This is a genomic window from Aquimarina algiphila, assembly GCF_007489275.1.
GTDB lineage: Bacteria > Bacteroidota > Bacteroidia > Flavobacteriales > Flavobacteriaceae > Aquimarina > Aquimarina algiphila.
In genome coordinates this window covers 1-115,343 of record NZ_VLNR01000014.1, presented here as the reverse complement: position 1 = coordinate 115,343, position 115,343 = coordinate 1, and the positions used below count along the sequence as shown (strand labels likewise).

Sequence of the window (115,343 nt, the reverse complement as noted above, 5' to 3'; positions counted from 1 at the left end):
GGATAGTGCCGTTGTTCCCTCATTAAAATCTGCATCGGTCATAAATCCCTGGCCATTAAAATGGAAACGAATATCATTTTCAAAATCTTGTATTTCATCAAAATTTGCACTCCAGTGAACTCTTCCATGAGCTGTTCCTGCTCTACCAACTAAGGAAATTGTATTTCTTAAACCTTCTCCTCTGTCTGTAAAATCCCATGTACGCCCATCTTGAGTACCATCACTATGACAACTTACACAACTGATATAACCATCAGTTCCCATTTTTAGATCTGCAGCATCATAGAATATTTGTTTTCCTTTAAGTACTACAGGGCTTAATTCTTCATTACTAACAGTTACAATTGTTGATACTTCTTCTAACGTATTACTTCCTGTTGTAATCATTTCTGAGGCATCAAAAACAGTAACACTTCTATCCATGAAGTTTTTTACAAAAACCTTATTTGTGTTAGGATCAATAGCCAATCCCTGTGGTGCTTTACCAACATCTTTCTTCAATAATTCTAGTCCTCTTTTTGGATCTATCACAACTATTCTATTATTGCCTTGCATGGTTACAAAAAGATAATTCCCTGTTGGACTATACAACACAGATGAAGGTTGCCCATGATTATCTATATCTAACCTCTTAGTAAGTTCTTCTTTACTTGTGGCCAGATTAATCGGTGAGATTGCTGTACGAACTACATTGTCAAAAACTAATGGTTTTCCGTCTCTGGCCAGTCCTCTAAGGATATTATCTTTTTTACCTACGGACCAGGCAGATGTATTGTCAGGATGAATTGCTATTCCTGCTACATAATTTGGTAAGCCTCTTCCTTCATTTCCGTTATCTACAGTAAAATTATCTAGTGCAAGAGGAATTGTCTTGTTCTTCGTAAATGTATTCAAGTTGATTTCCCAAACCTGACCTTCTTCATCTGGCGAAATAAACCTCGTTACTAATAATTTCTTTCCATCGCTAGTAACAGCTAATGCTCTAGGAGTTGGTCCTAGATCAATTGTATTTTTTATAGTATTGGTTGATGGAGAAACTTCTATTAGTTTTCCTGATCCAAAAGCAGATACAAACGCTCTGGTACCATCTGGGGTAAAGACAATTCCATAAGGTCGTGATCCTTTGGACAAAGCTATTTTAGTTTCTAAAGAACCGTCTATATTAAGCACATATACCTCATCAGAATCTCTACAAGTAATCCATGCTTTTCCTGTACCATCTAAAGCAACATTTACAGGATCTATTCCTACTGCTACTTCTTTAATTATTTTTAAGTTATCAGCATTAACTAAGGTTACTGTGTTATTGTCTGGATTGACTGACCAAACAATTCTATTTTTTGAATCTACCGTTATTGGACTAGATTGAGTGGGTAAATCTGAAGATAAATTTGATACTACAACAATAGATTGAGACCCCACTATGAAGCCTCCATTATTGTCAGACACCTGAACCTGAACTAAATAATTACCCGCTTCTGTATATGTATGTGATGTTGTTTTACCTATCCATTCTGTTTTGGGAGAACCATCACCAAAATCCCATCTATAGGTTAATGTATTTCCGTCTGCATCAGTTGCATTGGCAGTGAAGTCTACTTCTGCACTCACAACAATAGGAGAGGGGATACTTAAATCGATCCCAGCAATTTCTGGAGATTGATTAGAGCTATCTCCACCAGTAGTGAAATAAAAGATGTATTCTTCCATTCCATTTCCAACAGCGTCTTTAATTCCTCCTTCAACAAATTTTACTTCATATGTAGTATTGGGTAACAGTTCTTCTTTTGAAGCATAATTAACAACTTGATATGATGTCGTTGTTACATCACCTTTAATAGGCGTTCCTCCTAATGGACTTACCTGGATTGTTTTGTCGTTAATGGTTAAGTCATCTAAGGTTTCATTAATTACAAAACCCAGCGTAGTTGTTTGTGGTTGGTTTATAGCTCCAGATGCTGGAAAATGGTGTCCTACGGTTGGAGGTTTAATATCTAATCCATCCTGATGTGCAAAAATAGAAGTTTTATCATCTCCACTCGCTATCAGAATATGACCGATTGGCATCCATTGGTTATCTATAAACTGAAGTGTTTCATCACTAGATGGAGGAACAAATTCTTGTTCGACCTTCATAGTTTCAAAGTTAAATTTTACCCCTCTATCAAATCGTCCTGAGAATCCATATTCATCCTGAAAAATCATATATCTTCCTAAAGTTATTTGATCAGAGTGTAAACTGAAGCCTCTTTTTACATTGGTAGGATCACTAATATCAAAACCTACTAAAGCGTCAGGTCCCTCATTACCGCTCATGAACACCAGATAATTCCTCCATAATTGAATACCTGTACTATATTGTTCGTGCGGAATATCACCTCCAAAAGATCCTAAAAATTTAATATTATTTGGGTCTCCAAAATCAAACACACTAATATCTCCTGTTTGTGGAGCATAAAAAACGTAGTTCCCAACTCGTACCACAATATCAGGTAAAGATACAGTAGCAGGGATATCATCTACCTGCACTCCTGTTCTCATATCAAAAACCCTGCTTCCATCTATAGTATGAGGAAATGTTTCAAGGTTATCAAAATTAGACTGACCATCTTTTACAGTAAATAATACATCTGAAGAGGTTACCGGTTTTCTGTCCAGCATATTAGAAAGGTCTAGATATTTGTATCCTGTTCCTTGTACTTCTGGTACTGAATATTCTCTGTAAAAAAGATCTCCTCCTAATTTCCACCATCGGTGACCATTATTTGCAGCATCACTAAACTGTACTCTTTTTGGTGCAGTAGGATTAGAAACATCCCAAACACTTGTTCCTGCCTGACCATTCATAAAAAAATAATTACGGTGGTAGGTACTAATTCTATCCCCTTCTGGGAAATTGGCCAAAAATGTTCCTGCGGGCCAGGTTTGGGTAGTCATTTTTGGACCTGCAGTGCCATCATAGACTTGCGTAAATGATTTGATGGCTATACTGAGCGTAGCTAATATAATAACGAAGTAAAACTTTCGGATGTTGTTTTTCACGAAAGTAATACCCCAATTTCTTTTCTTTTTATGAGTTGGTTCCATAAGCTATTGATGAGTTTATGTGTTGTAGATTTTTGGGTTTACTGTTTTTCTAATTTTCAGAAAAACACTGAATGTCATAAAATGTTTACATCATATAAAAGAAGGGAGCTATTTTTAAAGCCCTATAGCTCCCTTCAGACATGTTTACATCTGGTTTTAAGAATTATTTTTTAATTATTCTTAATGTACTTACTTGTTTTTCGTAATTGATTTTAACAAAATACATCCCTGATTCAAGATTAGAAGTATTTAATTCTACCTCTTTTGAGTTTGATTGAATCTGCATAGTTTTCATTACTACACCAGAAATATTTATTAAACTAATTGTAGTTCCTTTTGATAAACCTTGTCCTTGAATAACTAATCTATCTTGTACAGGGTTATTAAACGTTTCTACGTTTAAATTAGCTGCTGGTGCTGCATCTTGACAAGCAGGAGCAGTTGCACTATTACTGAAATAAATAGTAAATCCTACTGTTTTAGAAACTAAGACAAAATTATTCTGATCTAAAGTTGCCCAATATGATCCATCAAGGTTAGGGAATCCTGAATCTGTAATTGTAATTTCAGGTTGAGCGGCATTAAAGTTCTGTGATATTTTTGGTAAAAAGTTATTCCACCAGCTTGGCACACCATTGCTTGTGTTCATTGAAAATTGCCACAATCCATTATTTACTAAATCCCAATTGATGGTAAAGTTGGTTACATTACTTAAATCAGGACCTCCATTTCCTAAAACATGAACTTTTGTATAGGATGCATTTGATATTGTAGGTAGCGCAGTGGCTAGAGGTGCTCCAAAATTACAATCTCCTCCTGTAGAAGGTTGAGTTATCACAACATCTATTATAGCTTCATCCGAAATTCCGTTAGCATTAGAAGCAGTTAAGGTGATTCTATAATTTCCTGCTATCGAATATTCGTGAGCAACTATACTACCTATGCCGGTAGTTCCATCTCCAAAATCCCAATTATATGTTAATGCACTTCCATCTGATGATATAGATCCTGAAGCATCAAAATTAATTGTTGCAGGTGCAATACCAGAAGTATTATCAACAGTGATATCAGCAGTAACTGTTGGTGTTGTAGTATCTACAACGGTAATAGTTGTTACATAGGTATCATTTAATGAGCCATCACTTACTGTTAAAGTTACTTGATATTCTCCAACACCTGTAAATAGATGAGATATCATAGATCCTGTTGCTACATCTCCATCACCAAAATCCCAACTAAAAGTCAAAGTATCTCCATCTGGATCTGAAGAAGCAGATGCATCAAACTGAACAGTTAAAGGTGTAATTCCCTGAGTAGGACTTGCTGAAAATGTCGCATTTGGAGCTTGATTTCCGGTTCCTCCTACAACATTAGGAATTAGAGGAGCAAAATGTGGTTTTAGCACATCCAATTTCCATTGATTTACAGAAGTCCAGTCATCTTGTAAAATCCCTCCAGTATCTCCAGAATTAGGATTCATACTCCAAAATGTCCAGGAATAGATATCACCCATAAAATCTGTAAACTCGGTAAACCATGTATAAGAAATTCCACCAAAAGCATCTTGATCTTTAATTCCGAATTCTCCTACAAAAAGAGGAGAAGTACCTTCTTCATATAAATAGTGAAAATTATCTTTCCATATTCCAGGCATATTCTGTGGAAAATCAGAAGCAGTAAACCAATCTTGCTGTGCCACTTCTGGTCCATATTCGTGAGCAGAATACATTAACTTGCTTGGATCAGATAATTGGATAGGATATTTTCTTGCTCCCATGAGTTGTCCACCCCACCAGTATGAGTTTCCTTCAAATTCTCCAACACCTTCTATGATGATTAAAACATTTGGGTTTGCTTGTAACACAGCATTACCACAACGTTCTGCTGCTTTGTTCCAATCTGTTGCTGGATTACTGTTTCCCCAAGAAGAACCATGAGGTTCGTTGTTTAGATCCATTGCCACTACAGCAGAGTATTCTTTGTATCGATCAGCTAGAAAAACCCAGTCCTGAATCCATCTTTCTTCTGAATATTCTGGAGTGTACCAAAATTTTTCATTTAAGAAACCATCTGCAGCTCTAGAATGATTATCCAAAACTATTTTCATATCATTCTCCTGGCACCATTTTACAAAAATGTCCATTAGCTCAATAGGCTTAGTCACTTTTGTTTCTTCCTCATTCATAGGAGATACTCCTGTATAAGGATCCGACCCATATGAATTAATTGCAATTGTTGATCCTGGGTTAAGCATTTCATTAGCCCACGGTACTCTTATCGTATTAAAACCAAGATCTTTAATTTGTTGCAAAACACTTTTCATGTCACGCGACCATATCCCGTGAGGAAAATAGTTTTGGGTTTCAAAACCAAACCAGTTTACCCCAGTAAGTCGTACTTCTTTACCCTGAACATCAAATAATTTATTTCCTGAAACCGTCAGGTAATTTTGTTGTTGGGCAGATAGTTTAGTCACTAAACCAAAAACCAACATTACTACTATTAACGACAGTAGCTGTCTTATATTTATTATTGTATTTTTCATTTCATTAGACTTTAGAAAGTTAAAAGAGAGAGGTCTTATACCTCTCTCTTTTGTTAATTAAAAAACTATCTATTCAATCATTACCTTTTTAGTAACCTTTTTATTTAATTCAAAATCAAATGTTTGTAAAAAGTACATTCCAGCAGGTAAATTACCAATCTCTATACGAGTTTGTAGTTGCTGTTGGTTGTTTTTAAGATCCATTGCTCTAAGGATATTACCTTGTAAGTCTACTAATTGCATTCTAACAATAGTACCCTGATTGCTTTTGTTAGCAACATTATTCTTAACTGATACATTAATAAAGTTTGCAGCTGGATTAGGGCTTACTACCACCTGAAGTGGTGGTTGGTTTGAAGCTACAGGTGCAGTAGCAGCGTCTCCAAAGAAGAAACCATATTCTGCATTTGCAAGAGCTACCTCCATTTGTGCCCAAGTTCTGTGGTAACGTTGTGTAAATTCAGTACCCGTATCATATGCAGTCTTTAATCTAGCATAATCTGGATCATTTTTTAATCCTGATCTGATATCTAAGAAAGTTACTCCTGGTTTGATTTCATCACCATTAGCCATTGTACCTGTAAATCCTTGTGGGATATATACTTCTTCTTCAAAGATTCTTTTGTAATCTCCTCTGGATTCTGGAGCAGAAACTCCTTTATCATCTCTATACGTAACCCACATTCTATCTAATACTTCTTTAGCCAGATCACGAGACTCAGTATCTAATGTAGCATGCTTCTCGGTTGCTGCTGCATAATAAATTAGTGCTTTTGCCATAGAAGCTGCAACACCAAGATCTTGACTATAGTTCACAACTTTAACACTAAGACCAGTATTACTTCCTGGACTTGCAGGATTCCAAGTATCAGGCTCACCAGACCATTCTAGTGTAGCAGGAATTTCAAAATCATCAGTTCCTATAAGCTTCACTTCGCTTTTTACCCAAGCAGCCCATTTGTCCATAAGATTTTTAGCCATTGGGTCATTAGAGATATAGTAGTATTCTGCTACTCTCTCCATAGACCAAGCTTGCCATCCAAACCAAGTTCCACTTCCTGGGTCGTGATATACAGGATTTGTATCAAAAGCCATATCATAGAATGTAGATTTACCTGCAGGGTATGGACTATAATCTCCATTCCAACTATTAGTAGCACCACCTGCTATAGCTCCTTCTTTAGACTGTAACCACGTATAGAACTCCATTTGTCTCTTAAGACTTTCATTCCAATCTCTTTCTCCATTCTGAGATTTTGGTTTTAACTCATTTACTTGAGTTAACGCATATGCTGCAACTGGGTTTTGATATCCAAAATGACAGTGGCTAGAACTAATTCTAAATGCCCATGGAGAAGCTGGATCAGCAGATCCACCCCAAGACATATACCAAGACATTAGATAATGTGCACTATCATATCCTGTTCCTGCTCCACTTGTAGCACTTTGTACACCCATAGGTTTAAAGTACTTATCAAACATAGAAAGTCTCAAGAAATCTCCCATTTTAGAAGCTTTATCAAGATCTAAACTTCCTAAGCTAGCTCCTTGTTCTTTAGCATATTCCTGAGCCCAGTACATTGCTTGTACCGCTCTTGCATCAGCATCTGGAGCACTAGTATACCTCCATTGCTTTGCATAATTCTGATCTTCAATGAAGATAGGTAAAAACCCATCTGTTCCTCCCCAGTTAAATCCTTCCCAAGATGGGTGAGGTACTGTTTCATAAACAGACTCTTGTTCTCCTCTCTGGAATGTATTGATATAAGAAGGAGTACTAACACCATCTCCTCTGTTACCATATCCATAGAAATTATCATTATCTAGTAACCAGTGCATCTGATAAATATCAGCTCCATACGTTGCCGTTAAATCTGGTGAAACCGGATCTGAACCAACAGGAGCACTTAAATTAAGTGGTGCAGGATAGTTGCTTGGTAATGGAAATTCACTAGCATATGCTGCTGGTTTAGCTGCATTATATGCAGCGTTTGTAGGCTGATCTGCTTTTGTAGGAATGATAAATTGCTCTATCTTATTCCACACATCATTTAATGGCTTCCAATCTTTGGTAATTCTACCATTCATAGTCTCTAACCACAACCAGTATGAATACAATTCACTTGTAGATTCATGACCATGATCTGGCGCTTCAACTATTAATGACTCTATGGAGTGATGAGGAGATCCATCTGCACTGAAATATCCATTTGCCGGGTCATAAATCTCATTTCTCATTTCTATAAAACGATCGATATAGGCATTATCTCCAGTTGGTGGATTTATGATAACTCCACCATCATTTACTTTAATTGTGATTTTTGCCTGATCTTCTCCTCCATTTCCATCATTTACTGTTAAAGTAACTACATAATCACCTATAGCAGTATATGTATTTTCTGTAGTAACTCCTGTAGCAGAATTAGTATCTCCAAAATCCCAGCTATACGTTAAAGCATCTCCATCTGCATCGGTTGAACCTGAAGCATCAAAAGTTACAACTAATGGTGCTTCCCCAGAAACAGGTGTTGCAGAAAGACTAGCAACTGGATTATTATTAACAGGACCTCCACAATCAGGAGCTATAGCATTTGTACTGAAATAAATAGTAAATCCTCCTGTTTTGGAAACTAACACAAAATTACCCGAATCTTCTGTCGCCCAATACTCTCCATCTAATCCTGTAAAGCCAGAACCTGTAATTGTAAGTGATGGTTGTGCTGCATTAAACGTTTGCGTCACTTTGGGTAAGAAATCATTATACCAGCTTGGAGTACCATTATTGGTATTCATAGAGAATTGGTACAATCCATTATTGGCAAGATCCCAATTGATCGTTAAATTAGTAACATTATCAAGGCTTGGACCTCCATTACCTAAAACAAATATATGTTCGTATTTACTATTAAGAGCGGGTAATGCATTGGCTAATGGTGCTCCAAAAGAACAATCTCCTCCTGTAGTAACAGGGTTTCTTACAACCTCTATACTATTAGAAAGATCAAATGTTCCTGATAAACCTGAAATATTTTCATTAGCTGTAAGGCCAGTAATTGTTCCATTATAACTTACGCTATAAATAAAACAACTTCCTACGCCTGCACCATCAAAATCTACCGCTTCTGGTGAAGCTGGTAATCCAAGAATTTTTCCAGCAGCATCAGTGACAATCCATTGGCTGGTTTCTCCAACATTACCTGTGATAGTAACTCCAGAAACATTATCTGCAATACCGTCACCTACTGTAAATGTAAAAGGTCCTCCTGCAATTACTCCTCCATCTACTGCAATATTCTGTGCTTCTCTAGTTACAATAATAGCATTACTAGATACAGAGAAACTTCCGTCTGAAAGATCTGTCGCTGTTACATTTTTACCAGTTACATTAAGAGTTCCTGTATATGATAATCCATAAACTTTACATATTCCTGCAGCAGCTCCTTCAAAATCATGAGAAGAAGTTTCTGTTGTCAAAACCTTTCCTACCTCATCAGTAATCAAGTAAATATAAGATTCAGTAGAAGTACTTGTATTGGCGAATAGAATTGAATCTGCAATACCATCTCCTGTGGTAGTGGTTACTGCAGTTAATCCACCATCTGTGCTTACTGTTGCTCCATCTACTACTACCGGAGTTGGTGTAGTACCACAATCTGGTGCTGTTGCAGATCCACTAAAATATAGTGTAAATCCACCTGTTTTAGAAACTAACACAAAATTACCTGCATCTACAGTCGCCCAATACTCACCGTCTAATCCTGTAAACCCAGAACCTGTAATTGTAATTGCCGGTTCTGTAGCGTTAAAGTTGTGTGTTACTTTTGGTAAGAAATCAACATAATATGATGGATTACCATCTGTTGTATTCATAGAGAATTGGTATAATCCATTATTAGCAAGATCCCAATTAATTGTAAAATTGGTAACATTATCAAGGTTTGGTCCATTTCCTCCTAAAACAAATATGTTTTCGAATGCCGTATTAATAGCTGGTAAAGCCTCTGCTATTGGTGTTCCAAAAGCACAGCTTACACTACCATCGGTAACATTTATTGTTTTTGTAGCAGAAGCTGTATCTCCTGCAGCATTTGTCACCGTAAGTGTTACTGTCACTTGTCCTAATGTGGTGTATGTAGTAGAAGCGGTTGCTGTAGTAGCTACTTCTCCATTACCAAAATCCCAACTATATGTTAGTACACCTCCTGCAGGATCTGATGATCCCGAAGCATCAAAACTAACAGCTAATGGAGCAACACCTGTCTCTGCACTTGCTGTAAATGAAGCAACAGGACTTCCGTCAGTCACAGTTATTGTCGTGGTCTTGGTTCCTGTCTTACTTCCGTCACTAACCGTTAATATAGCTGTATATTCTCCAATGGCAGCATATAAATGATCTACTGTTATTCCTGTACCTGTTGTACCATCTCCAAAATCCCAAGCATAGGTTAGTGTATCTCCATTTGCATCGGTAGAAGCTGTAGCATCAAAACTAACATTAACTGTAGCTATTCCTGTTGTAGGAGTAGCTGTAAAATCAGCAACTGGTGCAATATTACCATCTGAGACTACAATATCTTTGGTCACAGGAGTAGAAATGTTAGTACCATCACTTACAGTAAGTGTTACTGTATAGGTCTTAATCTCTGTAAATGTTACTTTAGGTGTTGCTAATGTCGATGTTTCTCCATTACCAAAATCCCAACTATATGTAATTGCGTCTCCATTTGGATCTGAAGATGCACTAGCATCAAAACTAACCTCTAATGGTGAAACTCCTGTCTCTGGAGTAGCTGTAAATGATGCCGTGGGTGTTTCTCCACCGTTTGGTTCTTTACCTCCTGTAAGTACTCCATCTACATAGATAGGAATATTCTCAGAAATTTTAAGATTATTGTTTAATCCTGCATATGAAAAATCATTTGACGCATCCCAAGCTGATACTGGCGCATCATTAGGCAAAGAAACTCTTAATTGAATTTCACTTCTATATTCTCCCTGACCTCCTGGGAAAGGCATTTTGTCTTTGTCAACTTCTATTTCAGCAAAATAGATATTACTACCAGCATCCCAAACTTGTAAACCTGTTGTTGTAGTTGAACCTGCTCCACGTGCCGTAAGCGTATAATCACTAGCTGTAAAACCAGCAGCTACTCCTTCAGAAATATCTACAAAATATCTTGCTGTTAATTTATTTGCAACTCTTGCTGGCCAGGCAGAACGGTTATTCAACCAAATTGCAACCTCAGTAAAACGAGCTTGATCATTATTAATTTTTGCCTCATTAATGAATTCTACACCTGCTTTTTCTGGTTGTGGAAAGTTTGGTAATGGTGTACCTCCAAATTCCATAACCATTCTTGCCAACACTCCTTGATAGCAAGCATTATAATCGGTAGCAACTTCATTCGCCTGGAAATCATCTCTATCTTCTACAAATACATCATTTGCAGCCATAGGTCCTCCCATTAAAGCTCCCCACATTGTATGTCTAGATTCTACTGGATTGGCAGAACTTCTTGACCAACTTGCATGTTGACCTCTATGATGTGGTTTTGTTGGTGGATTTACACCAAAACCTGTAACTAAACTTCTATTATTAGGGTTATCACCTAATGCATATTTTACCTGAGCTACTGCAAAATCGTGATATTGTTTTTTCTTAGGTGTAGCTACATTGTCACTATATATTAATGCCGTTAAGGAAGCATTCATTGCATGACGTAAAGACCCCCATTGCGTCAAGTGTGCCTGACCACCTGGAGAATAACTAACTCCGCCACCTTTTTGCCACCAGTCTAAATGACGTTCTGCATCTGCTTTGTATTTTTCTTTTCCGGTGATAATTGATAATAAGACCATATTACCATAAGATTTATCTTCCCAAACAAGACTCCATAAAAAATCTGGCTGTGCATATTCTGCTTCTGCCTTATCTAAATATTTTTGTTCTCCTGTAGCTTTATAAAGCCAAAGTGCACCCCAAGCTAATTCATCTTTAAAATTACCTGAAGAATATGTTCCTGTAGCTGGAATTCCTCCATCTTCATTATATAATCCTCTATAGGTATCACCAAACTCATATAATTCTTTTGCATGTCTAAGCAATGTTGCACTATATGCAGGATCGCTATCTTTAAAAATGATACTAGCTGAAGCCAATGCTGCTGCTGTTTCACAAGCAACTTCTGTACCTGGTTTGGTAGTTGTTAACGCATAAGATTTACGTTGACCATACATTGGATGTACATCAACCATTTCTGCTGGCATCCAAAAGTTATGATCTTGTGATTTACTATCGGCTACCTGAGCATAAAAAACATTAGGTGATGGGTGGCATTTTATAAAGTAATCTGTTACCCATTTAACATTTCTTTTAAAATGTTCTGTCTGTTTTGCGGTATCATAACCATCTTTATATTCTAAAAACCCCCAATTAAGTGCGGTCACAGAAAATGCCATTGGAAATCCAAATTTAACATGATCTCCTGCATCATTCCATCCTCCAGTAAGGTCAAGACCTACATCTTTACCATCATTGATTCCAGAATCTGATCGCCAACTAATTCTGTTCCAATCAGGTAAAATACCCGATTGTTGTGTTTCGTAAAATAGGAGAGACTTTTGCAAGGCTTCCCCATAATTAAATTGTGCAGTCATTGTACTACATACTAAGCAGAACAATAACATTACACCCGATCTCATAAAGTTTTTCATAATGTTTAGGGTTTTAATTTTAGTGTTTTTTGTTGGTTTTTTTCTAACAGCTGATTTGTGTAACAAACGGCATTTCCAGAAGGAATAGTTATTGACTTGCTATTTGCTATAAGGTTTTTTTTACTCATAAGTATCAATTGGGTTTTAAGGTTTTTTTATTTAGTTTTTCTATAAATTCTAATTGTTATTCTTATTTATATAAAGAATAGAATTAAGGATGTATGTGTAGAAGTGTTTATAGGAGTTATAGTTTGTGTCATATTTAAATAACAACTAAAGCGTACTTTTTACTTTTAAAAAAGTCAGTTTTTTTATTAAAGTCACTAATAATGCTAGAAAGAAGAAGAAGAATTGAGTGTATATCACTCTATTACAAACATCTACTATTTAAAAAAATTAGATTATTTATTAAATCCGCTCTAGTTCTTTAAAAAGAGAAAGGTTTAAAAAACCTCTCTCTTTCTTTAGATTAAAAATTATCTATTTAACGATCACTTTGCTCTGTGTTCTTTGATTTGATATGACGTCAAATGTTTCTAATATATATATTCCCGATTCTAATCCTTCAATAGGTATTTGAGCTTGTAATTGTTGCTCTTTGCTTTTGAATTGTTGGGTTTTAACAACATTGCCCGTTAAATTGAATAATCTTATCACAACATCGGTCATAGCATCACTTTTCTTAGCTTTATTACTATTAATAGATACATTGATAACATTTACCGCAGGATTAGGAGTTATCATAACATTAGACTCAGGACCCGATAACACTAGAGTATTAGAACCATTACCACAATCAGGAGCTGTAGCAGAAGAACTAAAATAAATAGTAAATCCTCCTGATTTTGAAACTAATACAAAATTTCCTGTATCTATAGTTGCCCAATACTCTCCATCTAATCCTGTAAATCCAGAATCTGTAATTGTAATTGATGGTTCGGCAGCATTAAAATTCTGAGTGATTTTTGGTAAAAAATTATTCCACCAGCTAGGTATACCATTACTTGTATTCATTGAAAACTGCCATAATCCATTATTAGCTAAATCCCAATTGATGGTAAAATTGGTAACATTACTCAAATCAGGACCACCGGTTCCTAAAACATAAATATTTGTATAAGAAACATTAGCAATTGTTGGTAATGGATTTGATAAAGGAGCTCCGAAATTACAACTTATACTACCATCTGTAACGGTAATTGTTTTTGTCTCTGTATCAATATCTCCTGCAGCATTTGTTACTGTAAGTGTTACTGTAAACTGTCCTACTGTAGTATAAGTAGTAGAAGCGGTTGCAGTAGTTGCAGTTTCTCCGTTTCCTAAATCCCAGCTATAACTAAGCGTACCTCCGGCAGGATCTAAAGACCCTGACCCATCAAAAGTTACAGCTAAAGGAGCAACTCCTGATTCGGCACTTGCGGTAAATGATGCAATCGGACTACCATCAGTAACATTTATGGTTTCTGTTGCTATATCTGTTTTACTTCCATCGCTTACTGTTAGTGTTACCGTGTAATTACCTACTAAAGCATAGATATGGGTTGCAGTGACTCCAACACTTGTGTTTCCGTCTCCAAAATCCCAAGTATAAGTAAGTGTATCACCATTTGGATCTGAAGATGCAGAGGCATCAAAACTAACCGTTACCGGAGCAATACCTGTTGTTGGTGTAGCCATAAAATTGGCAATTGGTGCAATGTTACCATCAGACACTACAATATCCTTAGTAAATGGTGAAGAAACATTAGTGCCGTCACTTACTGTAAGACTTACTGTATATGTCTTAATCTCTGTAAATGTAACCGTTGGAGTTGCTAATGTTGAGGTTTGACCATTACCAAAATCCCAAGTGTAAGTAAGTGTATCACCATTTGGATCTGAAGATGCAGAGGCATCAAAAGATACTTCTAAGGGTGCAGTCCCTGATTCTGGAGTAGCTGTAAAGGAAGCAGTAGGAGTATTCCCTCCATCTATTTCTGAACCAAATACCAATACCCCATTATCATATACAGGAATATTAACACTTTCTACTGCTCCGCTGCTTAGTCCTTGTGCAGACCAATCATTAGCAGTATCATAAGGAACTCCATTAGCAACTCTTATATTGATTTGAGTTTCAGTTCTAAATGCGGGGTCTCCTATAGGTGCAATTGACGGTAGATTTGTTATTTCTGCATAATAAACACTTCCTCCAGCGGGTTTAACCGTCATTGTAGCATTACCACCAATACCATTAAGCGTAATATCATAATCAGCAATAGTTTTTCCTGCCGCAATACCTTCGGCAATATCAAAATAATACCTGTAACTTAACTTGTCTGTTACTCTTGCAGGCCAAGCTGTTCTATTTTGTATAATTATACTAATCGTAGATCCAAATGCATTATTGCTATTAAATTTTGAAAACGAACGAATTTCGGCTCTAGTAGGCACTTCATCAACTGGAAAGTTAGGAAGTGGATTTCCTCCAAATTTTCCATACATCCTAGCCAAGACACCTGTGATACATGCATTATAATCACAAGCAACTTCGTTAGCCACAAATTCTCCTCTATCGTCTACAAAATTATCATTATCCGGCTCTTTGGGACCTCCTACTACTGCTCCATATAGGATATGACTTGCTGTAGTTGGTGGACCACTATCACTATTTGTCCAATTTCCACTATTTCCTCTGTGATGAGGATCATTAGCAGGATTATTTCCGAAGCCATTCATAAAACTTCTATTAATAGGATTATCCCCTAACGCATAGTCTACCATTCTTTTAGCAAAACCTGTATATCTAGCTTGCTTAACTGGATCTGTAGTTACTTTATCTCCATAAATCAAGGCCAATAAAGATTGATTAGATGCATATCTAACGGTACCCCATTGTCTAAGGTGTGGAAGCCCTCCAGGTGTTGTAGGAACTGATTCTCCATTTACATTATGAGCAAAGTAATCCAAGTTACGTTCAATATCTTGGACATATCTATCTTTTCCTGTTATCTGTGCTAATAATAAATAGCATCCATAAGCTTTATCATCCCAAGAGAAGGCTTCTTTATATTTTGAGGTGGTACTTTGTCCCTCTTTCTGTAAATTGTCATATTCTGCTTCTGCTTTTGTTAAATATTTTGGATCATTTGTAGCTTTATACATCCAAATTGCTCCCCAGACTATTTCATCGTTGTAGCTACTAAACGATCTATAAAAACCTGCTGCATCTGTTATAGAGTTTGAATATTCATCTCTATACGTATCTGCAAAATCATATAGTTGTTTCGCATGTTCTATTAAAGTTACGCTATACGCAGGATCGTCTGCTTTTATTAATATACTCATTGCTGCCATTGCAGCTGCAGTCTCTGCGGCAAGGTCAGAACCTGGATTAGCAGCATCAATTTTATATGATGGGCGTTCTCTAGGATATACTTCTGGTGATCCCCACCATCCATGATCTATTCCACCATTACCAACCTGGCCATATAGCTCATTTGGAGCAGTATGACATTTTATAAAATAATCTGTAACAAAACGCAGGTTTCTTTTAAGAATATCTAATTGCCCACTGTTTTGATATGCATCATTAAATTCGATACCTCCCCAAGCCAAAGCTGTAACACTAAATGCCATTGGGAAATTAAATTTTACATGATCTCCTGCATCAAACCAGCCTCCATTAAGGTCTAATCCAACATCAGATCCATCCTCTGTGGTAGAATCTCCCCTCCAGCTTACTCGGTTCCAACTTGGTAACTTTCCCGATTGTTGAACTTCATAAAAGAAAAGCGATTTCTGCAAGGCTTCTCCATAATTAAATTGTGCACTCATTGTACTACATAAAAAGTAGAAAAATAGCAATACACCTGATCTCATAATGTTTTTCATAATGTTTGGTGTTTTAATTTTGGTATGTTTTGTTGGTTTTTTCTAACAACTGATTTGTGTGATAAACAGAATCCAGAATCGGACTAGTTGTTTTCTTACTGTTTGTTTTAACTTTTTTTACTATCATACTTACTATATAGGTTTTAAGGGTTATGATCAAATCTTTACAAAAATTTTAATTTGTTGGTCTTATCTTCCAAAAAATTAGAATTGATTATATATCTGTAGAAGTGTTATATTTAAAGAACAACTATAGCGTCGTTTTTACTTTAAAAAAGTAAACTCTATCTATTTTTGTCTTATGAAAGGAATAGTAATATTATTCCCTATAGACATTAAATAACAGAGATTTTTCAAGTATTTCTCTATGATTAAATTGTTCTGCTAGTTTTTCTTTCATATCACACAATAGAAGAATAATGTGTGATTTTATACTATTTTTCATAGCTATTAGGGTTTTAAGAGTTTAGCTTACGTATTTATGGTTATAAATCTTTTTAATATTAGTAATGAACTATCAATCAAATACGATATTGGAAGCGTATTTAATTTCTATAGTCCCTAATCACATTTCTAGTTTTTGAAATGTGGGATCATTTCCAATTTTTAAATAGTTTAATTGTGTGTTTCAGAAGTCACACATCAAGCATAGAATGTAGAACTATGCTCATATTTCAAGGAGTCTTTCATAAATTATTTTAGGGTTTTAAGATTATATTCTATAACAAACTTTATTTTAATTCCAACCTTGGTCTGAAGGAAATAAATTCTGCTTGGCAACACGTCTATATTTTAAAGAGTTACTAATCAATGATGTATAGACACTTTTTTAACACTAAAAATTAAATATTCTCATTTTTGCGTTATTTTTTATGGTTATAAGACAAAATATAGCCTTGCAGAATATAGAATATCTGAGTAATAAAATTGGTTTTCATAAGTATGGGGTTACATCTAAGTTTTGTTTTTCTACATGGGTTTACACTCTTAATCTTTTTAAGAAATTAAGTTTCAATTCAAATTAGACGAATGAAAAGAGTTCCTGTTAAATTTATTTGATGATATCTTAATTTTTGCCATTGAGAAGATATTTCTGTATTTGATTTTAGTATTCTTAAAATCATAAATGACCTTATGAATGAGTAAAATGTTTTTTGCATTTCTTGTTAAGTTTTAATTTGTGTGATTTAGGGAAATGAAAACAAAACGTTTTTTGTTTTCAACTTTTATCTACTGGCTTTGAACATTCTATAATTTATAAAAATTTTGATTATAGCCCCGGACGAGTACATTAATATTTAATGTCCTTCCAGCTTTGTTCAGGGCGATACTCTGACAATGCGTCGGTTTTAAAGAGTACGTATCATGTTAAAATCATACAGTCTTTCTCTACAAAATATTGTAACATAATTATTAAAGTAAAGTATACTCTAAATGTATGTATTAAAGCAGATCTAAGTCTTGCTATTAGATGATATGGTTTTCATATAGTGAGTTTGTGTAAAACGATTTGTTATAGGTTATAAGTATTATGTTATATTGTTTTGTTAGCATAGAATAGAATAATCTTTTATATTTAAATTGGAATTCAAAAATACTCCTATGCGATGTAAAATTTGATTTTACAATAGGGTACATTAAGGGTACATGGTTAAAAAAAAGAATACATAAAGCGTACTATTTTTATTTTGGTGCGTTGTAGTTAAAAGACGTATAACAAACCCCTAAAACCAAAGTGACCTACCTAACCAACAGAATAGTAATCATTTGTGTTATATTTCTCTATAATACAATACATTCTCAGGATTCTATACCTTCTATTCACCAAATCAGATATATTGATAGCTTATCAGAAATTGCCAAAAAAGATCTTATAGGAAATGGAGATTTATTAAAGAAGTTATTAACCCTATCAAGGGAGGTTAATTATCCCAAAGGAGAATTACAAAATCTGGTTAATCTCGGAATTTATTATACTAACAACTCTATGATTGACAGCGCTAATGTTGTCTATGAAAAAGGAGAGAATTTAATTAAAAAGCATCAGGATCTAGAATTCATACTCCCTCATATTTATAATAATAAAGCTAATATTTTAACACATCAGGCATTTCATTATCAAGCTTTAAAATATTATCACAAGACACTTGAAATTAATTTAAGACAAAAGGATAGGAAAACGGCAATAATTACTAAAATGAACATTCTTAATTGCCATCTAAAATTAGGAGAACCTGATAAAGTCTTGGCATATTCTAAAGAATTATTAGAAAATAGGGATGTAATTGAACAAGAAGGTCTGCGATATCGTCTATATTCGAGTTTAGCACTAGCTCATTTTGATAAAAAAGAATATGGAAAAGCAATCAATTGGTGGAATGCAAATCTTGAAAGTATTCAAAATTCTGATAAAAAAGGGGAAATTAGTTATATAATGACTTCTATTGCTGATGCATATAGAAGTCTGGGGAATCATGAAATTGCACTTGAAAAATCTATTGAAGCTAAAAAGATTATTCATAATAAGCCCGAATTAAGTTCTTATGCCGCTATAAATTCATTGGTCTTAGGAAAAATCTATAACTCATTAGACAATCCCAAAGAAGCCATTATTCATTTTAATAATGCAATTTTACAAAACCCAGATGATCCAATGGATATTGCATTTGCTTATGAAAGCCTAGGTGCTATTTATAAGAAAACAAATAACTGGAAAGCTTCATCTAACTATTATCAAAAATATGGATCCTTGATTGATAGCCTTTACAACAAAAGAAATGAAGATATTTCTAAAATATCCGAAGGAAAAATACAATTGATAGAAGAAGAATATAAAAATGAACTCTTAACCAGGGATAATGATATTCTAAGCTATAAAAATGAAAAACAAAGACTGTATATAATTTCTCTTTATATTGGTTTATTTAGCTTCTTGTTATTTTTATTATCCTTTGCGCTTTATAAAAAATATCACAGAAGCGAAAAACAAATCGAACTCCTTAAAGAAAATGAAAAAAACATTTTAGAAAAACACATACAGAGTAAAGAAGAGGAGTTTTTGGCTACGATGATATCAGTTAATGAAAAACTAAATAAACTCTCTACTATTAAAAAGTACTTATCTTCTGCCATAAAATATAACAACCATGATGAAATTCTTGAAGCAGAAAAAAGATTAAGTCAATTTATTTCATCTACCTCTGATCTTGGTATTCTAAAAAATCGAATCGAATCGCAATACCCAGGTATTACAGCTCAAATCAATGCTCATTACCCTGATCTGTCAACAAATGATATAAGGCATTGTTTATTGATAAAACTAAATCTATCCATAAAAGAATCTGCTCAACTATTAGGAGTATCTGTACACGCAGTAAAAATGGCTAGAAAAAGAGTGAAGAAAAAAATCAGTATTCCCGAAGATGTTTCATTAAAAGAACATCTCAGGGATATTGTAGAAGCAACAGTTTGATTATATAGTTACTTAAAAAACGATCCCCGGGTAACTACTCCCAGGGATCTGAATTGAAACTTAATTGTATTTAACACAAACTCAACTTATACTAATTATGATAGTTTCAATTTTACTGTTTATTACATTTGGTTCTATGCCCCGAATATAAGCTGTATCTTTCAAATATCTTGATGTTTTTTTGATAGTAATTAACATTTAACGATGACATAATACCTTCATAAAATCATTGCTATTAACTCACTGAAAATCAATTTTCATAGTACTTCTACTATATTTTTGATTTTTTGGTTAGCATATTCTTAACGTCTTTTCTTCAACATTCTTTCTCATGCGCTTTAGAACCATTTTAATTCATCAAATTTTGTACCACTTTTTAATAAAGTGATGCTAAAATTAAAACGATTATGTCTATACATTACCCTATTAAAAAATCATTAAAGTTTTCACAAAAATCAATGGTAAAATGTAATTTCAAATTCTGATCCCTTATATAAAAAACCTATTTTATAAAAAGAATATTCATGTATCCCATAGATAAGACACTCAATAGATAGAAAAGTTGCATAATTAAGACATATTTAACAGCTTGTATTAATTATCTAATTTATGATTACACTCTAAAACATTGTAATATGTAGTTCAAAAACAACCATAAACAAAAACCCTTTGGTAACTACTCCAAAGGGTTTTAAATTGAAACATAACTAATTGCATGTAAAACTACAAACTCAACTTATACAAATTATGACAGTCTCAATTTTTATCTTAATGTTTTTATTTTAAATTATTGTACTCTCAAAGGAGCGAGGTCAATTTCAAACCAACCAGTATTATATCAAGTACCTACAGAATAATTGTTAGATGAACTTTTCTTAACACAATCATCTGCAAAATCGGCGATAATTGCTCCAAGTCTATCATTTTCTAGAGTGTACGTTTGCGTTCTTGTTGCTTCTGTACGAGCTCCTGAAGATTCTTCAGAAATTTGGAATTTTTGGTAAGGTCATAAGAGTTCATTTTATAAATTAATAGATTTAAAAATCAATTTTGTAATCTTCAAAAAAAGCAAAGTTTATTACTCCAATGGTCTGTAGTCTAAAAATCTCCCGTGTTGGTTCCGGGAGGTTTTTAAAATTTATTCCACAGATATATCAAATGTCCAGTCAATATCTGGGTCTCCTCCTGCGTTAGTTATGTCTCCACCAGATACTCCTGCAGCATCTTTAGTAGGTTCATGTCTTAAAACAAACCTTAGCATACCATCACCTGTAGTAGCTGTTGTTGTTAATGAAAATGTTAATCCCACAGGATTTTCAGAGGTAAATTGTACTCCGCTTGCATTCTCATAATCAGATTCTTTATCGGTATAGGCCGTAGAGATGCCCAAATCATCGGTTACATAAAAAAACTGGTGTTCATCTGCTTCCTCTTCGATCTCTTCATTAACATTTTCAGCAGGGTCTTCGGTTTCGTTAAGAATACTAATGGATCCAGTATATGTGGTGCTAGCTTTTAATGGTCCACTTGCTGTTCCCGTAGGTTCAGTTGGACCATCTGCTCCATCAGCATCAAAAAAACGAAGGGTAACAGTATCTGTCCCGTCAGTAAGTGTTACTTCCATCGTAGTAATAACTTCTTCTTCACTTACTGGTGCAGGAGCATCATCATCACTCGAGCAAGATGTTAGTATCAATCCTGCTACAGAAAACACGGTTAAAAATTTACTTAAGTTCATCATTTTAAAATTTAATATTTAATAGTTAATTGATATTCGCAATAAAAAGTTTCTACCCAAATCATCTGCAAAATATCGTTGACGATTTAGATAATTTCTATATGTTGTATTTGCTAAATTGTTAATTGTAAATCCAAGGTTTAAAAAACTTTCATCACCCATCTTAAACTTCATCCCTGTATCAAAATTAAGGAGATGATATGCAGAGGGAGGCGTATTTATTTCAAGTAAAATATCTTGTCCTCTACTAGGAGAAAATACCATTATATTTGGAGGAAATTCGTTTTGTCTAAAATGGTATTGACTTTCTAAAGAAGCTGTAAAATCAAACCACTCTGCTTTAGCAAATGTGATTTTATTATTAAAATTAGGAGCAGGCATGTTTATTAAAGCTTGTTTATCCTCTGTTTCCTGTCCTTTTACTAAAGAAAACATATGATCAGTTTTCCAGTTTGTGTGCCAATTTGCATATACTTTGGCATCGACACCTAATAATCTAGCATCGGTTTGTCTATACTGCCATACAGGAAAAGCACCTCTAATAGTTAACTCTGTACCTACTGGCTCTAAAAGGATATAATCTTGAATAAAATTAGCATATGGAGCCAATTCCCATCCCCATTTTTGATTATTATTTTTAAGAGATAAAGATATTTTATGAGAAGTCTCCTGATCAATTCTAAGATCTCCTAATTCGATCCTTGCCGCAGAATGATGCAAGCCATCACTAAACAATTCTGACGGATTAGGAGCTCGTTGGGATAAGGCATAATTAAAACGAAACTCATAATCATCCTTAAATATGTATTGCATACCTGCTGTACCTGAAATACTATGATAATCAAAAACCGGATTTGTTAATAACTGCGATCCTATCACATTTCTATCTACAACAATATCCGAAAAATCTTCTTCGTACCCTCTTAGTTCCCATCGCGAGTTCAAATAAAATTTTTGTGCATCTATGTGATTAAAATCATATCGAATTCCAGCATCTAAAATTAAGTTTTCTTTTAGATCATATTCTACAGTAAAAAATGCTCCAACATCATATTTCTCATAATCAGGAATAAGACGCCTTACTCCCGTAAGTGGATCTGCAAAATTCTCCTGATATCTAAACAATGCTCCTGTAGTAAATTTATATTTTTCACTAGAATCAAACTCAAAATCTGAAGTTATAGAATGCGTGGTTAATTCTAAATCTATACTTGGGATTTTATCAAGTTCTTGCGTTCTCCTAATATCAAATTCTAATCTATTGTTGAGTTGGAAATCATACTGTGTAGTCCATTTACCCAATTGTTCAAATCTTTTAAAGTACTTTACACGTCCCAGATGATGTGTTACCTCTTGCCTTGGGTTCTCTATATCATAAGTAAAATCACGAATAATATCGGGTTCACCACTATTTATTGCATTAAAAAGATCATCTACGTTACCTATATGAGATGCTTCTAAAACACCTATCTCATTATCATAAAAAGAATAAAAAACATCCCATCCATAGGTGAATTTATTTACTCCAAATGATGCCGAAAATCCTTTTTCAAAAATCCCTGTGTTAGAAAGAACATAATCTGGAGCTTCAACGTCTCCATATCTTTTTAAGGTTCCATGCACTTTTAAAAACATTCCACTTTCATATGCTTTTGTCAATTTTGAAGTTAAAAAACCTCCTCTTCCATTTGTACTCCCTGAAAGCACTGTTTTTCCAAATAAAGTATCTTTAGCCGGAGCTCTATTAGTTTCCATAATGATTACTCCGCCGATTGCATCTCCTCCATATTTTAAGGCAGAAGCACCTTTGACGACAGTAATACTGTTGGCGACATTTATATCTACATTAGGAGCGTGTTCATCTCCCCACTCCATATCCTGCATTCTTACTCCATTATTCATGATGAGTATTCTGCTTCCACTAAGGCCTTGTATAATTGGTTTCACAATAGTAGACCCTGTGTTTAATGAAGATACACCTGTTATTTCTTTTAACGCATCACCCAGAGAAGCGTTGCTGTATTTTTCTATTATATTTTTATCAATTGTTTCTTCCTGAGAAGACAACGTTTTGGTATGATTTTCTCCAGATACCTTTACCTCTTGAAGCTCATTAAGATGATGTTCTAAATAAAAATCTTTTGTTGTAACCTTGGACATATCAATGGTAAATACTTGAGAATTACAATCCACATGTGATACAGTAAATGCATAAGATACCGCGCACAAATCATTGATCGTATATGTACCATTGTTATCTGTCACAATTGTTTTATTATTAAATGTTATCGTTGCTTCTTTTAGAGGTACTCCATCATGAAAATCAATTACCTTTCCGGTAAGTGTTTTATCGCATTCTTGTGCTGATAAAATGGTAACTCCTGAAAAAAACACAAGAATAAGTGTGAGTCTTTTCATTTATATGTGTAATAAGAATAAACTAGTAACTATTATAAATGAGTACTAGTAAAGAGGTCAATTAAAATAAATAGTTATTAGGCAGCAGGTGGTGCCTTATTAAGGAATGAATATTTGGATGAATAATCAAAATATTGTTGTACATATTTAATACGAACAACATTTGCAGGAATTGTAATTACAGAAGGGATTTCTATAACCTCTGTGCTAATATATCCATCATTTGGATTCTCTGAAACCATTTGACATACATTACAATCAATATCATTAGCATCATGACCTAAAACATGAAGGTCTGCTAATTGAATAAAACTGAATAATATCAGAAATATCGAAGCTACGATATGTCTATTTGACTTCATAAGTTGCAAATAAAAGAAAAAAAAAGAACAAATGTTATATTTTAATAATCTTGCTATGTTAAAAATTTGCAAAATCTATTGATTTTTTGGTAATTATCTCAAGGTTTTTTGGTAAATCATTCCTATCCCATGGATGTTTTGCTCCAAAAACATGATCTGCACCTTCTATTAGAAACAACTCACTATTAGCGTTGCAGCTATGAATATCTTTACCTTCCTGCACACTGACTGTTGAATCTGCCGTGCCATGAATAATTAAATATGGAATCTGGATTTGCTGAGCAGCATTAGTAATAGTAAGTCGTTCTTTATGTGCTATAAAAGTTGTATAAAACTGGAAATAGTGCGGCATTTGTTGTTTAGTTCTTCCATTTTGAACATACATAACTCCATTACTTTGCCATTCTTCAAGAGCTTGACCTTTTGGAAAACGACTTTCGTAGTCTGAAACACTTGCCCAAGTAATTAATTTTGAAACTCTTGAGTCTTCAGCTGCTTTTATTGTTGCAATCCCACCACCACGGGAATGTCCAATCAAAATAATATCTTTTGATTTAACTTCTTTTTTAAAATTAAAACCTGGAGCAGTAATCCAGTTTATAACCGTTTCTAAATCATCTAGTTCTTTAATAAAGTTATTTTGCCCAAAAGCTTCTAAATCTGGAAAATCTATAGGCTGCTCTGCCGTTCCTCCATTATGCGAAAAATTAAATTTTATAAAGAAAAAACCTGCGTTAGCAAACATTCTTGCAACCAAATCCCAGGCACCCCAATCTTTAAAACCTTTATATCCATGACAAAAAACAATAACTGGTTTTGGTGTTCTCGTCTCATTATAAAACACGTCAATTAAAATTGGTTTTTGATGCCTCCCTACTATATTTATATTTTTATCTATAGAAATCATAACTACACTTCTTTTTCAGTGAATGGTATCTCAATATTAAAAATTTCCAAAATCAACTTTTTTAATTGTAATAAATACTCATCAAATACAGCATTAGAAATCTCATGATTTGCCTTACCTCTTACACCTTCTTTTGTTCCAAACTTGATAAATCCTTCTTGGAGGTTTTTAAATGAAATTATACCTGCTTGAAAAGCTTCAGTAACGGGGTTCTCATTATGCTGCATATATGCATATGCCAAAACCTGTATCACTTTACTATATTTATAGTCTTCTGTAATAGTATCCCAATCCATAATGACAACATCATTTCGGGTTACTTTACCTGTTTTATAATCAACTACTCTTAATTGCCCATCCAATTCATCAATACGATCTACTTTTCCTTTAATATAAATAGGAAAATCTAATTCCGGAATTTGTACTTGAGTTTTTAGATTGCTTTCTATGGATATGATTTTTACCTGAACACCATTACTCAATAACTTTTCTTCTGATTTTAAAAAATTATAGATGTATCGTTTTGCAACTTCAAAAATCAAAAGATTTTTACCTTGTGTTATATTTAGTTTTGCATATTCTTTCCTAAACTGACTCTGAAGCTCTTTATCAATCTGGCTTCTCATTTTTTCTATCTCCACTTTGGTAAGAAAAGTATTCTCCAAAGGTTTATAAAAATTCTCAAGGGTATTATGAATAACAGTACCTAGCGTATTAGCTGCAATAGTTTCTTCAACTTCTTCTGTCTCTTTAACCCCTAGAATATATTTATAATAAAAATCCATTGGATTTCGTATATACGTTGTTAATGCAGAAGGTGATAATCCATGTGCTCCAAGGTCTTTTAATTTTTGTAAAATAGCTTGATTCTTCCTTATTTCTAGTGGTTGCTTGATTAGCTTTGGTACTTCTGATGAAATGGCATACCGTATAAGATTATGTTTTGGTCTTTTATCGATATCCAGTTGAAGTAAAAATCTACTTTTTTCTCCACCACCTACTCCTTCATCTTCGGTATTATAAACTAGATATACTTTTTTAGCTCTTTGAATAAGTCTGTAAAAGTGATATGTATAAATCGCATCTTTTTCTTTATAGGTTGGAAGATTATATGCCCTTTTTAAATCATACGGGATAAAAGAGTTTGCACTCTTTCCTGCAGGTAAAACCCCCTCATTCACAGATGAAATAATCACGGTTTCAAAATCAAGACATCGTGATTCTAACATTCCCATGAGTTGTAATCCACTAAATGGCTCTCCTAGGAAATCTAATGTTTCTGTCATCAAAACATCTTTATATATTGTATATAAAGACCCTATAGAATCTAAATAATTGTAATTACTAAACAAGGAAGCAATCTTATTAAACACCAAATGAAAATGATACACATATTCTAATTCGAGTTCATCTTTTTCTTTATCCAGACTATTTTTAAGAAGCTGTATTATCTTTTTACAGTATCCTAAGGCTACACCTACATCAGCCCATGGTTCAAATAATAACCTCAACACTTCTTTCTCATGATCAGAAACTTGCTCCTGTAGCTTAATTAGTGTTATATACACTATATTTTCCTGAGATATGACTTGAATCAAACGTGATGAAACATCCAATCCAAGTAAGCGGTGGGCCGGAAGACTATTTAAAATTGCTAATATCGATTTATAATATATTCCTTTGGTATTAGGATTCTTATGAAGGTGGAATAACAATTCGAAAAACGCGGATAGCGGCACCTCCTTTAAGGGTAACCCCATTGTAATGTTAAGAGATTCAACAGTACTTGGCAAAGAGTTAAGTATGGGTTGTAATAATCCTTCATCAGCAAGTACTAATGCGGTATTCTCCATATCAGATTTAGGAATAGAGGAGAGTATCTGACCAATAGATTTTGCCTGACCTATGTTTTTAGGCACTCCAATCGTGGTAATGTCTTTTTGTGCTGAAAAGTAATTTCTAATCCACTTAAATGGTTCTGTTTTATAATACTCCCATTTATTCTTATAGCTCCTTAAGAATAAGGATGCCTCGTGATAAGTATTCTCCATAAAAAACTGATCAGCATCCCAAAACACTTTTGCCACACCTGCTTCTAAAAGAGATTGAAAAATAACTTGTTCTGCGTTATTAAGCGCATTAAAGCCAACTAAAATATGTTTTCTTTTTTCTTTTTTGACATATTCATGGATATCTTCTGATGCTTTCCTATATAATAACCCTTGATATCCTACTTTCTTTTTTAGTAGTTTATTTTTAAAATTATTATAGTAATCTATTAGACTTTCCCAAAACCTAATATAGTTTTTGACAAGGTCTGTCTTTTCCTTTTGTAAGTACCAATGATTTAGATCCTGTATCCCAGATAAATATGAAAAAAAACTCTGGTGATCAATACAATATCTATCGATTTCATTAAAATCATAAACCAAAGTTTGTGCCCAGTTACTAAAGGTTTCAAAATTTTCTTTTTCTAAATGCGAATGCGTATTTAGATACGTTTCATAAAATTCAAATAATGTCTCGACATTATCTATTTGTTGTAACCCGGATAGTTGAGTAATAAATTCTTCTATACTAAGTATTATAGGAGCAAAGAAGGTCTGATCCTTATACATTTCTAAAAGTTCTTTCTTTAGAAAAAGTCCAGCTCTTTTGCTAGGCACAAGAAAAATCAGGTTGCTTATATTTTCTTTTGCTTCTTGTAATTCTAGTAATACTTCTTTTAGGAAACTTTTCAAAGATTTAAAATTTTATACCAACGAATAAGTAAACGATTTTATAATTTACTCATTATTCTTAATTAAAGAAAAGAAATTTTGAATGGTTTGTTTACATGGTATAAAAATAAAAAACGTCCCGAAAATTTCGGGACGTTTTTATTATGTATTAAGAGGTTTTCTTATTTTACTAAGTTAATCTCTACACGTCTGTTTTGTGCTCTACCAGCTCTAGTTTTGTTAGAAGCGATTGGTCTGTCTTCTCCATAACCAACAGCAGATAATCTAAACTGATCGATACCATTCTCTGTTAAGTATACCTTAACTGCGTTAGCTCTAGAGTCAGATAATCTCTGATTAGCAGTAGCTGCACCCTGACTATCAGTATGTCCCTCTACAGCAAACTTAGCATTAGGATACTCTTTTAAAATAGCGATAATATCACCAAGAGCTTTGTTAGATTCTTCTTTGATACTAGATTTACCAGAATCAAATAAGATCGTCTTAGCATACTCATTAAGAGTTTTCTGTACTTCTTCAGTTACTTCTGGACATCCGTTGTTTGCAACAGTACCAGCAACATCAGGACAGTTATCATCTTTATCTAATACTCCGTCACCATCTTTATCTTGGTAAGGGCATCCGTTATTAGCAGCAGGTCCAGCTTCATTTGGACAACCATCTTTACCGTCAGCGATTCCATCACCGTCAGCATCAGGACATCCGTTAAGTTCAGCTAATCCAGCTTCAGTAGGACACTCATCTTTAGGATCTGGTACACCATCACCATCTGTATCAGGACATCCGTTAAATTCTGCAGTACCTGCAGTATCAGGACAGTCATCCTTTGCATCAGTGATTCCATCACCATCTGTATCAGGACATCCATTGAATTCCTCTAAACCAGGAACATCTGGACACTCATCATCTTTGTCGTATACTCCGTCACCGTCTGTATCTTTTCCTCCGAAAGCGAAAGTAAGACCAGCAGAATGTTGGAAGTGAGTAGGAGGGTAACTCCCTGTTTCGTAATCTTCGAATACGTGCTTGTAAGTTGATTGAACATTAAATGCTAAGTTCTCAGTTAACCAAAAGTTAACACCAAGAGAACCATTAAGTGTCCCAGCACCTAATTCATCAAGCCAAGTATATCCACCACCTACACCTAAGTAAGGGTCGAACCAACCAGTTTTTAGTACATTCTTAAGACTATAGCTAATTCTACCGTCAAGAGCATAGTAAGAAAGGTCGTCTACGTCAACATTAGTTCCATCAGGAAGTTCTCCTGCATTACTTATTTTGTTAACTGACCCAGAAGCCGTGAACGTAAAACCGTCTCCAATATATCTACCAACAGATAATTTAGAAACAGATGGAAGGATATTCCAATGGTCACTAGCATTAAAAAATTCGTCGAAAATTTCACCTTGACTATTAAGATCTCCGCCAGTAGGAAATACATCAACGGCATTAATACCTATAGAAACCGCCCAAGGATTGTTTTCATCTTGTGCATTCGCAGTACTAACTCCAAGTACCAGTAACGAAGCCACTAATAATGTGCTAAGATGTTTCATATTCAATAATTTAATTTTTAAGTGTTAATTAGAGCAAATGTAATATGTTAAACATAACTGTCAAAGACAAATCTAATAAATTTTTCTTAACAGGCCAGTATATATCGAAGCTTTGGAGGGTCTTGTAGTTTTTATTTACAATTTTTCAGCCCAAAAAAAAACAACGATTTTAACCTTGTTAGAGAAAAATTATAGGTTTTATCTCAACAATTACGATACAATTATAAGATAAAAATACCTTTTATCCTTAAATTTTTTTTAGTAATTGTGAAAATAAAGGTTTATTTATATGTGTTTTAAAGTGATATTTTCATTAAAATAAATTAAAATTTTATCCTTAATTGTATGCCCTATCTCCTCAAGAACCGAAGTGTATTTCTCTAATTGTATTGCATGCGAACTATGATAAGCACCTGTTTTATAATCTAGTATTGTCGTCATATTATTCTTGTCAACTACTACTCGATCTGGTCTAAATAATCTTCCATTAGAAATAATATCTCTTTCGTTATATACAATATTATCAATCGAATAATATGTAGCAAGCTGTGGATGATTAATGATGTTTTTTATTTCTTTATACAGTATTTCTTTCTCGTCAATAGCGATTTCTCCTTTTTTATAAGCCTCTTCAATAACTCGCTTAACATCTTGGTATGTTTCTATCGATGCCATAAGGTCATGTATCAAATTACCTTTCTCTATTGCATTTTGTTGCGAAGTATCCCATAATTTACCAGAATTGGTAACGATATTAACCTTATGCTTTCTGGATAAATCTTCTAATCGAGATAGCTTTACCACTTTTGTCTTACTTTTTTTATCTGTGTTTTGAATATTTGGTCTTATAGGATTTCCAAAAGGATACTCTTTTTTTTCAGCGTCCCATCTATTTATATTTTTTAAATATGCTATCAACTTTCCAGAAAAAGTGTTTGGATTACTTTCTCCTTTAGTATTTAACTCCAGTTTAGAAATAATATACATTTGTTCTTTTGCTCTTGTTAATACAACATATAACAGATTTAAGGCATCTAATTCTAACTGAGCTTGTCGGTTTAAAACAATTTCTTTGGCTTCGTCACCATAGTCAGATATACTTTTATTATAATTTATAAAAACTTCTTCAAAATCGACATAATGCTCTTTATTCACTGGCAACCATGTTTTTGGCTCTAACTCTCTATAAATATCTATGTTGGCATATGGATAAATAACACAAGAAAACTCTAAACCTTTTGCTTTATGAATGGTCATAATCTGAATGGCTTTTTCTGCCTCTGGAGCCACTATGCTTAATTTATCTTTTTTAATGTTCCAATAAGAAAGGAACCCTATTATACCTTCTGTATGTTTTTGAGAAAAAGCAAATACAACATCAAGAAAGAATTGTAAATATGCTGTTGTAACATCTTTAAGAAAAAAACTGGTAATGATATATTCTGTTGCATCATAAAGTGGTTTTGCCGCTAGTATATCAAAATCAAAATCAACCCCTAAAGACTTTAATTCTAAAGAAAAAGAGTGTTTATCTCTTCCTATCATTTTTTGCAAAAACGAATGTTTTTCTTCTATTGAAAATTGCTCTGTCAAAAAGTGTAATACGTTAATTTTTGAAGGAAGGTGATCAGACTGTGTAAACCATGTAAGCATATCAATAATAAATCCTACCTGAGGAGAATTTGCTATCAATAGTGTTTCAGAAGAAATGATAGACAATCCTTTTTGAGTTAGAAAATCTGCAATTATTGCCCCTTCTTTTTGTTTTCGTACGATAACACAAATCTCGTTGAGTTGATATCCTTTTTCTCCAAGTTCAATAATAGTTTCGAATACTCGTTCTGGATATATCTCATTTTCTTCGGCTACATTTTTTGCATTAACAAAAGATATATTTACGTATCCATTTTTTTTATCGTTAACCTGTTGTTTATTACCTTGTATATAAAGCTCCTGGTGTTTTGTGTTACTAAAATCGGCAGATAAGAAAGTAAATAAGTTATTATTAAATTTGATTATCTCTTCATGGCTTCTATAATTTTTTGGCAAATCAAGGACTTCTTTTTCTTGAGTCGAAAAAGGGTTTTTATTCGATGACAGTTCTATAAATTGTTCTGCTTTTCCTCCTCTCCATCTATAAATAGCTTGCTTTGCATCTCCAACTATTGTAACCTGCCCTCTTTTTCCGGTTAAGGTTTCTGTTGAAACAGCATTATCAATAAGCGGAATCATATTATTCCATTGTAACTCTGATGTATCCTGAAACTCATCAATAAAATAATCCCTGTATCGTTCCCCCAGACGTTCATAAATAAATGGTGCGGGTTGATCCTGAATAGCCTTACTTATTATTGTATTAAATTCTGATATTAATAAAATCTTTCTTTCCTTTTTAATACTTAGTAACTCTTTATTAATAGCATTTAAAACAGAGAGAGGTGTTAAGTTGTTGATACTATTCTGAAAAAGATTTATCTTTATCAATATTTGTTTTGTGGCCAAAAAGGTTTCTTCTATCAAAGGTCGAATACTATCTATTTTATCCTTCTGATAACTGTCTAATTTTGCGCTATAGAATGAGGCTTCATGTATATTTTGTTTCCAAACCGCTTTAAAATCAACTTTTGTATCACCTTCTGCAAGCTTTATAAAATGATTAGGTATAGAGCTACGTGTAAAATCTGTATATTCTATCTCTTTCTCTTTTATTAATTGCAATACAGCGTTTGATCCAGAAATAATATTTTTTTTACAATCTATAATTTTTTGGCCTAAGAGTTTTTTAAGTTTATCAAAATCATCAATTGTCTTCTCTGAAAGCTTATTGAGATGATCTCGGTCATTTTCGCTAAATAAAAGTCTGGCAATTTTATTTAGTTCAATTGTAATATCCCAGCTTTTGTCTTCCTCAAGTTTACTAATCGCGAAATCAATGATTAATTTAGTAAGCTCTTCATTTATTCCTATTTGAGCCACTACAGCATCCACAGCTTCTTCAATTAAAGAATCTGTATCCATTTCTATTTCAAAATTCATTGGTATCCCCAGATCGTATGCAAATGTTCTTATGACCCTATGGGTAAACGTATCTATGGTTACGATATCAAATGCTGCATAATTATGCAGAATACTTCTTAAGATATTAAAGGCTTTCTTTTTTAATTGTTGCTCTTCAATCTTGGTTGCAGTAATTAATTCTTGTACCAGATCCTGATATTTTTCTGGCGTACTCGGTTGGCTAATCGCTACAAGGTTTTCTAAAACCCTGGTTTTCATCTCTGCAACAGCTTTATTCGTGAAGGTAATCGCCAAGATGTTCTTGTAACTCTCTTTAAACTCTCCTTTTAGTAATGTAATGAGATACTCCTTTACAAGAGTATATGTTTTACCTGCTCCGGCAGCAGCATTATAAACCGTAAAAGACGTTGTAGAGCTCAATTCTTTTTTTTACTAAAATACTAAAACCCTTCATTTTTATCTCACAGAACCTTATAAATATAGAAGGCACTAAAGCATCTGTTTCATCAAGATATTGGTTTTAATTAATTTATAACAACTATAAATTTTTATTCATCGCTCTAATTGTTAAATTTGATGTCATTTTTATTTTATTAATCAAAATAATAACATATGTCATTTGAATTACCAAAATTAAACTACGCATTTGATGCGTTAGAACCTCATATAGATGCTCGTACCATGGAAATCCACCATGATAAACATCATGCTGGTTACACTAGTAAATTAAACGCTGCAATTGAAGGGACAGATCTTGAAGGTAAAAATATCGACAACATTCTTATCAATCTTGATATGTCTAATGCTGCTGTTAGAAATAACGGTGGAGGATATTACAACCATAATTTATTTTGGGAGATAATGTCTCCTAATGGTGGAGGGAAACCTTCTGGTGAACTTGCTGATGCAATAAACGCAGCATATGGATCCTTTGATGCTTTTAAAGATGCTTTTTCTACTGCTGCTGGTACCAGATTTGGTTCTGGATGGGCATGGTTATGTGTACATCCTGGTGGAAAGGTAGAAATATGCTCTACTCCTAATCAAGATAACCCTTTAATGCCAGGAATTGGTTGTGGAGGAACTCCTATCTTAGCATTAGATGTATGGGAGCATGCATATTACCTAAACTATCAAAACCGCCGTCCTGATTATGTTTCTGCCTTTTTTAATGTAATTGATTGGAATGAGGTTTCAAGCAGATATGCACAAGGAAAATAAATAACTTATTTGATTCATAAGAAAGAGCTGCAAATTTGCAGCTCTTTTTTTATATCTAGAATATTAAGAAATGTCATAAAATAAAAAAAGGTGGAAAGTCCACCTTTTTTTGCCCCAAATCTACCATGAACTTAACCTACTTATGCTATGGCTCTGCTAATATAGAACGTTATTTCATTGTGAAAAAATGTTTTAGACGAAAGGTTAAAATAATTGTTGAAATACACAATTTAACCAATTTTAACACCAATCTTTTTTCTTTTTTTAGTAAGCTCTTTCGTTTTTACCTTCAAAGAAATTTATAAACGCCTTATTTACAACCCTATTCCCTCCAATCGTTGGATAATCTCCAGTAAAATACCAGTCCCCAAGGTTCTTAGGGCAGGCTACATGTAAGTTGTCAACGGTTTGATAAATAATCTTTACTTTGGCGTTTACTGTTTTATCACTTAAAAGTTCTGATATTTTATCACTTATCTCTTGATCAGAGAATCCACTATAGATTTCTTTAACAAAATTTTGTACTTCTGCATCTTCTAAATTTTCCTGTGCTTTGCATTTCTCATAAACCTGCTCTACCAGATCGTAGTTCCCATTTTCTTTTAAAAGCTCTAACGCAGCCTGAAATGCAATTAAACCTTCTAATCTTGCCATATCAATCCCATAACAGTCAGGATAACGAATTTGTGGCGCAGAAGAAACAATAACAATCTTCTTAGGCTTTAATCTATCCATCATCTTGATAATACTCTTTTTGAGTGTTGTCCCTCTTACAATACTATCATCAATAATCACTAGATTATCATCTTGTTTTACCACACCATATGTTACATCATACACATGAGCTACCAGATCATCTCTACTACTATCTTCTGTAATAAAAGTACGTAGCTTGGCATCTTTTATTGCAATTTTTTCTGTTCTCAATCTAGAGGAAAGAATTTCTGATAATCGTTCATCTGTTAATGATTCTTTTTCAGAAAGTATAGTTTCGTTTTTCTGCTTATTTAACTCATCCTGTGCAGCTTCTACCATCCCATAAAAAGAGGTTTCTGCCGTATTTGGAATAAAAGAAAAAACCGTATTTATAGTATCATGATCGATTTCTTCTAAAACCTGAGGCATAATTAATTTCCCCAGATTTTTTCTTTCCTTGTAAATTTCTGCATCACTCCCTCTTGAGAAATAGATTCGTTCAAATGAACATGCTTTTCTTTCTAATGGATCAATAATTTTGCGAATAGAAGTGTCTCCATTCTTTTTGACGATAATTGCTCTTCCAGGATCTAACTCTTGCACATCGTCAAAAGACACATCAAAAACCGTCTGAATAACCGGTCTTTCTGATGCTACTACAACCACCTCATCATCTTTATAATAATACGCTGGTCGAATTCCGGCTGGGTCTCTTAACACAAAAGCATCTCCATGCCCCAGCATCCCGGCCATAGCATATCCGCCATCCCAATCTCTTGAAGATTTTTTAAGAATTTTAGCAACATTGAGCCGTTCTACAATTTGAGGAGAAGCATCAATTTTATTAAACCCTTCTTTTTTTAGTTGTTTATATAGTTTGGCCACTTCAGAATCCAAAAAGTGTCCGATCTTTTCCATTACAGTTACCGTATCCACTTTATCTTTAGGGTGTTGTCCTAACCTAACCAGATTATCAAACAATACATCATTATTAGTCATATTGAAATTACCGGCAACGATAAGATTACGATGCATCCAGTTATTCTGCCTTAGAAACGGGTGTACACTTTCTACACTGTTTTTACCAAATGTACCATAACGCACGTGTCCAAGAAGAACTTCACCTATATAGGGTATATTTTTTTTCTGCAGCTCGACATCATCCGTATATTCTGGGTGGTCGACTAATTCTTTATTAATCCTATCATTAATCTGCGAAAAAATATCCTGTATAGGCTGCGATTCACTCGATCGGACTCTACTTATATATCGTTCGCCAGGTGCTGTGTCTAATTTAATACTTGCAAACCCTGCTCCATCTTGACCACGATTATGCTGTTTTTCCATCATCAGATACATTTTATTTACTCCATAAAATGCACTCCCGTATTTTTCTCTATAATACTCTAACGGCTTTAATAGTCTTATAAATGCTATACCGCATTCGTGTTTTAACGCATCACTCATTGTATTCCAAAAATTCTAAACGTTGTTGTGTTTGTGTTATGTAAACCATAATTAAAAAAGCCCCAAAACAATTGCTTTGGGGCTAACCTTTATATATCAAGACAATTCTATTTCAAATTGCGTTAATTCCTTAAATTGTTGAAGTCGCCTTTGAACTTCTTCCCTATCTAAGTTTTCCATTCTTTCTGTCCCAAATTTTTCTACACAAAAAGATGCAAGATTTGAAGCATGAATAATTGCTTTTTTCATGTTTTCAAATGAAACATCATCTGTTTTGGCCAAATATCCCGAAAACCCTCCAGCAAAAGTATCTCCAGCTCCAGTAGGATCAAAAACCTCTTCTAATGGCAGAGCAGGAGCAAAGAAAATTTGTTCATTATGAAATAATAAAGCTCCGTGTTCTCCTTTTTTAATAACCACATATTTTGGTCCCATCTTTTCTATTGCTCTAGCAGCTTTTACGAGCGAATATTCTCCACTTAGTTGTCTTGCTTCTTCATCATTTATGGTGATAACATCTACTTTTGCTATTACTTTTAAAAGATCATCTAAAAAAGCATCTTCCATCCAAAAATTCATAGTATCCAATATCGCAAGCTTTGGTTTGGTTGTTAATTGTTCCAAAACACCAAGTTGTACTGATGGGTTTAAGTTACCCAACATTACAATTCCCGAATCTTTATGACTATCAGGAACAATAGGGTTAAAATCGGCAAGAACATTAAGCTGAGTTTCTATAGTATCTCTAGAATTGAGGTCATTATGATATTTACCACTCCAAAAGAATGTTTTTCCCCCTTTAACAATTTCTACTGCAGAAGTATCAATATTTTTTTTCTTAAGCAATTCGAGATAATCAACCGGAAAATCTTCACCAACCACAGAAACGATAGCAGAAGAAACATTAAAATTAGATGCAGAAAGCGCGATATAAGGGGCAGCTCCTCCTAAGATTTTATCAGTTTTCCCGAAAGGGGTTTCAATAGCGTCAAAGGCCATAGAGCCTACAATAAGTAATTTGCTCATAAAATAGCGTTATAATTTTTTTGCAAATATACGCTTTACTTTCAAGTAAATTGATCAAAAATAAAGTCTTCTAAGATCGTCCTCATGAATCAATATCTTCAAGTGTTCCTTTTAGTGTACTAAATGTTTTAAAAGGTCCTGTTACTAATAGAGAATTTGTAATAAAAGGAGGTAGTGATCCTTCGGGGTTTACATAGAGTTGCTGTGTAATTTTCACCTTACCTTCATGTTCTTCCAATAACCAATGACCAGATAATTCCCGAATTCTAAGCGTACTTTTTAACACAGGGACTTCTTCTGGAGCTGCATCTATATATAATTTGATTTTATCCTTCGAGATTTTTTGAATCCGAAGCTTAGAGACCACATCCCTATCTTTTACAGGCCAAGGAAACTCATTTCTTGCATAAAAAACATATTCTTTATCATTATTTATTTTTACCAAATGACTAACTCCTTCTTTACAATTCTCCATATACTCCGGAGCTTCAAGTAATTCGTCAACTACGCCTTTTAGAGAGGTTTTTACACTCGTTATTGCTTTATATTCTTTATATGGACTATCTTTAAAACCCCTTACCCATATTTGAATTCCTTCCTTATCTTTTGCAAGTTTCCATTGCGACTGACCAAAAGTTAACATGGGGACTAGAATACATAAATAATAGATCTTTTTCATAGTATTACACGTTCTAACATTAAACCTTTTTGAAATTGAATTTCTTATTTCAAACATTAGTTTAGTAGAAAAAGGTATCTCCTTACTTACTCCCACATATGTTAAAACATGTTAAATAACTGTTTTACAAAGCATTAAAACATCTATTATTATTCTCTTACAAAACCTGCGAGAATCTATATCTAAGTTTTTGTCTATAATATTTAACCACCCTGATTTAGCTTTTTATTGCAGTAGATCAAACTCTATTCTTCTCAAATATTCATTATAATAACGGCCAAAAAACAGTATTCCATACTACATATAACACACTTTAAAACAGTTTTTTATACTATCTCTCATTTTTAGCAAACAAGATATAAACCATACAATTATTATGTTAAAATCATAAAAATGTTAAAATAAACTTAAAAAAATAGCGTTCTTTACTCAATACAAACTCAAACTTTCAATTAAATTATGAAAAAATTAAATTTAACTAAACTCGTTTTAGTTACAATGCTTTCGGTTTTATTATTCAACTGTGAAAGAGATTCTGAAGACATTATCGAAACAAATCAATTTGCAGATGCAAAAAATGCTCATGTATGTATCGAAAAATGGGACACTAGCGAAAATAATTCAAAAGCTGCAAGTGTTAAAGCAAAGGAATGGGAAGCTGGTCAAACTATCCGAGTGAAATTTTTAAATGGAAACAATTTTGTACAATCCAAAGTAAGACAATATGCTGTAGCATGGGAAAGTTATGCGAATATTAAATTTGAATGGGTATCCTCAAACAGCAGTGCAAATATCAAAATTGGTTTCAAAGAAGGTCAATTTGCAAATGATGGCGGATCCTGGTCTTATTTAGGAACTGATTCTAATAGTCATGCACATAGTATGCATTTTGGATGGTTTAACGACAATACAACTGATACTGAATTTAGAAGAACTACAATTCACGAATTTGGACATGCTCTTGGCTTAATTCATGAGCATCAAAACCCTGTAGCAGGAATTAACTGGGATAGAGAAGCTGTTTATGCATATTATGCAGGACCACCTAATAACTGGAGTAGAGCACAGGTAGATAACAATCTATTCAGACGTTATGATGCAAATATCTCTAACCATAGTGTATATGATCCAAAATCAATAATGCACTACCCTATTCCTGCAGAACACACTACAGATGGTGTTGCTGTAGGAAGTAACACACAATTATCTGCAACAGACAAGTCCTTTATCGCCACTATATATCCAGAGACTAACACTGGAGGAGGCGATATCTGTGATGGTGTAGCGGCATATAATGGAAATACTTCTTATTCTGTTGGAGATAAAGTAACCTATCAAGGAACTTTATACCAGAGAACATCTAGCGGATGGAATAACCTTGGTGCATGTGGTACTCCTGCTCCTAGTGATATCTGTGATGGGGTAGCTGCATATAATCGTAATACATCTTATTCTGTTGGAGATAAAGTAACCTATCAAGGAACTTTATACCAGAGAACATCTAGTGGATGGAATAATCTTGGAGCATGTGGTACATCTGCCGCTGCAAAAAGTAATACAGTATTCCCTCCTGTGAATAACTAGATAAAGAATTTTAAATACAATGTTTGTATTCATCAATAAAAATGCCCGGACTTTACCGGGCATTTTTTATATATAATATCGTGAATACGTAATTTTAGACTATTTTACTTTCTCCCAAAGTCTGCAGGAATTTCTCCCCAAGCCTTTGTCTCCCATTTTACAATTGTAGTGGTATATGAGTTTTCTTTTAGCCATTGTATTGCACGATCTACAAGATCAAATACCTCATTATTCTTAGAGTTCCTTTTTAATTTTGTTTTACATGTCTTTTGTTTTACCCATCCAATAGCAATTCTAGAATCAGAATAAATAATACGATCGCTCTTTTTCTTTTTAAGATATGCTAAACCGTGAACTAAGGCCAAAAACTCTCCTATATTATTAGTTCCTTCTCTAAAAGGACCTTGATGAAATAATTGTTTTTCGGTTTGTGTATCTACACCTCGATATTCCATCTTCCCCGGATTCCCACTAGAAGCAGCATCTACGGCAATAGAATATAAATTTGGTTCTCCTATTTTTGATAACTGTGCGGCAGTAAGTGTTTTTTTGGGTTTACTTTTACCTTTATAATCGTCGTAATCGCCTTGATATGCTTTTTTGGCTATATCAAAAGAATCAAAAGACTTATATTTTGCATTGGCGTATCCTTTTACTGCTGCTTTACAATCATCCCATTTTGTGTAAATCCCTGGTTTGTGACCTTCCCAGACCACATAAAATTTTTCTTTCTTAGCCATAATTTAAATCTTTGATAGAAATTATCTTCCAAATCATTTTCTGCGTTAGGGATAGTAGTGAAAATCCCACAGTATTGTCATCCTGAGCTTGTCGAAGGGCTACAATACGAGGAATTGTAACGTATAGCCCGCTCGAACGCTACAATAAATAATTAAATTTAAGGTTACTATACAATTTTCTTCAGTTTCTTAATACTAAATACTCACTACTCATTACTTTTTTTATCAGAAAACAGAAGTTCTTCTATAACGACCGGAAAATGTTTATATTCTAAAGCATGAATTGCATTAGCTACATCTTCTGCAGAATTTTCTTCTGAAATTGCAACTTTGGCTTGAAAAATAACGCCTCCTTCATCATAATGCTCATTGACATAATGGATCGTAATACCACTTTCTTTTTCTTTATTTCTTACCACAGCTTCATGAACATGATGTCCATACATCCCTTTTCCTCCATATTTTGGTAATAAAGCAGGATGAATGTTGATGACCTTATTTGGAAAGAAATCGATAATTTTTTTTGGGAATATCCATAAAAACCCTGCCAATACAATTACATCAGGGTTTGCATCTTTTAGAATATTTAATACTTCATTTGTCTGATAAAATGACGTTTTGTCAAAGTGTAATGCCTTTACTTTCAGGTCATGAGCACGCTTCAACACTTTGGCACGCAGGTTGTTAGAGAACACATGAGTGACCTCGGCAATATTTCGTTCATGAAAGTATTTGATTATATTTTCGGCATTGGTACCAGAGCCGGAAGCAAAAATTACGATACGCTTCATAGTATGATAAAATTGTTAATTAGAGAACACAAAAAAAATAATTATTATCCATTTTTAGGTAGCAAAAAGCTAATACTTCGTTATATTTGATAAAATACGAATACATTTTTATGGGATTGTGGGGTTTTAAAATAAAGTTTTTTATTTTTGCCACCTAATTAAAAAATTAAAATTAAACATTATGTCAGACATTGCATCAAGAGTAAAAGCGATAATCGTTGACAAATTAGGAGTAGACGAAAACGAAGTTGTAAATGAAGCTAGTTTCACAAACGATTTAGGCGCTGATTCGTTAGACACTGTAGAATTGATTATGGAATTCGAAAAAGAATTCGATATTCAGATTCCAGATGATCAAGCTGAAAACATTGCAACAGTAGGTCAAGCAATATCTTATATTGAAGACGCAAAGTAATAACTTCACAACAAAATATGAATCTTAAGCGAGTTGTAGTCACAGGACTAGGTGCGTTAACACCTATCGGTAACAATATTGATGAATATTGGAATGGATTAGTAGATGGTAAGAGCGGTTGTGCTCCTATTACTTACTTTGATACCGAGCATTTCAAGACTAAATTTGCTTGCGAAATCAAAAATTACAATCCCACAGATTATTTTGATAGAAAAGAAGCACGTAAACTTGATAAATTTGCTCAGTATGCCATTGTATCTTCAGAAGAAGCTATAAAAGATGCTGCTATTGACCTTGAGAAGGTTGACAAATTTAGAGTTGGTGTAATCTGGGGTGCCGGAATCGGAGGAATAGAAACTTTTCAGGAAGAAGTAATTGGTTATGCCAATGGAAATGGAACACCACGTTTCAATCCTTTCTTTATCCCGAAAATGATTGCCGATATTGCCCCTGGACATATTTCTATCAGAAACGGTTTTATGGGGCCTAACTACACAACGGTTTCTGCCTGTGCTTCTTCTGCTAATGCAATGATCGATGCACTAAACTATATACGTTTAGGACATTGTGATATTATTATTACAGGAGGAAGTGAAGCTGCAGTAACTATTGCTGGTATGGGAGGATTTAATGCTATGCACGCGTTATCTACAAGAAATGAAAGTCCAGAAACTGCCTCTAGACCATTTGACGCAACCAGAGATGGTTTTGTTCTTGGAGAAGGCAGTGGAGCTCTTATTCTTGAAGAATATGAACACGCAAAAGCACGAGGTGCTAAAATCTATGCTGAAGTTGTAGGAGGTGGAATGTCTAGTGATGCTTATCATATGACAGCACCACACCCAGACGGAATTGGTGTAGAGCGCGTGATGCTTAATTGTTTAAGAGATGCAGGGGTAACACCAGAACAAGTAGATGCTATAAACACTCACGGAACATCTACTCCTTTGGGAGATGTTGCAGAATTGAAAGCTATTACTAAAGTTTTTGGAGATCACACACCTAACATTAATATCAATTCAACAAAATCTATGACGGGACACTTACTTGGTGCTGCTGGAGCCATAGAAGCTATTGCTTCTATTCTGGCAATGCAAAAAGGTACTGTGCCTCCTACAATCAATCACACTACAGTGGATGAAAACATAGATTCATCGTTAAATTTGACCTTAAACAAAGCTCAAAAACGTGATATTACATACGCAATGAGTAATACTTTTGGTTTCGGAGGTCATAACGCATGTGTGTTATTTAAAAAATTGAAAGAATAATGAATGTTATTCGAAACATATTAAATTCCCGCTCTGAAAAGAACGGGAATTTTTTTTCCAAAATTCAAAAAATATTAGCATTTAAGCCAAAAAACATTGCTCCCTACGAAAAAGCATTTACCCATAGGTCATTAAACCTAAAAGATAAAAAAGGAAATGCTGTTAATTTTGAGCGATTGGAGTTTTTGGGAGATGCCATGTTAAGTAGTGTTATTGCTGCTCACTTATTTAAAGAAGTTCCAGAAGGTAATGAAGGGTACCTTACAAAAATGAGAGCCAAAGTAGTGAGTAGAAAACATCTTAACGAACTTGGTAAAGACCTTAAGCTAATCGAATTAGTAAGAACCAATATTCCTAAATCTCAATTTGGAATAAATATTCATGGAAACCTTTTTGAAGCACTAATCGGTGCCATTTACCTTGATCGAGGTTTTGTATACTGTGAACGCTTTATTAAAGAAGCGGTTATCGATCCTTATGTTGATATCGAAAGTCTCGAAGGCCAAATTATCAGTTACAAAAGTCTACTAATAGAATGGTGTCAAAAAGAAAAAAAGGTATTCAATTATGAGGTATATGAGGACACCGGTAAAGATGAAATGAAGCATTTTGCTGTAAAACTCTGGATTGATGAAAAAGTAGTTGCAAAAGCAAGAGCTACTTCAAAGAAAAAAGCAGAAGAAAAAGCTTCAAAAAGAGCTTATTTTGCATTTCAATCCAAGATTAATATCTAAAGTACTTTTTTAACATCATGCTTTTTGACATTAATCGGTTGAAGTTTGTATTCTTTATAAACATACTCTAATGTCACTGCTTTTTCTTACAATACTTATATAAAATATAGACTCATCAGAAAAACTACAGTTTTTATCGTTAAAAGATACTAACTCAATCGTTTTCGTGAAATAACTTTATGTTTTATTAAACCCGTTAGGTGATTTTATTTGTATATTTCGTGCTAATTCTGAAACAAAAATTCAGCGTGGCTATTCAGAAATTAGTATTAGATACCTTAGAAGATGATGATTATGAACTTATTGCTATTCATTGTTCATTAGCTTCATATAGATTAGCCTTTTTATTAAACAAAAACCTTAATTTAAAACTTTTTAGAAAAAAAGAAGATATTAATTTTGAATATCCTGACTTTACAGCAAATTTTCCGTTGTATCAATATGAGGACCATTTTCAATATAATACATATAGTCTTTTGGCCAATAAATTTCAGGCCTTAGGCGTTTCAAAAAATCATATTGCAGATGGCTTATTCAATACTATAGAAGAAACATATACTACAAAATATTTAATTCCAGAATTAAAGAATGTAGATTATTTTCTAAAAATAGAAACAGAAACATCAAAATTTTCAAATAGTTCCTTAGTAACCCAATTGCTAACGATCTCACAAGTTATTACTGCATATAGTGTAGAATACACTCAACTTAAATCAAAGAACAACTTAATATTCGAATAATGCCAAAAAGTAAAAGAACCAAAATAGTTGCTACCCTAGGACCAGCAACGAGTAGCAAAGAGACTTTAAAAAAGATGCTAGAAGCAGGTGTAAATGTTTTTAGGATAAATTTCTCTCATGCTGATTACAGTGATGTAAAGGAACGCATAAAAATTATACGAAAATTAAGCGAAGAACATGGTTTTAATGCTGCAATACTAGGAGATTTACAAGGTCCTAAATTAAGAGTAGGTGTTATGAAAGGTGATATCATTGTTCATGATGGTGATTTTATCAATTTTGTGACTGGTAAACCTTTTGAAGGCACTTCTGAACAAGTGTACATGAATTATGAAAGTTTTCCGAAAGATGTAAAAGCCGGCGAACGTATATTATTAGATGATGGTAAATTAATTTTTGAAGTTGTTTCTACAAATAAAAAAGACACGGTAAAAACCAAAGTAATACAAGGAGGGCCATTAAAATCCAAAAAGGGTGTTAATCTCCCTAATACCAATATTTCGTTACCTGCATTAACAGAAAAAGATGTAAAAGATGCCATTTTTGCTTGTGAACAAGGTGTAGATTGGATGGCATTATCTTTTGTAAGACATGCGCAGGATCTCATCGAATTACAAGATTTGATTAAGGAACATAGCGAAGATAAAATCCCAATTATAGCTAAAATTGAGAAGCCTGAAGGTGTAGAAAATATCGATAAAATTGTAGCATATTGTGACGGATTAATGGTTGCAAGAGGAGATTTGGGAGTAGAAATCCCTGCTCAGGAAGTACCTTTAATTCAGAAAAAATTGGTTCTTAAAGCAAAAACTGCTCGAATCCCTGTGATTATTGCTACTCAGATGATGGAAACTATGATCGATAGCCTTACTCCAACACGTGCAGAAGTGAATGATGTTGCAAACTCTGTAATGGATGGTGCAGATGCTGTTATGCTATCAGGGGAGACTTCAGTAGGAAAATATCCCGTGCAGGTAATAGAAACCATGACTAAAATTATTAACAGCGTAGAAAACTCAGAATTAATATCAGTTCCTCAAAACCCTCCGCATATACGAACAAATAGATTTATTACTAAATCAATTTGTTATCATGCCGCGCATATGGCTAATGATATTGATGCTAAGGCTATCTGTACATTAACCAACAGTGGATATACTGCATTTCAAATCTCTGCATGGAGACCAGATGCTCATATCTTAGTTTTTACCAGTAATCGTAGAATACTTTCTCAGCTTAGTCTTTTATGGGGTGTTAAGGCCTTATTTTATGACAAATTTGTTAGTACTGATGAAACAGTAGAGGATATTAATAAAATAGCCGCAGATCGTGGGTTTGTTGAGCAAGGAGATATGTTAATCAATCTTGCTGCAATGCCTATAACTGCAAAAGGAATGGTAAATACTCTTAGAGTATCACAAATTTAAGATGGGCGTATAATAAATATATATCTAAAAAAGACCTCATAAAGTGAGGTCTTTTTTTATAGTGCTTGTTTTAAAAAAATAGCTTCTAAGTCTTCTATAGTAACTGGTTTTACAAGATAATCCTTAACAGAATTAATATTTTTTGCTCTCTCTATATCCACTGGGTTAATCGAAGAACTTACAATATAAAGTGTAATTATTTTTCCAAGTTTGTTTTTGATACTGGTAAAGTTTTCTAAAAACTCCCATCCATCCATTACTGGCATATTTAAATCTAAAAAAATAATCTCGGGAATGCTTTTTTTATCCAAATTGGTTAGAATAGCTTCAAAATAATTAAGAGCATCTTTTCCGTTTTTGAAAACCATTAGGTTTTCACAAAGATTTTTTGCTTCTACAATCCTTTTTACAAGATTTACATACATACTATCATCGTCAATAATACACGCTAATCCAATTTTATGACTCATAATTGTGAGGTTGGGTATTTGTTTTTAAAATTCTATTATAAATGTTGTGCCTTTATCTACTTCGCTCTCTACAGTAATTTTTCCATCCAAAGATTCTACCTGATTTTTTGTTAAAAATAAGCCTATTCCTACTGCATCCTTATTATAATGAAATGTCTTATACATCCCAAATATTTTATCTTTAAACAAGTTCATATCAATTCCTCTTCCATTATCGGTGACCTTTAGGTACTCTTTACCTTCTTCTTTATATGATTTAATCTCAATGATCGCATCTCTATCCGGGTGCTTATATTTAATTGCATTTGTGATGAGATTTAATAGAATACTTTCCAGATACGCAGGGATATAATTAATCTCATTTAGAGCTTTAAAATCTGATTTGATTTTTGTTTTACCAACAGCAATCATTTGCCCAATACCATTGGTTACCAAATTAAGCGCATCCTGAAATTTGGTTATCTTTTTTTCTTGATCTTTATTTGTATGAATGGCTACAATCTCATTAAGGTGCTCAATAGTTGTATTTAAACTATAGGATATTTGCTTGATCTCTTTAATAAGATCTATTTTTTCTTTTGGGTCTTCTATATCTTCAATGAGTTGAACCAACAAGGACAAATTGCTTGTATGCGACCGTAGGTTGTGAGATACAATATGTGCAAAATTAAAAAGCCGAGAATTCTGAGAAGCGATAATATCTATAGACTTTTGAAGACTTAACTCTTTCTTCTTTATATCATCAATATCCTGAAAAACACCTCTGATTCCTATAATCTCCTTACTCTCATTATATACTGGTTTTCCTATCGCTCTCACCCAAAAAACTCTCTTGTTAGCGGTCACCATCTTAATTTCAGTATTAAAAGGTGTACCGGCCATAGCGCAATTAAAAAAACAATCCGCAGCCTGTTGTTGCGAATCTTCTGCATAATAACTTGCAGAGTCTTTTAGAGAAGGCACATAATCATCTGGGTATTCTAATATTCGCTTAGTTTCAAAATCCCAATAGCTTTTTCTTTTGTGAAAATCTACATACCAACTGCCGGTTTCTGTCATTTGAGCAGTTTCTTTGTAATAGAAATTGTCTTTTGCTATATTCTGTTCTGGTTCAAGCTTTATTTCGAAAAAAAATATAAGATTAATTTCGGATTTTATATTTACCGGTAATTCATCATTAGTTGCACATCTAAACAGTTTATAATTTCCTGTTTTGGTTTGGATCTTTATATGTTGCTTAAAATTTACATTATTACGTCTATAATTAAGAAAATTATCTCTAAATACATCAACATCTTCTTTATGTATTAAATGCTCTAAAAAAAAATCGATTGTGGATTGTATTTCCTTCTGGGTATATCCAAGGCTTTCATAGAACTTCTTTGACCAGATTTCTTTATCAGGATTAGTATACAACTCCCAATATCCAGCATTGAAATCTCGTATTACATTATTAAAAAGTTCATTTTGAAGCATGAAAAATAATTATACTAACAAGATAAGAATTTCTTATTTATTTTCTTCTATTCTGTCAAGCCTGATAGCCAATGCTTTGGTAGAAATCTGAACTTCGACAAAAGATAAAAAAAGCGACAGCATAAGGCAAAACAAGCTAACTCCAAATACTATATTTGCCCAATTCATATGTTCTACATATAATAAAAACATAGTGATTACGCTGGTTAGAAAACTTATAATCGCAATCGCTTGCATATTTCTAATTAACCATAATCGTTTTCTTAAGTTTTTAATTTGTAACCCTATGTTTTTTGAAGGAGAAGAAAGGTATTCGCTATGTAATTGTCGTATTAAGGCTGCAATAGCTAAATATCTTGCATTATACGCCAGCATTGTAAGAGATATTGCAGGGAATAATAATGCTGGAATATTCATGGTAAGTGTCATAATCAATATATATTTATGACACTAAGTTAGTTTAATTTGAAATAGTTTATTTTACAACTTTATAAGTTAATCTAGTTTTTTCATTTTCAAGAGATAAAAAGTTAACCCCTTGTGAGAAATCGCCTATATCTATCGGGAATTGACATCTTTCTTTAATAGTAAAAAACAAAAAAAGTTTTTATGTCATTTTATTCACTAATAAATTCACCGATAAACCTAAATGCCCCCTTAAGATTTTCAATATTATTGTTTTGATCCAATCCTTCTCCCCATTGTCCAATAAACGTAGCAGCCGGCTCATCATTTTCACCATTCATAATACCTTTTAATACTCGATTATTAGTATTAAAATTAATTGTTATAAGTGATTCATCTATAGTCCAAGTCCCATCTATAGAAATTATATCACCATCGCTACTTATTAATAATCCAGCAGTACCTTCTTTTGAAAGAGCCAAGGAACCGTCGCTAGTGGTCGTAGATGTATTTGGCTCATCTGATATATCATCATTAAACCCACCATAAAATAAACCTTCAACAAAAGTATTATTAATAGTAACCAATACTGTTGTGCTTTCTAATGCATTGGATGCTGTTATAAAAATATCGGTCTTACCCAAAGGGATCGATCTATCCCATGAAAGTACACCTGTTTCTTCATCAATAGACATATTTATATTAAATAAATCATCTGGTGCAGTATTTGGTAATGTTGTAGCAGAGAACGTTACCTTCTCTCCTGACCAATTTACCAATGGAGGAGCAGTTTCTCCCGCTTCTAAAAAACTTGTCTCAATGAAATTTTGTTCATACGCTATGTCTAATGTGTTTAAACCACTAGAATCATCATCGCTTTTACAACTCAGTATAAACAATAGGCCAAACATTACTAAATATTTCATAACATCTTCTTTTATACAATAGCGAATACTACGGGGGAATAGTACTCGCTATAAAATCTAATTAATAATTGGTTATCAATATTATTCTGGAATATTAAACAAGGTTTTGACTTCTTCATAGGACATAGATGAATAGTCTATTGAAGATTTTGTAGCAGAAGAGGTAGGATTTGTTGAAACTCCTCCAGGAATGATTACATATCTAAAATCATCAAAAAAACTAAACGCTTTTAAAAGTCCATCTGTTGTTTGACCTCTAACTCGCAAAGATTCAAAACCAGTTCCTTCACCCATTTCTATACCATAAAACTCTTCATTATCTACATTAAAATAAGGAAGTTCATAAACATTAAAAAATAGGGCATTCGCGGGATTACGCCCATATACCAAAATAGCATCAGTATCTTTATCAAATGCCGTTAGACTACTTAATAATAACATACTTTTATCAGAATCTATTCCTCCTGGAAAATCTGCAGGAATCCAATCTGAATAAATTACGTTTGCTGTCCCTGGAGGTCCATCAACACCATCAGCTCCATCATTGCCGTCTGTTCCATTTGTGCCATCAATCCCGTCTATCCCATTCTGACCTGCAGGTCCAATAGCTCCGTCTTCTCCATCAGAACAAGAAAAGATTAATAGTGATACCATCACTATCATCATACCCTTTACTAAATTTGTTATTGCTTTCATTTTATAATTTTTTAAAAGTTAATGACACAAACCTAGTATGGGTAAGAATATGTAGTATCCGAAAAGTTTGAATTTCAAAGAATCCGGACATTTTTTGAGGTATTTGACTCTATTTTTAAGAGTTAAATACTGGTGTAATACATTTTTTGAATATCTATTTAAAATATAAGAGGTTATCGATTACTAAGAAGAGATCAATCCATTGCTTCTTTACACGCAATTATACGTTTTGCGTCAGCTTCTAAACCATAGTTTTGCCATAGAGCTATATCCTTTTTTAACTCTAATGCGTTCTGATCAGATATAATATATCTTTTAATAGATTGTACAACAGCATCATTACTATCCTTAATTTTTAGTATTGACTTTCCTCCGGGAATGCTATAATTATCTTCATATTCATAACAAAAAACCAGTACCAGATCTCCTTCTTTTACATCTTGTTTATAAAAACAATCAGAAACAAAAAAGTTCTGTTTGTCATACATTTTCTTCTTCAGACTTCTGGACGTTAATACCTCATCAATCTTAATACTTCCTTCTTGGGATGTATAGAGTACATCATTATCTTTAATCGGATTATCAATATGCTGAACAGTACCTAAAAAAACTAATGCATACTTATCCCCACAATGACCAATGAATGGACCTGACTGTGGCCACCAATATGTATATCCAACTCTAAGGGTATCAGGTGTTGCAGACGTTTTTGGGTTCGTTTTTGTATCTATTTCTTTCTTTTGTGTATAACTTGTGCTACACAAAAGAAGACTAATAATTATTATCGTTTTTGTCAATATATGATGCATTTCTATTCTTAAATTTAATTTGCTTTTACTCTCCTAGTATCTGTTTAAATACTATTCCCTCTTTTTGATATACTACGATAAACGTATTACCGTCTTCTCTTTTATAGACTTCTGGTACTGATTTTCTTTCCCAATTTTGGTTTCTATGGACAACTAGATCATTAGTCCAATCAAAAGTATATTCTTTAGCGTCAATTCTAGTAAAGTCTGCGATCCAGTTCTTAATTTCTGACGGTTTTACTTTTATGCCAAACCGATAATTCCAAGATGATGGCCCGGGAATGCCCGTTACTCTGGAGTTCGCAAACCCATTTACATTGAACAATAAAAATTCGGCATCATGAAACTCTGATTTGCTTACTATTTCTCTTTTGAGCGTTGCTACCCTATCTTCTGTGCTTTCTATTTCTACACTTGTAAGCGTATTGTTGTTATGCGAATTCACACAAGAGGTAAGAACAAAGCATAAAACTGTAATCTTATATATATGTCTCATCACTATTATTTTAATTTTTCTATAGAAGATATATATTCGAAACAAAATTCGGCATTACCTCCTCCAGATTCTATTAATTGTGAAGATGTTACTAGAAACATTTCATTTCTAAACTCAAAAAAACCTTTTAGATCATATATTTTACCTCCACTACTTCCCGGATTGCTTGCAACAAAGGTTTCATAAAATATACCTATCCCGTTTTTTAATTTCACATACTTTGGATATTGTTTTTTTTGAGTATCCGGATTTGTTTTTTTGATAGTAAAACTTTTATTATATCTTTTATTCGGATCTAAAATTACATTGATATAATTTCCTCTTTTTATCAGAGTATGTTTCTTCGGAATCCAAATCCCAATATTTAATTCTTGTAATTCTAACCTGATCAACTCCTTGGTATCACCTTTGAAATCAAAATCTCTTTCTTTTGATTTACATCCCAATAGAACACTCATTATTGTTAATACTATGAATATTGATTTCATTCTGGTTTTCTTTCTAATTCATTATGTGAATGTTTATTACAAAACATACTCCGGGAATACCAAATAGTAGCGAAGTCATAAAAACTCCAGCTGCTTTTTTCTTGCTAGTACAAATCCCTTTTTTTACTTAATTTCTCACCTAAATTAATGATTTTCAATTTAGCGTTTTGATTCTTTTAATCTACCAATTCAAAAGTATCTCCAGTAAACTTAAAGGAATAGGCACATCTTTTGAGTGTTTGTGTTTTGTTATATAGTTTAATAATCTCTTCCTCTTCACAATAACAATCTATCGATGTAGCATATTTTTCATTTGGTGTATATACCACATCAATAACATGATTTATCTTGTCATATTTGATTGCATATTCATCTCCTTCATGGGCCAAAGAATAATTGAATTTGTGGACAAGTTTACCTTTCTCATAGGTGTAAAGACTAATATGATCCATGAAATTATTTCCTCTTACCTTATCATGTCCAAACAGTACATAGTTGACCCCTGTATTGGTATGAATAGTATCTATAGTGTTATAGCTATTTGGATAGAATTCATATAGTGTTTTCTTTTCTTTATGGCTATGAATACTTTTTCCCTTATTCCATTTATAATCATCGTAGTATAGTATAGAAACTTGCTCTCTAAATAACACTCCAAATACCTTTGCATCAAATGAAAAATGGAATAATTTGTTATCATCAGACTTTACCATTTTGATCAAATCATCATCTAGTAATGCTGTGATATCTTTTTTTGTAAAGGTCTTATGGTTTGTTATTTTTTGAAGATTATTAATAATCCTATCTTTATAATACCCAATTATAGAATATGCTATAATAGAGTCTTTATTGGTTGACAAATTCTCTTTATGATATGAATTCTTAATCTTATGAATCTCTTTGTTTGTTAGTCCGACATCATTAAGTGCATAATACTTTTTATATTCTTGTAATTTATGGTATTGCGATAAGTCATAATTTGTTTGTCTTACCAACTTTTTAAAATCGCTTTGGGGAAATATCATTATTATACATAATCCAATCATAATAAGAAGCAAAGAAGCAAAACATCTTTTTATCCACTTCTTTGTATTGCTATGATTTTTTATCTTTTTATGCATTTATTTAAAAAAATGTTGGTATTTTGATCTCCTATATATTCTGGTTTCTATTACAAGAACAGTTAAACAGAAAAGAGTATATGAGTACTTATTTTAATCTTTGTGAATCCCTTTAGAAATCGGTTTTGTGATTAGGCTTTATTTCTTTATTTGGTTCAAATGTATAATTGGAGGAGGTTGAGATAGCTCGAATGTTTTAGCATATTCTTCATACCAATTATCGTCTCTGTTATATTCATGTTTTAATCCTTTAGAAAAAGTCCCTTCTCTACATAAATTATAAACTGCTCCTTTTGGAATTCGGTGTATACTAGTTTCAAAATTATAATTATTATTCATACCTAAAGGTTTTTCAATTTTGATAAAAAGCCCTTCAAGCTCAAAACTGTATCTATACAACATATAAAAACGATTATTCTTCCAAAAATTCAAGGCTATTTTAGAAACATCTATTTCAGAATGCCTGTAATTTAAAAACTCAATTGATGGTGATTGCATTAACATCGAGTTAGGAACCTCACTACCAGAATATCTATTTCCTAAAGAATCAACTAACGTTACTTTTAGGTCATCTATTATTTTAGTATCGAATCTTACATCAATAATAATTAAACTTGTCATATCATTTGCGCAATGTTGTCCATATCCTATACCTGTTATAAATCCAAAAAAGACAAGTGCTGCAAATTTTTTCATATCTATTTTTTTTTAAGAACTACTCCAAAACAAACGTTACTTGTACATAATGTTTATGTAGTTCGTTAGGTTTAGAAGTATTAAAGTATGAATATGCTTTATTACTAGAAGTTTCTATTTTTTGGATGGCTCCAATCTTTTTATTGATACTAGTAGCTGTTATCTTGGCTCTATTCATCGCATCTTGTATTGCCATTTTATCCAATGCTGCAAGATCTGTATTGGTATTTTCCTTGGCAAATATTTCTACCCAAGTAATTGTTACACCTTTCATTTGTTGTCCAAACATCTTTTCTACTTCTTCAAAAGATGTTGTTGCATAGGTGTAATACGAAGTTGTACGATACGTTAAAGCGGTGATTGCGTACAATTTATTTTGCTTAAACTCTTTAAAATCTATACCTATGCCCTTTATTCTATTTTTGTATTCTTCGATAATTTGGGATCTATTTTTGGATTCTATATTTTGATACCCATCAGCTACGAGATCTTTGATCTCTAGATTAACAATATACTCCTTGATCTCAACTTTTTTAGAAGCCTCGCCTCTTACTGTTATTGTATTATTTTGTTGCTGTCCAAAAATTGGAGCTGCACATAATAATAATCCTATAATTAATTTTTTCATGTTCTTATTTTTATAAAATTGATGCATGCATTTGTCTAAATCAAAACACAAGATCTTTGCATGTTTTATTGTTTGTATTTCCTCTTCTTTTTTATTCAAAAGACCAGATATCAGTATAAAAATCATAATAGTTTCCTAGATCCAAACCGTATCCATTAATGACCCATAATTTTTTATCATAGTGTACAGATGTATGTTCTGTTCTTTCAGGAAAGGTTTTAGATACTTTAACTTCTGTCCAGGTTACACCATCGTTACTAAACCACACATCATTAAAATATTTAAAATCATTATTTCTGGTTCCTGCAGTTAACCACATTCCTTTTTTATTAGCCGTTAAAGCGTGATTTCTTCTCGGAAGAAAATCTGCATTTGCTGTAGCAAGAAACCATTGAAAACCATTTGGAGAGTACCATACATCATTTAAAAAATTATTATTTATATCATATCCTCCAATCACCCAGATTTTATTATCAAAAACTACAGCGGCATGATCTCTTCGTTCACCAAAAGGTGCCAGATTAGTGGCCAAATTCCATTTAACTCCATCACTACTTACCCAAACATCTCCTTTTTCAACACCATTTTCCTCTCCTCCAATTACAAACATTCTCCCATTTAGATCTACCATAGCATGGCTTGATCTTGGCGAAAAAGCAGCATTATTATTGGTCAATACCCAGTTGGTTCCATCATCAGAATACCAAACATCATTCATTTCATCAACTAGTTCTCCTCCTGTTAACCACATTTTACCATCAGAAACTGTTGTAGCGTGATTTGTTCTTTTTGAAAAAGCTGCCTTTTTTGTAGCTGCAATCCAGTTGGTCCCATCATTACTAAACCACGCATCGTTATAATAAATGCCTGGTCCATTACCAGCTATTACCCACATCTTTTTATCAAATATTAATGAGGTATGATTAGCACGACCTCCAAAAGAGGTTTCTTTGGCAACCAAAGTAGACTTCAATTTTTTCTTTGTTAGAGGTAACATCTTTATAGATGTAGTTTCTACTTCTTCTATCTGATTGTCATCGGTGCTACATGATAGCATTACTAAAGACACAAATGCCAGTATTATATATATATGTTTTTTCATTTCAACTATATTTTTTTAATGAAAACCCTTCAATCATTAACTATCTAAAAATAATTGAAGGGCAAAATCACAAACTTAAACACAAGTAGCGTATGTGTTGTTTTACATTTGGCTGTTATTCTGGAATATTAAATAGAGTCGCAATCTCTTTATAAGACATGGTAGTATAATCTGGTGTAGATTTTGTTGCAGAAGAAGTTGAACTAACGGCTACTCCTCCAGGTATAATAACGTACCTATAATCATCAAAACGATCAAAATCATTATCAGTATTAGAAGCAGCAAATCCTACTGCTCGTATTGACCCTTGATTAGTGGTAGTATATGTATATCGTTCTTCTGTAGACCTATTTTCATAAGGTAACGGAAATACTTCATCTCCTACCACCAATAAAATATCACCTCTTCCGTATACTAATACAGTACTGGTATCTAAGTTTACTCCTAAATCTGTAATCTGTTGAGCGTTTGCTAATGTGAAAACTTTTTGCAGTAACCCTCCACCTGGTGTAAAACCATTTGGAATCCAATCTGAATATATCACATTTGCGGTTCCAGGGTCTCCTGGATCTCCCGGATCACCTTGGATTCCTTGAGTTCCTTGTGCTCCAGCTAGACCTTCTGGTCCTGCAGGGCCTATAGCACCATCTTCACCATCAGAACAAGAAAATATAGATACAGATAGTACAAGTATCAAACTCAATTTCACTAAATCTTTCATCGCTTTCATTTTTTGTTGTTTTTTAAAAGTTTAGAGTACAAACCTAGTGGGAGTGAGGATGTTGAATATCCGAAAAGATTGAATTTCAAAGAATTCGGACATATTTAGGGGGATTTACCAAGGAATATGAAAATAAAACTCTAATACCAATTTTTAATACACCAAAAAACGTTTAGTATTTACTTGAGAAAATGAAATATCTAGATTTAAGTAAAACTCTGATTTGCACTTTTAAACTGGAATAGCTATCCTTTTTTGGCAATAATAATCAGGTCTTTTGTGGTAGTGTCTTTGTATTGAGGATGTGTTTTTCGTCTTTTATCCATAATTGTAAATCCGTTTCCTGTTAATGCTTCGATTAAATAACCAGCCTCATGGTAATGAATATATATTTCTTGTTTTCCTCCCGAACTTGGTTGAGTAAAACCTGATTTGCTGTAATCATCTTCCATTGTGCTTACATAGAAAATTCCATTGGGCTTTAATACTACAGATACATCTTGTATAAATTGTAACGCATCTTCTTTTGAGAGATATGGCAAACAAAACCCAGATATAATTGCATCATACTTTTGAGTAAGAGTAGTTATTTTTCTACAATCTAACATTTCAATTTGAGTGGTAGGATTATTTATTTTTGCTAGCTCAATCATTTTTGATGATACATCTGTAGCCAATAGCTTAAAATCTGGACGTTTTTGAAGCATGTATTTTGTAATATTTCCTGGTCCGCAACCAACTTCTAAAACTTCTGCATTCTTTTTTTCAATAGACTCCCAAAACAAATCAAAAGTATCATGATACATTGCCAGGTCCATATACTTATCTTGATATACCTTAGCAAATTTGTCAAAAATCTCTATTGCGATTTTGGTTTTATCCATAACTCTTATAAGTTACCTTTACTCCTTTTTTATTTTTTTCCTTTCTTCAACATTAAAATTCCTACGCCTAAAACTCCTATTGTCAATACTACGAAAACCCAATATTTTGTTGTTTTTTCATTTTCCTTTTGGTCTTCACTATCGGTTTCCTGAGTCACATGTTTTTCTTTATCTGGTTTTTTATTAAACAAACTATCAATATCTTTTTTATAGGCACTGTCCAGTAAAATATTTTGTTTTGGAACAGGTCTATAATCTATAATTTTTCCAATTGTAGTATCCCTGGCATATTTTCTATCGAGATGCATTTGTCCACCTTTTCCATGTTGAATTCTTACTCCTAGTTTAGGTTCTTTATAGTATTTTGTTGTAAACTCTTGTTCTGGATCCATTCCTGATCGTATCCATCTCATTTCATCATCACGTATTTTTTGATAAAACCTGTTTCCTTCGTTAATTTCTTCTATTAACAATTCTTCTAATTCATATAGTGTAAACTTTTTTCCACGCCGTTTTGTATACTGATGAAAAAGAGTAAATACGATTTTTTTCTTATACACTTCTTTTACAATATCATCTTCGATATTATAAGATGCTTTAAAATATGCTCGTGCAGCAAGTTGTCTTGCTCCTCCTTTCCTTCCTGTGCCCATTAATAGGTCTCCTAATACTTCTAATAAAACAGGAGAATCATAATTTCCAAATTTCATCATCCCCATAATACCGATAATGGCCTTTTCTAGCTCTGCATAAGGTAAGTTTCTTATTGGACCGAAAATACCATTTTCTACTTCATCTTTTTGAGACTTACTTGTTGATGTATTCTTTTTTTCCTCATACTTGTTTACAAGAAATGCATAAAAATTTTGTTCATGTTCTGGTTCGGGAAGGCAATCAAGACACCTTCTAAATTTTGAAGAAAGTGGTAGCGGAATCTTGCCATTTTTCATTTTACTGAGCACGTACTCTGCAACGTGTCGTTGATATATTTCTCTACCAAAATGTGCCTCAGGGTTAATTTCTACCGCTTTATCTATGTATTCAATTCCTTTTTTAAATTGCCCATCATGCAGATAAAATGTACCCAAATTAGCATACGTCTTATACTCTCCTGGTTTTATTTGTTCTTTTTTAAGGATAATTTTGATAGCTTTTTTATCATCTCCTATTTTTGAATATGAAACGGCGAGATCATCCAATAACGGAAGACTGTCTGGAAATTTTTGTAGTTTTTCTTCTCGATCTTTTATTCTCCAATAATGAAACTCTGGTGAATGTCTTAAGAATTTTCCCGAAATCAATTCGATCACACTAGGAAATTTTTGCCTTTCCATTTCAATAGTATCATAATCCCAAAAGCATGGAAAAACGGTAAAAAAACTTGAAAAAAAAACTATGGTTGTGAGTCTAGTACGTTTCATTTCTTAAATATAATTTTTATTTACCATATCATTATCAAAAAAAGGATCCTCATTACTGTTGTTAGGTTAGTTAATGAGGATCCCGGGTAATGAAAAGCAATTGGACAAAAAAATCTAATCATTACGTTACTATTGTTATGTAGATATATCTATTCTAATTTTACAATCCAGTAATCCCATTTGCCTTTCCCAGCTCCGCTAATATCTTCTCCAGGACCCCAGACATAACCTGCCACTATATAACCATCACTGGTTTGTTGAATAGCATTTGCATAATCTGGTTCTGGGCCTCCAAAGCTAATTTCCCATGACAATTCACCAAGAGGATTTAATTTTACAACCCAATAATCTGCATACCCTCCATTATTGGTACTCACATCAAAATCACTTGCTCCTGAGTTACCGGCAAAAATATAACCTTGATCTGTAGTCTGCTGAATCGAACGCGCAGCATCACTTTCTGAACTACCAAGGTTAACTTCCCACACTATTGCTCCCGAAGTATCTAACTTTACGATCCAACTATCTTTTTTTCCGTTGTTGTCACTTACATCAAAATCTGAGGATTCAGAATATCCAGCAACAATATAACCTTGATCTGTAGTTTGGTGAATATCATAGGCCAAATCATCAAGTGAGCCTCCAAGATTGGTTTCCCAAATCAAATTTCCTAAAGCATCTAACTTTACAATCCAATAATCTTTTTCCCCATAGTTACCTCCCACATCATCGCCTAAAGATTCTGAATATCCTCCAACAATATATCCCCCATCACTAGTTTGCTCAACTGATTGTGCAATATCAAACTCACTACCGCCAAGATTGGTTTCCCATATTAAGGCTCCTTCAGCATCTAACTTTATTACCCAATAATCAATACCTCCATTATTACCTCCTACATCATCGTTTGAAGAACTGGTAAAACCAGCAACAATATACCCACCATCCAAAGTTTGATCTACAGAAGTTGCTTCCTCATTTCCACTTCCGCCATAGTTAGTTTCCCAAACCAAATTTCCAGACCCATCTAATTTTACAATCCAAAAATCAGCAAAAGAAGTATCTCCACTAATGTCTTGATCATTAGAGTCAGTAAACCCAACTACTATATACCCTCCATCTGTTGTTTGTTGTATACTATTTCCTGCTTCATCACTATTCCCTCCAAGGTTAGTCTCCCATATCATATCTCCAGAATTGTTCAGTTTAATAACCCAATAATCCCCTCCCAGATATCCATCTGCATCGTTATTACCGCCTACATCTCCATCATCAGAATTAGCCGTACCTGCGACTATATATCCACCATCTACTGTTAATTGTATAGCATTAGCCACATCAATTTGAGAGCCACCAAAGGATTTTTCCCATGCTATTGATACTTCTTCATTGATAATCTCACCTTCTTCTGTGGTAAAATCAAATGTATTCTCAGACGTATTTCCATTACCATCAGAAGCAATTACTTTACCATTATAATTAGTTTGAGCGATAAGACCTTCTAAAAGGAATTCTGTTGTTTCTAGATTTGTCTGTACTTCGTTATCGCCCAGAACCACCGTATACGTTACTTTATCTTCATCGGGGTCAACTGCTGCATTCCAACTCAATAATGCATTATTCTCAGTAATCTGAGTAATCTGTATTGTAAAATCTCCTGGTTTTTGATTTTGAGGTGTTGTCGTTATGTTTTGATCATCATCACTATTACACCCCAAAATCAAAATACATATGAAGATTAAATTTGGTAAAAAATATTTCTTTTTCATCAGTCTATATGTTTTTCTATTTATTTTGGATATACCTTATATAAATCATACTACGAGTCCATCATCTATATAGAGTGTGATAAAAGTAATTGAGAAGAAATAGGTTAATGTCCGGAAAGTTTGAATTTCAAAGAATTCGGACTTATTTTAACCCGCATTATGCATTTGAACTTTGTCATGAAGGTTTCAACTGCCATAAAATATAATATTTTATAAGATTTAGCATAGCATCGCTATGGTTAAGCTTGAAAACATAGTAAAACGGTATATTTTGCAGCGGTTGGAAGCTGTAATAGATTTTCAAATGCATAATGCGGGTTTAAGGGATTTTCCTGTATTCTTTTGGTGAAATACCCGTTAGCTTCTTAAAAGCACTATAAAAAGTAGATTTAGAATTAAACCCAGACTCTAATGCAATAGCGATAATAGTATAGTTTGTAAATTCTGGATTTCTAAGTTTTGATTTTGCATCTTCTATTCTAAATCCATTTACATAATCTGTAAAATTGCGACCTGTTACTTTATTTACTAGCTGCGACAAATAGTTACCACTAATATTGAGTTGGGTAGACATACTATCTAATCCCAGATTAGCATCTCTGTATATTTTGGCTTCTTTCATTAAAAATTCAAGCTCTTTAAAATACACATTGTCATCAGTAATATGACATGCATTTTTTGTCTGTAACTGTTTTAGCTTATTCTCGGTTAATCTGGCAATTAATTGAAATAAGAAAATATGATTTTCAGTAAAAAAATCTTTTTGTGAATGCTCAGAATCTAAAACTCCCACTACCTCATCATCAACAAAAATAGGAATAGAGAGTTCTGACATTCTATTGGCATCATCTATAATATACTCAGCATCATTGGTAACATCGGATATATATTCGAATCTTCCTGTTTGCGCTACTCTACCTACAATACCTTTTCCTAACGGAATTTGAATTGGGCTTATCACTTTTCGTTCTCCATTATTCTTATGCCCAAATGCCGCTTTTTGGATTAACATTTTCTTTTCTGTATCCAACATATAGATTACACAATCCTCGAGCTGAAGTTGTGAAATGCAATTTTCTACAATATCCCAAAGTACATCTTCGAGTTTGTTTTTCTCGAATAGTGATGTTGCAAAATAACTAAGTACTGCAATTGTTTCTGGCGTTGTATTTTGTATCCTATGTTCTTCTTTATCAGAAAACGATTGACTCAAACCGGGGATATTAAAATTTGAAAATGTATTTCTTAGTCCACTTTTCTTATCCTTGTTGATCTCTGGCTCTTGTACTTCGACGCTTACTGTGCTAAAAATATGATCATAAACCGTTGTCACTGTTTTTTGAAACAATGTTGGGATGCTATAAAAACCTGAAAAGTTCTTTATAGTAATCAAAAGAAAATACCCTACTGTTAGAAGTAATGCAATGTTTAATACAATCAAAGAAGTAAACATATGGGTCATCTCAAACGAGGTGATATTAATCTTTAGTATTTTGAAAACTACTACACACGCAAAAAGAAATACAAATCCATATAGTAGTATACCAGATTTTTTTACTGCTATTTTATTCCCTATGTTTTTCTTGATATTCATCACAATTGATTTTTTTGTCTGAATCAAATATAGAATGACTACACTGCTAAAAACAAATGGAATTTCTCGAAATTCTAAGAATTTCGAGATTGATTTTTGAAAATAAATATTTGAATATCAAGTGTTTATGCTGATTTTGCAATAAATCCCAATAACGACAGAAAATAGTATCTTTATAGTGATATAAATGGACAAAAACCCCTTGAAACTAAAAAAGACATATCTCTTTTTTACTTCCTTCTGGATAAGGATAGTATGTGTGTTTTTCATTTTTGGTGCACAAATCACTACAGCGCAAGACAAAGATTTTGTTATCCCAGATTCTCTTAAAGGATTGGATTATGAACAATTGTATAAAATTTATATTAAAACCTGGCCAGATACTCTAACCTCTAAAATTTATTTAAACACTTTTTTTAAAAAAGCTAGAAGTGAAGATAATAACTTGAAAATGGCTCAGGCTTATTGTTTACTTTCATACTATGCGGAAGAAGAGTCAGAAAAGATAAGGTTACTAGATCTCTCAATTGAATTAAGTAAAGATCTGAATGATAAAACTTTTCCAATTCAAGCATATTCTTTTAAAGGAGTTTATTATTTTAATGTTGGAGAATATCCTTTTGCTCTAGATAGTTACCTAAAAGCTCTTTCGCAGGCCGAAAAGATAAATAATATTGAGTACATATATATAACCAAGCATAATATTGCACGTATTAAAACTGAAATCGGGAAACATCAGGAAGCCTTACCTCTTTTTAAAGAAAACTTTACTCATATTATAAATAAGCATTATAATGATACTACTAGATATTTAAAATCGTCTATTGCTTTAGCCGAATCCTATCGCTATAATAATCATTTAGATTCTGCCACAATATATCATTTTAAAGGAATTCAGCGATTACAGAAATCTAAATATTATTTTAATCGATTTTATGGAAAAATCCTTATTAATGAAGGCATTAATTTATTCTCTAAAGAAAAGTTCGACGAGTCTTATGACAGTATTATTAAAGGTATTCATCTATTAGATAAAAATCACTATGAAAATAAGAAAGTACATATTCTAGGTGAATTTTATCTAGGAAAATTACAAATGTTACAACAAGATGTCATATCAGCCAGAACGCATTTTCTTGCAATGGATTCTATTGTACAACAAGAAAAAATTACACCTTCTGAGGTTAGAGAAGGGTATGAGTTTATGATTAACTTTTATAAAGCCAATGAGAAAAAAGAACGACAACTAGAATCCATTAATAAACTGCTCCAATTTGACAGTATTATTACTAAGAAAACTTCTTTTGTTTCTTCTCGTTTATTTAAAGAGTTTGATACTCCATTATTACTTAAAGAAAAAGAAACACTTATAGAGGAACTTAAAGGTAATAATAAAAACCTAAATTTTTTGGTGGTTTTTCTCTCATCACTTGCTGCTATTACAATTGTTTTTCTATATCGGCAATACAAAAAAAGAAAAACATATCAGCAAAAATTTGAAGAACTTATAGATAAAGACAATCCTAAACCCAATGAAACAGCACAAGAAAAACCTAATGATGATATTGGCGTGGCGGATGATATTGTAATGGAGATCCTAAATAAACTTGATTTGTTTGAAACCAACAAACACTTCTTAAAAAAGAATATTAGTACGACCTCTTTGGCCAAAGATATCAAAACCAATACTAAATATTTATCCAAAGTAATCAACCATCATAAACATAAGAATTTTGCCAATTATATTAATGACCTTAGAATAGACCATGCAGTAACCCAACTTAAAGAAAACAAAACTCTTAAAAATTATACCATACAAGGCATTGCAGAAGAGATGGGATTTAATACGGCCGAGTCTTTTTCTTCAGCATTTAAAAAGAGTACAGGCATCAAAACTTCCTATTTTATTAAACGATTACATAGTCTAAACACCCCATGATTTTATCGAAATTCCGTGAATTTCGTCTAATAACTCCCTCATTTCTAGGTTATATCATGATTTTTACTCTATATTTATTCTCGGAATACAAGAAAAGTAAAACTTAAAAATCAATGATTATGAAAAAAGCAACGGGAAAAAAGTTAACGCTTGAGAAATTAAATATTACAAAACTGGAGCAAATGTCATCTATTAATGGCGGGCATGGGAAAAGTGGAAGACCTGATTGTCAAGGAGTAATTTTTTATTATCTACACACATTTGCTCCTGGCTGTCCTACCAAAACTCATACAGCTGGTAATACAATTCTAGGAGGATAATCAAATAAACAAAAAAATTAAAAACCCTCAAATTATGCATAGGGAAAGCATAATCTGAGGGTTTTTGTTTGTGTATAAATAAAAATATATTTCTCTTGTATAGTTAATAACAAAAGGAATGTATCAATTTATCTCAAGACCAACTTTCTCGGTTTTCTTACCATCACTAATTACAATTTCGTAGCTTCCGATAGGTAAGTAGTATTTTCCATTCTTTCTTTTTACTACTTTATCATCAGGAAATTCTTTTTCGAGAATGTTTTTTGCTTTTTCGGTAATCGTTACATCATACTTTGTATAGTTTAGTCCTTTGTCTCCATCTACAGAAAACTGTTGAAGTATTTTTCCCGAGGCTGTAGTAATCTTAACTGTAAACTTCCCAGGAGCTGATGCATAAAATGTGATGGGTAATGATGGTTCTCTAGGTTCCATCCACTTGCTCCAGGAAACGCCCCATCGTTCTGACCATTTCATACCTTCATTTTCAAAAACATGAAGTCCTTTATTGATAATGGTATTATCAAGTAGTTGTATTGGCTCTATATTAGTTTTGTAGATACTTCTACCGTGTGTCCCTAAAAGTAGATCTTTAGCATCTTCCTGGATAACAATATCATGCACTGCTACATCAGGGATTCCTTCAGAGAATGCCTGCCATGTTTTTCCTTTATCCAAAGTTACATAAGCACCATTATCAGTTCCCAAATACAATACGTTTTCATTTTCAGGATCTTCCTTAATTACATTAATAGCAGATGCAGGTAAATTACTTCCAATCGCTGTCCAGGTTTGTCCGTAGTTTTCACTTACATATACGTAAGGTGTAAAGTCATCCCATCGATACCCATTAAGCGTCACATATACCCTTTCTTTTTTATGAGAAGAAGCAATTACTCTGGATACCCACAAATCTTTAGGTAACGTATTGGAGATTTTATTCCAACTTCCGCCAGAGTTTTTGGTTACATACACCAATCCATCATCACTACCTGTATAGATTAATCCAAACTGAAAAGGAGATTCAGAAATTGTAGTTAATGTACCATAGGCTACATTTCCTTTTTTGCCTCCACCGGTTAGATCATTGGATATAGCAGTCCAGTCATCACCCTGATTCATAGATCGCATTAATTTATTTCCTCCTAAATACAGGATATCCTGATTGTGCGGAGATAATAAAATTGGTGTTTGCCAATTGAATCGATATGGTGATTCTCCTAACTCATGCTTTGGTTGGATATAGGTCTGCTTTTCCTTTGCTCTATCCAATCTAAAATAGTTTCCAAACTGAAATCCGGTATATACGATATTAGCATTCCGATTATCGATCTGCACCTGCATACCATCACCTCCCATAATACTTTCCCAGGGATAATGACCACTTTGGTGCCAAGAAACATCTTCTCTGGCATTATGCGCTCCTACCCAAACTCCGTTATCCTGTAGACCTCCATATACATTATAAGGTTTTTCATTATCTACATTAATATAGTAAAACTGTCCTACACTTGGCTGATTGGCTTTAATCCAATGCTCACCATCATCATAAGATATATTTACTCCCCCGTCATTACCATTGATCAAATGCATTGGGTTTTTAGGATTAATCCATAGGGAATGATGATCTGCATGAACATTTCTACCACTAATACTGGTAAAGGTCTTTCCTGCATCTTTAGACTTTAGGATAGGTACTCCAGATATATAAATATGATCTTTATTTGCTGGGTTTACCTGTATCTGAGCAAAATAATATCCATAGCTATAAAAAATATCATCTAGAAAATCCTCATGAGTTTTCTTCCAGGATTTACCTGCATCATCACTACGATATACTTCTGCTCCAACAACAGGCGTATCAAATAACATGGCATTTGCATCTTCAAGATATTTGGCAAGATCTATAGGTTGTACTGTGCCTCCACGGACCAGTTGTTTTAGATTATCAGCTCTGTACTTTTCCTGAAAACCATTTGTTTTTAGAAATGCATTTAGCTTTTTATCTTCTAGTTTTAAAAAAGCATCTTTTGACATGGTTTTAAAATCTTCTTTAGTCAATCCTTCACCATCTTTTTTAGTATCGCTTTTATCTCTTCTAAACTGGCTATCATGTACAACATACACTGTGTTTTGATCAAAAACAGCAAGCCCAATTCTACCTACACCTTCTCCCGTAGGAAAACCACTCCCTTCTACAGAAATCTTGGTCCAGGTGTTCCCGGCATCTGTACTTTTATATACTCCAGACCCTGGTCCGTTTCCTTCAAAATTCCATGCTTTACGGTCCTTATCCCATGCAGCTGCATACATAACATTAAAATTATTAGGAGCAGATGCCAGATCGATAATACCCGTTTCATTATTAATAAATAAAGTTTTATTCCAGGTGGTTCCTCCGTCTGTAGTTTTATATACTCCACGTTCTTCATTAACAGAATATAAATGTCCTGTAACTCCCACAACAACCTCATCGGGATTATTAGGGTTAATAACAATTCTACCGATATGATGTGAATCGGGTAGTCCAACATTTTTCCAGGTTTTACCTTTATCAGTAGATTTTAAAATTCCTGTCCCGGCATAGGATGATCTCGATGAGTTATTCTCACCTGTTCCTACCCAGATGATATTGTTTTTCCAATCTACTGCAATATCACCCACATTAATGGTTTCTGCAGTATCCAGAACCGGCTCAAATGTGGTTCCGTTATTTACAGTATACCACAATCCTCCTGAAGCATATCCTACATAAAATTCTGCGGTATTTTCTGGGTTGACATCGACATCGACTACACGTCCACTCATTACAGTAGGACCAATATTTTTAAATGGAACATGCCGAACTAATGAAGAAGTTTCCATTTGCTTTTTGGCAGACAATCCTTTTTGTACGACCTCTGCAGGTGTTGGGGATTGCTGAGCAAAAACTATGGTTGACAGCAATACGAATACTAATGACGATGTGAATATTTTCATTTTGATGGATATTTAGTGGGCTGAAAGTAGATATTGTGAAAATAACCTCAAAATTTTTAGATATTGTTTAACAATACATCCTTTTTGCTTTAGTATTTTTGGAAATCCGTAATGAGCATTTAATAAATTAGTATCAGATGAAATACCACCAAATAGATAGCAATCTTTTCATAAAGAATAGAAAGAACTTTACAGCACAAATGAAACCTAATAGCATTGCCGTATTTAACAGTAATGATATCTATCCAATTAGTGCAGATAGCACTATGCCTTTTGAGCAACACAGGGATATCTTCTATTTAAGTGGTGTAGATCAGGAAGAAAGTGTTTTACTTCTTTTTCCTGATGCTCCGTTAGCAAAACATCGTGAGATCCTATTTTTAAAAGAAACCAGCGAGCATATTGCCATTTGGGAAGGTGAAAAACTCACCAAAGAACGTGCTTTGGAAGTTTCTGGAATTAAAACTGTGTATTGGCTTCAGGATTTAGAAAAGATTTTTTTTGAGGTCATGACGCAATGTGAAACCGTATATGTCAATACGAATGAGCACTACCGATCAAATGTAGAAACCGAAACTCGAGAAGATCGTTTTACCAAATGGTGGAAAGCAAAATATCCCGCACATACGGTTGCCAAAAGTAATCCTATTTTACAACGATTACGTTCTGTAAAAGACGCTATAGAAATTGATCTGATGCAAACGGCATGTAATATTACTGAAAAAGGGTTTAGAAGACTTTTGGGATTTGTAAAACCTGGCGTTTGGGAATATAATATCGAAGCCGAATTACTACACGAATTTATCAATAACAGGTCCAAAGGATTTGCATATACTCCCATAATAGCAAGTGGAACTAATGCTAATGTTCTTCATTATATAGAAAACAATCAGCAGTGTAAGGCAGGAGATTTGATTTTGATGGATGTTGCTGCAGAATATGCTAACTATTCTAGTGACTTATCCCGTACAATTCCTGTGTCTGGAACCTATACCAAACGACAAAGAGCCGTGTACGATGCCGTACTGCGTGTTAAAAATGAAGCGACTAAAATGTTAGTACCAGGAACTATCTGGGCAGATTATCATGTAGAAGTAGGTAAGATTATGACTTCAGAATTATTAGGGCTGGGATTATTAGATAAAGCCGATGTACAAAAAGAAGACTCTGAATGGCCTGCCTATAAAAAATATCTAATGCACGGTACTTCTCATCATATCGGATTAGATACTCATGACTACGGTATTTTAACCGAACCTATGCAAGCAAATATGGTATTTACATTAGAACCAGGGATTTATATTCCGGATGAAGGTTTTGGAATACGACTAGAAGATGATGTTGTTATACAGGAAAAAGGAGACCCTTTTAATCTTATGGCCAATATCCCTATAGAAGCAGAAGAAATTGAAGAGCTTATGAACAAGTCATAGATTTCATTTATTGTTCTGGCATATCATTACCTTATTAGTCCTAAAAATAGAACTTATAAGGTATTTTTGATATTATTGTTATTCGTCTATTTAAAAAATAATATCTTTAAGGAAGTTATTTAAAAAGTATATAAAATGATCCTATTAAGGTTATTTTCTCCATATTATTATTATGATTCCACAAATGCCAACCCAGTATTCGTTATATTAATAATGTTGTCTGTTATAATTTTTAGTATACTAATACATAAATTCTTCCTTTGGCTTCTTCCGAGTATAAAATTTCCAAAAGAAGATCTCAAAAATGGAGAGCAATCTTTATATCAGTTTCCTGATATTCTTATGCAAGAAAAGACAAGCCGACTTAATGATGAAAACAATACTCCTAAATTGTTTCCAAAACCAGAGATTTCTTCTATTTTTATTAAGTTTTTAGTGATTCTAATTGCAGTATTCATATTCTTTACTCCTTTTCGAAGATTTCTTGGGGATTGGCTTTGAAAATTAAACTAAGAATACATACATTTTTTGAATAAAATTTAATGCTTGTTTTTTGATTTCTAAATAATTTTGCTCAAGAAAAACAAAGAAATCCTTAACCCATAATGACCATAAAACGATACTATCTTTAAAAAAAGAAAAGGCAATGACCACCTACTTATTTACCGATACTTAGGTGGCTCTATTCCTTTCATTCGTAAATACGTGACCATTTGTCCACGATGATGTGCATTATGATTCAATACATCAATAATTTTATCTGTTAACTTAGAGGTTTCTTCTGCTTTAAGAACAAAGTCAATGAAGGCATTAAACTGTTCATTTGCATAAGTAATCAATTCTTTTTTACTTAAACCATCCTCATCACCAGGGTTCCATTTAATAGGAGTTCCCTTCATTACTTCAAGATTCCATTCTATGGAGTATATAATATGAGAAGCCAAGGCAGTATATGATCTAACATCTTTATTTGGTTTATATCCATATTCACTTTCTGGCATGGCTTCAATGACTTGTATGGTATATATTTTGGTATTCTTTAAACGTTCCTCCAGATAATTGTATTTTTTAATCAAATGATTATCTTCTTCATCTGTTATAAATCCCATAACAGTAAACAAGGCTGTACTTAAAAAGGTTAATATTAGTATTGCTTTAGTTTTCATAATAAAGAATATTTTTAATTCATGAAATCATCTTAATAAAAAACTACTAGATTAAGGAATAATTAAAAAAAATTCTATTTCAAATGTCTTATACCATATAACTAATTCATTCTTTTTCAATTATTTAAATCTTAAATTATGTTTTATTCAAACCTCACCTACTTTTGTCTTAAGATTTGTTTGGTATGATATTAACCATATGTCTTATGCATCCTTTATTTTACGTGTTGAATGGAACAATATTTGATGCTTTATATAGTCTAAAGGAAAATATTTTCATCCTTTCATTAGTTGAATACAAAAAAGATCATAAAACCATCAAAATCTTTAACTTATGATAATCTTAAAACCAATCTCTAATTTTAAAATCATATGTCTCCTTTTAGTATTTCCATTCTTCGGTTATACCCAACAAGTAGATAAAATTGATTATAAGGATGATTCTAACTTTCCCAAAGGAAAAATGGGACAAGTAATTCAAGAAGTGATAGATGTATTTAATGCAAATAATGCTCAGAAAATAAGTCAATTTATTACAAAACATCGCAGTGAAGATATCCTGAAGAAATTCTCTATGGAAGATATTCAGGAATATTTATTAGACAATTATAGAAAAACAGGAGGGGTTAATTTTCATAGTATAAGAACGTATACCCCTTCTCGCCCTTATAAAACAGTAGTCATTGTTAAAGGTAATAATTTTGATTCCTGGTATGCAATCACTTTAAGTTTTTTGAATACCACAGATTACATAGTTGATAGTCTTTGGTTTTCATCTGCAAATATACCTTCTAATGTAAAAGAATCTCAAATTTCTGAAACTGAACTTATCAATAAAACTTCTGCCTTACTTGATAAGATTTCTAAAAAAGATGTCTTCTCGGGTACTGTATTAATTGCTAAAGGAAGTGAAGTCTTATTTGAAAAAGCATATGGTGAAGCTTCTAAAAGATTTCATGTGCCAAATACAATAAATACCAAGTTTAATTTGGGGTCTATGAACAAAATGTTTACTACTACTGCGATTATGCAACTTGTAGAAAAACAAAAGGTAAAATTAAGTGATCCTATAAGCAAATATATTGATGAGAGCTGGCTTCCCAAACAAATTACAGATAAGGTCACTATCCACCACCTTCTATCTCACACTAGTGGATTAGGGAGTTATTTTAATAAAACATATTGGAATTCGTCTCGAGAATTATATAGAACGATTGAAGAATTTAAACCATTGGTCAAAGGAGAAACACTTGCTTTTACCCCCGGAGAAAAATTTAGATATAGCAATACCGGAATGTTACTTTTGGGAATAATTATCCAAAAATCATCAAGTCAGGACTATTTTGAGTATATCCAGAACAATATCTTTACCCCTTCTGGAATGATTAATTCTGACTCTTATGAAATGGATCAGCCTGTAGAAAACTTAGCTATAGGGTATATTCCTGTACCAAATAACGCATTAGGATGGAGGAATAATATATTCAAACATGTAATTAAAGGAGGGCCTGCCGGCGGAGGCTTTTCAACCGTAAGAGATTTACATAAGTTTGCATTGGCTTTAGTTGATAAAAAATTAGTTTCAGAATCTTCCTTAGAATTACTTTGGACTGATCATGCAAAATCAAGATACGGATATGGTTTTGAAGTAAAAACCAGTACTGCAGGAAAAGTAGTCGGTCATGGTGGTGGTTTTCCTGGTCTTAATGCCCAACTTGATATTTTTTTAGATAACGGGTATATAGTCACGGTAATGTCTAATTATGATCGAGGTGCAAGTCCCGTATCAAAAAAGATTAATACATGGATTGAAAGATTAAAAAAGTAGTATCTCTACATATACTTATATAATTTAAGAACTCTTTTACTATATATTTTTACTCTTTTGTAGAATATTTCTATCAGTTCTTTCGTTGAGTATACAAACCCTCTTTTTTATTGTATGCAACGAATGAAAATTACTGCTGGCCACCAGCAAGCTATGCCGTATTTGGTAGTTGAAAAAGCCGAAGATTTTATTGATTTTATCAGAAAGATCTTTCAGGCTCAAGAGATGGTTAGAACTCTTGATGTTGATAATAGAATACAGCATTCTGAAATCAAAATAGGAGAGAGTACGATCCTTCTTACCGAAGCATCAAAACATTATCCCGCGCACCCAGGATCAATGTATGTATATGTAAAAGATACCGACCAGACGTATTTTGAAGCTATAGACGCAGGTGCAAAATCTCTAATGCCTCCTATGGATGAGGATTATGGTGCACGTGGTGCTGGCTTTAAAGATCCTTTTGGAAACGTCTGGTGGATCGCTACACTTAATTAATTACATCCCAAATCTACTTTGGATTCGGCATCATTATTTGGAATACAGAATCCTGATTGTACTAGATTAGGAACATACCTAGCCAGATTTGGATCTCTTAATCCATTCTCGATAAATAAGGTAAGATTATTGATCTGATTTTCTGTAAGTTCTTGTACGTTTACAAACTGTTTGGCCAATCTTTCTACAGGTACTTCAGGGTTTTGAGGAGTTCCGTTAATTTTATATTCAATGACATCTCTAACCGAAGTAAATGTTCCTCCATGACCAAAAAATCCATTATCGATTAAGTTATAAAGTGTTGGTGTTTTAAACTTATAATTGTCTTTTGTTTTCTTAGTAAACCCTCCTCTTCCTTTTTTTACATTCTCAAAACCTGGGGTATCCAAAACAATTGCTTTAGAAGAATTATCAAAATCATCCATTCCAAAAGCGTAGAATTTTTTGTCATTTAATGCTGGACCTGTATGGCATTTAAAACATTTTCCTTTACCAAAAAACACTCTTGCTCCCTTTTTCTCCTTCTTAGTAAGTGCTTCAAAATCTCCTTTTAACCATTTTTGCCATGGAGATTGATTGGGTAAGACCGTTCTTTCATAAGCGGCAATAGCTAATGCAGCATTTTCTTTGGTATATCTTTCACTTTTTGGTACATCGGGAAAAGCTTTATTAAACAGTTTTTTGTAATTAAAATCTTTTACAAAATCTTTATCAATTAATAACCTATGTACATCTTGTCCCTTTATCGCCTGAATTTCTACTCCTTCAAATCCTAAAAAATTCTCTGGAATATTTGTCCAATTAGCTTCTGTACCGGCATTTGTTCCTGTTCCTCCAAATTGACCATTCCAAAGCATCACATCTTGATAAGCAACATTTAATATCGTTGGGGATCTAATGGGCTGTATATCAACAAGATTTAATGGAATACTGGGATCTATAATTCTGCCATTGCCATTGATACCAAATCCCGAACCAGCTTCTCCTATACCTTGTCTAATTCCGGCACTAAATCCTGCAGCTGCATGATGGCAGGAAGCACAAGAATACATCGCTTTATTAGACGCTACCTTAGGATTTCCTCCTGTTGCTGTTTCATGAAAAAGAAGTTTTCCCAATTCAACTTTCTTTGCTGTAATTAAATTTAACGGATCTTGAGGAATATTAACATAATCATCACTATCCGGCAGAATAAAAAAAGAAACTCCAATACCTTCTGTTACACTATCCAATCTTTGTAATAATTTTTGATCTTGTTCTGTCGGGTTTGAAGTATTTGAATACGTTTTTGAGACGTCAGAATCTATCTCAACATAATCATCATTATTACAAGATATCAAGACAAGAATCAGGATAAGAAAATAGTTTTTTTTCATGGAAATAAATTTAAATTAAACACTAAATTTTTCACTGAAAGGACTATTTGCAGAACCAATGGTTGAACAATGTTTTGACTAACACTATGTTAAATATATATTAAAAAATCGATAAAATACACACTTAAAGGTCAAACCGTATATATTTTGTGTAAAAATGATTGTTTCCCCGGCTGTAACTTAAAAATAAACTATTTTGTATTTTATAAGTCTATGAAGTTTTTATATAAAATTGACGTATTAACCTTAAACAAAAAACATCTTTGTCATTATTATAGCATGCATTCTTAAACAAATCAATGTTCTTCTTGAGAAAAACGTCAAAAAACATTATGCTTTATTCAAGGTGTTTATTTTCGTAAGAAATAGACTACTAATCAACATCAAAACTTCTCATAAAGTGCCCTTACTCTTGCTGCTTTTGGGTACAAATACATTCATAATGACTAGAGTAGTTAGCGCTGGCAAGAGCCAAGCCAAACTATAAACCCCTAAAGGAAGGATTTTTAAAAGCGAACTAACAAGATCACTCAACCCAATAGAGCCCAGAAAATCAGGAATACTAAATAAAATGGTTACGACTACCACTGATCTAAAAACCAATGAAGAAGTAAATCTATCCGGCAAAACATTTAGTAGTATTAAAATTATAGTGATAGGGTATATAAACATGAGAGCAGGAACAGCTACATTAATAATATAATGTACATCAAACTGTCCCATAAGTACTCCAAGAATACATCCTATAATCGCAGTGATTAAATATACTTTTTGAGAGCCTCCAAATAGTCCTTTCATAAAATCTGCAGTACCTGTTACAATACCTACTGCTGTAGTAAAACATGCCAGTCCTACCAAAATACTTAAAAAGATTTCACCAACACTTCCAAGGGTTTTGAGACTTAAGCCTGATAACAAGTCAGTTCTGTTGATGTTTTCGTCAAAATCAGATCCAAATAATGCTCCGCTATAAATCATTCCCGCATAAATGATAAAAAGACCGATCCCTGCCAAAATACCAGATCGCATAATAAGACTTCGGTTTCTATCAAAGTTATTTTCTCCTTTAATCTTTAGTGAAACAATAATCACTCCACCTACTACAACTGCACCTATAGCATCAAAAGTCTGATACCCCTCAAGTAATCCACTGACTATAGGGGTTTGAAATTCTGAAGGACCAATCTCTGGAGTTAGTACAGAAAAAATACCTATACAGATAATACTTAACACAACAATAAATATAATGGGAGAAAGAAATTTACCTAGTATACTTAAAATCTTAGAGCGATTAAGTACAAAAAGCAAGACTAATGCAAAGTATATTGTACTAGTCATCCAGGCACTGGTTCCAAAAAAAGGTTGAATTGCCATTTCATGAGTTACCGAGGCCGTTCTGGGAGAAGGTAACGCGATCGAAATCAAATATACTAACACACAATATATAAGACTAAACGTAGGTGATACTTTCTTGGCAAAATCCAACATTGTTCCCTGAAGTCTTGCATGTGCAAAAATTCCTAGTAACGGAATGATCACAGCAGAAATAACAAACCCCATAATGACCATTAGCCATGCATCACCAGCCTTAAATCCCAGAAGTGGAGGGAGCATTAGATTACCGGCACCAAAAAACATCGAAAATAATGCAAATCCTGCAACGAAAGTTTCTTTATTAAATCTCATTTAATTACGTTTATGTGCCTAAAAATAAACTTTCATAATGATATTAGCATATAAAGGAATTAAAATAAATTATTCTGTCTTTGGAAAAGGTACTCCTGTGGTTTTTCTACATGGTTTCTTAGAGAATTCTACCATGTGGAAAGAAACTACTATTCACTTATCCAAAAGTTATTATTGCATCACTATTGACCTATTAGGTCATGGTGATACCGAATGTTTAGGATATATTCATACTATGGAAGACATGGCACAAGCAGTCAAAGCAGTTTTGGATTCTTTGAATATTGTAAAAGCAATTTTTATAGGGCATTCTATGGGAGGCTATGTCGCATTAGCATCTGTTGATCTCTTTCCTGATGTAGTTTCTGGATTAGTCTTGCTTAACTCGACATCATTTCCTGACAGCCCAGAAAGAAAAACAAATCGAAGCAGAGCTATTGATATTGTAAAAAATAATCCAAATGCATTTACCAGTATGGCAATTGCAAATCTTTTTGCAGAAGAAAATAGATTGGTATTTGCAGAAAAAATCAAATCAATTAAAAACCAAGCTTCCAGAATGCCATTGCAAGGAATCATTTCGGCTTTAGAAGGGATGAAGATTCGAAAAAATCGCACTTCTGTTTTGTCAAATTTTAATAAACCCAAAGTAATACTTGCAGGTATTAAAGACCCTGTTTTACCCTACTCACAAAATCTTAAAGAAGCAGAACAATTTAAAATCGATCTTGTGCCTTTTAATGGTGGACATATGTCTTACCTAGAAAATGAAGAAGAATATATCAATACGCTTCTTAAATTCTTAAGCTTGTTTTAACGTATACGTTTAGAAGGAATTTCCTAAAAGTATTCGGGGAATATAGCAAAAACACCAGATGAAATACACTTTTATAGGTCAAAAATCACTGTAAAAGCCTTGGTTTAGTTAAAAATCAATGTTTTAAGGCAAGTTTTTCTTACAAAAAGACTATTAATACGAAAAAAAATATTATTATTGTATTGATAATGAACCTCTAATCCGTTTCTATGAATTTTTAACCCCCCTAAAAATGATGAAAAAATCTACCCCAACTCCCACATTTTCCTTTTCTAAAATCTATTGTTCTTTATTTGGTCATGATTATGTACTTTCAAAAAATGTAACACATCATATCAAAGAATATACCTGTTCCCATTGTAATGAACAAGCAACTACAAATAGTAGAGGAAGATTAGAAGTAATGACTCCTAAATTAAAAGAAATTAACAACGCTTTGGCTTCTGTACATGCTAAAAAACTAGCAAGAACTAATACTACAGATACTTCGTTTCAGGCAGCTTCATAATATGCTATCCTTCTATCGGATTCCATCCCTGAGCTTTTATTTCTATTTTTTCATTAGCTCTGGTTACTAATCCTATTCCACTTTTTTCATCTGTTATGTGACCAATAACTGTAAGACTAGGGTTTGCTTTAATTTTGGGGAAATCTTGTTGTTTTATCGTAAAAAGCAATTCATAATCTTCTCCTCCATTTAATGCCACTGTCGTGCTATTTAGTTGAAATTCCTCACATGTAGAAATTACCGTAGGGTCTAATGGTATTTTTTCCTCATAGAGATTTACTCCAACCTTAGACTGTGTGCATAAATGTATAACTTCAGACGATAGTCCATCGCTTATATCAATCATACTGGTTGGTTTTACATCCAATGCGCTAAGAAGTTCTGAAATATCTTTACGTGCTTCTGGTTTAAGTTGTCTCTCGATGAGATATGTATATTGATCCAGATCTGGTTGCGAATTAGGATTAACTTCATATACTTTTTTCTCTCTTTCCAATACTTGAAGTCCCAAATATGCAGCTCCTAAATCACCTGTAACTACTAAAAGATCATTTTCCTGAGCTCCACTACGATACACCAATTCTTTTTCTTCAGCATATCCAACTGCTGTAATACTAATTAACAACCCTGTTGTCGACGAAGTCGTATCTCCTCCAACCACATCAATATTATAAATTTTTGCAGCGGTTTCAATTCCCGCATATAATTCTTCTAAAGCTTCCAAAGGAAATCTATTAGAAACTGCAATAGAAACCGTAATCTGAGTTGCAACTGCATTCATCGCGTACACATCAGAAAGATTTACAACTACAGCTTTATACCCTAAATGTTTTAAAGGAACATATGATAAATCAAAATGTACTCCTTCAATTAATAAATCTGTCGTTAAAACACATTTTTTATTATCAAAATCCAAAACCGCAGCATCATCGCCAATACCAAGAGAGGTTGTTTTTTGCTTAATCGTAAAGTTCTTGGTCAGGTGGTTAATAAGTCCAAATTCTCCTAATTCAGATAACTGCGTCCTTGATGTATTTTTATCTTCAATCATTTTGCAAAGATAATCTATCGCTATTAATTGGCATTATTTTCAAGTATCATAATCTTCTACTATAGCTTTTACTTATTGTAATATTGTTAGATAAATGTTAGGTTTCGTGTATAAAATCTACTTAAGTAGTATATTTGCATTCAATTTAGAATTAATCTATTATACAGTAATATGATCAAAGTATCTGATATAGCAAAAAATAAGGTCATCGAATTGATGAATGATGATGGATATGATGCTTCGACCGATTATGTTCGCGTAGGTGTAAAAAGCGGCGGGTGTTCTGGATTATCTTATGATTTAAAATTTGATAAAAGCCAGGAAGAAGGAGATAAAGTTTTTGAAGACAACAATATAAAAATCATTGTTGATAAAAAAAGTTTCCTTTACCTTATCGGAACAACTCTAGAATATTCTGGAGGCCTTAATGGTACCGGTTTTGTATTTAACAACCCCAATGCCAGTAGAACCTGCGGTTGCGGAGAAAGTTTTTCATTATAGTTTTTAAACTTTAAAACAAGATCCTGAATAAACTCAGGACACAAAAGATGGCGTATACTGAAGACGACTTAAAAAAAGAATTAGAAACCAAAGAATATGAGTATGGATTCTACACTGATATAGAATCTGATACTTTTCCTGTGGGTCTTAATGAAGATATAGTTCGTGCAATCTCTAAGAAAAAAGAAGAGCCCGAATGGATGACCGAATGGCGACTTGAAGCTTTTCGTGTATGGGAGAAAATGGAAGAGCCCGAATGGGCAAATGTTAGATATGAAAAACCAGATTTTCAAAGTATTTCATATTATTCTGCTCCAAATAAAAAACCAAAATACAATAGTATTGATGAAGTAGATCCAGAGTTATTAGAGACCTTTAAAAAACTTGGTATTTCTTTAGATGAACAAAAGAAACTTGCCGGCGTTGCTGTAGATATTGTAATGGATTCGGTATCTGTTGCAACTACTTTTAAAGAAACTCTTGCCGAGAAAGGAATTATATTCTGCTCTATTTCTGAAGCTATACAAGAACATCCAGAATTAGTTAAAAAATATATTGGTTCTGTAGTTCCTCAAAAAGATAATTTTTACGCTGCCCTAAACTCTGCTGTTTTTAGTGATGGTTCTTTCTGTTATATCCCAAAGGGAGTTCGTTGTCCTATGGAGTTATCGACCTATTTCAGAATTAATCAAGCAGGAACGGGTCAGTTTGAACGCACCCTTGTTGTTGCAGATCAAGGGAGTTATGTAAGTTATCTGGAAGGCTGTACAGCTCCATCTCGTGATGAAAATCAGTTACACGCTGCCGTAGTAGAATTAATCGCATTAGATGATGCAGAAATAAAATATTCTACCGTGCAGAATTGGTATCCTGGTAATGCAGATGGAAAAGGAGGAGTTTATAATTTTGTAACCAAAAGAGGGATTTGTGAAACTAATGCAAAAATCTCCTGGACACAAGTTGAAACAGGATCTGCAGTAACCTGGAAATATCCTTCTTGTGTATTAAAAGGAAATAATTCTGTTGGAGAATTTTATTCTATAGCAGTAACAAACAATTATCAACAAGCAGATACTGGTACAAAAATGATTCATCTTGGTAAAAACACCAAAAGTACTATCATTTCTAAAGGTATTTCTGCAGGAAAATCGCAAAATAGTTATCGAGGACTAGTGCAAATTAATAGCAGAGCGACCAATGCACGTAATTTTTCACAATGTGATTCATTATTGATGGGCAATGAATGTGGCGCACATACGTTTCCTTATATAGAAGCAAAAAATAAAACTGCTCAAATAGAACATGAAGCTACTACTAGTAAGATAGGTGAAGATCAAATTTTTTACTGCAATCAACGAGGAATTGATACTGAGAAAGCAATCGCTTTAATAGTTAATGGTTTTAGTAAAGAGGTATTGAATAAATTACCTATGGAATTTGCTGTAGAGGCTCAAAAACTTCTGGAAATTTCTCTAGAGGGTTCTGTAGGATAATTGTGAAACCATCAAATCTGCATTAATGAAAAAATTATTTATTCTATTTACTCTAAGCCTTGCCCTTTTTTCTTGTAAATCTAAAAATGAAGAACCTACTTTAATACGAGGTGAGTTTATTCTTATTGATGATGCTGCCGTCATTATGGGTAATGGCTTTATTTATGGTGTAATAATTAATGATATTACACATGAACTGGCCAAAAAAGTCGCTCCACTACAAAGAGAAGAATATGATATGGTTCCTGTAGTGATTAAAGGACTTATAAAACCTAATGAAGGAAATGGATTAGAAGAATGGAAAGAGATAGTAGAAATAACTGAAATCATAGGAGTAAGTGCACCAACCTCTGAGTTGCCAACGAAGATTAAGTCTTCTCCGCAAGACCACACTTCTTCCTCTGAAGCAGATCAAGAAAAAGAAAATTAAATAAATTGCCAAAAGCACCTAAATATTCAAATTAAGAGATGATGCTGAAAATTAAAGATTTACACGCAAGTGTCGAAGGAAAAGAAATTTTAAAAGGTCTTAACCTGGATGTAAAAGCAGGAGAGATACATGCTATTATGGGACCTAATGGTGCGGGAAAAAGTACCTTGGCTAATATCGTTGCAGGGAAAGAAGAATATGAAGTTACCGGAGGAGAAATCCTTCTAGAAGGAGAGGATATAGATGAATTAGCAGCAGAAGAACGAGCACATAATGGTGTTTTTCTATCTTTTCAATACCCTGTAGAAATCCCTGGAGTTACCGTTACTAATTTCATGAAAACCGCTATTAATGAAACTAGAAAAGCACAAGGACTGGAAGAAATGCCAGCAAAAGATATGCTTAAAAAAATTCGGGAAAAATCTGAATTATTAGAGATCGACCGTAAGTTTTTATCCCGTTCACTTAATGAAGGGTTCTCTGGTGGAGAAAAAAAGAGAAATGAGATCTTTCAAATGGCTATGATGGAACCTAAGTTAGCTATCCTTGACGAAACAGATTCTGGACTTGATATCGATGCATTGCGTATCGTAGCAAATGGAGTTAACAAACTAAAAAGCCCAGAGAATGCTATTGTTGTTATTACACACTATCAACGTTTACTAGACTATATCGTTCCTGATTTTGTTCATGTATTATATGATGGAAAAATCGTAAAATCTGGCACCAAAGAATTAGCTCTGGAATTAGAAGAAAAAGGATACGACTGGATTAAGGAAGAAATAAATGCATAAGGCTATGGAGTTAAAAGAAAAATTAGTGTCTTCCTTTTTAGCTTTTGAAAACACAGTAGATGTAGATGCTCCTATACATGATATTAGAAGCCAGGCTATCAAAGTTTTTGAAGAAAAAGGGTTTCCTACCAAAAAAGAGGAAGCTTGGAAATACACTTCGTTAAATTCTATTTTAAAACATGATTATAGTATTTTTCCAAAGGAAGAAAATGCCTTAGATTTTAAGGATATAAAAAAGTACTTTATTCACGATATAGATACCTACAAGATTGTATTTATAGATGGCAAATATTCTTCTCATTTGTCAGAAACTACTCATGAAAAAATTGATGTATGTTTGATGTCTTCGGCATTAACACATGAGAAATATAAGCCTATTGTTGACAATTACTTCAACAAAATAGCTCGCCAAGATGGACTTACTTCTTTAAACACTGCATTTTCAAGAGAAGGGGCTTATATCTACATCCCTAAAAACAAATTAGCAGACAAACCTATACAGATTATACATTTCTCTACAGGAAAAGAATCTGCACAAATGCTACAACCACGTAATCTTATTATTGTTGAAGAAAACTCTCATGTACAGATTATTGAGCGTCATCAAAGCTTAACAGATAATCCAGTACTTACAAATTCTGTGACCGAGATTTTTGTAGATAAAAGAGCTGTGGTTGATTATTATAAAATCCAGAATGATAATCAAAATGCATCTTTAATCGACAATACCTATATCGATCAGCAATCACAAAGTCTTGCGTCGGTGCATACTTTTGCTTTTGGAGGAAATATAACAAGGAATAACCTTAATTTCTATCAAAAAGGAGAAGGTATTGATTCTGTACTTAATGGTATAACTATTGTTGAGGGTAAACAACATGTAGATCATAATACATTGGTTCATCATACCCAACCTAATTGTGAGAGTCATCAAGATTATAAAGGTATTTTTGACGAAAAAGCCACAGGTGTTTTTAATGGAAAAATTATTGTAAACAAAGAGGCTCAAAAAACAAATGCTTTTCAATCTAACAATAATATCTTGTTAAGCGATAAAGCTACAATCAACTCTAAGCCTCAATTAGAAATTTTTGCAGATGATGTAAAATGTTCTCATGGATGTACTATCGGTCAGTTAGACGATAATGCATTGTTTTATATGAGATCTAGAGGTATCGGAGAAAAAGAAGCAAAAGCCTTACTCATGTATGCTTTTGCAAATAATGTTTTAGAAAGTGTAAAAATACCTCAGCTCAAAAGTAGAATCAACAAGCTAATTGCCAATAAATTAAACGTTAATATCGGTTTTGATTTGTAAACTGAATGTTTTGATATAAAAAAAGGCCAAATCGATTTAGATTTGGCTTTTTTTATTTTGTATTGTTTTATTCTATCGCATTTACCATATTCTTTAAAAAGGTATTAAAATCTACTCCGGCATCTCCAATAAGTCCAAATCGTACAATTACCAAATCTTTAGAAGGAATAATAAATACACGTTGTCCTTGGTATCCATTAGCAGAAAACATATCCCTGGGTGCATCTGGATAAAATCCACCAGCATTTAACCAAAAATGACCTCCATAATCCCCTTCGGATGTTGGACTTGGAGTAGTCACATACTCGACCCAGGATGGATCAAAAATCTTAGTTCCATTCCAGTTTCCCCTATGAAGGTACAATAATCCAAACTTAGCCCAATCCCTTATTGTTGCCCAAGCATAAGAAGACGCTACAAAATTACCCGTCATATCCGTTTCTATAAGCATAGAATGCATTCCTATTTTATCAATAAACTCACGATAAGGGAAATCCAGATATTCTTGATGTGTATTAAACTGTTTCCTAAGAATTCCTGATAATAAATTAGAAGTTCCAGAGGAATAATACCAATTTTCATTAGGTTTATGTATAGCCTTTTTATGAATTTGGGGTGTCGTCATATCTCTCTCCAAGTATAACATTTTTGTAATATCAGAAATAGAACCATAATCCTCATCCCATTCGAGACCGCTATTCATCTGTAACAAATTGTTTATCGTGATCTCTTTTCTTTCGTCATTTTGCCACTCAGATACAGGAGCTTTGTCATTGATGTTTATTTTACCTTGTGTTTGTAAAACTCCATACATTGTACTAAGCACACTTTTGGTCATAGACCAGCCTAATACCATTGAGTTTTTATCAAAACCATCAATATAACGTTCAGCAATGATTTGATCTTTATAAAGTACAAGAACTGCCCTTGTTTTTTTTATATTTTCTCCATTCGTATCAAAAATCGAGGCAGCTGTTTGTCTTACCTTCTCATAGTCTATATTTTCAAATATCGTATCTTTTTGTGGTAAGTTTCCGTAAGGATATTCCAGATTCGTTTTTACAATAGTTCTATTCGGAGTTAAAAATGGTTTATTTTCATCAAATTCATCATCAATTAAAATGCTCCCCAACCCTTCTCGATAAATTGCCTTTCGTTCTTTAAACCCATATACATTCGCTATAGTATACTTATTATCGATATCTACTTCATCAGTCGCCAATCTTACATTAGGAACATCATGATCTGTTTTATCTGTGTATTCAAGACTTCTATGTCCAATAAAAATAGATGAACTCATATTTTTTGCAGAAAATCCAGAAATGATTTCAAGTTTTGGGTAATTCAGAATAACTACACCACAAATCCCTACAAATACAATAAGAAATACTATCCTAATAATTTTTTTAAATCGCTTCATATATAAAAGGGTTAAATCCATCTAAAAATAAACAATCCTACCTAGAAAACGCATATATAATAATTGGTATTAGTATTTTTGCAGAAACAAATTGCTATGCTAGATGTACAAAAGATACGACAAGATTTTCCAATACTTTCCAGACAGGTAAACGGGAAACCTTTGGTGTATTTTGATAACGCTGCCACCTCTCAAACACCACAAGTGGTCATCGATGCTATTGTTGATTATTATAGCAACTATAACGCTAATATTCACCGTGGAGTTCATACTTTATCTCAGGAGGCTACTGATGCCTATGAGATTGCTCGTAAAAAAGTACAGAAACATTTTAATGCAAAACATGCTCATGAGATTATTCTAACCTCAGGAACAACACATAGCATTAATATTGTAGCTACTGGTTTTTCTAATCTTCTTTCTAAAGGAGATGAAATTATCGTATCTGCTTTAGAACACCACTCCAATATTGTACCCTGGCAAATGCTTTGCGAACGAACCGGTGCTGTTCTTAAAGTAATTCCTATGAATGAAGAAGGGGAATTGGTGATGGACGCATACAATCAGTTGATTACTGATAAGACTAAACTTGTTTTTACCAATCATATTTCTAATGCTTTAGGGACAATAAACCCTATTGAAGAAATCATTAAAAAAGCTCATGATGTTGGTGCTGCTGTGTTGATCGATGGGGCACAATCCTGTCCTCATATCAAACCAGATGTTCTAGCGCTGGATGTAGATTTTTATGTTGCTTCTGCTCATAAACTTTGTGGACCAACCGGTGTAGGTTTATTATATGGAAAAGAAGAGTGGCTCAACAAGCTCCCTCCTTATCAAGGAGGCGGTGAGATGATAGACCAGGTGACCTTCGAGAAGACTACATACGCAGGACTTCCTCATAAATTTGAAGCTGGAACTCCAAATATCTGTGGCGGAATTGCATTTGGTGTAGCACTAGATTATATGAATAGTATTGGGTTTGAAAATATTGCAGCCTATGAAGAAGAATTATTGCACTACGGAACTCAAAAATTATTAGAAATCCAAGGATTAAAAATCTATGGAACATCCAAAAATAAAACATCTGTAATCTCTTTTAATCTAGAAAATATTCATCCTTATGATGTTGGTTCTATAGTTGACAAATTAGGAATTGCTGTTCGTACAGGACATCACTGTGCGCAACCTATTATGGATTTTTACAAAATCCCAGGAACAATAAGAGCCTCATTTTCATTCTATAACACCAAAGAAGAAATTGATGCTCTTGTAGAAGCTATCAAGAAAGCCCAAATAATGCTTTCTTAAAAACAGCCTTGTTTAAAAATATAGAGGGTCTTGGGAATCAAATGTTATCTCGTTAAAAAAACAATAAACTATAGCTGTACTACGTTTTAAATTCTATAATTTAACCTACCCCAATGCCTATGAAACCTAATTTTCTTTTTCTAAAATACTGTGTGTTTTTATTTTCAATAGTTCTTTTAGCCTCATGTAGTAGTGATGATTCTACAGAGACAGTAACTATTATTAACCCTCTTGATAATCCTTTTGATGGAATTCCTGCAGGAAACCCAAACGGAAATTTTCCTATCCCAGCTGAAGCATCCTTAGAAGATGTCTCTAATCCCACTACTATAGTTGGTGACGGTACTCCCGAAAGCTGTACAGGTCAGGTTTTTATTGATGCTGTGACCAAAGGAGGAAAAATCGTTTTTAATTGTGGCCCTGATCCTGTGACTATAACATTAAATCAACCTGCTAAAGTGTTTAACAATACAAGTCAAGAGATTGTTATTGATGGAGGAGGCTTAATTACTCTAAGTGGGAATAATCAGACTAGAATTCTATACATGAATACGTGTGATCAAAATCAGGTATGGACTACAGATCACTGTCAAAATCAGGATCATCCCAGACTTACGGTTCAGAACATCACATTTGCCAATGGAAATTCTACCAATGAAACAGAATATGATGGAGGAGGTGCTATCTGGGTTCGTGGAGGGCGTTTTAAAGCTGTAAACTGTAGGTTCTTTAATAACACTTGTGCTTCTGTTGGACCAGATGTAGGAGGAGGAGCAATTAGAGTCTTTAGCCAATATAATAACCTACCTGTATTTATTGTTAACAGTACTTTTGGCGGAAAAGAAGGTTTTGGAAACTCTGGATCAAATGGCGGTGCAATTAGTAGTATTGGCGTCTCATGGACTATCATCAATAGTCTTTTTTCTCATAATTCTGCTATTGGGAATGGAGGAAACCCTAGCCAATCCGGAACTCCCGGAGGAGGAAGTGGAGGAGCAATATACAATGATGGAAATACCATGACTCTCACGCTTCTTGGTTCTCATATAGAGGCAAATCAAGTTAATGATTTTGGTGCCGCTATATTTTTTGTTTCCAATGATCATTCTGGTAATGTTATCATCAATGAATCTACTATTCAAAATAATATTGGAGGTTCTTGGTATCCCTCTTATCCAGGAATTTCTGCACACGCAGATACCGATATAAGTGTTACAAATTCTACTATTACAGAATAAGAACACTATTCCTATACAATCTATTTACCAAAAAAGGCAACATTAAAGAATATTGCCTTTATAATTTAACATTTTTGAATTACCATACTGTTAAACACCTATAATTTTTGTTAAAGATTAAAACAAACTATGTTTTTTTCTCGTTTTATGAGTAAATTGATGTAATGCCTTATAGTATTCTGATAAACAAATAATTATGATGCATAAAGTTCAAAATATAGTAGTTCTAATGATGCTTTTTATTCTTTTTGAGAGTTGTATAAATTCTAAGAAAGAAAACAAAGAAGAAGATCATCAAGAAGAAATAGAAACTCCTGATCAAACTCAAAATGAAACCATTACGAGATGCAGTACAATGGAGGTACTCGAGAAACATATGGTTAGAACTCCTGGGTTACGATCTAAAATGGAAGCTATTGAAAAACAATGCGAAGCCTTTATTAAACTTCGAAAGACAGGTCGAGTCAACGTTACTGATACAATAGCTATACCAGCTATAGTTCATGTTATTTATAATACAGAAGATGAAAATATAAGCGAAGAACAGATTCGCTCTCAAATCGATGTACTTAACAAGGATTTTACCAAAACCAATACCGATATATCGCAAGTACCAGAAGAATTTGCAGAAATAGCCTCTACAGTTAATATTCATTTTTCATTAGATAGTATTATAAGAGTCTCTTCAACAAGGCCTTCATGGGGTACCGATGATCAAATGAAATTTTCTTCAAATGGTGGTTCTGATGTAATCACTCCAGAAACACATCTTAATATATGGGTCTGTGCTATTGGAGGAGGTATATTGGGATATGCACAATTCCCCGGGGATAGTGCATCAACCGATGGTATTGTAATTTCGCCACAATTTTTTGGAACTAAAGGGTTTGTTTCACCTCCTTTTGACCAGGGAAGAACAACAACTCATGAAGTAGGACACTGGCTTAATTTAAGGCATATCTGGGGAGACGGAAACTGTACTCAAGATGACTTTGTTGAAGATACTCCTGCATCCGATGGCCCAAATTTTGGATGTCCGGTATATCCATCTGTCCGTTGTAACTCAAATGATATCACTATGAATTATATGGACTATACAGATGATGCGTGTATGTATATGTTTACAGAAGGTCAAAAAGATAGAATGAGAGCCGTTTTTGCAGAAGGAGGACCAAGAGAAAGTTTTGTAAAACCCTCTGTTGTTAATTAAATATCCAATTTGGTATTTTTAAATAAAAAAAAGAATTTATATGAGTAAGTTCATGTTCTTTTTGAGCACCTTTTTTTTGTTTTCTTCATGCCAGGAAACGAAACGGGTATATATTGGCAGTACTTTGGTTGACTGTATAGGGGTAGCACCTCAAAAATGCATGTTATATAAAGAAAGTCTTGCCGATGAGTGGACTTATTTTTATGATGCTATTGATGGTTTTAAATATGAAGAAGGATATGATTATGAAATCGAAGTAAAAGTATCTAAAATAGAAAAACCTCCTGTCGATGGTTCTTCATTACAGTATACTTTTGTTAAAATGATATCAAAAGAAAAAAATCCAACTATAGCCCATAACGTACCGGTAAAAACTATACCAAATCAAGATATTATCATTACAAACATTGAATATCAAGCACACTCAAGAGGTTCATTTTTTCAAGTCAAAATTAATAAAGATCGCATTGAGAAAACTTCAGATAGAACCTTAAAAAATAGTGCTTCAAAAAATTGCTCAAAAGAAGATTGGAATACTATTCTTTCCCTTTTGGAAACTATAAATATCGATCAGATTAATACGTTAAGCCCACCAACGGAAAAACGATTTGTAGATGGTGCACTACAAGCTCAACTAAAGATTATCTCTTCAACCAGGGCATATACTTCTAATAGCTTTGATCATGGCAGTCCTCCCAAAGAAATACAACAATTAGTTAATACTATACTATCATTGGCAGAAAGTATTGAATAGCAACAATTCTTGTCGTACTTTTGTTGAAAATTTGCAAGAATGACGATACAAGAAATTCAGGAAGAGATTGTGGATGAGTTCGGTATGTTTGAGGACTGGATGCAACGATATGAATACATGATCGAGCTGGGAAAATCACTTCCTCTTATTGAGGAAAAATACAAAACCGAAAATAATATCATTAAAGGATGTCAAAGTAAAGTATGGGTACATGCCGAAATGAAAGATGATAAAGTCGAATTCACTGCTGATAGTGATGCTATCATAACCAAAGGTATTATCGCCATACTAATTCGTGTTTTTTCTGGTCAGCATCCCTCTGCTATTATTAATGCAGATACAGATTTTATTGACGAAATTGGCTTAAAAGAACATTTGTCGCCAACACGAGCAAACGGTTTGGTAAGTATGATTAAGCAATTAAAAATGTATGCTATTGCATATCAAACACAACTAAATTAATCCTTTTTTGTCAGGCTTAGCCTGTCGAAGTCGACTAAAAAATAATGAAAATGAGCGAAATCACTATAGATACTAATGAACTAGGAGAAAAAATTGTAAGAGTACTAAAAACAATTTATGATCCAGAAATTCCTGTTGACATATATGAATTAGGACTAATTTATGATGTCTTTGTTAATGAAGATCATGATGTAAAAATCCTCATGACGCTTACATCTCCCAACTGTCCGGTTGCAGAATCTCTTCCTCAGGAAATACAGGAGAAAGTAAAATCTCTAGATGCGGTCAATGATGTAGAAATGGAATTAACTTTTGATCCACCGTGGTCTCAAGATCTTATGAGTGAAGAAGCAAAATTAGAATTAGGAATGCTTTGATTTGATTTTACGTAACTTTCTAAAATAGGAAAATGAGTCCTGAACATTATAATAAATTAGAAAGAATGTATCTACAAGCTAATATTAACACCGAATTGTATGATACTACCAAAGTCAAAATTTCTGAAGAAATAGCTCAAATTGAACTAGAAATTTCAGAACAATACTTCCATGCTCTGGGAGCTATACATGGGTCTGTCTATTTTAAATTACTTGATGATGCTGCTTTTTTTGCTGTAAATTCGATTGTAACAGATGTTTTTGTTCTTACGACTTCGTTTAACATTAATTTGGTGAGACCTGTCAACAAAGGAATTATTACAGCTATAGGAAAAGTAAAATTTAAGTCTAGAGGTCTATTTGTTGCAGAATCTATATTATACAATGAAGATGGAAAAGAAATTGCATTTGGAACTGGAAATTTTGCAAAAAGCAAAATAGAATTATCAGAAAAAATAGGATATCAATAGCCCTATAAAAGAACAAAAAAATAATGCGATGGCTGAAGAGATTGTAAATAGAGTTGCCAATAACAAAAACCTAATCACCTTTGATTTAGAAGATTACTATCCTGAAGGTAATCGAATACTTTTTGATATTAAAGATTGGCTTTTTGAAGGTCTACTTTTAAGAGAAAAAGAGTTTAGAAAACATATTGCAGAACATGATTGGAGTCAATACCAAAATACTTATGTTGCACTCTCATGTTCTACAGATGCAATTATACCTGGTTGGGCTTATCTGCTTTTGACCAGTGCTGTACTACCTTTTGCAAAAAAAGTTGTTGTTGGGTCTTTAGAGAATCTTGAAACCATACTTTATAATGAAATTATAAATACTCTTGATTTTTCAGAATATCAAGATAAGCTTCTTATCATAAAAGGCTGTGCCAATAAACCTGTTCCTCAAGGCGCATATATTTCTTTAATTCAAAAATTACAGCCTATTGCTAAAAGTATAATGTACGGAGAAGCATGTTCATCTGTCCCTCTATACAAAAGGAAATAAGCCTTTTTGTCTGTTAATTTTGTCTTTTATCGAAAAGTACTGGTAAGATATCTTCAACTCATGGCAAAAATCGTTACTTAAAATATATTTGCCAACATAAATTTTTATCCAGATTATTTATCTTGGTTAAGTTACCCCTCTTAACTAAAGTGATCATCTGATCAAAAATCTTAAAACTATCTATATCAAATGAAAAAAACATTTTTAACAGTCGTGCTATGTATTAGTGCTACAATGCTATTTGCACAAGAAGAAGAAAAAAAAGACGATGCTCCAAAAGAAGGTTGGACCAGAGGCGGAAACATTAGCTTTTTATTTAATCAATCTGCTTTTAATGCAGAATGGCTTGGAGGAGGTACCTCTAACATTGCAGGAAATTTATCGCTGTCCTATGATTTTAATTATCGTAAAGGAGACCTAACCTGGGACAATAAGGTTCTTGCAGATTATGGTTTAACAAAAATTAAAGACCAGGAATTTACCCGTAAAACCAATGATCGATTCGAATTTAACTCTTTGGTAGGTAAACAAATTAAAGAATCATTATGGTATTACTCTTTTTTCTTAAACTTTAGAACACAATTTGCTCCTGGATATGTATTTGGAGAAGAACCTGTACTGGATGCAACTACCGGAGATGTTATTGGTACAAGAGAAACCAGAACAGAAACAACACATATTTTCTCTCCTGCTTATTTACAATTAGGTCCTGGTATGTTATGGAAAAAAAGTGACAACCTAAAGGTAAATATCGCTCCTGCAACAGCTAGATTCATTTTTGTTGATGGCGATTTTACTGATGTAGGGAATGATCAAGCAGCAATTGATGCATTTAATGACGCCGGAGGATTTTTTGGAGTTGACGCCAATGACTCTTTTCGTTTTGAGTTTGGAGCTGCACTTAATGGGTATGCTAAATTTGAAATTATGAAAAATGTATCAATGGAGAATATTTTAAATCTATATTCTAATTACCTTGAAGATCCACAAAATGTTGATATTGATTATACTGCAAATATTGTAATGACGATCAACAAGTATTTGTCAACAAACTTAACTTTTCAAGCCATCTATGATGATAATGCCATTGGAGCATTTCAGATTAGAGAGGTATTCGGGTTAGGTGTAAATTACGGTTTCTAAAAGAGAAAAACCTATTATAAAAAAAGCGTGCTTTTATAGAATAAAAGCACGCTTTTTTATATGTTTATTGTTTATCTATCTCACTACTAGATATCATTTTCATATGAAATTCCTGTTCATCTTCTCCAGTGATGTTAAATCCAATACGTTCATATAAATATTTTGCTGGATTTTGTTTTAATACTTTTAATGTTAGATTCTTATGAGAAGTTTCAGCCTTTATGGCCAAATCTTTAATTAAGCGCTTTGCTATTCCTTGACCTTGATATTTGGGCAATACCTGTATTTGTAATATTTCTATTGTTTTTTCCGTTTCTATACACTTCAATAAACCAGCCCTCTCAGTTGATTTTAAAATCAGGTAAGCACTATCGTAATGAAAGTTTATTCTAGATAAGTGCTCTTCATCAGACAAATAGATGCCGGCTTTTTCTAAATGTTCTACCATGGTCAATTTTCTCAAGTGAAGAAGAAAGTTTTTATCTTTCTCTTTTGCTTTTACTAATTTTAATTCTTTCATAAAAGATCGTATTACCAAACGAATATACTTCTATTCCTTAAAAAGCAAGAGCGAGGATAACAAAAGTACCTCGCTCCATTTCAATATATTATTTGTTTAGCGGTTTATTTTGAACGATCCTCTGCAGCAGGGATTCTTCTTTTAGGCTTTTTATCATTTTCTTTTAGCGTTTTCATAACCTCTCCTATTGCACTATCAAGCTGCACATCCATACCCTGAGCATCTTTACCTGGATCTTCTGGAATATGAATATCTGGTTCTACACCATGTCCTTCTGCGAACCATGTTCCATCTGGATTATACATTCTAAACGTAGGTACGGTAACATACCCTCCATCGATTAATTCTGGTGCTCCCGAAATCCCGATCAACCCTCCCCAGGTTCTTGTGCCAATAAGTGGTCCAATTTTTCTTTTCTTGAAATAATCAGGAAAAGCATCTCCTCCACTACCACTCCATCCATTGATAAGCATTGCTTTAGGTCCATAGTGTCCTCTTGGAGGCCATGCCCAGTCATTACCTTCTCTTACTTTATAGTAACTTAATAATGGCCTGTTTAAAAGCTCTACAAATCGATCAGGAATTTGACCTCCATTATTAAATCTTTCATCGATAATTAATCCATCTTTATGATGTTGCGCATAGAACATTCTAACCAATTCTTCTTGTCCGTCTATTCCCGTACTAGGCACATAGATATACCCTATTCGTCCTCCTGATTTTTCCTCAACATATTTTCGTTTTTTCTCGATCCAGGCAAGGTTTCTAAGCCTTGCTTCGCTTTTTATAGGACGAACAAGATAACGCCTAGCATTCTTGCCATCTGGTGTTTTACTAACCTCAATCTCTATGGTTTCATCTGCTTTTCCTTCTAATGCAACAAAAGGATCTGCATAATCTGTTAGTTCTATTCCGTTAACACGTAACACATAATCACCTTCCTCTACTATAACTCCAGGTTTTTTAAGTGGAGATTTTACCTCTGTATCCCAGGGAGCAGGTTCAATGATCTTTTTTATTCTGTATTTACCTTGATCCATTTCCCAGTCAACACCTAGATATCCAGTAGTTTTATTTGGGCTTCTTTTTACATCTCCACCACCTCTGTATGTATGGGAAGCATTCAATTCTGCAATTAGCGCGCCTGTTATTTTATTCAGATCATTTCGACTTGCTGCATATTCAATCAAAGGTTCATACTTTCTTTTCATCGCATTCCAATCCAGTCCGTGTAAGTTTTTATCGTAGAAAAAATCTCTTTCCAATCGCCATATATCTGTAAAGATTTGTTTCCATTCTTCTTTTGGGTTTACCGTCATTTCCATCTTAGAGGTATCTATTTTGTCCTCTAGTGACTGATCTTTAGCTACCTCTATGACACCCATTTTTCCTTCACTGGATACTAATATGTTATTTCTATCAAACGAGAGTTCGTAATCTTCTACATTCTCCATAATGGTCTTCTCCTCATCCTCTTTAAAATCATAATACTTTAATACAGATTTTTCTTCTTTAGATCCAGTTCGGGGATGTTTTAAGAAAATGATTTTATCTTCTGCCGCACTTATTCTTCCCGTATTTCCTAATTCTACCGGTAAGATTATCATTCTTGATTCTATTCCTTCAAAATCTATAACTACTGGTTTTTTATCTTTATCATCATCCTTCTCTTCTGTCTTCTTCTTTTTATCCTTGTTTCCTTCTTTTTTATTTTCTTCTTCCTGTATGGCAACCTCATCATTTTTAAGTTCGATAGGGTGTATCGCATCTTTGGTAAGTGGTATAATTCCTATTTTGGTTGCATTAGGATAGGTCCAGCTATTATCAAAATCACTATATACAGGGTCAAATACACGGTCTGTTGTACAATAGATATAGTTGTCGTCTGCAGAAAAAACAGGATTACTATCGTTATAAAAAGCAGAAGTTATAACATGTTTTTCCTTTTTTTCTACAGCATATATAACAATATGCTGATTTCCGTTTTCATGAGAATTTGCATAAGTCACGTATTGACTATCACTGGACCAGCTTACTGAGAATTCTGACAACCCTCCTTGAAATAATTGATTTTCCTGATCTATAGCCTCAATTGTTTTATTAGTAACGTTGGCTAACTTTATATGCATTTCCTGATCTATAAAAATCAGTTTTTTGCTATCTGGAGACCAGAATAACTGGTACCTAAAACCAGGACCTTGAGTGGCTATTTGTTTTTCTGAATTAGTTTTTAGGTCTCTGATCATTAACTCATATTCACCTGTTTTATCACTCCAATATGCAATGTATCTTCCGTCTGGAGACCAACTAGGATATCGCTCTGCAACACCACTGGTGCGTGTTAGGTTTTTGGTAACTCCATCTTTTCTTGGCACCGAAAAGATATCACCTCTAGCAGCTACAACGATCCTGTTACCATCAGGAGCAATTCGTATATTTTGTATGTATTTTTCTGCTTTTTTTACCTGAGGTTTTAATGCTGTAAAATCTCCAATAGCACTTATTGATATTTCTTTTGTCGCTTTTGTTGTTACGTCGAGAAGAAATAATTTACCTCCGGCTTCAAAAACGATTTCGGTTTTTCCTATTGAAGGTCTCTCGATATCAAATTCATCAAAAAAAGTGACTTGCTCATGTTGTTTTGATTGTAGATTATATTTCCAAATATTGAACTTTTTAGAAGCATCCTTATCCGAAAGATAATAGAGATCATCATTATTCCACATTGGTAATTCATCATTACTATCATTCTTAGTAATGTTTTCAGAAGTCAACGTTTTAAGATTAAAAAGATAAATATCAGAAGCCATTCCTCCTCGATATCGTTTCCAATTTCTGCTAAGCCTGGACTTATCAGTCATAGCAACAAGTTCTCCATTGGTATGTATATCCAATTCTTCAACTTTGCTTATAGGCATTGATATTGGTAATCCTCCTTGAATTGATATCTTGAATGCTTTAGCAAATCGCTGTTTTCCACTCTTCATTCTCGAAGTGTATATTAAAAACTTACCATCTTTGGTCCAACCTTTAATGTTGTCTGGCATTCCGTGAGTAGTTACTCGTTTTGGAATGCCTCCTGTTACAGGAATAGTATAGATGTCGGTATTACCATCATAGTTGGCGTTAAATGCAATAGTTTTACCATCTGGAGAAAATTTCCCCATAGTTTCTCTTCCTTCTTTTGTTGTTAAGCGATGAGCTGTACCTCCTTGCTTAGTAACAATCCATAAATCATCAGCATATGTAAAACATATATGAACCCCCGATACATCTGGGTATTGTATCATTTTTGCAGGTAGCTGGCTATAGTTTACGTTTGAGAATAAGCATAATATGATAAATAATGCAATACTCTTCATGAGATTTTTCATAATATGAACGTTTTTGTGATTGATATGTGTTATTTGTTTAGACCTATAATTACTTAAAATGTTACATCAAATGAACTGATTATTAACTTGTTCTATTTGCCTGTCACAAGATCAAAAATATCCCAAAACATCTTCTCATTTTATAATATTTTGACACATTAACCTACCGTTAACGTTAATAGAGTGTACAATTACCAAATAATAAGGGGTTGATTTGTTAATGTTAATAGATAAGTGAACCAAGATAAATATTCTGGTATGACGTTAACATAAAAGCAATTTTCTATGGATTTTTTAATGAATATTTTTGATTTGAAAAAGCTTGGGACATACCGTATATTTGCACCAGCCCCTGCAATAGAAGAGCAAATGAGAGGATTTTTTTTAACTGTTTCAATTCTTTTTTTAATAACAGATACTTCTGGCCAGGAAAAAGAAAAAACAAAACGTCTGGACTCCATCCAGGTGGACTTAAAACGATCTCTGGATAGTATTTTAAAAAACACCACAAACGACCTGAATATCATTGTTTTAAAGCAAAAACTAAAAGAAATTACTCCTAAAAAACCAAAAGAAGAACATATTGGATGGAAAAATAAGGCAAACTTCTCTTTACTTTTTAATCAATCTGCCTTTAATTTTGATTGGCAGGGAGGAGGAACATCTAATATCGCTGGAAATGTTGCCTTAACCTATGAATTCAATTATAAGAAAAATAGCTTGACCTGGGACAACAAAATGATTTCGGACTATGGTCTTACTTTTTTAAGAGGAGAAGATTTTCCTAGAAAAACGAATGATAGGATAGAATTTAACTCAAGGCTTGGACAAAGAATTGGAAAAGGCTTTTGGAATTATTCGTTGTTTATCAATTTCAGATCTCAATTTGATAAAGGATATCGATTTACAAAAGATCCTGATACCGATGAAACTATTCGTATCGAAGAAACCCACTTCTTTTCTCCAGCATTTATACAAGTTGGTCCCGGTATATTATGGAAAAAAAGTGATAATCTAAATGTAAATATTGCTCCCGTGACATCTCGTATGATATTTGTGGATAAAGAATTTACTAATGTTGAAGGGTACGAAGATGGGGATTATTTTGGTGTTGATGGAGGTGAAAGTTCTCGTTTTGAATTTGGTGGTTCTTTAGCCGCTTATGCCAAATTTAAAATGTTGAAAAACGTAACTATGGAACAGCTTCTCAATCTCTACTCTAATTATATAGAAGATCCAGAAAACGTTGATTTGGATTATACTTTAAATCTTAATTTACAAGTCAATAAATACATCACCGGAAGTTTTGTCTTTCAATCCATTTATGATGATAATGCGGCCAGTGGATTTCAGATTCGAGAAGTAATTGGATTAGGTCTTAAATATGAATTTTAGACGTGTGCCATTTACATTTTGAATGTACCGAATAAAATACTCTTTCACAGTACGTTCAAAATATAACTGATATTATTCTTCCATAATCTCTGGATACAAAAAGTTATTATACGGGAACCGGGTGACATGAATATCTCTTACTTCTTTATATACCCGATTTCTAAAATCATCTATATTTTCTTTATGTATTGCAGAAATAAATAAAGCATTATCTCCTATTCTACTCATCCAAGTTTGTTTCCATTCTTCCAAAGTATAATGTGCTTTGGTTCTTTCGGTAGTTAGGTCATCATCATCTATCGTTTGATGTTGATAAGAATCAATTTTATTAAAAACCATGATAGTGGCCTTATCTCTGCAATCAATCTCACCAAGTATCTTATTCACAGATTCTATATGGTCTTCAAATTGAGGGTGAGAGATATCTACTACATGAAGTAATAAATCGGCTTCTCTAACTTCGTCTAAGGTACTTTTAAAACTTTCCACAAGTTGGGTTGGTAGCTTTCTAATAAACCCAACAGTATCACTAAGTAAAAATGGAAGGTTCCCGATAACTACTTTTCTAACCGTAGTATCTAATGTGGCAAACAATTTGTTTTCTGCAAATACTTTACTTTTGGCTATAACATTCATCAAAGTAGATTTACCAACGTTGGTATATCCTACTAAAGCAACTCGAACCAATTTACCACGGTTTCCTCTTTGTGTAGCCATCTGTTTATCAATAGTTACTAATTTCTTTTTAAGTAAAGAAATTCTATCTCTAACAATCCTTCTATCAGTTTCTATTTCTGTTTCTCCAGGACCACGCATTCCAATACCTCCTCGTTGTCTTTCTAAGTGAGTCCATAGACCCGTAAGCCTGGGAAGTAAATATTGATATTGTGCCAACTCAACCTGAGTTCTTGCATAGCTTGTCTGTGCACGTTGTGCAAAAATATCAAGAATCAAGTTTGTTCGATCAATGATTTTGGCTTTCAGAATACGCTCTATATTGCGTAATTGACCTGGCGATAATTCATCATCAAAAACTACAGTTCCAATTTCATGCTGCTCAACATAAGCCTTTACATCTTCCATTTTACCACTACCTATAAAAGTTTTGGAATTGGGCATATCCATTTTTTGGGTAAATCGTTTTACCACTTCTCCTCCGGCAGTATAGGTAAGAAATTCTAATTCATCCAAAAATTCTTCAAGCTTTTCCTCATCTTGGTTTTTGGTTACAATTCCTATTAAAACCGTTTTTTCGTATGCTATTTCCTTCCTTTCTAACATTAGCTACCTTATCTTCTATATCTTAATTTATTATATTGTGCTTTTAATCAAGTGTACAAAAGTACAATAATAATATACTCAGAAGTCTACAATCCAAAAGGTTTCTTAGAAAATTAAATCCTATGGCCAATACATATTATTTCAATAAAAAATCTACAAATCATTATACCGTAGCATTTTATAATCTTGAAAACTTATTTGATACTAAAGATGATCCACATACTCTGGATGAAGATTTCTTGCCAGATTCTGAAAAACAGTGGAATCGAAGTCGATATGAAAAAAAAATATTTAAACTTGGAACTGCTATTTCCAACATCGGATTTTCTAAAACGAGAAAAGCTCCTATCCTTGTTGGCGTAGCCGAAGTTGAAAATAAAAGTGTTCTCGAAGACCTGGTTAACTCTAAACATTTAAAAGGAAAAAACTATGGTATTGTTCATTATGATTCTCCCGATGAACGAGGTATTGATGTAGGTTTACTATATCAAAAACAATATTTTGAAGTTACTAATTCTGAAAGTGTTCAGGTTTTGGTTGACAATGAAAATGGGATGAGAGATTATACTCGAGATATTTTATGGATTACAGGAAATTTAAATAATGAACAGATTCATGTTTTAATAAATCATTGGCCCTCGCGAAGAGATGGTGCCGAAACTACTGCTTATAAACGAATCGTTGCTGCCGAAAGAAATCGTGAAATTATTGATCAGATCACTGCTGAGGATCCTAATGCAAAAATCATTATTATGGGAGATTTTAATGATGACCCATCTAGTCAAAGTGTAAAAAATCACTTGGTACAACATGATCTTTTTAATCCCATGGAGCAACTCCTTACTCGATATAGCGGTAGTACCAATTATAGGAATCAGTGGAATTTATTTGATCAAATTATTTTCAGTCATAATTTCCATAAATATGAAAAAGGAAAACACAGCTTCTCTGATGCAGCCATATTCGATGATGATTTTCTAAAAATCTATAAAGGCCGATATAAAGGAAACCCTTTTAGAACTTATATTGGACGAAAATACATAGGTGGATATAGTGATCATTTTCCTGTGTATATAAAACTAAGGCTCAATTAAGATTACAAAAGAGGGGATTTTAACCCGCTGAAAATAGCCGAAAAAGAGTGTTAATATCATTCTAAATTATAATAGCCAAATTGTTTAAAAACGAGACACCTTGATCAAAATTGATCAAGGTGTCTTGATTATATAAAAAGGATTCTGTACTCCTTTCTACAAAATAATTTCATTGGTTTAAAACAAAATGTTTTTTTAGCATCAATTTCTAATTATTCTCAATGTCTTTTCTCTTTGCTCATAATTAATTTTAACAAAATACATCCCAGACTCAAGATTGGCCGTATTTAATTCTACCTCTTTTGAGTTGGATTGAACTAGAATAGTTTTTAATACTACTCCAGAAATGTTTATTAAACTAACACTAGTCCCTTTGGATATATCCTCTCCTTTAATGACTAGTTTATCCTGAACGGGATTATTAAATGTTTCTACACTAAAGGCTGTCAATGGTAGTGTGCCCTCACAATTAGGAGCAGCGGTCTCTTTACTAAAATAAATAGTAAAACCTCCTGTTTTAGAAACTAACACAAAATTACCTGTATCTACCGTTGTCCAATACGCACCATCCAATCCTGTAAATCCAGAATCTGTAATTGTAATTGATGGTTTCGTAGTATTAAAGTTTTGTGTGATTTTTGGTAATAGATTAATATACCAATCGGGAATACCGTTATTGGTACCTAAAGAAAACTGGTATAATCCGTTATTCGCAAGATCCCAATTTATAGTAAAATTAGTAGCGTTATCTAGATTTGGGCCTCCATTACCTATAACATATATATTCTCGAATGCAGAATTAATAGCCGGTAACGCCTCAGTAGTTGGTGTTCCAAAAGCACAACTCACACCACCATTGCCATCGGTAACATTAATCGTTGTGGTCTTTGTTCCAGTTTTACTTCCATCACTTACTGTTAATATTGCAGTATACTTTCCAACAGTAATATATTCATGTACTACAGTTATACCTGATCCGGTATTTCCATCTCCAAAATCCCAAGTATAGGTTAATGTATCTCCATTTGCATCTGAAGATGCAGAAGCATCAAAACTTACTGTCACAGGTGCAATGCTTAAAGTTGGTGTAGCTGTAAAATCAGCCACTGGTGCTATATTGCTATCAGATACTACAATATCTTGATTAACAGGAACATAAGTATTTGTACCATCACTCACCGTTAGGCTTACTGTATATGTTTTGATCTCTGTAAATGTTACTTTTGGAGTAGCTAATGTTGATGTTTCACCATTCCCGAAATCCCAGGCATAGGTAATTGAATCTCCATTTGGATCTGAAGAAGAAGTGCCATCAAAAGACACCTCTAATGGAGCAACACCCATTTCTGGAGTAACTGTAAATGAAGCTATTGGTTCTTGTGATGGTTCTCCGCCACAATTTGGTGGTGTGCTAAATTGCATTTTGGTATCAAAATCTGTATTTGTATTGATCACAATATCTTTCAATATTAATTCTTCTCCTACAGACGATGTGATTCGTAACTGCATTGGAGATTCAATACCTGCTGGTTCTATAAAAAAGTTAAATAACTTACGTTCTACATTAACCCATGCATTATCTTTAAGATATTCCATTTTTGATACTGCATGTTTGAGATCACGAAACTGAATTGCAGTCCAATATTTTGTAGATCCTGATTTAAAATTAACTTTAATTGTTTTACTAGCTGCTAATGGACATGGAACGAATTTCCAGATAATAGGTACTCGTCCATCTATTGGATTTGCAACTTCAGAAAATGCCTGCTGTGTTAAATCTACATCACCTGGTTTACATTCTGGACAACGATCTACTACTTTTACAATAGTTTTGCCGAGAGAACCGGTTATCTCTAGACAAGCTCCACAAGCATTACTACCATCATAATCTGTATTGTTTAATGCACAATGCATAAAATCATCTGCTGCTACTGGAAGCGAGCAATTTCCTCCTTCGCTTCCTGCTACACCTCCATAAAAAGTAGCTTCTCCAGATTTTATACTGTCATTACATTGCGCCACGCAATTTACATAGCATGATACATATGCTATAATAATTAAAAATTTAAGTTTCATAGTTAAGGTTTTAAAAGTGAGTTAATATCCTCTTAGGTTATTATAAAATATCCTATACCTTATACAACTATAAAACTGTATTCATATTTTACTTTAAGAATTCAATCCATACAATTAAACAATAATATATATTATCCTTCCTCAAAAATTTAACCTTCCTTCGCCTATGATTCCGGTAGAAAAAGTATCCCAGCAAAGATCACAAGTATTGTCCAACCAAACCTCGGCCTCTGAGACTATATCAGAAGCTCCTACAGCAAATTGTACCTGATCTGAGTCCAATATTATCAAATAGTATCTTTTTAGGTACCACCCATCTTGACCTTGTAGTTGAATAAATGCATTTCTTAATTCAACCCACGCTACATCTTCTTTAGGTAAATTAGTTTTTATAAGATAATAATCCCATCCGCCTTCTCGATCATCTCCTTCGTTATCCAAAATAACATTGATGTCGTAGTACTCTCCTTTATTGGTATTAAAACCTACATGAGCTTTCACTTTGCCATCAGTATCATTATCTTTTTTTGTCCCGGTATAGTTCCATATCCTGTACAACAATTCTGTACCCGAACCTTTATTATCACTCTTATTATTGGTTAAATACACCGCTACGGCTTCATTAAATTTTGTAGACGCTTGTTCCTCGCTTAAATCTCCATCAAAGCTCATATGTAATAACGGACTTATTGTTTCTAATTCAGCTTCATCTATAATTTTATCACTGTTTCCTGTTGTACTCATAAAACCTGCCTGGTCATTTGTATTTATAAACTCTGTAACCCCGTCGGGTTGTTCGCACGATACAATAAGCAAAACACCTAAACTAATCCAAACCATCTTTTTAAAACCCCCAAGCTTTTTCATTTATTCTATGTATTTAATTCATAATATTTTCTGGATATGAATTAGTGTAAAACATGTTCCCCAACACGATAACTAAACTCCATACAAAAATCTATCTTATAAATATAAATTATTGATAATCAAATACAAAGGGTATAAAATCCTATTTCACCAGGGTGGTTTTACCCTTTTTAAAAACGTCTTTTTCACCCTTTACTTTTTATTCTTCATTTGGCTTAATGTCTTCTATATGTTTAAATCTCTAGGTTTCAGATAAATTCAATAACAGAAAAATTACTTGTTAAAGTTTTTTTAACATAGTAAGAATGATCAAATCGATCTAATGCCATACCTTGCGTAACGCAAAAAATCACACAAACAAACTAATAGTCATGAAATTAAAATTACTTTTAATTCCATTTGTCATCTCTTGTTTTTTAGGGGCTCAAAATGGATTTACGCAGTCTGTATTTATTAATGAAATTCACTACGATAATGCAAGTACAGACGTAGAAGAAGCAATAGAAATCGCAGGGGTTGCAGGAACAGATCTTTCTGGTTGGAGCATTGTTTTGTATAATGGATCAAACAATTCTGTTTACAATACAATATCAATTTCTGGAATGCTTCCTGACCAACAAAATGGTTTTGGAACCTTAGTAGAAATTCTTCCTGTGAATGGATTACAAAATGGTTCTCCTGACGGGATCGCCTTAGTAGATAATAATAATGCTGTAATTCAGTTTCTAAGTTATGAAGGCGTTATAACAGCAGTTGACGGTCCTGCAGCTGGGGTAACAAGTACAGATATTGGAGTATCAGAATCTAGTAGTACAAGTGTAGGTGCTTCTTTACAATTATCAGGAGCCGGCACAGTAGCATCAGAATTTATTTGGGAAACTACACCTACAAACACTTATGGAGCAGTAAACACAAATCAAACTTTTGGAACACCAGTTATCGTTCCTGTAATTAATGAGTTTTTATTTAACCATACAGGATCAGATACAGACGAATTTGTAGAGATATTGGCTGGATCAGAAACTGATCTAAGTGAATATTGGATATTAGAAATTGAAGGAGATAGTAATGCTTCTGGAACTATAGATGAGGTAATACAACTTGGGACTACCGATGTTAATGGATACTTCACTACTCCATTTGGTAGTAATACTTATGAAAACGGAACTGTAGCGTTACTTCTTGTAAAAAACTTTACAGGAAATCTAGGGCAAGATCTTGATACCAATGATGATGGTATTTTGGATATTACACCTTGGGAAGAACGTATAGATGACATCGGAGTTAATGATGGTGGTGCATCAGATCTTAATTATGCTACCGTTACATTATTGCAATCTTTTGATGGAAATTCATTTACTGTTGGTGGGGCTTCAAGGTTTCCAAACGGTCAAGATACCGATGTTGTAACTGAATGGACTAGAAATGATTTTGATGGGAGTGGATTACCTAGTTTTCCAGCAGCTATTGCAGAACCGGGAGAAGCAGTTAACACTCCTAATCGCGAAAACGTTGTTATTGACAATGTTGATCCAACCGTATTAGTAATCAACGAAATTGACGCAGATACAGATGGATCTGACGTTCTGGAATTTGTTGAATTGTTTGACGGCGGAGCAGGAAATACTTCTTTGGACGGGCATATATTAGTATTCTTTAACGGTTCTAATAACCAAAGTTATGCTACCTATGACTTAACTGGTTCTACAACCAATGCTAATGGATATTTTGTTATCGGAAATGCTGATGTTGCCAATGTAAGTATAACATTTCCTGGTAATGGATTACAAAATGGAGCTGATGCGGTAGCGTTGTATAAAACAGAAGCTACTAATTTTCCTAACGGAAGTGCCGTAACTACTGAAAACTTAATTGATGCTATTGTATATGACACTAACGATAGTGATGATATAGAATTATTGGTCTTATTAAATGCTGGAGAACCTCAGGTAAATGAGGATGAAAAAGGAGATAAGGATTTTCAATCTTTACAACGTTTTCCTAATGGAACGGGAGGATTAAGAAATACAACTTCATATACACAAGCTATTCCTACTCCAGGAGCAGCTAATACAAATGCAACAGAGGTTGTCAATCTTATTATTAACGAATTGGATGCAGATACTCAAGGTTCAGATGCATTGGAGTTTGTAGAATTATATGATGGTGGAACAGGAAATACTTCTCTTGACGGGTATGTATTGGTAAATTATAATGGAAGTAACAATACAAGTTATAATGCTATCGATCTGGATGGATTCTCTACAAATGCCGAAGGATATTTTGTAATTGGAAATGCAGATGTTGCCAATGTTGGACTAGTGGTACCAGGAAATTCTTTCCAAAACGGTGCTGATGCTGTAGTCTTATATTTTGGTGACGCTACCAGCTTTCCTAACGGAACAGCAGTTACCACAGAAAATATCATCGATGCCATTGTGTATGATACAGATGATAATGACGATGCAGAGTTGTTAGTATTACTAAATGCAGATCAACCACAAGTTAATGAGAACGCAAATGGAAGTAAAGATGGTGAATCCCTGCAGAGAGTACCCAACGGACAAGGAGGCGCTCGTAATACAGATTCTTATGTAGCAAAAGCTCCTACACCAGGTACTGATAATGATGGTGTTATTGTAACACCAGGTGAACCTGTAACTATTGCTGAAGCCAGAGCACTGGCAGAAGGCACTCCTGTAACTATTGCCGGAGTATTAACGGTTACCGATAGTTTTAATGGCCCTGCATTTATACAAGATGCTACAGGTGGTATTGCCGTTTTTGATGATCTGGTACAAGCAGACGCTAACATAAAAGTTGGAGATTCTGTTACAATAACAGGGGTCAGAGCTGCTTTTAATGATCAGATTCAGATCAGTTCTGTAGCAGAAGTAGTAAATAACGGTCTTCCGCAGAATCCTATTACCCCTTTAGACATTACGCTTACAGAACTTGCAAACCATCCAGGTGAACTTGTTCGTGTTCTTAATACCACCTTTCCAAATCCAGGTGATCTTTTGTTTGGAAACGCTAACTTCACGCTTACTGATGCTAGCGGAAATGGAGAATTACGTATCGACAATGACGTAGCTTCTGTGGTAGGAAAAGCACAGCCTGCTACTTGTTCAGAAATCACAGGAGTAGTGGGACGTTTTAGAGAATTCTTCCAATTGTTACCAAGGCAAGAATCTGATATTCCTTGTGCAGTAGAATTTATTCCACCTGGAGACACCGTAGGTTTCCCAAAAGAAGACACTTTTGATGTTGTAACATGGAATATCGAGTGGTTTGGTGATGAAAATAACTCACCAGTAGGCCAAAACCCTATGTCTGATGCTATCCAAAGAGATAGTACTGCTACTGTGTTAAGAAAATTAAATGCTGACGTATACGCAGTAGAAGAGATTGCTGATGACGCCTTGTTTGGTGAATTGGTAGCACAATTACCTGGTTATGATTATATTCTGTCTGATGCCGTCTCTGGGCCTGGCTCTGGTAGAGTATCTCAAAAAGTTGGGTTTATTTATAATACTGAAACTGTTTCTGTAGTAAAAACCAGAGCAATGTTTACTTCTATTCATCCATTATATAATGGTGGAGATGACTCTGCTTTGGTCAACTATCCAGATGAAACATCACGTTTTTATGCAAGCGGAAGGTTACCATTCTTAATGACAGCAGATGTTACTATTAATGGAGTAACAGAGCGTATAGATTTAATAGCATTACACGCCAGAGCAAACAATAGTAGTGATCCGCAAAATAGATATGATATGCGTAAGTATGATGTCGAAGTACTAAAAGATTCATTAGATGTAAATTTTGCTAATAATAAAGTTATTCTTCTGGGAGACTATAATGACGACGTAGATGAGACCGTAGCAGATATTCCATCCACTATTTCTAGTTTTCAGGAATACGTTGACGATACTGCTAATTATACCATTGTCTCTTCTGCATTAAGCGAAGCTGGATTTCGTTCTTTTATTTCAAGAGATAATATGATTGATCATATTGCTATCACCAACGAACTCGATGATGCGTATATACAAAATTCTGTAACTGTTCATTATGAAGTATATGATAATGATTATGCGTTTACCACTTCAGACCATTTACCTGTTTCTGCACGATTCTTACTAGAAACTGAATTTGTTGACAATGAATGTTCTGTTGGATCAGTTATCACATTTGATCAAGGACCAAGAAAAGATGGAAGAAGAATATCTTATTTTAGAAGCAGACCTGAGCGTGCTATAGGAAATCCAAGAGAACGACGATTTATTAATTTTGTAAGCTTAGGATTTGGTGGATCCATCACCGTAGAATTAAACAATGAGATTTTTGACAACAAAGATACTAATGAATTTGCGGTATTCGAATCTACAGGATTCTTTGATAATATTCCTTGTAACTATTATCCTGAGTCTGCAGAAGTCTTTGCTTCACAAGATGGTGTAAACTTCGTTTCTTTGGGAACGACATGTCAGGACGGAGAATTTGATCTTGCAACTGGTAATTTACGTTCTGCTAAATTTATTAAAGTTGTGGATATTAGTAATCGAGCTATTTTTCCTTGGTTTGCAGATGGATATGATCTAGATGCAATCGTATGTCTTGAAAACGGAGAACGTATTGCTGGTAAAAATGCAGTTGCTTATGCAGATAACCCAACAGCTATGGAAAGTGAAATGTTTAATGAAGAGTTTGGTATAGAAGAAGCAGAAGTAGCTGTCTCTCCTAATCCTGTTCTGGATCAATTATCTATAGAATTTAGTACATCAATTACTAAAGGAGATGTAGATATTATGATTACAGATGTAACCGGTAAAACGGTATATAACCAATCCGTTAGACTTAATAATGGACAGTCTAAAGTCTCTGTAAATATGAGTGATTATCCTAAAGGATTTTATGTGGTACGTGCTTCAAATGTAAACGGAACTCTTAATGTCACTAAAAAGATTATTAAAGAATAATTGAATTATTATAAGCACTAAAGAAGGCTGGGCTAATAACCCAGCTTTTTTGCTCTTATTCCTAAATAGATTCTAAATACAATTTCTCTACTTTTTCCCTAGCCCAAGGCGTTTTTCTCAGAAACTTAAGACTAGATTTGATAGAAGGATTACTCTTAAAGCATTGAATGTTAATCCTAGATCCTAGCCCTTCCCAACTATATTGACTTACCAAATGTTCCAAAACATCTACCAGTTTAACACCATGTAATGGATTATTGGGCTGCTCTTTGCTGTTTTCGTTTTTCATATTTTAATGCAGTGTGTTTTAATAACAAAGATAGACAAAGGGTTATGATACTTGTAACACAATTTTGATCAGACGTCATAGAGATACATATTCAATGTTTCCTTGATTGCATAAAGAGAGTTTGATTTTCATACTCTTTCTCTACACAGAAAACATTTCTATGCTAGGATATCTTAGATATTATGAGTAGTTATATAAAATAGCCACCCAACAATTACTATCGTTAAAAAATATAAAGATCTCGTTTACAGATTTCTGTAATGTAACTATATGCTCAATATTTACTTTAGTCCCTTAATAATAAAGCAGTCTTTAGGATTGTATTAAAAACATAGTAATATGACAATGAATAATTTAATTTCAACTGAATTTTCTACACAGGAAGTAGACCAGATTAAGCAATCAATCTCGACCATTGAAAAAATCATTAGCAGTAAAGTGATCAATTTAACCTCTGAAGAACGTCAGCTATACGGTAAACTTGGTGATAAAACAGAGAATTGGGTCAAAAAAGTTGGTGAGTATATGGAACAGAAGCCTGAGCTTGTGCCTTTCTATCTGGATAAAAAAGAGTTTGATAAAGATGTAAAAGCCAGAGAGGACATCATCCCTATCTTAAGACGTATTACTTCTGTTTATGAGAGTTTAGACGATACTTCTAAACTACTAAGTACCGATATTTATAACGCAGCAATAGCATATTACCGCAACATTAAGCTCATCAGCCAACAAAACGTAGCAGGTACTACTAACATTTATAAAGATTTATCAAGCCAATTCCCAGGGCGTAGCTCTACAGTTCTCGAAGAAAACAAGGAATCAGATGCTAATAACGACCAATAGGTCGCATGTAACCCCCTTTAGGTCATAATGACCACCCCATAGGGGGTATCAGACACCCCCTATGGGGTGGTTTTAAAGGTCTGTATGTCCTCTCGAACATCCTATAACTACTAGGATGACGTCCTATTGGGCGTTTTTAAAAAGTGATTGACTGTTATGGAGTCATTAAATCGGTTATTATGGCTAGTATTTTAAAAAACAGTGAGGTTCATCCTTATTAAACTGACAGCTTTCGTCGTCTATTTAACAACAGTTTAACTTTTATAATCTCCGAGTCCCGAAAAATGAAACTGGCTTTTATTATTCTTGTCCCGGGAAAACAAAAAAACATAAATCAAGTAAAAATGATGCGAACAATTTTTAAAGTATTTTTAGTTACATGTATTACTGGCATTGCTTCATTATCAGCACAAAACTCTGCACAAGCACAAGATTTTGTAGATTTTGGCAATGGTTCTGCTTCAAGGTACAATAGGCGAATGGAAAAGGATATCCCCATTTGTACTATTAATGAATTTGGATTTAACATCAATATTGGTTTGCATTATTCCTCACAAGGTTTTCAGCCGGCAAAACGAGAAAGTGAAGTTGGACATAACTGGTTTTTAAACACTGGAGGCGCAATTACCAGAACTGTAAATGGGGTTGAGGATGAACTGCGAGATGATAGAAACCTTACGGATGGAGACGATAACCCAATTAATCTGGATGGATACTATACCGGGATCAAAAAACATCATCCTACCAAAACGCAAATCATGGATAGGTCGGTGTTAAATGTACATGACAACTATTATCATGTGGGGACATTTAATGATCCTTATGAGGTAAATCCAGATGAGTTTCAGTTTAATTTTGGCGGAGGAATTTCAGGTAAGTTTTTTATAGATCTGGATGGCTCAGCCAAAGTAGTGCCTAATGGTCCGTATCACCTTAAAGTAGATCTTTCTGGTTTTGCCGAGCAACGCTCAGAAAAAACTATTTTTGATCCCCGTAAACCCGCAGACTCTCAGATCATAATCACTGCAGATAATGGATACAAATATTATTTTGGAGGAAATTATAACAACTTACAATGGAATACAGAAGACTCAAGCTTCCCTCTGCAAAAAAGACCGGTTATAACCACATGGAATCTAACCAGGATTGTAGCACCCAATGGTAATACTGTAGTATATGAATATCATCCTTTTGATATTGCTTATATAAATACTCCCGACAGCAGGTTACAAAAAGTAGACGAGAGTGTAGGGATATTTCAGAATACAGAAGGTTTGTACCCAGAAATTCCCAATAAATTTGATACAGCATCTATATGTACATATAGAGAAGCTACTGCTATTCCCAGAAAGTATATAAAAAGATCCAATCTAAAGTCGATCACGATACATAATACCATCAATATACAATTTCAGTATTCTAATTTAGAAAATGTTGTGGGCGCACATGATGGACATAAACTAGATAGAATAGATGTAAGCGGTGTAGGTATTCCGGCAAAAAGTGCTGTATTAGGGTACGACCTTTATAATAAAAGACCTTTTTTGAAAAGCATAAAAATTAACAATGAAGAACCTTATGTTTTTGAGTATGAGTTAAACAATAGTCTGCCCGATTATGATAGTTTTCATAGAAATCAATTTGGATATTATGAAAAAGGAGCATACTCCAGATACAATCACTATGGATATGGGCATCGGTATAATATAAATTATGACTCGAGTATACCTTATGAAGACAGGCAGACAAATAATGATAGAATATGTTATTTTATTGAAGATAATATACATGGTGCAGTTTTTATTCCGTCAGGCCATATATCTGTTGCAAACCTGGCACATATAGGGTTGCTTAAAAAGATTACACTACCAACCAAAGGAAGTATAGTGTATCATTATCAAAATAGAAATGGAAAAAAACAGCCAAAAGTAGAACCCATTCAAATCGATAAAATAGTATATGATGATAATAAAGGTAATAAGTCAACCATAGTATATAGAACAGTCTCAGAAAAAGAAAAAATAGGACTGACTAACCTTTTGGATGATAGAAAAAGTCATAATGCTATCGAAAAATTACTGCCTAATGGATCTTCGGTAATTAGCATATTTGATGTAGAACCAAGTGCATCAATGCCTCACCAGGAAGAATTTAGTATCGCTGCTACAGGAGAATATAGCCTGAGTAAAATACCTGTATTTGGGTCAAAAAGCAGTGCTAAACAGACCAAATTAATAGCAACACTTCAATTTGATGCCGAAGGAAAACCTGTATCCAAAACAAGATATTTTTATACTGCAGATAACGATCCGCAACATGAGGATAGCTATATCCCACAAATTGTAACCCACAAAGGTTGGGGTAAATTATATAAGCTTTATGACAAACCCAATTTTTTGAGCGAAAGGAGGACGTATACCTATGACGAGTATACAGATAAGTTTTTTAAGAACTCACATCTACATCAATACATAGCCACTACGTTTACAGCAGAAGACACTATCGATGTAAAGCTACACAGTGTGGCAAGGTATACATATGATACTACCTATCACAAAATAAAGGAAGGCATCACATATACTGATCATCATCAGAAACAGAAAACCACCTATACCTATCCATATGAGTATAGCACATCAAACCCTGTGATCAATAAGATGGTTGTTGATAATATTTTGCCACAAATCTCAAAAAAGAGTACGATAGAAAACAAAGGAACTACCTATGCCTTGGGGACTAGTGTTTCAGAATTTAAAATCCATAACAACATGGTCGTTCCTTCTAAAAGTTATCAATGGAGTCCTGCACCCAATACCGAATCCCTTACCCTGGCAGGAACTCAATTAGGGGTAAGCACTACAGGACAGGTGCAAACATCAGACCCTGAGCATCTCATAATTACTACCTATGATCAATATTCGAATCAGGGAGTACCTTATGAAGTGAGTACCAATAGAAATACATCGGGATACACCTTCTATACACCACAGGATAGAAAACCCTTTCTGGTAATTAGTAATATCACTCATGCAGCATTAACAGCGATTCCTGCATCTGGGGGAGCAGCATCTAATGTAATTGAGGCCTTACAACAGATCAATACCGATCAGCAACAAGTTGATGAAGTGAGCTATTTGATAGACTATCTCACAGAACACTACCCTTACGCAAGGTGTGCGTATACCAACTATGATGTCAACACCGGATTAGTAAAATTTACGATGGACTCTCGAAAACAAAAAACCTTTTTTGAGTATGATGATCGTCATCGTCTAACGATTACAAAAGATAATGAAGGAAATATTATTAACCATACATTGTATAACACCAAAAAATAAGAAGACAAGATGAAATATATACATAAAATAATAGCACTTCTTACTTTTTTAGTTATTACCCATACCTATGGACAATTGGGAATAGAAAATGTAGACAATTATGATCCCATATCGTTTCTTAATCAAGAACGCAGTTATACTGTTGTAACTAGATCTCCTGAAACCTTTGTACCCAGGGGAGATATTAATAATTGGCAGGTTTATGGAGGCGTGATCACTCATTTTAATGCGACCACCGATGCCATCACAGTGCGTTGGACTTCTGTAGGGCAAGGATATTTGTTGTATACAGGATTACAACAATGGATGTCAGGTACTTCACAAGACCCAACACCTATTTTGCAGGAAAAAATTGAATATACAGATAAAAATATTACGGTTAAAGACCCTGATAACATGGCTACATATGCCGGGGTAGCAGTATCCTATATAGATTGTTATACTGCAGTATTAAAAACAAATGCAGATATACCAAATGGAAGAGCGTGGTACTGGCAATTAACTCCAAATGGTACTTCTACAACAATGAAAATACAATCTCGGCTAGTAAAAACAGGAAATGGTAGAGATGATAATGAATATGAAGCTGATGAAACCATAGTATATGAATCAGGAAATTATTACCTAAGGTATTATGACACTACTTCCCAAACATGGGGTGGCGCATTACCACTTAATGTAGATCTTGTAGCAGGATCAGCAAACCAGATTTCGGTTACGCAATGGTACACAGATATAGATAACGATGGTTTTGGAGACCCTGCCAGCGTACCAATAACAGTTACGGGATGTGCCAAGCCCACCGGATATGTGGATAATAATTTGGATATGTGTCCTACAGAAGCAGGAGAAAATCAGGGATGTGCCACTACAAATTATAGAAAACCATTGCTTTCTAATCATGAGAATTATGTCTATACCGCAGTACCACAGATACCCATACAAGATATAAATACGATTAGTAAACAACATGATGTCATCGAAGGAGTGACTTATTATGATGGATTAGGAAGAACCATAAAGAGTATTGCTATTGGTCAATCGCCCAAAGGAAATGATATGGTACAAATACATACCTATGATTATATGGGGAGACAAAAACAACAGTTCTTACCGTATACTTCTACAACTAATGGAGGCTCGTTTTTGCAAAAAACAAATCAAGAAAATGTCACACACGATGTAAGAGAGTTTTATCAGGAGTATCTATCAGATCAAGGAGAATCAACTCCTTACCCAAAGGTGGTTCCGTATAGCGAATCTTTATATGATAATACTCCAGGAAGTAGACCTCTACAACAAGCAGCTCCTGGGTACGATTGGCACATGGGGAGCGGACATGAAGTGAAATTTGACCGGGGGTTTAATGCAGCAAACGAAGTTAGAAAATATAAAGTAAGCTATACTGGTAACAGTTTAGCAAACCCTACTTTGGTCGAAGATGGTTTTTATGCCTATAAAGAATTGCAAAAATCCACCGTAACCGATGAAGACGGAAAAACTATAGAAACTTTTGTAAACCAACAAGGGCAGACTGTATTGTCTCGTAAAGCAGGATTAGATACCTATAGTATATACGATGATTACGGTAACCTAAGTTTTGTATTATCACCAAAAGTAAAAGTAACAGACGGTATAAGTGCCATAGAACTTGCCGAACTTGGATATCAATACAAATACAATAGCAGCGGTGCCGTTATTGAGAAAAAAGATCCGGGTAAAGGATTGGAAAGTACTGTGTATAATGACTTGGGACAGCCCGTTCTGGTGCAGTCTGCCAAATTAAAAGCAGAACATAAATGGCTGTTTACCAAATATGATTTTTTAGGCAGAGTCATATATACTGGGATGTATACCGATAGTAGTACCAGGAGTGCATTGCAAACTATGGTAAGTGCATTGCCTATAAATGCATTGTATGAAAGCAAAACAACAAGCCCGATTGCAGGATTCGAGAATCAGTTGTATTATACCAATACCGTATTTCCTACTAATATAACAGAGTTACATACGATCAATTATTATGATACGTACGAGTTCGACCGTACTAGCAAGCCAGAAGCAATTGCTCATGCCAATGTCTATGGAGAAGTGATCACCCAAAATACACAGGATTTTGCCACAGGAACCAAAGAAAAAGTACTAGGCACCCATCATTGGATTACTTCTGTAATCTATTATGATAATGATGGCAGCGCAGTATATACTTTTTCTGATAACCCATACTTGCAAACTACCGATGTAGTGAAACTACAACTTGATTTTACTGGTAAACTACTAAAATCAAGATCCTACCATAAAAAAGGAACCAACGCAGAGATTGTTACCCAGCAAACGTTTACTTATGACCATGCAGGACGTTTACTAGATGAAAAGCAGTGTATAGGCGATAACTCCTTATCAGAATCCTGCGGTGAACCTACACAAACCACTACCGAAAAGGTAGAAATAGTAGCCAGAAACAGCTATGACGAGTTGGGACAATTAGAAAATAAAAAAGTAGGAGGCACTGTCTCTGCGAGCGGCAGCAGTAATGGAACCCTGAGCGGAGTCGAAGGGTTGCAAACCATCGATTACAAATACAATATCCGCGGTTGGCTCACCCACATCAACGATCCCGATGCAGATCTAGGAGATGACCTGTTTGCGTGTAAGGTAGCGTATACCAAAACAAATCTTCAGAATGGTCCTTCTTCTTTTTCAATAGCATATTATAATGGTAATATTAGTAGTACCCATTGGAAAACCTCTAATGACAACAAAAAATATGGGTATATGTATGGATATGATGCTCATAATCGTTTAACAGAATCTGTATTTTTTAAAGGGGATTTAATCGATCCAGGGGTCCTCTCAGAATCTTTTTCATTTGACAAAAATGGTAATATTACTGGAGGTTTTCGTGAAAACCATCAAGGAGGGACTGTAGATTATTTACAATATACCTATGATAGCGGTAACAAACTTCTTAAGGTAGCTGATCTGACTGGTAACCCAGAAGGATTTAAAGAAGGGATCAATAGTGGTAATGATTATGCTTATGATATCGATGGTAATATGACCCAGGATCTTAATAAAGGGATTACTAATATTATATATAATCACCTTAATCTACCCACACAAATTACTGTAGTACAAGGCAGTCAAACCTCGACTACCCAGATGGTATATACTGCTGGAGGTAGTAAATTATCCAAAACTACTACAGTAAACAATACCCCCAAAACCACCCAATACGCTGGAACCTTTGTATATACCGATACGAATACCTATCCAGAATATATTCATTTCTCAGAAGGATATATAGAACCTGTCATTGCGAGTGGTAGCGCTGCAATCTCATATACCTACATATACCAATACACCGACCATTTGGGCAATGTACGATTGTCCTATGCCGATGACAATGGTGATGGGATGGTAGATGCCAGCGAGATACGAGAGGAGAAACACTATTATGCTTTTGGGCTGCAACATAACTATGGCAGTAGCGATCCCAGGAGTATAAAAAGAGGGCGTAAACACAACTATGGATTTAACGGGATAGAGCTTAACGAAGACCTGGGGATAGATCTTTATGAGATGCCCCTGCGCAGCTATGATCCCGCGATCGCGCGGTGGACCGCACAAGACCTGGTAGTACATTTTATGTACTCACCATACTCGGCTTTTGATAATAATCCCGTATATTACGCAGACCCAAGCGGGGCAGATTCATATAGTAGTGCACAGGATTATTTTGCTAATTATAATATGACTGATTCCTATGTGCCGGCAGGGTTTAGTTATGATCCTTTTGGCTCTAATACAGATGTGTTTTATGGCACAAACCCAACCTATGGTCAGGGCGGAATTGTTGATCAGAATTATGCAGCGTATCGGGAGTCGCAGGCGTTAACGGCTCAGTATGGTCGTACATATAGTGTGTCGGCAGGGGATTTAAATCCCTGGACACGATATTTTGCAAGTGAAGCTAATAGAATAGGAGGAGTTTTAGCCAGTTTGGAGAATAGTACTAATTCTATTGCAGGAGCTGCAACCAACGGAGCTATATCCAGCGTTAAGGATTTTTGGAGTGGTATAGGAGATAGCGTCTCTGGTGTATTTAGTAATCCATGGGAAGCCTGGAAACAGCATATGGGAGCAGGAGGCTGGAAAAACTTTATCCCGGGATATACGGCATATAGTGCTACTATTGGTAGAACGATTGGTGGTTTACAAACCGCAAGCAGTGTGGGTTCATCTCTTGCAAGAGGAAATTATTATGGAGCAGGAAGAACCTATGGCGGTTTCTTAGGTGGAACATCTTTAGAACTTGGATTGACGGTGGCTACTGGTGGGGTTGCAAGAGGCCTTAGTGGCTCATCTATTGGTAGAGTTTTTTGGGTAGGAGAAGGGTCACAATCGGCAGCTCAAGCTTATGCATTAAAAAATGGAATGAAAACACTTGACATGACTTGGTACGGCAGAGCTGGTGTAGGTATGGAGAGATTACTTAAACCAATTTCTCCATATTTGAATAGAAAAATGTGGGATGGATTGTCTTATGTGTTTGCCAGGAATGCTAATGGTCCCGTATTTACTATGTTTGGGACATATAGAAATACAGGAATTCATATGAGTAATATTAGTTCTCGATCTACTTGGTTTCGAGTTGAATATCCTACTTTAACAAAGTATGGAAAAGAATGGACACCTTTATTAACACCAAAATAAAACAAATGATTTTTTTAGAACAACGAATAAAAGAATATAAGAATAATTGTGGAGAAGATTTTAGAGGAATTTTAAACAAAAAATGCAAGCTAACGGGTGATGAGTTACTTGAAATAGAAAATTTAGCTCATTTAGCTCATTTACACAAAAACAAGCTTCTTTCAGGTGCTTTAAGTACTGAGTTTGAAGATAAAATTAAAAATATAAAAACGCAATTATCGATTGATGATTTAATAGATTTATTAATAAGTACATATTAGAAATAAAAACCCAGATAGCGCGGAAATGTTTTCCGTGCTGAGTATGAGTAAGCGATAACAGTTATGTAGATAATAAAAGACGGTCACGCTAAAGTGACTGTCTTTTTAGTTAATTCAATTTTAACAGAGATATTTTGGTTGCAACAAATGACACTGAAAAGTTTTAATTTTGTTTTTAAGTGTTTTGCACGGATTATAAATCATAAGTGTTCGAAACCTTAAAATTATGTAATTTAGGGAGAAACTATGAAGGTTTCAGAAGTTTTAAATTATATTCCAAAGGATGAATTAGAAAAATTATCATTGGACTATAAAGTGGATTATCAA

At 33.7% G+C, this 115,343-nt stretch carries 82 protein-coding genes (1 of these 82 running past the window's edge); 37 read left to right on the top strand and 45 right to left on the bottom strand.

What is annotated here, in order from left to right; translation table 11 throughout:
• The 4 genes from FOF46_RS09075 to FOF46_RS09050 form a co-directional block, all read right to left on the bottom strand.
• Nucleotides 1–3,087, bottom strand: the 5' portion of a protein-coding gene (locus FOF46_RS09075) for a PKD domain-containing protein (protein ID WP_143916226.1). Its footprint begins 3,864 nt before the window's first position; 3,087 of the gene's 6,951 nt are visible here — the first part of the coding sequence; it begins with the start codon at nucleotides 3,085–3,087; its stop codon lies off the left edge, out of view.
• A 163-nt stretch (nucleotides 3,088–3,250) separates the two neighbouring features.
• Nucleotides 3,251–5,632, bottom strand: a complete 2,382-nt coding sequence (locus FOF46_RS09070) for a cellulase family glycosylhydrolase (RefSeq protein WP_244299594.1) — start codon at nucleotides 5,630–5,632, stop codon at nucleotides 3,251–3,253.
• A 69-nt stretch (nucleotides 5,633–5,701) separates the two neighbouring features.
• Nucleotides 5,702–12,346 carry a glycoside hydrolase family 48 protein gene (locus tag FOF46_RS32510; RefSeq protein ID WP_244299593.1) on the bottom strand — a complete coding sequence of 2,215 codons (6,645 nt, stop codon included), beginning with the start codon at nucleotides 12,344–12,346 and terminating at the stop codon, nucleotides 5,702–5,704.
• 480 nt (nucleotides 12,347–12,826) lie between these two features.
• Entirely contained in the window at nucleotides 12,827–16,219 is a 3,393-nt protein-coding gene (locus FOF46_RS09050) for a glycoside hydrolase family 9 protein (protein WP_143916225.1), read from the bottom strand.
• Nucleotides 16,220–17,954: 1,735 nt separating this feature from the next.
• Between FOF46_RS09050 and FOF46_RS09045 the strand changes: the two genes are divergently transcribed.
• Nucleotides 17,955–19,691: a tetratricopeptide repeat protein gene (locus tag FOF46_RS09045; RefSeq protein ID WP_109436356.1), complete on the top strand. Its 1,737-nt coding sequence runs from the start codon at nucleotides 17,955–17,957 to the stop codon at nucleotides 19,689–19,691.
• Nucleotides 19,692–20,829: 1,138 nt separating this feature from the next.
• On the opposite strand, the gene FOF46_RS09040 is transcribed toward FOF46_RS09045, so the two are convergent.
• The 7 genes from FOF46_RS09040 to FOF46_RS09010 form a co-directional block, all read right to left on the bottom strand.
• Nucleotides 20,830–21,429: a type 1 periplasmic binding fold superfamily protein gene (locus FOF46_RS09040; protein WP_143916224.1), complete on the bottom strand. Its 600-nt coding sequence runs from the start codon at nucleotides 21,427–21,429 to the stop codon at nucleotides 20,830–20,832.
• 18 nt (nucleotides 21,430–21,447) lie between these two features.
• On the bottom strand, nucleotides 21,448–23,847 hold the full coding sequence (locus FOF46_RS09035) for a TonB-dependent receptor (protein WP_143916223.1): 2,400 nt from the start codon (nucleotides 23,845–23,847) through the stop codon (nucleotides 21,448–21,450).
• Between the two features lie 77 nt (nucleotides 23,848–23,924).
• Entirely contained in the window at nucleotides 23,925–24,209 is a 285-nt protein-coding gene (locus FOF46_RS09030; protein ID WP_143916222.1) for a hypothetical protein, read from the bottom strand.
• A 58-nt stretch (nucleotides 24,210–24,267) separates the two neighbouring features.
• A complete protein-coding gene (locus FOF46_RS09025) occupies nucleotides 24,268–25,116 on the bottom strand; it encodes an alpha/beta hydrolase family protein (RefSeq protein WP_143916221.1) in 849 nt (282 codons plus the stop codon).
• A gap of 2 nt (nucleotides 25,117–25,118) precedes the next feature.
• Nucleotides 25,119–27,857 carry a PD-(D/E)XK nuclease family protein gene (locus tag FOF46_RS09020; protein ID WP_143916220.1) on the bottom strand — a complete coding sequence of 913 codons (2,739 nt, stop codon included), beginning with the start codon at nucleotides 27,855–27,857 and terminating at the stop codon, nucleotides 25,119–25,121.
• A 161-nt stretch (nucleotides 27,858–28,018) separates the two neighbouring features.
• Nucleotides 28,019–29,413 carry an OmpA family protein gene (locus FOF46_RS09015; protein ID WP_109436344.1) on the bottom strand — a complete coding sequence of 465 codons (1,395 nt, stop codon included), beginning with the start codon at nucleotides 29,411–29,413 and terminating at the stop codon, nucleotides 28,019–28,021.
• 285 nt (nucleotides 29,414–29,698) lie between these two features.
• Nucleotides 29,699–32,851 (bottom strand): UvrD-helicase domain-containing protein, encoded by a 3,153-nt coding sequence (locus FOF46_RS09010; protein WP_143916219.1) that lies wholly within the window; start codon nucleotides 32,849–32,851, stop codon nucleotides 29,699–29,701.
• A gap of 192 nt (nucleotides 32,852–33,043) precedes the next feature.
• Here FOF46_RS09010 and FOF46_RS09005 point away from each other — a divergent pair, with 192 nt between their 5' ends.
• Nucleotides 33,044–33,652 carry a superoxide dismutase gene (locus FOF46_RS09005; RefSeq protein ID WP_109436342.1) on the top strand — a complete coding sequence of 203 codons (609 nt, stop codon included), beginning with the start codon at nucleotides 33,044–33,046 and terminating at the stop codon, nucleotides 33,650–33,652.
• Between the two features lie 264 nt (nucleotides 33,653–33,916).
• Here FOF46_RS09005 and FOF46_RS09000 read toward each other — a convergent pair whose 3' ends face one another.
• The 3 genes from FOF46_RS09000 to FOF46_RS08990 form a co-directional block, all read right to left on the bottom strand.
• The gene (locus FOF46_RS09000) at nucleotides 33,917–35,815 is read right to left on the bottom strand and encodes an amidophosphoribosyltransferase (RefSeq protein ID WP_109436341.1); all 1,899 of its coding nucleotides are present in this window, start codon (nucleotides 35,813–35,815) and stop codon (nucleotides 33,917–33,919) included.
• Nucleotides 35,816–35,911: 96 nt separating this feature from the next.
• The gene (locus tag FOF46_RS08995; RefSeq protein ID WP_109436340.1) at nucleotides 35,912–36,841 is read right to left on the bottom strand and encodes a PfkB family carbohydrate kinase; all 930 of its coding nucleotides are present in this window, start codon (nucleotides 36,839–36,841) and stop codon (nucleotides 35,912–35,914) included.
• An 82-nt stretch (nucleotides 36,842–36,923) separates the two neighbouring features.
• Entirely contained in the window at nucleotides 36,924–37,520 is a 597-nt protein-coding gene (locus tag FOF46_RS08990; protein ID WP_167571776.1) for an START domain-containing protein, read from the bottom strand.
• 459 nt (nucleotides 37,521–37,979) lie between these two features.
• Between FOF46_RS08990 and FOF46_RS08985 the strand changes: the two genes are divergently transcribed.
• Complete coding sequence (locus tag FOF46_RS08985; RefSeq protein ID WP_143916217.1) at nucleotides 37,980–39,104, top strand: carbohydrate-binding protein; 1,125 nt, start codon at nucleotides 37,980–37,982, stop codon at nucleotides 39,102–39,104.
• Nucleotides 39,105–39,208: 104 nt separating this feature from the next.
• Here FOF46_RS08985 and FOF46_RS08980 read toward each other — a convergent pair whose 3' ends face one another.
• Both FOF46_RS08980 and purN read right to left on the bottom strand, forming a co-directional pair.
• Complete coding sequence (locus FOF46_RS08980) at nucleotides 39,209–39,844, bottom strand: ribonuclease H1 domain-containing protein (protein ID WP_143916216.1); 636 nt, start codon at nucleotides 39,842–39,844, stop codon at nucleotides 39,209–39,211.
• 206 nt (nucleotides 39,845–40,050) lie between these two features.
• Nucleotides 40,051–40,635 carry a phosphoribosylglycinamide formyltransferase gene (gene purN, locus FOF46_RS08975; RefSeq protein WP_143916215.1) on the bottom strand — a complete coding sequence of 195 codons (585 nt, stop codon included), beginning with the start codon at nucleotides 40,633–40,635 and terminating at the stop codon, nucleotides 40,051–40,053.
• A 181-nt stretch (nucleotides 40,636–40,816) separates the two neighbouring features.
• Here purN and FOF46_RS08970 point away from each other — a divergent pair, with 181 nt between their 5' ends.
• From FOF46_RS08970 to pyk, 5 genes are all read left to right on the top strand, one after another.
• Nucleotides 40,817–41,050, top strand: coding sequence for an acyl carrier protein (locus FOF46_RS08970; RefSeq protein WP_024768509.1), 234 nt, complete (start codon nucleotides 40,817–40,819; stop codon nucleotides 41,048–41,050).
• Between the two features lie 17 nt (nucleotides 41,051–41,067).
• Nucleotides 41,068–42,321 carry a beta-ketoacyl-ACP synthase II gene (gene fabF / locus FOF46_RS08965; protein ID WP_143916214.1) on the top strand — a complete coding sequence of 418 codons (1,254 nt, stop codon included), beginning with the start codon at nucleotides 41,068–41,070 and terminating at the stop codon, nucleotides 42,319–42,321.
• On the top strand, nucleotides 42,321–43,055 hold the full coding sequence (gene rnc, locus FOF46_RS08960) for a ribonuclease III (protein ID WP_109436330.1): 735 nt from the start codon (nucleotides 42,321–42,323) through the stop codon (nucleotides 43,053–43,055). Before fabF ends, rnc begins: the two co-directional genes overlap by 1 nt.
• A gap of 248 nt (nucleotides 43,056–43,303) precedes the next feature.
• Nucleotides 43,304–43,795: an IPExxxVDY family protein gene (locus FOF46_RS08955; protein WP_160114167.1), complete on the top strand. Its 492-nt coding sequence runs from the start codon at nucleotides 43,304–43,306 to the stop codon at nucleotides 43,793–43,795.
• Nucleotides 43,795–45,222: a pyruvate kinase gene (gene pyk, locus FOF46_RS08950; protein ID WP_109436328.1), complete on the top strand. Its 1,428-nt coding sequence runs from the start codon at nucleotides 43,795–43,797 to the stop codon at nucleotides 45,220–45,222. Before FOF46_RS08955 ends, pyk begins: the two co-directional genes overlap by 1 nt.
• A gap of 56 nt (nucleotides 45,223–45,278) precedes the next feature.
• Here the strand turns inward: pyk and FOF46_RS08945 are convergent, their stop codons facing one another.
• From FOF46_RS08945 to FOF46_RS08865, 17 genes are all read right to left on the bottom strand, one after another.
• Nucleotides 45,279–45,692: a response regulator gene (locus FOF46_RS08945; RefSeq protein ID WP_143916213.1), complete on the bottom strand. Its 414-nt coding sequence runs from the start codon at nucleotides 45,690–45,692 to the stop codon at nucleotides 45,279–45,281.
• 24 nt (nucleotides 45,693–45,716) lie between these two features.
• A complete protein-coding gene (locus FOF46_RS08940) occupies nucleotides 45,717–47,168 on the bottom strand; it encodes a sensor histidine kinase (protein WP_143916212.1) in 1,452 nt (483 codons plus the stop codon).
• A 33-nt stretch (nucleotides 47,169–47,201) separates the two neighbouring features.
• Entirely contained in the window at nucleotides 47,202–47,597 is a 396-nt protein-coding gene (locus FOF46_RS08935) for a DUF2721 domain-containing protein (protein ID WP_143916211.1), read from the bottom strand.
• Between the two features lie 188 nt (nucleotides 47,598–47,785).
• Nucleotides 47,786–48,499 (bottom strand): hypothetical protein, encoded by a 714-nt coding sequence (locus FOF46_RS08930; RefSeq protein WP_143916210.1) that lies wholly within the window; start codon nucleotides 48,497–48,499, stop codon nucleotides 47,786–47,788.
• A gap of 81 nt (nucleotides 48,500–48,580) precedes the next feature.
• The gene (locus FOF46_RS08925) at nucleotides 48,581–49,195 is read right to left on the bottom strand and encodes a collagen-like protein (RefSeq protein WP_109436323.1); all 615 of its coding nucleotides are present in this window, start codon (nucleotides 49,193–49,195) and stop codon (nucleotides 48,581–48,583) included.
• 194 nt (nucleotides 49,196–49,389) lie between these two features.
• Nucleotides 49,390–50,004, bottom strand: coding sequence for a hypothetical protein (locus FOF46_RS08920; RefSeq protein WP_143916209.1), 615 nt, complete (start codon nucleotides 50,002–50,004; stop codon nucleotides 49,390–49,392).
• A gap of 25 nt (nucleotides 50,005–50,029) precedes the next feature.
• Nucleotides 50,030–50,500, bottom strand: coding sequence for a hypothetical protein (locus FOF46_RS08915; RefSeq protein ID WP_143916208.1), 471 nt, complete (start codon nucleotides 50,498–50,500; stop codon nucleotides 50,030–50,032).
• Between the two features lie 5 nt (nucleotides 50,501–50,505).
• Nucleotides 50,506–50,988: a hypothetical protein gene (locus FOF46_RS08910; protein ID WP_143916207.1), complete on the bottom strand. Its 483-nt coding sequence runs from the start codon at nucleotides 50,986–50,988 to the stop codon at nucleotides 50,506–50,508.
• 176 nt (nucleotides 50,989–51,164) lie between these two features.
• Complete coding sequence (locus FOF46_RS08905) at nucleotides 51,165–51,983, bottom strand: hypothetical protein (RefSeq protein ID WP_143916206.1); 819 nt, start codon at nucleotides 51,981–51,983, stop codon at nucleotides 51,165–51,167.
• 264 nt (nucleotides 51,984–52,247) lie between these two features.
• Nucleotides 52,248–52,805 carry a hypothetical protein gene (locus FOF46_RS08900; protein WP_143916205.1) on the bottom strand — a complete coding sequence of 186 codons (558 nt, stop codon included), beginning with the start codon at nucleotides 52,803–52,805 and terminating at the stop codon, nucleotides 52,248–52,250.
• Between the two features lie 19 nt (nucleotides 52,806–52,824).
• Nucleotides 52,825–53,433: an SIMPL domain-containing protein gene (locus FOF46_RS08895; protein WP_143916204.1), complete on the bottom strand. Its 609-nt coding sequence runs from the start codon at nucleotides 53,431–53,433 to the stop codon at nucleotides 52,825–52,827.
• A gap of 91 nt (nucleotides 53,434–53,524) precedes the next feature.
• Entirely contained in the window at nucleotides 53,525–54,535 is a 1,011-nt protein-coding gene (locus tag FOF46_RS08890) for a Kelch repeat-containing protein (protein ID WP_143916203.1), read from the bottom strand.
• A 115-nt stretch (nucleotides 54,536–54,650) separates the two neighbouring features.
• Nucleotides 54,651–55,256, bottom strand: a complete 606-nt coding sequence (locus FOF46_RS08885) for a hypothetical protein (protein WP_143916202.1) — start codon at nucleotides 55,254–55,256, stop codon at nucleotides 54,651–54,653.
• Nucleotides 55,257–55,501: 245 nt separating this feature from the next.
• Nucleotides 55,502–56,140: a class I SAM-dependent methyltransferase gene (locus FOF46_RS08880; RefSeq protein WP_143916201.1), complete on the bottom strand. Its 639-nt coding sequence runs from the start codon at nucleotides 56,138–56,140 to the stop codon at nucleotides 55,502–55,504.
• A 29-nt stretch (nucleotides 56,141–56,169) separates the two neighbouring features.
• Entirely contained in the window at nucleotides 56,170–57,561 is a 1,392-nt protein-coding gene (locus tag FOF46_RS08875; protein ID WP_143916200.1) for a tetratricopeptide repeat protein, read from the bottom strand.
• 149 nt (nucleotides 57,562–57,710) lie between these two features.
• Nucleotides 57,711–59,330 (bottom strand): fibronectin type III domain-containing protein, encoded by a 1,620-nt coding sequence (locus tag FOF46_RS08870; RefSeq protein WP_143916199.1) that lies wholly within the window; start codon nucleotides 59,328–59,330, stop codon nucleotides 57,711–57,713.
• A 319-nt stretch (nucleotides 59,331–59,649) separates the two neighbouring features.
• The gene (locus FOF46_RS08865) at nucleotides 59,650–60,924 is read right to left on the bottom strand and encodes a helix-turn-helix domain-containing protein (RefSeq protein WP_143916198.1); all 1,275 of its coding nucleotides are present in this window, start codon (nucleotides 60,922–60,924) and stop codon (nucleotides 59,650–59,652) included.
• A gap of 187 nt (nucleotides 60,925–61,111) precedes the next feature.
• Between FOF46_RS08865 and FOF46_RS08860 the strand changes: the two genes are divergently transcribed.
• Complete coding sequence (locus FOF46_RS08860) at nucleotides 61,112–62,863, top strand: AraC family transcriptional regulator (protein ID WP_143916197.1); 1,752 nt, start codon at nucleotides 61,112–61,114, stop codon at nucleotides 62,861–62,863.
• A gap of 119 nt (nucleotides 62,864–62,982) precedes the next feature.
• Nucleotides 62,983–63,183, top strand: coding sequence for a hypothetical protein (locus FOF46_RS08855; RefSeq protein WP_143916196.1), 201 nt, complete (start codon nucleotides 62,983–62,985; stop codon nucleotides 63,181–63,183).
• Between the two features lie 123 nt (nucleotides 63,184–63,306).
• On the opposite strand, the gene FOF46_RS08850 is transcribed toward FOF46_RS08855, so the two are convergent.
• Nucleotides 63,307–66,159 (bottom strand): VPS10 domain-containing protein, encoded by a 2,853-nt coding sequence (locus FOF46_RS08850; protein WP_143916195.1) that lies wholly within the window; start codon nucleotides 66,157–66,159, stop codon nucleotides 63,307–63,309.
• 137 nt (nucleotides 66,160–66,296) lie between these two features.
• On the opposite strand from FOF46_RS08850, the gene FOF46_RS08845 reads away from it, so the two are divergent.
• Nucleotides 66,297–67,592 carry an aminopeptidase P family protein gene (locus FOF46_RS08845; protein ID WP_143916194.1) on the top strand — a complete coding sequence of 432 codons (1,296 nt, stop codon included), beginning with the start codon at nucleotides 66,297–66,299 and terminating at the stop codon, nucleotides 67,590–67,592.
• Nucleotides 67,593–67,727: 135 nt separating this feature from the next.
• Nucleotides 67,728–68,093, top strand: coding sequence for a hypothetical protein (locus tag FOF46_RS08840; RefSeq protein ID WP_143916193.1), 366 nt, complete (start codon nucleotides 67,728–67,730; stop codon nucleotides 68,091–68,093).
• Nucleotides 68,094–68,254: 161 nt separating this feature from the next.
• Here FOF46_RS08840 and FOF46_RS08835 read toward each other — a convergent pair whose 3' ends face one another.
• Nucleotides 68,255–68,758, bottom strand: a complete 504-nt coding sequence (locus FOF46_RS08835) for a DinB family protein (RefSeq protein ID WP_109436301.1) — start codon at nucleotides 68,756–68,758, stop codon at nucleotides 68,255–68,257.
• A gap of 334 nt (nucleotides 68,759–69,092) precedes the next feature.
• On the opposite strand from FOF46_RS08835, the gene FOF46_RS08830 reads away from it, so the two are divergent.
• Together FOF46_RS08830 and FOF46_RS08825 are read left to right on the top strand one after the other, a co-directional pair.
• Nucleotides 69,093–70,586 carry a serine hydrolase domain-containing protein gene (locus tag FOF46_RS08830; RefSeq protein ID WP_143916192.1) on the top strand — a complete coding sequence of 498 codons (1,494 nt, stop codon included), beginning with the start codon at nucleotides 69,093–69,095 and terminating at the stop codon, nucleotides 70,584–70,586.
• A gap of 114 nt (nucleotides 70,587–70,700) precedes the next feature.
• Nucleotides 70,701–71,084: a VOC family protein gene (locus FOF46_RS08825; protein ID WP_143916191.1), complete on the top strand. Its 384-nt coding sequence runs from the start codon at nucleotides 70,701–70,703 to the stop codon at nucleotides 71,082–71,084.
• Here the strand turns inward: FOF46_RS08825 and FOF46_RS08820 are convergent.
• Both FOF46_RS08820 and brnQ read right to left on the bottom strand, forming a co-directional pair.
• The gene (locus FOF46_RS08820; RefSeq protein ID WP_143916190.1) at nucleotides 71,081–72,460 is read right to left on the bottom strand and encodes a cytochrome-c peroxidase; all 1,380 of its coding nucleotides are present in this window, start codon (nucleotides 72,458–72,460) and stop codon (nucleotides 71,081–71,083) included. The genes FOF46_RS08825 and FOF46_RS08820 overlap by 4 nt on opposite strands.
• A 393-nt stretch (nucleotides 72,461–72,853) precedes the next feature.
• Entirely contained in the window at nucleotides 72,854–74,146 is a 1,293-nt protein-coding gene (gene brnQ / locus FOF46_RS08815; RefSeq protein ID WP_143916189.1) for a branched-chain amino acid transport system II carrier protein, read from the bottom strand.
• A gap of 37 nt (nucleotides 74,147–74,183) precedes the next feature.
• Here brnQ and FOF46_RS08810 point away from each other — a divergent pair, with 37 nt between their 5' ends.
• Nucleotides 74,184–74,963, top strand: a complete 780-nt coding sequence (locus tag FOF46_RS08810; protein ID WP_143916188.1) for an alpha/beta fold hydrolase — start codon at nucleotides 74,184–74,186, stop codon at nucleotides 74,961–74,963.
• A 232-nt stretch (nucleotides 74,964–75,195) separates the two neighbouring features.
• Nucleotides 75,196–75,471 (top strand): hypothetical protein, encoded by a 276-nt coding sequence (locus FOF46_RS08805; RefSeq protein WP_333968281.1) that lies wholly within the window; start codon nucleotides 75,196–75,198, stop codon nucleotides 75,469–75,471.
• A 4-nt stretch (nucleotides 75,472–75,475) separates the two neighbouring features.
• Here the strand turns inward: FOF46_RS08805 and thiL are convergent, their stop codons facing one another.
• Nucleotides 75,476–76,522, bottom strand: a complete 1,047-nt coding sequence (gene thiL, locus FOF46_RS08800) for a thiamine-phosphate kinase (RefSeq protein WP_109436294.1) — start codon at nucleotides 76,520–76,522, stop codon at nucleotides 75,476–75,478.
• A gap of 171 nt (nucleotides 76,523–76,693) precedes the next feature.
• On the opposite strand from thiL, the gene FOF46_RS08795 reads away from it, so the two are divergent.
• The 5 genes from FOF46_RS08795 to sufD are packed head-to-tail and all read left to right on the top strand — an operon-like array spanning nucleotide 76,694 to nucleotide 81,058.
• A complete protein-coding gene (locus FOF46_RS08795; protein WP_109436293.1) occupies nucleotides 76,694–77,023 on the top strand; it encodes a HesB/IscA family protein in 330 nt (109 codons plus the stop codon).
• 47 nt (nucleotides 77,024–77,070) lie between these two features.
• A complete protein-coding gene (sufB, locus tag FOF46_RS08790; protein ID WP_109436292.1) occupies nucleotides 77,071–78,516 on the top strand; it encodes a Fe-S cluster assembly protein SufB in 1,446 nt (481 codons plus the stop codon).
• A gap of 25 nt (nucleotides 78,517–78,541) precedes the next feature.
• Entirely contained in the window at nucleotides 78,542–78,946 is a 405-nt protein-coding gene (locus FOF46_RS08785) for a hypothetical protein (RefSeq protein WP_109436291.1), read from the top strand.
• Nucleotides 78,947–78,987: 41 nt separating this feature from the next.
• Nucleotides 78,988–79,740, top strand: coding sequence for a Fe-S cluster assembly ATPase SufC (gene sufC / locus FOF46_RS08780; RefSeq protein ID WP_109436465.1), 753 nt, complete (start codon nucleotides 78,988–78,990; stop codon nucleotides 79,738–79,740).
• A 4-nt stretch (nucleotides 79,741–79,744) separates the two neighbouring features.
• A complete protein-coding gene (gene sufD / locus FOF46_RS08775) occupies nucleotides 79,745–81,058 on the top strand; it encodes a Fe-S cluster assembly protein SufD (RefSeq protein ID WP_109436464.1) in 1,314 nt (437 codons plus the stop codon).
• 67 nt (nucleotides 81,059–81,125) lie between these two features.
• Here the strand turns inward: sufD and FOF46_RS08770 are convergent, their stop codons facing one another.
• Nucleotides 81,126–82,478, bottom strand: coding sequence for a serine hydrolase domain-containing protein (locus FOF46_RS08770; RefSeq protein WP_143916187.1), 1,353 nt, complete (start codon nucleotides 82,476–82,478; stop codon nucleotides 81,126–81,128).
• A 96-nt stretch (nucleotides 82,479–82,574) separates the two neighbouring features.
• On the opposite strand from FOF46_RS08770, the gene FOF46_RS08765 reads away from it, so the two are divergent.
• The 9 genes from FOF46_RS08765 (at nucleotide 82,575) to FOF46_RS08725 (ending at nucleotide 89,981) form a co-directional block, all read left to right on the top strand.
• Nucleotides 82,575–83,789 (top strand): aminotransferase class V-fold PLP-dependent enzyme, encoded by a 1,215-nt coding sequence (locus tag FOF46_RS08765; protein ID WP_109436290.1) that lies wholly within the window; start codon nucleotides 82,575–82,577, stop codon nucleotides 83,787–83,789.
• A gap of 119 nt (nucleotides 83,790–83,908) precedes the next feature.
• The gene (locus tag FOF46_RS08760; protein WP_143916186.1) at nucleotides 83,909–85,027 is read left to right on the top strand and encodes a hypothetical protein; all 1,119 of its coding nucleotides are present in this window, start codon (nucleotides 83,909–83,911) and stop codon (nucleotides 85,025–85,027) included.
• Nucleotides 85,028–85,223: 196 nt separating this feature from the next.
• A complete protein-coding gene (locus FOF46_RS08755) occupies nucleotides 85,224–86,237 on the top strand; it encodes a zinc metalloprotease (RefSeq protein WP_333925017.1) in 1,014 nt (337 codons plus the stop codon).
• A gap of 40 nt (nucleotides 86,238–86,277) precedes the next feature.
• Nucleotides 86,278–86,991 carry a DUF4377 domain-containing protein gene (locus FOF46_RS08750; RefSeq protein ID WP_143916185.1) on the top strand — a complete coding sequence of 238 codons (714 nt, stop codon included), beginning with the start codon at nucleotides 86,278–86,280 and terminating at the stop codon, nucleotides 86,989–86,991.
• A 39-nt stretch (nucleotides 86,992–87,030) separates the two neighbouring features.
• On the top strand, nucleotides 87,031–87,453 hold the full coding sequence (locus tag FOF46_RS08745) for a SufE family protein (RefSeq protein ID WP_109436288.1): 423 nt from the start codon (nucleotides 87,031–87,033) through the stop codon (nucleotides 87,451–87,453).
• 50 nt (nucleotides 87,454–87,503) lie between these two features.
• Nucleotides 87,504–87,830 carry an SUF system Fe-S cluster assembly protein gene (locus FOF46_RS08740; protein ID WP_109436460.1) on the top strand — a complete coding sequence of 109 codons (327 nt, stop codon included), beginning with the start codon at nucleotides 87,504–87,506 and terminating at the stop codon, nucleotides 87,828–87,830.
• Nucleotides 87,831–87,862: 32 nt separating this feature from the next.
• Nucleotides 87,863–88,300, top strand: coding sequence for a PaaI family thioesterase (locus FOF46_RS08735; protein ID WP_109436287.1), 438 nt, complete (start codon nucleotides 87,863–87,865; stop codon nucleotides 88,298–88,300).
• Nucleotides 88,301–88,328: 28 nt separating this feature from the next.
• On the top strand, nucleotides 88,329–88,838 hold the full coding sequence (locus FOF46_RS08730; RefSeq protein ID WP_143916184.1) for a DUF2480 family protein: 510 nt from the start codon (nucleotides 88,329–88,331) through the stop codon (nucleotides 88,836–88,838).
• A gap of 189 nt (nucleotides 88,839–89,027) precedes the next feature.
• Nucleotides 89,028–89,981, top strand: a complete 954-nt coding sequence (locus FOF46_RS08725) for a DUF3078 domain-containing protein (RefSeq protein WP_143916183.1) — start codon at nucleotides 89,028–89,030, stop codon at nucleotides 89,979–89,981.
• Nucleotides 89,982–90,045: 64 nt separating this feature from the next.
• On the opposite strand, the gene FOF46_RS08720 is transcribed toward FOF46_RS08725, so the two are convergent.
• The gene (locus FOF46_RS08720; RefSeq protein ID WP_109436284.1) at nucleotides 90,046–90,501 is read right to left on the bottom strand and encodes a GNAT family N-acetyltransferase; all 456 of its coding nucleotides are present in this window, start codon (nucleotides 90,499–90,501) and stop codon (nucleotides 90,046–90,048) included.
• 104 nt (nucleotides 90,502–90,605) lie between these two features.
• Complete coding sequence (locus tag FOF46_RS08715) at nucleotides 90,606–93,875, bottom strand: S41 family peptidase (protein WP_244299592.1); 3,270 nt, start codon at nucleotides 93,873–93,875, stop codon at nucleotides 90,606–90,608.
• A 285-nt stretch (nucleotides 93,876–94,160) separates the two neighbouring features.
• Here FOF46_RS08715 and FOF46_RS08710 point away from each other — a divergent pair, with 285 nt between their 5' ends.
• On the top strand, nucleotides 94,161–95,270 hold the full coding sequence (locus tag FOF46_RS08710) for a DUF3078 domain-containing protein (RefSeq protein WP_235010953.1): 1,110 nt from the start codon (nucleotides 94,161–94,163) through the stop codon (nucleotides 95,268–95,270).
• A 72-nt stretch (nucleotides 95,271–95,342) separates the two neighbouring features.
• Here the strand turns inward: FOF46_RS08710 and hflX are convergent, their stop codons facing one another.
• Nucleotides 95,343–96,551, bottom strand: coding sequence for a GTPase HflX (hflX, locus tag FOF46_RS08705; protein ID WP_109436282.1), 1,209 nt, complete (start codon nucleotides 96,549–96,551; stop codon nucleotides 95,343–95,345).
• A gap of 122 nt (nucleotides 96,552–96,673) precedes the next feature.
• On the opposite strand from hflX, the gene FOF46_RS08700 reads away from it, so the two are divergent.
• Nucleotides 96,674–97,645: an endonuclease/exonuclease/phosphatase family protein gene (locus FOF46_RS08700; protein WP_109436281.1), complete on the top strand. Its 972-nt coding sequence runs from the start codon at nucleotides 96,674–96,676 to the stop codon at nucleotides 97,643–97,645.
• Between the two features lie 201 nt (nucleotides 97,646–97,846).
• On the opposite strand, the gene FOF46_RS08695 is transcribed toward FOF46_RS08700, so the two are convergent.
• Together FOF46_RS08695 and FOF46_RS08690 are read right to left on the bottom strand one after the other, a co-directional pair.
• Nucleotides 97,847–99,721 carry an expansin EXLX1 family cellulose-binding protein gene (locus tag FOF46_RS08695; protein WP_143916182.1) on the bottom strand — a complete coding sequence of 625 codons (1,875 nt, stop codon included), beginning with the start codon at nucleotides 99,719–99,721 and terminating at the stop codon, nucleotides 97,847–97,849.
• A gap of 141 nt (nucleotides 99,722–99,862) precedes the next feature.
• Nucleotides 99,863–100,588 (bottom strand): hypothetical protein, encoded by a 726-nt coding sequence (locus FOF46_RS08690; protein ID WP_143916181.1) that lies wholly within the window; start codon nucleotides 100,586–100,588, stop codon nucleotides 99,863–99,865.
• Between the two features lie 371 nt (nucleotides 100,589–100,959).
• Here FOF46_RS08690 and FOF46_RS08685 point away from each other — a divergent pair, with 371 nt between their 5' ends.
• A complete protein-coding gene (locus FOF46_RS08685) occupies nucleotides 100,960–105,570 on the top strand; it encodes a T9SS type A sorting domain-containing protein (protein WP_143916180.1) in 4,611 nt (1,536 codons plus the stop codon).
• Nucleotides 105,571–105,631: 61 nt separating this feature from the next.
• On the opposite strand, the gene FOF46_RS08680 is transcribed toward FOF46_RS08685, so the two are convergent.
• On the bottom strand, nucleotides 105,632–105,859 hold the full coding sequence (locus FOF46_RS08680; protein WP_143916179.1) for a VF530 family protein: 228 nt from the start codon (nucleotides 105,857–105,859) through the stop codon (nucleotides 105,632–105,634).
• Nucleotides 105,860–106,198: 339 nt separating this feature from the next.
• Here FOF46_RS08680 and FOF46_RS08675 point away from each other — a divergent pair, with 339 nt between their 5' ends.
• The 4 genes from FOF46_RS08675 (at nucleotide 106,199) to FOF46_RS08660 (ending at nucleotide 115,016) form a co-directional block, all read left to right on the top strand.
• Nucleotides 106,199–106,702, top strand: coding sequence for a hypothetical protein (locus tag FOF46_RS08675; RefSeq protein WP_208746764.1), 504 nt, complete (start codon nucleotides 106,199–106,201; stop codon nucleotides 106,700–106,702).
• Nucleotides 106,703–107,046: 344 nt separating this feature from the next.
• The gene (locus FOF46_RS08670) at nucleotides 107,047–110,040 is read left to right on the top strand and encodes a hypothetical protein (RefSeq protein WP_143916177.1); all 2,994 of its coding nucleotides are present in this window, start codon (nucleotides 107,047–107,049) and stop codon (nucleotides 110,038–110,040) included.
• 9 nt (nucleotides 110,041–110,049) lie between these two features.
• Nucleotides 110,050–114,756 (top strand): DUF6443 domain-containing protein, encoded by a 4,707-nt coding sequence (locus tag FOF46_RS08665; protein ID WP_143916176.1) that lies wholly within the window; start codon nucleotides 110,050–110,052, stop codon nucleotides 114,754–114,756.
• Nucleotides 114,757–114,761: 5 nt separating this feature from the next.
• Entirely contained in the window at nucleotides 114,762–115,016 is a 255-nt protein-coding gene (locus tag FOF46_RS08660; RefSeq protein ID WP_167571775.1) for a hypothetical protein, read from the top strand.
• The last annotated feature ends 327 nt before the right edge of the window (nucleotides 115,017–115,343 follow it).

Excerpts from the sequence above, each read along its gene's own strand:
- FOF46_RS09070 (WP_244299594.1), bottom strand. The coding sequence starts at position 5,632 with ATGAAAAATACAATAATAAATATAAGACAGCTACTGTCGTTAATAGTA.
- FOF46_RS32510 (WP_244299593.1), bottom strand. The coding sequence starts at position 12,346 with ATGAAAAACTTTATGAGATCGGGTGTAATGTTATTGTTCTGCTTAGTA.
- FOF46_RS09050 (WP_143916225.1), bottom strand. The coding sequence starts at position 16,219 with ATGAAAAACATTATGAGATCAGGTGTATTGCTATTTTTCTACTTTTTA.
- FOF46_RS09040 (WP_143916224.1), bottom strand. The coding sequence starts at position 21,429 with ATGAACTTAAGTAAATTTTTAACCGTGTTTTCTGTAGCAGGATTGATA.
- FOF46_RS09035 (WP_143916223.1), bottom strand. The coding sequence starts at position 23,847 with ATGAAAAGACTCACACTTATTCTTGTGTTTTTTTCAGGAGTTACCATT.
- FOF46_RS09030 (WP_143916222.1), bottom strand. The coding sequence starts at position 24,209 with ATGAAGTCAAATAGACATATCGTAGCTTCGATATTTCTGATATTATTC.
- FOF46_RS09025 (WP_143916221.1), bottom strand. The coding sequence starts at position 25,116 with ATGATTTCTATAGATAAAAATATAAATATAGTAGGGAGGCATCAAAAA.
- FOF46_RS09015 (WP_109436344.1), bottom strand. The coding sequence starts at position 29,413 with ATGAAACATCTTAGCACATTATTAGTGGCTTCGTTACTGGTACTTGGA.
- FOF46_RS09005 (WP_109436342.1), top strand. The coding sequence starts at position 33,044 with ATGTCATTTGAATTACCAAAATTAAACTACGCATTTGATGCGTTAGAA.
- FOF46_RS09000 (WP_109436341.1), bottom strand. The coding sequence starts at position 35,815 with ATGAGTGATGCGTTAAAACACGAATGCGGTATAGCATTTATAAGACTA.
- FOF46_RS08995 (WP_109436340.1), bottom strand. The coding sequence starts at position 36,841 with ATGAGCAAATTACTTATTGTAGGCTCTATGGCCTTTGACGCTATTGAA.
- FOF46_RS08990 (WP_167571776.1), bottom strand. The coding sequence starts at position 37,520 with ATGAAAAAGATCTATTATTTATGTATTCTAGTCCCCATGTTAACTTTT.
- FOF46_RS08985 (WP_143916217.1), top strand. The coding sequence starts at position 37,980 with ATGAAAAAATTAAATTTAACTAAACTCGTTTTAGTTACAATGCTTTCG.
- FOF46_RS08980 (WP_143916216.1), bottom strand. The coding sequence starts at position 39,844 with ATGGCTAAGAAAGAAAAATTTTATGTGGTCTGGGAAGGTCACAAACCA.
- purN (WP_143916215.1), bottom strand. The coding sequence starts at position 40,635 with ATGAAGCGTATCGTAATTTTTGCTTCCGGCTCTGGTACCAATGCCGAA.
- FOF46_RS08970 (WP_024768509.1), top strand. The coding sequence starts at position 40,817 with ATGTCAGACATTGCATCAAGAGTAAAAGCGATAATCGTTGACAAATTA.
- fabF (WP_143916214.1), top strand. The coding sequence starts at position 41,068 with ATGAATCTTAAGCGAGTTGTAGTCACAGGACTAGGTGCGTTAACACCT.
- rnc (WP_109436330.1), top strand. The coding sequence starts at position 42,321 with ATGAATGTTATTCGAAACATATTAAATTCCCGCTCTGAAAAGAACGGG.
- pyk (WP_109436328.1), top strand. The coding sequence starts at position 43,795 with ATGCCAAAAAGTAAAAGAACCAAAATAGTTGCTACCCTAGGACCAGCA.
- FOF46_RS08945 (WP_143916213.1), bottom strand. The coding sequence starts at position 45,692 with ATGAGTCATAAAATTGGATTAGCGTGTATTATTGACGATGATAGTATG.
- FOF46_RS08940 (WP_143916212.1), bottom strand. The coding sequence starts at position 47,168 with ATGCTTCAAAATGAACTTTTTAATAATGTAATACGAGATTTCAATGCT.
- FOF46_RS08935 (WP_143916211.1), bottom strand. The coding sequence starts at position 47,597 with ATGACACTTACCATGAATATTCCAGCATTATTATTCCCTGCAATATCT.
- FOF46_RS08930 (WP_143916210.1), bottom strand. The coding sequence starts at position 48,499 with ATGAAATATTTAGTAATGTTTGGCCTATTGTTTATACTGAGTTGTAAA.
- FOF46_RS08925 (WP_109436323.1), bottom strand. The coding sequence starts at position 49,195 with ATGAAAGCAATAACAAATTTAGTAAAGGGTATGATGATAGTGATGGTA.
- FOF46_RS08920 (WP_143916209.1), bottom strand. The coding sequence starts at position 50,004 with ATGCATCATATATTGACAAAAACGATAATAATTATTAGTCTTCTTTTG.
- FOF46_RS08915 (WP_143916208.1), bottom strand. The coding sequence starts at position 50,500 with ATGAGACATATATATAAGATTACAGTTTTATGCTTTGTTCTTACCTCT.
- FOF46_RS08910 (WP_143916207.1), bottom strand. The coding sequence starts at position 50,988 with ATGAAATCAATATTCATAGTATTAACAATAATGAGTGTTCTATTGGGA.
- FOF46_RS08900 (WP_143916205.1), bottom strand. The coding sequence starts at position 52,805 with ATGAAAAAATTTGCAGCACTTGTCTTTTTTGGATTTATAACAGGTATA.
- FOF46_RS08895 (WP_143916204.1), bottom strand. The coding sequence starts at position 53,433 with ATGAAAAAATTAATTATAGGATTATTATTATGTGCAGCTCCAATTTTT.
- FOF46_RS08890 (WP_143916203.1), bottom strand. The coding sequence starts at position 54,535 with ATGAAAAAACATATATATATAATACTGGCATTTGTGTCTTTAGTAATG.
- FOF46_RS08885 (WP_143916202.1), bottom strand. The coding sequence starts at position 55,256 with ATGAAAGATTTAGTGAAATTGAGTTTGATACTTGTACTATCTGTATCT.
- FOF46_RS08880 (WP_143916201.1), bottom strand. The coding sequence starts at position 56,140 with ATGGATAAAACCAAAATCGCAATAGAGATTTTTGACAAATTTGCTAAG.
- FOF46_RS08875 (WP_143916200.1), bottom strand. The coding sequence starts at position 57,561 with ATGAAACGTACTAGACTCACAACCATAGTTTTTTTTTCAAGTTTTTTT.
- FOF46_RS08870 (WP_143916199.1), bottom strand. The coding sequence starts at position 59,330 with ATGAAAAAGAAATATTTTTTACCAAATTTAATCTTCATATGTATTTTG.
- FOF46_RS08865 (WP_143916198.1), bottom strand. The coding sequence starts at position 60,924 with ATGAATATCAAGAAAAACATAGGGAATAAAATAGCAGTAAAAAAATCT.
- FOF46_RS08860 (WP_143916197.1), top strand. The coding sequence starts at position 61,112 with ATGGACAAAAACCCCTTGAAACTAAAAAAGACATATCTCTTTTTTACT.
- FOF46_RS08855 (WP_143916196.1), top strand. The coding sequence starts at position 62,983 with ATGAAAAAAGCAACGGGAAAAAAGTTAACGCTTGAGAAATTAAATATT.
- FOF46_RS08850 (WP_143916195.1), bottom strand. The coding sequence starts at position 66,159 with ATGAAAATATTCACATCGTCATTAGTATTCGTATTGCTGTCAACCATA.
- FOF46_RS08845 (WP_143916194.1), top strand. The coding sequence starts at position 66,297 with ATGAAATACCACCAAATAGATAGCAATCTTTTCATAAAGAATAGAAAG.
- FOF46_RS08840 (WP_143916193.1), top strand. The coding sequence starts at position 67,728 with ATGATCCTATTAAGGTTATTTTCTCCATATTATTATTATGATTCCACA.
- FOF46_RS08835 (WP_109436301.1), bottom strand. The coding sequence starts at position 68,758 with ATGAAAACTAAAGCAATACTAATATTAACCTTTTTAAGTACAGCCTTG.
- FOF46_RS08830 (WP_143916192.1), top strand. The coding sequence starts at position 69,093 with ATGATAATCTTAAAACCAATCTCTAATTTTAAAATCATATGTCTCCTT.
- FOF46_RS08825 (WP_143916191.1), top strand. The coding sequence starts at position 70,701 with ATGCAACGAATGAAAATTACTGCTGGCCACCAGCAAGCTATGCCGTAT.
- FOF46_RS08820 (WP_143916190.1), bottom strand. The coding sequence starts at position 72,460 with ATGAAAAAAAACTATTTTCTTATCCTGATTCTTGTCTTGATATCTTGT.
- brnQ (WP_143916189.1), bottom strand. The coding sequence starts at position 74,146 with ATGAGATTTAATAAAGAAACTTTCGTTGCAGGATTTGCATTATTTTCG.
- FOF46_RS08810 (WP_143916188.1), top strand. The coding sequence starts at position 74,184 with ATGATATTAGCATATAAAGGAATTAAAATAAATTATTCTGTCTTTGGA.
- FOF46_RS08805 (WP_333968281.1), top strand. The coding sequence starts at position 75,196 with ATGATGAAAAAATCTACCCCAACTCCCACATTTTCCTTTTCTAAAATC.
- thiL (WP_109436294.1), bottom strand. The coding sequence starts at position 76,522 with ATGATTGAAGATAAAAATACATCAAGGACGCAGTTATCTGAATTAGGA.
- FOF46_RS08795 (WP_109436293.1), top strand. The coding sequence starts at position 76,694 with ATGATCAAAGTATCTGATATAGCAAAAAATAAGGTCATCGAATTGATG.
- sufB (WP_109436292.1), top strand. The coding sequence starts at position 77,071 with ATGGCGTATACTGAAGACGACTTAAAAAAAGAATTAGAAACCAAAGAA.
- FOF46_RS08785 (WP_109436291.1), top strand. The coding sequence starts at position 78,542 with ATGAAAAAATTATTTATTCTATTTACTCTAAGCCTTGCCCTTTTTTCT.
- sufC (WP_109436465.1), top strand. The coding sequence starts at position 78,988 with ATGCTGAAAATTAAAGATTTACACGCAAGTGTCGAAGGAAAAGAAATT.
- sufD (WP_109436464.1), top strand. The coding sequence starts at position 79,745 with ATGGAGTTAAAAGAAAAATTAGTGTCTTCCTTTTTAGCTTTTGAAAAC.
- FOF46_RS08770 (WP_143916187.1), bottom strand. The coding sequence starts at position 82,478 with ATGAAGCGATTTAAAAAAATTATTAGGATAGTATTTCTTATTGTATTT.
- FOF46_RS08765 (WP_109436290.1), top strand. The coding sequence starts at position 82,575 with ATGCTAGATGTACAAAAGATACGACAAGATTTTCCAATACTTTCCAGA.
- FOF46_RS08760 (WP_143916186.1), top strand. The coding sequence starts at position 83,909 with ATGAAACCTAATTTTCTTTTTCTAAAATACTGTGTGTTTTTATTTTCA.
- FOF46_RS08755 (WP_333925017.1), top strand. The coding sequence starts at position 85,224 with ATGATGCATAAAGTTCAAAATATAGTAGTTCTAATGATGCTTTTTATT.
- FOF46_RS08750 (WP_143916185.1), top strand. The coding sequence starts at position 86,278 with ATGAGTAAGTTCATGTTCTTTTTGAGCACCTTTTTTTTGTTTTCTTCA.
- FOF46_RS08745 (WP_109436288.1), top strand. The coding sequence starts at position 87,031 with ATGACGATACAAGAAATTCAGGAAGAGATTGTGGATGAGTTCGGTATG.
- FOF46_RS08740 (WP_109436460.1), top strand. The coding sequence starts at position 87,504 with ATGAGCGAAATCACTATAGATACTAATGAACTAGGAGAAAAAATTGTA.
- FOF46_RS08735 (WP_109436287.1), top strand. The coding sequence starts at position 87,863 with ATGAGTCCTGAACATTATAATAAATTAGAAAGAATGTATCTACAAGCT.
- FOF46_RS08730 (WP_143916184.1), top strand. The coding sequence starts at position 88,329 with ATGGCTGAAGAGATTGTAAATAGAGTTGCCAATAACAAAAACCTAATC.
- FOF46_RS08725 (WP_143916183.1), top strand. The coding sequence starts at position 89,028 with ATGAAAAAAACATTTTTAACAGTCGTGCTATGTATTAGTGCTACAATG.
- FOF46_RS08720 (WP_109436284.1), bottom strand. The coding sequence starts at position 90,501 with ATGAAAGAATTAAAATTAGTAAAAGCAAAAGAGAAAGATAAAAACTTT.
- FOF46_RS08715 (WP_244299592.1), bottom strand. The coding sequence starts at position 93,875 with ATGAAAAATCTCATGAAGAGTATTGCATTATTTATCATATTATGCTTA.
- FOF46_RS08710 (WP_235010953.1), top strand. The coding sequence starts at position 94,161 with ATGGATTTTTTAATGAATATTTTTGATTTGAAAAAGCTTGGGACATAC.
- hflX (WP_109436282.1), bottom strand. The coding sequence starts at position 96,551 with ATGTTAGAAAGGAAGGAAATAGCATACGAAAAAACGGTTTTAATAGGA.
- FOF46_RS08700 (WP_109436281.1), top strand. The coding sequence starts at position 96,674 with ATGGCCAATACATATTATTTCAATAAAAAATCTACAAATCATTATACC.
- FOF46_RS08695 (WP_143916182.1), bottom strand. The coding sequence starts at position 99,721 with ATGAAACTTAAATTTTTAATTATTATAGCATATGTATCATGCTATGTA.
- FOF46_RS08690 (WP_143916181.1), bottom strand. The coding sequence starts at position 100,588 with ATGAAAAAGCTTGGGGGTTTTAAAAAGATGGTTTGGATTAGTTTAGGT.
- FOF46_RS08685 (WP_143916180.1), top strand. The coding sequence starts at position 100,960 with ATGAAATTAAAATTACTTTTAATTCCATTTGTCATCTCTTGTTTTTTA.
- FOF46_RS08680 (WP_143916179.1), bottom strand. The coding sequence starts at position 105,859 with ATGAAAAACGAAAACAGCAAAGAGCAGCCCAATAATCCATTACATGGT.
- FOF46_RS08675 (WP_208746764.1), top strand. The coding sequence starts at position 106,199 with ATGACAATGAATAATTTAATTTCAACTGAATTTTCTACACAGGAAGTA.
- FOF46_RS08670 (WP_143916177.1), top strand. The coding sequence starts at position 107,047 with ATGATGCGAACAATTTTTAAAGTATTTTTAGTTACATGTATTACTGGC.
- FOF46_RS08665 (WP_143916176.1), top strand. The coding sequence starts at position 110,050 with ATGAAATATATACATAAAATAATAGCACTTCTTACTTTTTTAGTTATT.
- FOF46_RS08660 (WP_167571775.1), top strand. The coding sequence starts at position 114,762 with ATGATTTTTTTAGAACAACGAATAAAAGAATATAAGAATAATTGTGGA.